The organism is Streptomyces sp. NPDC051219, from assembly GCF_040682335.1.
Classification (GTDB): domain Bacteria; phylum Actinomycetota; class Actinomycetes; order Streptomycetales; family Streptomycetaceae; genus Streptomyces.
The window spans coordinates 1-113565 of the sequence record NZ_JBFBAS010000005.1 but is presented as its reverse complement, the minus strand read 5'-3'; the positions used below and the strand labels follow the sequence as shown (position 1 = coordinate 113565).

At 70.8% G+C, this 113565-nt stretch carries 102 protein-coding genes and 6 pseudogenes (1 of these 108 only partly in view); 70 read left to right on the top strand and 38 right to left on the bottom strand.

Going from position 1 to position 113565, the window contains the following annotated elements:
- The 4 genes and pseudogenes from AB0M62_RS08800 to AB0M62_RS08785 all read left to right on the top strand — a co-directional run.
- A protein-coding gene (locus AB0M62_RS08800; protein ID WP_366073408.1) for a DUF3090 domain-containing protein crosses the window boundary here: on the top strand, window positions 1–227 show its final stretch. Its footprint begins 364 nt before the window's first position; 227 of the gene's 591 nt are visible here — the last part of the coding sequence; its start codon lies off the left edge, out of view; its stop codon occupies window positions 225–227.
- Window positions 191–1066, top strand: a complete 876-nt coding sequence (locus tag AB0M62_RS08795; RefSeq protein ID WP_366073407.1) for an SCO1664 family protein — start codon at window positions 191–193, stop codon at window positions 1064–1066. The genes AB0M62_RS08800 and AB0M62_RS08795 overlap by 37 nt, the downstream gene beginning before the upstream one ends.
- A gap of 167 nt (window positions 1067–1233) precedes the next feature.
- Window positions 1234–2463, top strand: a complete 1230-nt coding sequence (mshC, locus tag AB0M62_RS08790) for a cysteine--1-D-myo-inosityl 2-amino-2-deoxy-alpha-D-glucopyranoside ligase (RefSeq protein ID WP_366073406.1) — start codon at window positions 1234–1236, stop codon at window positions 2461–2463.
- A gap of 104 nt (window positions 2464–2567) precedes the next feature.
- Window positions 2568–2912, top strand: a pseudogene (locus AB0M62_RS08785) (superoxide dismutase); the annotation flags it as partial.
- Between the two features lie 37 nt (window positions 2913–2949).
- Here the strand turns inward: AB0M62_RS08785 and AB0M62_RS08780 are convergent.
- Complete coding sequence (locus AB0M62_RS08780; RefSeq protein ID WP_366073405.1) at window positions 2950–3978, bottom strand: PAC2 family protein; 1029 nt, start codon at window positions 3976–3978, stop codon at window positions 2950–2952.
- A 491-nt stretch (window positions 3979–4469) separates the two neighbouring features.
- Here AB0M62_RS08780 and AB0M62_RS08775 point away from each other — a divergent pair, with 491 nt between their 5' ends.
- Window positions 4470–5318, top strand: a complete 849-nt coding sequence (locus tag AB0M62_RS08775; RefSeq protein ID WP_366073404.1) for an amidohydrolase family protein — start codon at window positions 4470–4472, stop codon at window positions 5316–5318.
- Here AB0M62_RS08775 and AB0M62_RS08770 read toward each other — a convergent pair.
- The 5 genes from AB0M62_RS08770 to AB0M62_RS08750 all read right to left on the bottom strand — a co-directional run bounded on the left by AB0M62_RS08770 (window position 5315) and on the right by AB0M62_RS08750 (window position 11111).
- A complete protein-coding gene (locus AB0M62_RS08770; protein WP_366073403.1) occupies window positions 5315–5986 on the bottom strand; it encodes a FadR/GntR family transcriptional regulator in 672 nt (223 codons plus the stop codon). The genes AB0M62_RS08775 and AB0M62_RS08770 overlap by 4 nt on opposite strands.
- Before the next feature lie 122 nt (window positions 5987–6108).
- Window positions 6109–7731, bottom strand: a complete 1623-nt coding sequence (locus AB0M62_RS08765; protein WP_366073402.1) for a glycerol-3-phosphate dehydrogenase/oxidase — start codon at window positions 7729–7731, stop codon at window positions 6109–6111.
- A gap of 2 nt (window positions 7732–7733) precedes the next feature.
- Window positions 7734–9290, bottom strand: coding sequence for a glycerol kinase GlpK (glpK, locus tag AB0M62_RS08760; RefSeq protein ID WP_366073401.1), 1557 nt, complete (start codon window positions 9288–9290; stop codon window positions 7734–7736).
- Window positions 9291–9322: 32 nt separating this feature from the next.
- Entirely contained in the window at window positions 9323–10111 is a 789-nt protein-coding gene (locus AB0M62_RS08755; RefSeq protein ID WP_366073400.1) for an MIP/aquaporin family protein, read from the bottom strand.
- A gap of 232 nt (window positions 10112–10343) precedes the next feature.
- Window positions 10344–11111: an IclR family transcriptional regulator gene (locus tag AB0M62_RS08750; RefSeq protein WP_366073399.1), complete on the bottom strand. Its 768-nt coding sequence runs from the start codon at window positions 11109–11111 to the stop codon at window positions 10344–10346.
- A gap of 236 nt (window positions 11112–11347) precedes the next feature.
- Between AB0M62_RS08750 and metH the strand changes: the two genes are divergently transcribed.
- The 4 genes from metH to AB0M62_RS08730 all read left to right on the top strand — a co-directional run bounded on the left by metH (window position 11348) and on the right by AB0M62_RS08730 (window position 19427).
- Entirely contained in the window at window positions 11348–14860 is a 3513-nt protein-coding gene (gene metH, locus AB0M62_RS08745) for a methionine synthase (protein ID WP_366073398.1), read from the top strand.
- A 129-nt stretch (window positions 14861–14989) separates the two neighbouring features.
- Entirely contained in the window at window positions 14990–15691 is a 702-nt protein-coding gene (locus tag AB0M62_RS08740) for an HAD family phosphatase (protein WP_366073397.1), read from the top strand.
- Window positions 15692–16171: 480 nt separating this feature from the next.
- Complete coding sequence (locus AB0M62_RS08735) at window positions 16172–17776, top strand: ABC transporter substrate-binding protein (protein WP_366073396.1); 1605 nt, start codon at window positions 16172–16174, stop codon at window positions 17774–17776.
- A 70-nt stretch (window positions 17777–17846) separates the two neighbouring features.
- Entirely contained in the window at window positions 17847–19427 is a 1581-nt protein-coding gene (locus AB0M62_RS08730; protein ID WP_366073395.1) for an ABC transporter substrate-binding protein, read from the top strand.
- Window positions 19428–19454: 27 nt separating this feature from the next.
- On the opposite strand, the gene AB0M62_RS08725 is transcribed toward AB0M62_RS08730, so the two are convergent.
- Entirely contained in the window at window positions 19455–20126 is a 672-nt protein-coding gene (locus tag AB0M62_RS08725; RefSeq protein ID WP_366073394.1) for a response regulator transcription factor, read from the bottom strand.
- A 93-nt stretch (window positions 20127–20219) separates the two neighbouring features.
- Window positions 20220–21077 (bottom strand): RecB family exonuclease, encoded by an 858-nt coding sequence (locus AB0M62_RS08720; RefSeq protein ID WP_366073393.1) that lies wholly within the window; start codon window positions 21075–21077, stop codon window positions 20220–20222.
- 126 nt (window positions 21078–21203) lie between these two features.
- On the opposite strand from AB0M62_RS08720, the gene AB0M62_RS08715 reads away from it, so the two are divergent.
- From AB0M62_RS08715 to AB0M62_RS08705, 3 genes are all read left to right on the top strand, one after another.
- Window positions 21204–22448: a site-2 protease family protein gene (locus AB0M62_RS08715; protein WP_366073545.1), complete on the top strand. Its 1245-nt coding sequence runs from the start codon at window positions 21204–21206 to the stop codon at window positions 22446–22448.
- Between the two features lie 100 nt (window positions 22449–22548).
- Complete coding sequence (locus tag AB0M62_RS08710) at window positions 22549–23457, top strand: tRNA (adenine-N1)-methyltransferase (RefSeq protein ID WP_366073392.1); 909 nt, start codon at window positions 22549–22551, stop codon at window positions 23455–23457.
- A gap of 203 nt (window positions 23458–23660) precedes the next feature.
- Window positions 23661–24239: a hypothetical protein gene (locus tag AB0M62_RS08705; protein ID WP_366073391.1), complete on the top strand. Its 579-nt coding sequence runs from the start codon at window positions 23661–23663 to the stop codon at window positions 24237–24239.
- Window positions 24240–24251: 12 nt separating this feature from the next.
- On the opposite strand, the gene AB0M62_RS08700 is transcribed toward AB0M62_RS08705, so the two are convergent.
- Complete coding sequence (locus AB0M62_RS08700; RefSeq protein WP_366073390.1) at window positions 24252–24572, bottom strand: ferredoxin; 321 nt, start codon at window positions 24570–24572, stop codon at window positions 24252–24254.
- A 253-nt stretch (window positions 24573–24825) separates the two neighbouring features.
- Between AB0M62_RS08700 and arc the strand changes: the two genes are divergently transcribed.
- The 5 genes from arc to prcA all read left to right on the top strand — a co-directional run bounded on the left by arc (window position 24826) and on the right by prcA (window position 30535).
- Window positions 24826–26592, top strand: a complete 1767-nt coding sequence (gene arc, locus AB0M62_RS08695) for a proteasome ATPase (protein ID WP_366073389.1) — start codon at window positions 24826–24828, stop codon at window positions 26590–26592.
- Window positions 26593–26827: 235 nt separating this feature from the next.
- Window positions 26828–28339, top strand: coding sequence for a depupylase/deamidase Dop (dop, locus tag AB0M62_RS08690; protein WP_366073388.1), 1512 nt, complete (start codon window positions 26828–26830; stop codon window positions 28337–28339).
- A 143-nt stretch (window positions 28340–28482) separates the two neighbouring features.
- Window positions 28483–28701, top strand: coding sequence for a ubiquitin-like protein Pup (locus tag AB0M62_RS08685; RefSeq protein ID WP_129796966.1), 219 nt, complete (start codon window positions 28483–28485; stop codon window positions 28699–28701).
- 173 nt (window positions 28702–28874) lie between these two features.
- A complete protein-coding gene (prcB, locus tag AB0M62_RS08680) occupies window positions 28875–29720 on the top strand; it encodes a proteasome subunit beta (RefSeq protein ID WP_366073387.1) in 846 nt (281 codons plus the stop codon).
- A gap of 68 nt (window positions 29721–29788) precedes the next feature.
- Window positions 29789–30535, top strand: coding sequence for a proteasome subunit alpha (gene prcA / locus AB0M62_RS08675; protein ID WP_366073386.1), 747 nt, complete (start codon window positions 29789–29791; stop codon window positions 30533–30535).
- Between the two features lie 208 nt (window positions 30536–30743).
- Here the strand turns inward: prcA and AB0M62_RS08670 are convergent, their stop codons facing one another.
- A complete protein-coding gene (locus tag AB0M62_RS08670; protein WP_366073385.1) occupies window positions 30744–31784 on the bottom strand; it encodes a LacI family DNA-binding transcriptional regulator in 1041 nt (346 codons plus the stop codon).
- 65 nt (window positions 31785–31849) lie between these two features.
- Here AB0M62_RS08670 and AB0M62_RS08665 point away from each other — a divergent pair, with 65 nt between their 5' ends.
- The 11 genes from AB0M62_RS08665 to AB0M62_RS08615 all read left to right on the top strand — a co-directional run bounded on the left by AB0M62_RS08665 (window position 31850) and on the right by AB0M62_RS08615 (window position 43020).
- Entirely contained in the window at window positions 31850–33109 is a 1260-nt protein-coding gene (locus tag AB0M62_RS08665) for an MFS transporter (RefSeq protein ID WP_366073384.1), read from the top strand.
- Window positions 33110–33118: 9 nt separating this feature from the next.
- Window positions 33119–34480: a Pup--protein ligase gene (gene pafA / locus AB0M62_RS08660; RefSeq protein WP_366073383.1), complete on the top strand. Its 1362-nt coding sequence runs from the start codon at window positions 33119–33121 to the stop codon at window positions 34478–34480.
- Between the two features lie 118 nt (window positions 34481–34598).
- On the top strand, window positions 34599–35579 hold the full coding sequence (locus AB0M62_RS08655; protein WP_366073382.1) for an FKBP-type peptidyl-prolyl cis-trans isomerase: 981 nt from the start codon (window positions 34599–34601) through the stop codon (window positions 35577–35579).
- 45 nt (window positions 35580–35624) lie between these two features.
- Complete coding sequence (locus tag AB0M62_RS08650) at window positions 35625–35996, top strand: FKBP-type peptidyl-prolyl cis-trans isomerase (RefSeq protein ID WP_366073381.1); 372 nt, start codon at window positions 35625–35627, stop codon at window positions 35994–35996.
- Between the two features lie 150 nt (window positions 35997–36146).
- Entirely contained in the window at window positions 36147–37103 is a 957-nt protein-coding gene (locus tag AB0M62_RS08645; RefSeq protein ID WP_366073380.1) for a WYL domain-containing protein, read from the top strand.
- A gap of 15 nt (window positions 37104–37118) precedes the next feature.
- Window positions 37119–38075 (top strand): WYL domain-containing protein, encoded by a 957-nt coding sequence (locus AB0M62_RS08640; protein WP_366073379.1) that lies wholly within the window; start codon window positions 37119–37121, stop codon window positions 38073–38075.
- Between the two features lie 14 nt (window positions 38076–38089).
- Window positions 38090–38344 carry a hypothetical protein gene (locus tag AB0M62_RS08635; RefSeq protein WP_366073544.1) on the top strand — a complete coding sequence of 85 codons (255 nt, stop codon included), beginning with the start codon at window positions 38090–38092 and terminating at the stop codon, window positions 38342–38344.
- A gap of 17 nt (window positions 38345–38361) precedes the next feature.
- On the top strand, window positions 38362–38559 hold the full coding sequence (locus AB0M62_RS08630; RefSeq protein ID WP_366073378.1) for a hypothetical protein: 198 nt from the start codon (window positions 38362–38364) through the stop codon (window positions 38557–38559).
- 208 nt (window positions 38560–38767) lie between these two features.
- Entirely contained in the window at window positions 38768–39061 is a 294-nt protein-coding gene (tatA, locus tag AB0M62_RS08625) for a Sec-independent protein translocase subunit TatA (RefSeq protein ID WP_366073377.1), read from the top strand.
- Between the two features lie 62 nt (window positions 39062–39123).
- Window positions 39124–40080: a twin-arginine translocase subunit TatC gene (gene tatC / locus AB0M62_RS08620; protein ID WP_366073376.1), complete on the top strand. Its 957-nt coding sequence runs from the start codon at window positions 39124–39126 to the stop codon at window positions 40078–40080.
- A 105-nt stretch (window positions 40081–40185) separates the two neighbouring features.
- Window positions 40186–43020 carry a DEAD/DEAH box helicase gene (locus AB0M62_RS08615; protein ID WP_366073543.1) on the top strand — a complete coding sequence of 945 codons (2835 nt, stop codon included), beginning with the start codon at window positions 40186–40188 and terminating at the stop codon, window positions 43018–43020.
- A 108-nt stretch (window positions 43021–43128) separates the two neighbouring features.
- Here the strand turns inward: AB0M62_RS08615 and atzF are convergent, their stop codons facing one another.
- The 4 genes from atzF to AB0M62_RS08595 are packed head-to-tail and all read right to left on the bottom strand — an operon-like array spanning window position 43129 to window position 49794.
- Window positions 43129–44790: an allophanate hydrolase gene (gene atzF, locus AB0M62_RS08610; protein WP_366073375.1), complete on the bottom strand. Its 1662-nt coding sequence runs from the start codon at window positions 44788–44790 to the stop codon at window positions 43129–43131.
- Entirely contained in the window at window positions 44787–48347 is a 3561-nt protein-coding gene (uca, locus tag AB0M62_RS08605; RefSeq protein WP_366073374.1) for an urea carboxylase, read from the bottom strand. The genes atzF and uca overlap by 4 nt, the downstream gene beginning before the upstream one ends.
- On the bottom strand, window positions 48344–48958 hold the full coding sequence (locus AB0M62_RS08600) for an urea amidolyase associated protein UAAP2 (protein WP_366073373.1): 615 nt from the start codon (window positions 48956–48958) through the stop codon (window positions 48344–48346). The genes uca and AB0M62_RS08600 overlap by 4 nt, the downstream gene beginning before the upstream one ends.
- Window positions 48955–49794, bottom strand: a complete 840-nt coding sequence (locus AB0M62_RS08595) for an urea amidolyase associated protein UAAP1 (protein ID WP_366073372.1) — start codon at window positions 49792–49794, stop codon at window positions 48955–48957. Before AB0M62_RS08595 ends, AB0M62_RS08600 begins: the two co-directional genes overlap by 4 nt.
- Before the next feature lie 277 nt (window positions 49795–50071).
- On the opposite strand from AB0M62_RS08595, the gene AB0M62_RS08590 reads away from it, so the two are divergent.
- Entirely contained in the window at window positions 50072–50704 is a 633-nt protein-coding gene (locus AB0M62_RS08590) for a helix-turn-helix domain-containing protein (protein ID WP_366073371.1), read from the top strand.
- Between the two features lie 30 nt (window positions 50705–50734).
- Here AB0M62_RS08590 and AB0M62_RS08585 read toward each other — a convergent pair whose 3' ends face one another.
- On the bottom strand, window positions 50735–51673 hold the full coding sequence (locus AB0M62_RS08585; RefSeq protein WP_366073370.1) for an RluA family pseudouridine synthase: 939 nt from the start codon (window positions 51671–51673) through the stop codon (window positions 50735–50737).
- 179 nt (window positions 51674–51852) lie between these two features.
- Here AB0M62_RS08585 and AB0M62_RS08580 point away from each other — a divergent pair, with 179 nt between their 5' ends.
- On the top strand, window positions 51853–52035 hold the full coding sequence (locus AB0M62_RS08580; RefSeq protein WP_366073369.1) for a hypothetical protein: 183 nt from the start codon (window positions 51853–51855) through the stop codon (window positions 52033–52035).
- Here AB0M62_RS08580 and AB0M62_RS08575 read toward each other — a convergent pair.
- Entirely contained in the window at window positions 52020–53588 is a 1569-nt protein-coding gene (locus tag AB0M62_RS08575; protein ID WP_366073368.1) for an amino acid permease, read from the bottom strand. The genes AB0M62_RS08580 and AB0M62_RS08575 overlap by 16 nt on opposite strands.
- A gap of 345 nt (window positions 53589–53933) precedes the next feature.
- Between AB0M62_RS08575 and AB0M62_RS08570 the strand changes: the two are divergent.
- Window positions 53934–54062, top strand: a pseudogene (locus AB0M62_RS08570) (amine oxidase); the annotation flags it as partial.
- A gap of 86 nt (window positions 54063–54148) precedes the next feature.
- On the top strand, window positions 54149–55411 hold the full coding sequence (locus AB0M62_RS08565) for a cyclopropane-fatty-acyl-phospholipid synthase family protein (protein ID WP_366073542.1): 1263 nt from the start codon (window positions 54149–54151) through the stop codon (window positions 55409–55411).
- Window positions 55412–55861: 450 nt separating this feature from the next.
- Here AB0M62_RS08565 and AB0M62_RS08560 read toward each other — a convergent pair whose 3' ends face one another.
- The 4 genes from AB0M62_RS08560 to AB0M62_RS08545 form a co-directional block, all read right to left on the bottom strand.
- Window positions 55862–56617, bottom strand: a complete 756-nt coding sequence (locus AB0M62_RS08560) for an anti-sigma factor (RefSeq protein ID WP_366073367.1) — start codon at window positions 56615–56617, stop codon at window positions 55862–55864.
- Window positions 56614–57198: a sigma-70 family RNA polymerase sigma factor gene (locus tag AB0M62_RS08555; RefSeq protein ID WP_366073366.1), complete on the bottom strand. Its 585-nt coding sequence runs from the start codon at window positions 57196–57198 to the stop codon at window positions 56614–56616. Before AB0M62_RS08555 ends, AB0M62_RS08560 begins: the two co-directional genes overlap by 4 nt.
- Before the next feature lie 154 nt (window positions 57199–57352).
- Window positions 57353–58198 (bottom strand): siderophore-interacting protein, encoded by an 846-nt coding sequence (locus AB0M62_RS08550; protein ID WP_366073365.1) that lies wholly within the window; start codon window positions 58196–58198, stop codon window positions 57353–57355.
- 48 nt (window positions 58199–58246) lie between these two features.
- Window positions 58247–59152: a 5'-3' exonuclease gene (locus tag AB0M62_RS08545; protein ID WP_366073541.1), complete on the bottom strand. Its 906-nt coding sequence runs from the start codon at window positions 59150–59152 to the stop codon at window positions 58247–58249.
- Window positions 59153–59389: 237 nt separating this feature from the next.
- Here AB0M62_RS08545 and AB0M62_RS08540 point away from each other — a divergent pair, with 237 nt between their 5' ends.
- The 6 genes and pseudogenes from AB0M62_RS08540 (at window position 59390) to AB0M62_RS08515 (ending at window position 66624) form a co-directional block, all read left to right on the top strand.
- Window positions 59390–60520, top strand: coding sequence for a glycine betaine/L-proline ABC transporter ATP-binding protein (locus tag AB0M62_RS08540; protein ID WP_366073364.1), 1131 nt, complete (start codon window positions 59390–59392; stop codon window positions 60518–60520).
- Entirely contained in the window at window positions 60513–62315 is a 1803-nt protein-coding gene (locus AB0M62_RS08535) for an ABC transporter permease/substrate binding protein (protein ID WP_366073363.1), read from the top strand. The genes AB0M62_RS08540 and AB0M62_RS08535 overlap by 8 nt, the downstream gene beginning before the upstream one ends.
- A gap of 151 nt (window positions 62316–62466) precedes the next feature.
- Window positions 62467–64593, top strand: a complete 2127-nt coding sequence (locus tag AB0M62_RS08530; protein WP_366073540.1) for a penicillin acylase family protein — start codon at window positions 62467–62469, stop codon at window positions 64591–64593.
- A complete protein-coding gene (locus tag AB0M62_RS08525; protein ID WP_366073362.1) occupies window positions 64553–65221 on the top strand; it encodes a GNAT family N-acetyltransferase in 669 nt (222 codons plus the stop codon). The genes AB0M62_RS08530 and AB0M62_RS08525 overlap by 41 nt, the downstream gene beginning before the upstream one ends.
- Window positions 65222–65315: 94 nt before the next feature.
- A complete protein-coding gene (locus tag AB0M62_RS08520; protein WP_366073361.1) occupies window positions 65316–65900 on the top strand; it encodes a helix-turn-helix domain-containing protein in 585 nt (194 codons plus the stop codon).
- A gap of 8 nt (window positions 65901–65908) precedes the next feature.
- Window positions 65909–66624, top strand: a pseudogene (locus tag AB0M62_RS08515) (helical backbone metal receptor).
- 13 nt (window positions 66625–66637) lie between these two features.
- On the opposite strand, the gene AB0M62_RS08510 reads toward AB0M62_RS08515, so the two are convergent.
- Together AB0M62_RS08510 and AB0M62_RS08505 are read right to left on the bottom strand one after the other, a co-directional pair.
- On the bottom strand, window positions 66638–67567 hold the full coding sequence (locus AB0M62_RS08510; RefSeq protein ID WP_366073360.1) for a hypothetical protein: 930 nt from the start codon (window positions 67565–67567) through the stop codon (window positions 66638–66640).
- A gap of 47 nt (window positions 67568–67614) precedes the next feature.
- Window positions 67615–68778, bottom strand: coding sequence for a TDT family transporter (locus tag AB0M62_RS08505; RefSeq protein WP_366073359.1), 1164 nt, complete (start codon window positions 68776–68778; stop codon window positions 67615–67617).
- Window positions 68779–68848: 70 nt separating this feature from the next.
- Here AB0M62_RS08505 and AB0M62_RS08500 point away from each other — a divergent pair, with 70 nt between their 5' ends.
- Window positions 68849–69778 carry a LysR family transcriptional regulator gene (locus AB0M62_RS08500; RefSeq protein ID WP_366073358.1) on the top strand — a complete coding sequence of 310 codons (930 nt, stop codon included), beginning with the start codon at window positions 68849–68851 and terminating at the stop codon, window positions 69776–69778.
- Window positions 69779–69881: 103 nt separating this feature from the next.
- Here AB0M62_RS08500 and AB0M62_RS08495 read toward each other — a convergent pair whose 3' ends face one another.
- The 3 genes from AB0M62_RS08495 to AB0M62_RS08485 all read right to left on the bottom strand — a co-directional run bounded on the left by AB0M62_RS08495 (window position 69882) and on the right by AB0M62_RS08485 (window position 73044).
- Window positions 69882–70574, bottom strand: a complete 693-nt coding sequence (locus AB0M62_RS08495) for a gamma-glutamyl-gamma-aminobutyrate hydrolase family protein (protein ID WP_366073357.1) — start codon at window positions 70572–70574, stop codon at window positions 69882–69884.
- A gap of 61 nt (window positions 70575–70635) precedes the next feature.
- Window positions 70636–72105, bottom strand: coding sequence for an ethanolamine permease (gene eat / locus AB0M62_RS08490; RefSeq protein WP_366073356.1), 1470 nt, complete (start codon window positions 72103–72105; stop codon window positions 70636–70638).
- 201 nt (window positions 72106–72306) lie between these two features.
- Window positions 72307–73044, bottom strand: coding sequence for an FCD domain-containing protein (locus tag AB0M62_RS08485; RefSeq protein ID WP_366073355.1), 738 nt, complete (start codon window positions 73042–73044; stop codon window positions 72307–72309).
- A 77-nt stretch (window positions 73045–73121) separates the two neighbouring features.
- Here AB0M62_RS08485 and AB0M62_RS08480 point away from each other — a divergent pair, with 77 nt between their 5' ends.
- The 4 genes from AB0M62_RS08480 (at window position 73122) to AB0M62_RS08465 (ending at window position 77775) form a co-directional block, all read left to right on the top strand.
- The gene (locus tag AB0M62_RS08480; protein ID WP_366073354.1) at window positions 73122–74492 is read left to right on the top strand and encodes a glutamine synthetase family protein; all 1371 of its coding nucleotides are present in this window, start codon (window positions 73122–73124) and stop codon (window positions 74490–74492) included.
- Between the two features lie 8 nt (window positions 74493–74500).
- Window positions 74501–75943, top strand: a complete 1443-nt coding sequence (locus AB0M62_RS08475; RefSeq protein WP_366073353.1) for an aldehyde dehydrogenase family protein — start codon at window positions 74501–74503, stop codon at window positions 75941–75943.
- Between the two features lie 3 nt (window positions 75944–75946).
- Window positions 75947–76732 (top strand): 3-oxoacyl-ACP reductase, encoded by a 786-nt coding sequence (locus AB0M62_RS08470; protein ID WP_366073352.1) that lies wholly within the window; start codon window positions 75947–75949, stop codon window positions 76730–76732.
- Between the two features lie 128 nt (window positions 76733–76860).
- Window positions 76861–77775 (top strand): DUF2510 domain-containing protein, encoded by a 915-nt coding sequence (locus tag AB0M62_RS08465; protein ID WP_366073351.1) that lies wholly within the window; start codon window positions 76861–76863, stop codon window positions 77773–77775.
- A 71-nt stretch (window positions 77776–77846) separates the two neighbouring features.
- On the opposite strand, the gene AB0M62_RS08460 is transcribed toward AB0M62_RS08465, so the two are convergent.
- The gene (locus AB0M62_RS08460; protein ID WP_366073350.1) at window positions 77847–79049 is read right to left on the bottom strand and encodes an amino acid deaminase/aldolase; all 1203 of its coding nucleotides are present in this window, start codon (window positions 79047–79049) and stop codon (window positions 77847–77849) included.
- Window positions 79050–79785: 736 nt separating this feature from the next.
- Between AB0M62_RS08460 and AB0M62_RS08455 the strand changes: the two genes are divergently transcribed.
- Both AB0M62_RS08455 and mycP read left to right on the top strand, forming a co-directional pair.
- Complete coding sequence (locus tag AB0M62_RS08455; RefSeq protein ID WP_366073539.1) at window positions 79786–80610, top strand: hypothetical protein; 825 nt, start codon at window positions 79786–79788, stop codon at window positions 80608–80610.
- Window positions 80607–81776 carry a type VII secretion-associated serine protease mycosin gene (gene mycP, locus AB0M62_RS08450; protein ID WP_366073349.1) on the top strand — a complete coding sequence of 390 codons (1170 nt, stop codon included), beginning with the start codon at window positions 80607–80609 and terminating at the stop codon, window positions 81774–81776. Before AB0M62_RS08455 ends, mycP begins: the two co-directional genes overlap by 4 nt.
- Here mycP and AB0M62_RS08445 read toward each other — a convergent pair.
- Complete coding sequence (locus AB0M62_RS08445; protein ID WP_366073348.1) at window positions 81751–82479, bottom strand: serine hydrolase; 729 nt, start codon at window positions 82477–82479, stop codon at window positions 81751–81753. The genes mycP and AB0M62_RS08445 overlap by 26 nt on opposite strands.
- Before the next feature lie 76 nt (window positions 82480–82555).
- On the opposite strand from AB0M62_RS08445, the gene AB0M62_RS08440 reads away from it, so the two are divergent.
- Window positions 82556–83293: an SseB family protein gene (locus tag AB0M62_RS08440; protein WP_366073346.1), complete on the top strand. Its 738-nt coding sequence runs from the start codon at window positions 82556–82558 to the stop codon at window positions 83291–83293.
- Window positions 83294–83412: 119 nt separating this feature from the next.
- Here AB0M62_RS08440 and AB0M62_RS08435 read toward each other — a convergent pair whose 3' ends face one another.
- Window positions 83413–83808: a DUF1844 domain-containing protein gene (locus AB0M62_RS08435; protein WP_366073345.1), complete on the bottom strand. Its 396-nt coding sequence runs from the start codon at window positions 83806–83808 to the stop codon at window positions 83413–83415.
- Window positions 83809–84171: 363 nt separating this feature from the next.
- Between AB0M62_RS08435 and infC the strand changes: the two genes are divergently transcribed.
- From infC to AB0M62_RS08385, 10 genes are all read left to right on the top strand, one after another.
- Entirely contained in the window at window positions 84172–84831 is a 660-nt protein-coding gene (gene infC / locus AB0M62_RS08430) for a translation initiation factor IF-3 (protein WP_366073344.1), read from the top strand.
- Between the two features lie 103 nt (window positions 84832–84934).
- Window positions 84935–85129 (top strand): 50S ribosomal protein L35, encoded by a 195-nt coding sequence (gene rpmI, locus AB0M62_RS08425; protein ID WP_005319593.1) that lies wholly within the window; start codon window positions 84935–84937, stop codon window positions 85127–85129.
- A 100-nt stretch (window positions 85130–85229) separates the two neighbouring features.
- On the top strand, window positions 85230–85616 hold the full coding sequence (gene rplT / locus AB0M62_RS08420; protein WP_366073342.1) for a 50S ribosomal protein L20: 387 nt from the start codon (window positions 85230–85232) through the stop codon (window positions 85614–85616).
- Between the two features lie 123 nt (window positions 85617–85739).
- Entirely contained in the window at window positions 85740–86597 is an 858-nt protein-coding gene (locus AB0M62_RS08415) for an RNA methyltransferase (RefSeq protein ID WP_366073340.1), read from the top strand.
- Window positions 86598–86654: 57 nt separating this feature from the next.
- On the top strand, window positions 86655–87785 hold the full coding sequence (locus tag AB0M62_RS08410) for an ATP-binding protein (protein ID WP_366073339.1): 1131 nt from the start codon (window positions 86655–86657) through the stop codon (window positions 87783–87785).
- Between the two features lie 124 nt (window positions 87786–87909).
- A complete protein-coding gene (gene pheS, locus AB0M62_RS08405; protein ID WP_366073338.1) occupies window positions 87910–89037 on the top strand; it encodes a phenylalanine--tRNA ligase subunit alpha in 1128 nt (375 codons plus the stop codon).
- On the top strand, window positions 89037–91592 hold the full coding sequence (gene pheT, locus AB0M62_RS08400) for a phenylalanine--tRNA ligase subunit beta (protein ID WP_366073337.1): 2556 nt from the start codon (window positions 89037–89039) through the stop codon (window positions 91590–91592). The genes pheS and pheT overlap by 1 nt, the downstream gene beginning before the upstream one ends.
- Window positions 91593–91800: 208 nt before the next feature.
- Window positions 91801–92865: a PP2C family protein-serine/threonine phosphatase gene (locus tag AB0M62_RS08395; protein WP_366073336.1), complete on the top strand. Its 1065-nt coding sequence runs from the start codon at window positions 91801–91803 to the stop codon at window positions 92863–92865.
- 256 nt (window positions 92866–93121) lie between these two features.
- The gene (locus AB0M62_RS08390) at window positions 93122–94462 is read left to right on the top strand and encodes a transcriptional regulator (RefSeq protein WP_366073335.1); all 1341 of its coding nucleotides are present in this window, start codon (window positions 93122–93124) and stop codon (window positions 94460–94462) included.
- Between the two features lie 51 nt (window positions 94463–94513).
- Entirely contained in the window at window positions 94514–95044 is a 531-nt protein-coding gene (locus tag AB0M62_RS08385; protein ID WP_366073334.1) for an NUDIX hydrolase, read from the top strand.
- 108 nt (window positions 95045–95152) lie between these two features.
- Here the strand turns inward: AB0M62_RS08385 and AB0M62_RS08380 are convergent, their stop codons facing one another.
- Window positions 95153–96013 (bottom strand): 3-hydroxybutyryl-CoA dehydrogenase, encoded by an 861-nt coding sequence (locus tag AB0M62_RS08380; RefSeq protein ID WP_366073333.1) that lies wholly within the window; start codon window positions 96011–96013, stop codon window positions 95153–95155.
- Window positions 96014–96238: 225 nt separating this feature from the next.
- On the opposite strand from AB0M62_RS08380, the gene AB0M62_RS08375 reads away from it, so the two are divergent.
- Window positions 96239–97411 carry a family 10 glycosylhydrolase gene (locus AB0M62_RS08375; RefSeq protein ID WP_366073332.1) on the top strand — a complete coding sequence of 391 codons (1173 nt, stop codon included), beginning with the start codon at window positions 96239–96241 and terminating at the stop codon, window positions 97409–97411.
- A gap of 1 nt (window position 97412) precedes the next feature.
- Here the strand turns inward: AB0M62_RS08375 and AB0M62_RS08370 are convergent, their stop codons facing one another.
- Window positions 97413–97616 (bottom strand): DUF1918 domain-containing protein, encoded by a 204-nt coding sequence (locus AB0M62_RS08370; RefSeq protein WP_366073331.1) that lies wholly within the window; start codon window positions 97614–97616, stop codon window positions 97413–97415.
- 70 nt (window positions 97617–97686) lie between these two features.
- On the bottom strand, window positions 97687–98394 hold the full coding sequence (locus tag AB0M62_RS08365; RefSeq protein WP_366073538.1) for a DMT family transporter: 708 nt from the start codon (window positions 98392–98394) through the stop codon (window positions 97687–97689).
- Between the two features lie 4 nt (window positions 98395–98398).
- On the opposite strand from AB0M62_RS08365, the gene AB0M62_RS08360 reads away from it, so the two are divergent.
- The 3 genes from AB0M62_RS08360 to AB0M62_RS08350 are packed head-to-tail and all read left to right on the top strand — an operon-like array spanning window position 98399 to window position 100874.
- Window positions 98399–99802: a PLP-dependent aminotransferase family protein gene (locus tag AB0M62_RS08360; RefSeq protein ID WP_366073537.1), complete on the top strand. Its 1404-nt coding sequence runs from the start codon at window positions 98399–98401 to the stop codon at window positions 99800–99802.
- Entirely contained in the window at window positions 99799–100245 is a 447-nt protein-coding gene (locus AB0M62_RS08355) for a GNAT family N-acetyltransferase (protein WP_366073330.1), read from the top strand. The genes AB0M62_RS08360 and AB0M62_RS08355 overlap by 4 nt, the downstream gene beginning before the upstream one ends.
- A 50-nt stretch (window positions 100246–100295) precedes the next feature.
- Entirely contained in the window at window positions 100296–100874 is a 579-nt protein-coding gene (locus tag AB0M62_RS08350; protein WP_366073329.1) for a histidine phosphatase family protein, read from the top strand.
- A gap of 115 nt (window positions 100875–100989) precedes the next feature.
- Here AB0M62_RS08350 and AB0M62_RS08345 read toward each other — a convergent pair whose 3' ends face one another.
- Window positions 100990–101496 (bottom strand): DinB family protein, encoded by a 507-nt coding sequence (locus AB0M62_RS08345; protein ID WP_366073328.1) that lies wholly within the window; start codon window positions 101494–101496, stop codon window positions 100990–100992.
- A 139-nt stretch (window positions 101497–101635) separates the two neighbouring features.
- Window positions 101636–102394, bottom strand: a complete 759-nt coding sequence (locus AB0M62_RS08340) for a LysR substrate-binding domain-containing protein (RefSeq protein WP_366073327.1) — start codon at window positions 102392–102394, stop codon at window positions 101636–101638.
- Between the two features lie 59 nt (window positions 102395–102453).
- On the opposite strand from AB0M62_RS08340, the gene AB0M62_RS08335 reads away from it, so the two are divergent.
- On the top strand, window positions 102454–102858 hold the full coding sequence (locus AB0M62_RS08335) for a DUF5997 family protein (RefSeq protein ID WP_366073326.1): 405 nt from the start codon (window positions 102454–102456) through the stop codon (window positions 102856–102858).
- A 91-nt stretch (window positions 102859–102949) separates the two neighbouring features.
- On the opposite strand, the pseudogene AB0M62_RS08330 reads toward AB0M62_RS08335, so the two are convergent.
- Both AB0M62_RS08330 and AB0M62_RS08325 read right to left on the bottom strand, forming a co-directional pair.
- Window positions 102950–103498, bottom strand: a pseudogene (locus tag AB0M62_RS08330) (FAD-dependent monooxygenase); the annotation flags it as partial.
- Between the two features lie 128 nt (window positions 103499–103626).
- Window positions 103627–104205, bottom strand: a complete 579-nt coding sequence (locus tag AB0M62_RS08325) for a TetR/AcrR family transcriptional regulator (protein WP_366073325.1) — start codon at window positions 104203–104205, stop codon at window positions 103627–103629.
- Between the two features lie 53 nt (window positions 104206–104258).
- Here AB0M62_RS08325 and AB0M62_RS08320 point away from each other — a divergent pair, with 53 nt between their 5' ends.
- From AB0M62_RS08320 to AB0M62_RS08285, 8 genes are all read left to right on the top strand, one after another.
- Window positions 104259–104750 carry a GNAT family N-acetyltransferase gene (locus AB0M62_RS08320; RefSeq protein ID WP_366073324.1) on the top strand — a complete coding sequence of 164 codons (492 nt, stop codon included), beginning with the start codon at window positions 104259–104261 and terminating at the stop codon, window positions 104748–104750.
- Between the two features lie 83 nt (window positions 104751–104833).
- Complete coding sequence (locus AB0M62_RS08315) at window positions 104834–105091, top strand: hypothetical protein (RefSeq protein WP_366073323.1); 258 nt, start codon at window positions 104834–104836, stop codon at window positions 105089–105091.
- A 291-nt stretch (window positions 105092–105382) separates the two neighbouring features.
- Window positions 105383–105835 (top strand): SRPBCC family protein, encoded by a 453-nt coding sequence (locus tag AB0M62_RS08310; protein ID WP_366073322.1) that lies wholly within the window; start codon window positions 105383–105385, stop codon window positions 105833–105835.
- Window positions 105836–106117: 282 nt separating this feature from the next.
- Entirely contained in the window at window positions 106118–107146 is a 1029-nt protein-coding gene (argC, locus tag AB0M62_RS08305; RefSeq protein WP_366073321.1) for an N-acetyl-gamma-glutamyl-phosphate reductase, read from the top strand.
- Window positions 107143–108297 carry a bifunctional glutamate N-acetyltransferase/amino-acid acetyltransferase ArgJ gene (gene argJ / locus AB0M62_RS08300; protein ID WP_366073320.1) on the top strand — a complete coding sequence of 385 codons (1155 nt, stop codon included), beginning with the start codon at window positions 107143–107145 and terminating at the stop codon, window positions 108295–108297. The genes argC and argJ overlap by 4 nt, the downstream gene beginning before the upstream one ends.
- Window positions 108294–109241, top strand: a complete 948-nt coding sequence (gene argB, locus AB0M62_RS08295) for an acetylglutamate kinase (protein WP_366073319.1) — start codon at window positions 108294–108296, stop codon at window positions 109239–109241. The genes argJ and argB overlap by 4 nt, the downstream gene beginning before the upstream one ends.
- Entirely contained in the window at window positions 109238–110446 is a 1209-nt protein-coding gene (locus AB0M62_RS08290) for an acetylornithine transaminase (RefSeq protein WP_366073318.1), read from the top strand. Before argB ends, AB0M62_RS08290 begins: the two co-directional genes overlap by 4 nt.
- Before the next feature lie 7 nt (window positions 110447–110453).
- Complete coding sequence (locus AB0M62_RS08285) at window positions 110454–111002, top strand: arginine repressor (protein WP_366073317.1); 549 nt, start codon at window positions 110454–110456, stop codon at window positions 111000–111002.
- Here AB0M62_RS08285 and AB0M62_RS08280 read toward each other — a convergent pair.
- The 3 genes and pseudogenes from AB0M62_RS08280 to AB0M62_RS08270 form a co-directional block, all read right to left on the bottom strand.
- Entirely contained in the window at window positions 110999–111700 is a 702-nt protein-coding gene (locus tag AB0M62_RS08280; RefSeq protein WP_366073316.1) for a L,D-transpeptidase family protein, read from the bottom strand. The genes AB0M62_RS08285 and AB0M62_RS08280 overlap by 4 nt on opposite strands.
- Window positions 111701–111773: 73 nt before the next feature.
- The gene (locus AB0M62_RS08275) at window positions 111774–112358 is read right to left on the bottom strand and encodes a pyridoxamine 5'-phosphate oxidase family protein (protein WP_366073315.1); all 585 of its coding nucleotides are present in this window, start codon (window positions 112356–112358) and stop codon (window positions 111774–111776) included.
- A 424-nt stretch (window positions 112359–112782) separates the two neighbouring features.
- Window positions 112783–112962: pseudogene (locus tag AB0M62_RS08270) on the bottom strand (IS110 family transposase); the annotation flags it as partial.
- Window positions 112963–113080: 118 nt separating this feature from the next.
- Here AB0M62_RS08270 and AB0M62_RS08265 point away from each other — a divergent pair.
- Window positions 113081–113565, top strand: a pseudogene (locus AB0M62_RS08265) (hypothetical protein); the annotation flags it as partial.

The window sequence follows — 113565 nt, the reverse complement described above, 5'->3', positions numbered from 1 at the left end:
ACTCCGAGGAGGACCTCGCGGAGGCCGAGGAGCGGCTGCTCCAGGACGAGGAGAACGGACCGCCCATGCTGCGGGTGCGGCTGAGCGGCGTCCAGGCCCGCGCTTTCGCCAAGCGGGCCCTAGACGTCGTGAACGCCGGCCGGCCACCGTGCCCCCTGTGCAGCCTGCCGCTCGATCCGGAGGGACACGTATGCCCCCGCCAGAACGGATACCGTCGCGGAGCATGAGTGCGGCGGACGAGGTCATTGTGCTCACCGGATCCGAGGTGCCCCCGGTTCCCTCTGTGCTCACTGTGCTCGGCAAGGGCGAACTCACGGTGCGCGGCCGGATCCGCGAGGCGTCGAACGCGGCGCTTTTCTGTGTGGCCGAGTACGAGGGCCGGCAGGTCACCTGCGTCTACAAGCCCGTCGCCGGTGAGCGACCGCTGTGGGACTTCCCCGACGGCAACCTCGCCCGGCGCGAGCTGGCCGCCTACGAACTCTCCGAGACCACCGGATGGGGGCTGATCCCGCCCACCGTGCTGCGTGACGGGCCCTACGGCGAAGGCATGTGCCAGTTGTGGATCGAGGCGGACGCCGAGGCCGCGCCGCTGCTGAGCCTCGTCGAGGCCGACGAGCCCGGAGCGGGCTGGAAGGCGATTGCCTTCGCCGAGGTGGGCGAGGGACGCACGGCGCTGCTGGTGCACGCCGACGACGACCGGCTTCGGCGGATGGCCGTCCTCGATGCCGTGATCAACAACGGCGACCGCAAGGGCGGGCATCTTCTGCCGGCCGTCGGGGGACGGCTCTACGGCATCGACCACGGAGTGTCGTTCAACGTCGAGGACAAGCTGCGCACGCTGCTGTGGGGCTGGGCGGGAGAGCCGCTGACGCCGGAGGCGGTCGAAGTGCTGGGCCGGCTGGACAGCGCACTGGCCGAAGGCGCCCCGCTGGCCACCCGACTGGCCGAGCTGATCACCGTGGCGGAACTGGACGCGGTACGCGAGCGTGTGGCGGAGCTGCGTACCACTGGGCGGCACCGGGAACCCTCCGGCCAGTGGCCCTCGATCCCCTGGCCCCCGGTGTAGGCTCCTTTCCGGCTCGTGCCCACGACGCCCGGCACGGTCGATCGGACCCGGTCCGGAAGAAGCCCTGGCCAGAGGCGCATCGGGGCTTGAAAGTCAAGAGCGCCGATCACGCCAAGAGCGCAGATCCGGTTCGTGTACGGAACTTCCGCCCGGTTAGGCTCATAGGCATGTATGCCTGGCCCGCTTCTGAGGTTCCCGCCCTGCCCGGCAAGGGCCGCGACCTCCGGATCCACGACACCGCGACCCAAGGGGCGATCACCCTCGCCCCCGGTCCCGTCGCCCGTATCTACGTCTGCGGCATCACGCCGTACGACGCGACCCACATGGGTCACGCGGCGACCTACAACGCGTTCGACCTCGTTCAGCGCGTGTGGCTCGACACCAAGCGGCAGGTTCACTACGTCCAGAACGTGACGGACGTCGACGACCCATTGCTCGAGCGGGCCATCCGCGACGGGCACGACTGGACCGAGCTCGCGGAGCGCGAGACGGCACTGTTCCGCGAGGACATGACCGCCCTGCGGATGCTTCCGCCGCAGCACTACATCGGCGCGGTGGAGGCGATACCGGGAATCGTGCCGCTCGTCGAGCGGCTTCGCGACGCGGGCGCCGCCTACGAGCTCGACGGGGACGTGTACTTCTCCGTCGAGTCGGACGCCCACTTCGGCGCGGTGTCCAATCTGGACGCCGAGGCGATGCGGCTGCTGTCCGCGGAGCGCGGCGGAGACCCGGACCGCCCGGGCAAGAAGAACCCGCTCGATCCGATGCTCTGGATGACCGCCCGTGAGGGCGAGCCGAGCTGGGACGGGGGGAGTCTGGGCCGGGGCCGGCCCGGCTGGCACATCGAGTGCGTGGCCATCGCCCTCGACCACCTCGGCATGGGTTTCGACGTGCAGGGCGGCGGCTCCGACCTCGCCTTCCCTCATCACGAGATGGGCGCTTCGCACGCCCAGGTGCTCACCGGTGAATTCCCCTTCGCCCAGGCCTACGTACATGCCGGCATGGTCGCGCTCAACGGCGAGAAGATGTCGAAGTCCAAGGGCAACCTGGTCTTCGTCTCCAAGCTGCGCCGCGACGGCGTCGACCCGGCCGCGATCCGCCTGACCCTCCTCGCGCACCACTACCGCGCCGACTGGGAGTGGACGGACGACGTGCTCGACACTGCCGTCGAGCGGCTGGGCCGGTGGCGCGCCGCCGTCTCGCGCCCCGACGGACCGTCCGCAGACGCGCTCGTCGAGGACATCCGTGAGGCGCTGGCGAACGACCTGGACGCCCCGGCCGCGCTCGCGGCGGTCGACCGCTGGGCCGCGCTTCAGCAGTCCGAGGGCGGTACGGACGAGGGGGCACCCGGCGTGGTGTCACGCGCCGTCGACGCCCTCCTTGGCGTGGCCCTGTAGCCGCCTCCTCGTCACTCTCCTGTTCACAACCGCCCCCCGGACCGTGAGTCCGGGGGGCGGTTCCGTTCGGAGCGGCGGCAGTTGCAGTTGCTTCCCGGGGTCCAGGGCCCGGACTTCACCGCGATCCCCGGACCGGTGTCGCCCTTCGGGTCGACCTGGGCGGCACCCGACTTCCCAACGGCGACGGGCTGTTGCTGCTGGGCCGGACCATGTACGTCGTTCAGCAGCAGAACGCCATGGACGTGCTGCGGCTCGACGACGCGGGGAGCCGGGGTACGGCGATCACCCGGATCACCGACCCGGAGCGCTTCAGGATCCCCACCACCGCCGCTGCCTGGCGCGACCGCATCTATCTGCCCAATGCGCGCTTCGACGTGGAGCCGAAGCCGGACACCGAGTACGACGTGGTGTCCGTCCCCAGGGCGTTACAGCGGCTGTCACAGCAGTAGGGGTGATGCGTCCGGCATCGCCCCCACTGCCGCGGGTCTACTCCTCCTCGGCGTCCCCGGGCCCGCTGTCATCGCTCTCGGCGCTGCCCGGCTTCTCCCCGCGCTCCTCACGCTCCGCGCGCGGCGGCCTGGGCGGTCGGGTCCGCCCGCTCGAGGTGTCGCGGAGGTACGAAGCGTCGCCGCCCTCCGTGGCGTGTCCGCCGGCGGACTGGCCAGGACCGGGGCCACCGTCCCGCCGCCGCAGATAGCGCTCGAACTCCCGGGCGATGGCCTCACCGGTCGCCTCCGGCAGCTCCGCAGTGTCCCGCGCCTCCTCCAGCGTCTGGACGTACTCCGCCACCTCGCTGTCCTCGGCGGCCAGTTGGTCCACACCGAGTTGCCAGGCCCGCGCGTCCTCGGGCAGTTCGCCCAGGGGGATGCGCAGATCGATGAGGTCCTCCAGGCGGTTGAGGAGGGCGAGTGTGGCCTTGGGGTTGGGCGGCTGCGACACGTAGTGCGGCACCGCGGCCCACAGGCTCACCGCCGGCACACCCGCGTGCGTACAGGCCTCCTGAAGGATGCCGACGATGCCGGTCGGCCCCTCGTACCGGGTCTCCTCCAGATCCATCGTCCGTGCGAGGTCGGGGTCGGAGGTCACTCCGCTGACAGGTACCGGGCGGGTGTGCGGGGTGTCACCGAGCAGGGCGCCCAGGATCACCACCATCTCGACGCCCAGCTCGTGGGCGAATCCGAGGATCTCGTTGCAGAACGAGCGCCATCTCATGGACGGCTCGATGCCGCGGACCAGGACGAGGTCGCGGGGCTTGTCCCCGCCGACGCGGACCACGGAGAGCCGGGTGGTGGGCCAGGTGATCTTCCGTACCCCGCCGTCCAGCCACACAGTGGGCCGGTTGACCTGGAAGTCGTAGTAGTCCTCGGCGTCGAGCGCCGCGAACACCTCGCCCTTCCACTCCCGGTCCAGGTGTGCGACCGCGGTGGAGGCGGCGTCGCCGGCGTCGTTCCAGCCCTCGAACGCGGCCACCATGACCGGGTCGATCAGCTCGGGAACCCCCTCGAGCTCGATCACCCAGTGCCTCCTTCCGAAGTTCTCTTGTGTACGGGCCAAGCCTACGGCTTGCGGGTGCCCTGATCGCAGTCCCCCGTACGGCGGGTGACGTCGCGCGGGGGCCGGCAGCGGTCGGGGCTGCCTCCCGGGCTCATCGCATTCGTCCGAGCTGTCGGCGCGCGGACCGCCCCGGGCCCTGGACTCGTGTCCCGGTTCATCGCCATAGACCGGGTGACGACAAAAGATCCGATGTCCTTGCCTCCTGTTGCCCGGACCCGAGCATTCCGCCGCCCATGTCGTGCTTGCAATCGGTGGTCGACGTGATGACGCTGGGGGGTGTGCCCCCACTCCGGAACCAGTTCCGCGACGGGTGGTCGTCATCGTCGCCCGGCGGAACCGGGGCGTCTGTCGCCCCGGTGCGCGCTCGCGGAATGCCGGCCCAACTCTGGCATGAGCTGGTCACGCGCGGGCTACTCGACCGTGATGTACCCCTGCCGCTGGGAGAGTGAGTCATGCGCATCGACGCCCACCACCACCTCTGGGACCTGTCTCGCCGCCCCCAGTCGTGGATGGACGGTTCATGGGCGGACCCCTTGCGCCGCACCTTCACTCCGGCCGACCTCCAACCGGAACTGACCGCGCACGGCGTCGACATGAGCGTCGCCGTCCAGACGAGCGCCTCCTACGACGAGACCCGCGAGCTCCTCGCCACCGCCGACGGGGCCGGCTGGATCGGCGCCGTCGTCGGATGGGCCGACCTCACCGACCCGGGGCTGCCCGCCGTACTGGCGGAGCTGCGGTCCGGCCCAGGCGGCGAAAGGCTGCGCGGCATCCGCCACCAGGTCCGGGACGAGCCGGACCCGCTCTGGCTCGTGCGGCCCGAGGTTCGCCGGGGCCTTGCCGCGGTGGCGGACGCGGGCCTGGTCTACGACCTGCTCGTCACCCCGCGCGAGCTCCCGGCCGCGATCGAGGTGGTACGGGAGGTACCTCAGCTGGCCTTCGTCCTCGACCACGCGGCGAAGCCGGCCGTGGCGCAGCGGCGGTGGCAGCCCTGGGCGGACGCCATCACCGAGCTGGCCGGTGAGCCGCACGTGAGCTGCAAACTGTCCGGACTGGTCACCGAGGCGGACTGGGAGAAGTGGCGGCCGCAGGAAGTGCTGCCCTACGCCCGCCACGTACTCGACGCCTTCGGCCCGCACCGAGTGCTCTTCGGGTCCGACTGGCCGGTGTGCACACTCGCGGCCGACTACCGGGAAGTGCTGGCGCTTGTGGAACAGGCCACCACCCACCTGACCGTCCTGGAACGGGCGGCGGTGTTCGGTGACACCGCCGCGCGCGTGTACGGCCTGAACACCCGCTAAAGCGTCGAGCGCAGCCGCTGCTCCACGCCTGCGATGTGCACGGTCGCCCAGGACCGGGCCGCCTCCGCGTCCCGGTCGCGGAGGGCGGTGAGGATTGCCCGGTGCTCGTGCAGCGTGCGGCTCACCGCGTCCTCCTCGGTGGGCCCGCGCCGGACATGGCCCCGAGTAACCGGCGCGGACAGCCCGTCCAGCAGGGAGCACAGTACGGAATTGCCCGCCGCCCGCACGATGCCCCGGTGGAACTCCAGATCGGCGGCGGCCAGTTCCTCGGCCGACTGCTGTGGGCCGAGCGCGTCCAACTGGGCGGTCAGCCGGTCCAGTTCGGCATCAGTGATCCTCGAGGCGGCCATCGCGATGGCGGCCGGTTCCAGGATCCGCCGTACCGCGAGGAATTCCAGCGCGGTGTCGTCGCGGTGGAATTCCACCACGAAGCTCAGCGCCTCCAGGAGCAACTGCGGGTCCAGGCTGGTGACATAGGTGCCGTCGCCCTGGCGTACATCGAGAATGCGGATCAGCGACAGCGCGCGTACCGCCTCGCGCAGGGAGTTGCGGGAGAGGCCCAGGTCGGCGGCGAGTTCGCTCTCCTTGGGGAGCCGGTCACCGGGGCGCAGCGCGCCCGAGACGATCATGCCCTTGATCCTCTCGATCGCTTCGTCGGTGACGGCCATGGCGCGACCTCCTCGTTGTGTCCGGCCACCCTCGGCCAGACATCCGATGTATCGCTCCATTATGACGGGACATGGCCGAGGGGCGGTCCGCCGGTACGGACCGCCCCTCGTAATTTTCCGTGTCAGGCCTTACGGCTCAGCATGTCCTGGACCCGGGCGCGGACGTCCTCGGTGTCGAGACCGCGGATCGTCAGCGTCGTACGGCGGCGCAGCACATCGTCCACCGTCTCGGCCCACTCGTTGTCCCGGGCGTACACGACCTGCGCCCAGATCTCCGGACCGTCCTCGTGGATCCGCTCGCCGAGGGCCGGATCCTCGTTCACCATGCGCGCGATGTCGAACGAGAGCGAGCCGTAGTGGGAAGCGAGGTGGCGTGCGGTCAGCGGGTCCATCCGGGAACCCGGCTCCTGGTCCACCAGCAGCCGGTGGGCGACGGCGTTGGGGTTGGCGACCCCGGGCAGCGGGACCCGACGTACCAGAGATGACATCGGCTCCATGTCCTCCGTCAGCGGGCTGCCCGGCAGCTTCGCCAGCTTGTCCATGACCACCCGGCCGATGTGCCGGTACGTCGTCCACTTGCCGCCCGCGACGGACAACATGCCGCCGCGGCCTTCGGAGACGACCGTTTCCCGCTTTGCCTTCTCCACGCCCCCGGGGCCGCCGGGCAGCACCCGCAGGCCGGCGAAGGCGTACGTCATCAGGGACGGGTCCAGGTCCGCGCCCTGTACGGAGAACGCGGCCTCGTCGAGGATCTGCTGGATGTCGGACTCGGTGGCCCGCACGTCCGCCGGGTCGCCCTCGTACCTCTCGTCGGTCGTACCGAGCAGCAGCTGGTCCTCCCACGGCAGGGCGAACGTGATGCGGTACTTGTCGATCGGGGTGGCCATGGCGGCCCTCCACGGCGACTTGCGCTTCATCACGATGTGCGCGCCCTTGGAGAGGCGGATGGACGGCATGGAGTGCTTGTCCTCCATGCGCCGCAGGTGGTCGACCCACGGGCCCGTCGCATTGAGCACGACGCGCGCGTTCACGCCGAACTCGGTGCCGTCGAGCCGGTCCTTGAGCTCCGCGCCCGAGACCCGGCCGTGCGTCATGCGCAGCCCGGTGACCTCGGCGTGGTTCAGCACGACCGCACCGGACTCGACGGCCGCGCGGACCGTCATGACGGCGACCCGCGAGTCGTTCATCTGGTGGTCGTAGTAGACCGCGACGGCCTTGAGGTTGTCCGTCCGCAGACCGGGGTTGTTGGCCACGGCCTTGGCGGGCGATATGACCTTGCCGACGCCGTCACCGAAGGCGGACAGCGCCGAGTAGGCGAAGACGCCGGCGCCCAGCTTGGCGGCACCCACCGGGCCGCCCTTGTAGACCGGCAGGTAGAAGGTGAGCGGGTTGACCAGGTGCGGGGCGACGTCCTTGGCCAGTACACGCCGCTCGTGGTGGTTCTCCGCCACGAGCTTCACCGCGCCGGTCTGCAGGTAGCGCAAGCCCCCGTGGACCAGCTTGGAGGAGGCGGAGGAGGTGGCGCCGGCGAAGTCGCCGGCGTCCACCATTGCCACCCGCAGCCCCGACTGCGCCGCATGCCAGGCCACCGAAGTGCCCAGGATGCCGCCGCCGATCACCAGCAGGTCGTACGTGGCCTTGGCCAGTAGCTCTCTGGTCTCGGCCCGGCCCGCCACATGAGATGCCATACGTGAACCGGCAGTCGGGTGCGTCCCGAGGGCCGGGACGCTCTGCAGGGTGCTCATCTTTACTCCTCGTCAGTTTCCTCGTCGAGCCAGCCCATGGAACGCTCCACGGCCTTGAGCCAGTTCTTGTACTCGCGGTCCCGCTGGTCCGCCTCCATGCGGGGGGTCCACTCGGCGGCCCGGCGCCAGTTGGCGCGCAACGCGTCGGTGTCCGGCCAGAAGCCGACGGCCAGGCCGGCGGCGTAGGCAGCGCCGAGGCAGGTGGTCTCGGCGACCATCGGGCGCACCACGGGTGCGTCCAGGAAGTTCGAGAGCGTCTGCATCAGCAGGTTGTTGGAGGTCATTCCGCCGTCGACCTTGAGTGCCGTCAGCTCGACACCGGAGTCCTTCGTCATGGCGTCCGTAATTTCGCGCGTCTGCCAGGCGGTGGCTTCGAGTACGGCACGGGCGATGTGCGCCTTGGTGACGTACCGGGTCAGGCCCGCGATCACGCCGCGGGCGTCGGAACGCCAGTACGGAGCGAAGAGGCCGGAGAAGGCGGGCACGAAGTACGCGCCGCCGTTGTCCTCGACGGAGGACGCCAGCGTCTCGATCTCCGCGGCGCTGTTGATCAGGCCCATCTGGTCGCGCATCCACTGGACGAGCGCTCCGGTGATGGCGATCGAGCCTTCGAGGGCGTATACGGGCGCCTCGTCGCCGATCCGGTAACCGACGGTCGTCAGCAGGCCGTTGTAGGAGTTCACGGGCTCACTGCCGGTGTTCATGAGCATGAACGTGCCGGTACCGTACGTGGACTTGGCCTCGCCCTCGGCGAAACAGGTCTGGCCGAAGAGGGCCGCCTGCTGGTCACCGAGCGCCGATGCGACCGGGACCCCGGCGAGGGCGCCGCTCTTGGCGTGCCCGTACACCTCGGCGGACGAACGGATCTCCGGAAGCACCGCGGCGGGTACGTCCATCGACTGGAGGATCTTCTCGTCCCACTCCATGGTGTGCAGGTTCATCAGCATGGTGCGCGAGGCGTTGGTGACGTCGGTGACGTGCACACCGCCGTCGACACCACCGGTCAGGTTCCAGATGACCCAGGAGTCCATGGTGCCGAAGAGGATCTCGCCGCGCTCGGCGCGCTCACGCAGGCCCTCGACGTTGTCGAGCATCCAGCGGATCTTCGGGCCGGCGAAGTAGGACGCGAGCGGAAGACCCGTCTCCCGGCGGAAGCGGTCCTGGCCGACGTTGCGGCCGAGTTCCTTGCAGAGGGCGTCGGTCCGGGTGTCCTGCCAGACGATGGCGTTGTGCACCGGCTCGCCCGTGTTCTTGTCCCAGAGCAGCGTGGTCTCACGCTGGTTGGTGATGCCGATCGCCTTGACGTCGGCGGCGGTGAGGCCGGCCTTGGCCACCGCGCTGTCGACGACCTCCTGGACGTTCGTCCAGATCTCGGCGGCGTCGTGCTCCACCCAGCCGGGCTTGGGGAAGATCTGCTCGTGCTCCTTCTGGTCGACGGCGACGATGCGCCCGTCGCGGTCGAAGACGATGCAGCGGCTGGAGGTGGTGCCCTGGTCGATCGCGGCAATGAACGGGCCGGTGCCGTGGGAGTGGGTGCCGGGGGTGTGAGCGTCGGTCACGGATTACTCCTGCGAAGTCTGGGAGGGGCGGCTTAGGCGAACGCGAGCTTGTAGATACCAGCTGCGAGGGCTCCGCCGATCAGCGGGCCGACGACAGGGATCCAGGCGTAGCCCCAGTCCGATCCGCCCTTGTTGGGCAGCGGCAGCAGGGCGTGCACAATGCGCGGGCCCAGGTCACGGGCCGGGTTGATGGCGTATCCGGTCGGGCCGCCGAGCGAGAGGCCGATACCGACGACCACGAGCGCGGTGATCAGCGCGCCGAGGGTACCGAGACCCTTGCCGCTGTCGTTGAGGCCCTGTGTCAGGACCGCGAGCACGAGTACGAGGGTGCCGAGGATCTCCGTGGCCAGGTTCTGGGCCACGTTCCGGATCTCGGGACCGGTGGAGAAGACGCCGAGCACATGTCCGGCCTTCGGCGCCGCGGCATGGTCGACCAGGCCCTCGTCGCCGGTCTTTACGGCCAGGATCTCCGGGTCCGTGAGGTGGGCCTGGAACTGTCCGTAGTACGCGATCCAGACCAGGAAGGCGCCGATCATGGCGCCGATCATCTGACCCGCGAAGTACACCGGGACGTTGCCCCAGTCCCCGTCCTTGATCGCGATACCGACGGTGACCGCGGGGTTGAGGTGAGCACCGGAGAGCGTGCCCGTCATGTAGACGGCCGTCAGCACCGCGAAGCCCCACCCGAAGGTGATCGCGAGCCAGCCGGCGTTCTGAGCCTTCGAGCGCTTGAGTACGACGGCGGCGACCACGCCGCCGCCGAGCAGGATGAGTACGGCGGTACCAATGATCTCGCCGATGAAGATGTCGGAGCTGGACACCCGCGACTCCTTTGTCCTTCGTCCAGGGGAAGGCGAACCCCGGGTCCCTCCGGTGGTCCGCGCACTCGGTGAGTGCGTTAACCGGCCTTTGGCGTTGCCACACCTTAGCGCGTATTGCCGGTAGGTGTTCGGCATTGCCGACCGATGAACGGCAGTTTTTCGCCCCGGTTAACAGCGCGTCAAGAGATCGATGGCCGAAAGTCGTATCGTTACCGTCCGCTCGGCCGGAGCGTCAGAAGCGACCGGCGCCCAGGTCCCGGGAGACGGCGCGGGCGCAGTCCCGGACCGCCGCGACCAGTTCGGACCGCAGCTCGCCGTCGCCGTTGCAGACCCGCTCGACGGCGCCCGACACGGCGATCGCGCCCACCGGCATCCGGCGCCGGTCGTGGATGGGGGCGGCCACCGAGGCCACGCCGTCCCACGTCTCCTCGACATCGGCCGCCCACCCACGGGCCCGGGTCAGGTCGAGCACCGACTCGAAGTCCTCCAGGGCGGTGACGGTCCGGGGCGTGAAGGCCGCGCGGTCGTTCTCGAGGACCTCGCTGTGGGCCACCGGGTCGTATGCGGACAGGACCTTGCCCAGGGCGGTGGAGTGCAGCGGCTGCATGGCCCCGACCTCCAGGACCTGACGGCTGTCGTCGGGCCGGAACACGTGGTGCATGATCAGCACGCCCTGCTGGTGCAGCACCCCGACGTAGACGCTCTCACCGCTGGACCTCGCCAGGTCGTCGGTCCACACGAGGGCGCGCGCCCGCAGTTCGTGGACGTCCAGGTAGCTGTTGCCGAGCCGCAGCAGTTCCGCGCCCAGCTGGTAGCGGCCGGAAGCCGGGTCCTGCTCGACGAAACCCTCGGCCTGCAGGGTGCGCAGAATGCCGTGCGCGGTGCCTTTGGCCAGGCCCAGCGAAGAAGCCACGTCCGACAGTCCCAGCCGCCGCTCGCCGCCGGCGAGCAGCCGCAGCATCGCAGCCGCCCGCTCGAGCGACTGGATGTTCCGTGCCATTGCGCAGCCCCTCCACTCAGTTCGACAATGCTGAACAGTATCGGTCGATGCCGACCTCGTGCACTATCGACAGAGTCTGTCAAGGCAACCAGCGGCGGGGCACCCCGGGGCGACAGCATGCCGTCCGGCCTGTGGGACACCCTCACCGGGCAGGAGTGTGCCGGTTACGCTGGCCGCGTGCGCCTTCCGTCAGAGGGTGCAAAGCCGACAGCCGTCGCACTCCAGGGAGCTCATCCATGGCCTCGTTGCCGAACCCGTCCGCCGACAGCCAGATCCGGGCCGATGCCCTCCGTGAGGCGCTGGCCACCCGCGTGGTGGTCGCCGACGGAGCCATGGGGACGATGCTCCAGGCGCAGGACCCCACGCTCGACGACTTCGAGCAGCTCGAGGGCTGCAACGAGATCCTCAACGTCACCCGGCCCGACATCGTGCGCACGGTGCACGAGGAGTACTTCGCGGTCGGCGTGGACTGCGTCGAGACGAACACGTTCGGCGCGAACCTCTCCGCCCTGGGTGAGTACGACATCCCCGACCGGATCTTCGAGCTCTCCGAGTCCGGTGCGCGGATCGCCCGCGAGGTGGCGGACGAGTTCACCGCCTCCACGGGGCAGCAGCGCTGGGTCCTGGGCTCCATGGGGCCCGGCACCAAACTGCCGACGCTGGGCCACGCCCCGTACGACAAGCTGCGCGACGCCTACCAGCAGAACGCCGAGGGCATGATCGCCGGCGGCGCCGACGCGCTGCTCGTCGAGACGACCCAGGACCTGCTGCAGACCAAGGCCGCGATCCTCGGGGCCCGCCGCGCCCTGGACGCCGGCGGGATCAGCCTCCCGCTGATCTGCTCGGTGACCGTGGAGACCACCGGCACGATGCTGCTGGGCTCGGAGATCGGCGCGGCGCTGACGGCACTGGAGCCGCTCGGCATCGACATGATCGGTCTGAACTGCGCCACGGGTCCGGCCGAGATGAGCGAGCACCTGCGCTACCTGGCCCGCAACTCCCGCGTCCCGCTCTCCTGCATGCCCAACGCCGGACTGCCGGTCCTGGGCAAGGACGGCGCGCACTACCCCCTGACGGCGGCCGAACTGGCGGACGCGCAGGAGACGTTCGTGCGCGAGTACGGGTTGTCGTTGGTGGGCGGATGCTGCGGTACGACGCCCGAGCACCTGCGGCAGTTGGTGGAGCGGGTCCGTGACATGACCCCCACCGTCCGTGATCCGCGCCCGGAGCCGGGTGCGGCCTCGCTCTACCAGACCGTGCCTTTCCGGCAGGACACCTCATACCTCGCGATCGGCGAGCGCACCAACGCCAACGGCTCCAAGAAGTTCCGGGAGGCCATGCTGGAGGCCCGCTGGGACGACTGTGTGGAGATGGCGCGGGACCAGATCCGCGAGGGTGCCCACATGCTCGACCTCTGCGTCGACTACGTCGGCCGGGACGGCGTCGCGGACATGGAGGAGCTGGCCGGCCGGTTCGCCACCGCCTCCACGCTGCCGATCGTGCTTGACTCCACGGAACTCGACGTCATCCGGGCCGGGCTGGAGAAGCTGGGCGGCCGCGCGGTCATCAACTCGGTGAACTACGAGGACGGCGACGGCCCCGACTCGCGCTTCGCCAAGGTGACCGCGCTCGCGGTGGAGCACGGCGCGGCCCTGATCGCGCTGACCATCGACGAGCAGGGCCAGGCCAGGACCGTCGAGCACAAGGTCGCCATCGCCGAACGGCTGATCGAGGACCTCACCACCAACTGGGGTGTCCACGAGTCCGACATCCTCATCGACTGCCTGACGTTCACCATCTGCACCGGCCAGGAGGAGTCCCGGGGCGACGGCATCGCCACCATCGAGGCGATCCGTGAGCTCAAGCGGCGCCACCCGGACGTCCAGACCACCCTCGGCCTGTCCAACATCTCGTTCGGGCTCAACCCGGCGGCCCGGCTGGTGCTGAACTCCGTCTTCCTGGACGAGTGCGTCAAGGCCGGCCTGGATTCGGCGATCGTGCACGCGTCGAAGATCCTGCCGATCGCCCGGCTCGAGGAGGAGCAGGTCCAGGTCGCCCTCGACCTCATCCACGACCGGCGCAGCGAGGGCTACGACCCGCTGCAGAAGCTCATGGAGCTGTTCGAGGGCGTCAACACCAAGTCGATGAAGGCCGGCCGGGCCGAGGAACTCCTCGCACTGCCGCTCGACGAGCGTCTGCAGCGCCGGATCATCGACGGTGAGAAGAACGGCCTCGAAGCCGACCTCGACGAGGCCCTCCAGGACCGCCCCGCCCTCGACATCGTCAACGACACGCTGCTGGAGGGCATGAAGGTCGTCGGAGAGCTGTTCGGCTCCGGCCAGATGCAGCTGCCGTTCGTGCTCCAGTCCGCCGAAGTCATGAAGACCGCGGTGGCACATCTGGAGCCGCACATGGAGAAGTCGGACGCGGAGGGCAAGGGCACGATCGTGCTGGCCACCGTCCGCGGCGACGTGCACGACATCGGCAAGAACCTGGTCGACATCATCCTGTCCAACAACGGCTACAACGTCGTCAACCTCGGCATCAAGCAGCCGGTCTCCGCGATCCTGGAAGCCGCCGAGGAGCACCGGGCCGATGTGATCGGCATGTCCGGGTTGCTGGTCAAGTCCACCGTGATCATGAAGGAGAACCTGCAGGAGCTCAACCAGCGCAAGATGGCGGCCGACTTCCCGGTGATCCTCGGCGGTGCGGCGCTGACCAGGGCGTACGTCGAGCAGGATCTGCACGAGATTTACGAGGGCGAGGTCCGCTACGCCCGCGACGCCTTCGAGGGCCTGCGGTTGATGGACGCCCTCATCGCGGTCAAGCGCGGCGTCCCCGGCGCCACCCTCCCCGAGCTCAAGCAGCGCCGGGTGCGGCCCCCCGCCACCGTCGTGGCGGAGGAGCGTCCCGAGGAGGGCGCCGCCCGCTCGGACGTGGCCGTCGACAACCCGGTGCCGACGCCGCCTTTCTGGGGTACCCGCGTGGTCAAGGGCATCGGCCTCAAGGAGTACGCCTCCTGGCTCGACGAGGGCGCCCTCTTCAAGGGCCAGTGGGGCCTGAAGCAGGCCCGGACCGGTGACGGACCCACGTACGAGGAGCTGGTGGAGACCGAGGGCCGGCCCCGGCTGCGCGGCTGGCTCGACAAGCTGCACACCGACAACCTGCTGGAAGCGGCAGTCGTGTACGGATATTTCCCCTGTGTGTCCAAGGGCGATGACCTGATCCTGCTGAACGAGGACGGCTCGGAGCGCACCCGCTTCAGCTTCCCCCGCCAGCGCCGCGGCCGTCGGCTGTGCCTGGCGGACTTCTTCCGCCCGGAGGAGTCCGGCGAAACCGATGTCGTCGGTCTGCAGGTCGTCACGGTCGGCTCACGGATCGGCGAGGCCACCGCCGAGCTCTTCGAGGCCAACGCCTACCGCGACTACCTCGAGCTCCACGGCCTGTCCGTCCAGCTCGCCGAAGCCCTCGCCGAGTACTGGCACGCCCGCGTCCGGTCCGAGCTCGGTTTCGCGGGTGAGGACCCCACCGACGTGGAAGACATGTTCGCGCTGAAGTACCGCGGCGCCCGCTTCTCCCTCGGCTACGGTGCCTGCCCCGACCTTGAGGACCGGGCGAAGATCGCCGACCTTCTCCAGCCGGAGCGGATCGGCGTCCACCTCTCCGAGGAGTTCCAGCTCCACCCGGAGCAGTCCACGGACGCGATCGTCATCCACCACCCCGAGGCGAAGTACTTCAACGCCCGGTAGCACGCCTCCCGCGTTGCCGCAGCGCACGCCGAGCGGACACGTCGTACACTGGTCGGTCCAGTGCAGGCCGGCAGCCTTCCCACCTGGGAGGGCAGCCGGCCTTCTCGTCCCTCTTGGAGGTGTGCCCGGATGACCAGTACGGTTCCCGCGCCCGTAACCCGTACGGCCGACGGTTCAGCCCTCCAGGCTGTGCTGCTCGACATGGACGGGACCCTGGTGGACACCGAGGGCTTCTGGTGGGACGCCGAGGTGGAGGTATTCGCGGATCTCGGGCACACGCTCGACGAGACCTGGCGCGACATCGTGGTCGGCGGCCCGATGACCCGCAGCGCCGGCTACCTCATCGAGGCGACCGGCGCCGAGATCACCCTCGCCGAGCTGACCGTGCTGCTCAACGACCGCTTCGAGGAGCGCATCGCGCAGAGCCTGCCGCTGATGCCCGGCGCCGAGCGGCTGCTCAACGAGCTGGCCGCGCACAACGTCCCGACCGCCCTGGTCTCCGCCTCCCACCGGCGGATCATCGACAGGGTCCTGCAGTCGCTGGGGGCCGACCGTTTCGCGCTGACCGTCGCCGGGGACGAGGTGGCCCGGACCAAGCCGCACCCCGACCCGTATCTGCTGGCCGCCAGGGGCTTGAGCGCCCACCCCGCGCGCTGCGCGGTGATCGAGGACACGGCCACCGGAGTGGCCGCCGCCGAGGCAGCCGGCTGCCGGGTGGTGGCGGTGCCCTCGGTGGCACCCATCGCCCCGGCGCCGGGCCGGACGGTCGTACGGTCCCTCGAAGAAGTGGATCTCCCATTCCTGAGAACTCTCATCACGGGATTGAACTGACCTCTTCACGCTGCGTACAGCGTGGAATGGGACCGAAAGTCCGCGCCCTCCCACGGGCATTTTCCGTGAGTGCGTGGTGGCTGAATGTATATGCACGGAGCGTCGGCGCGCCGACGTGAGCTTGGTCACCCTGTTGCCCCTCGACGGGCGGGTTGAGGCGGTGCGTCCGCTTCCCTTGTGTCCGGATTGGTGGAGCCGTGTACGAATCCTTCCGCGGCCCTCCGCCGGTAGGCAGTTCCTATTGATCACCGTGTGATTACGCCCCAAGTCCGGCCAGTTCCAGCTTTCCTGGCGATGCCGACTAATGTCGTCGCGAGAACTCCGCCGCAACCTTCGTGGCCTCAGCACGCACCCCGTAACTGAGACCACTGGACCGATCGTTTTGTACCCGGCCCGATCGCTTCGCCCCTACCCCGGGCGGCTGCCGCGGAGTGGAAGCAACCGCTGTACGCAAGTGCCGGATGAGGGAGAACTTCGAGGATGAACCGCAAGACTCTGGTGCTGCCGGCCGTGGCCGGCCTGCTCGCCCCCGTGCTCGCCGCATGTGGCAGCACGACCAGCGGGGGAGGCAGTGGCGACGGGATCGTCGTCGGTACCACGGACCGGTTCGAGGCCGCGGAGGACGCACCCGCTCCCTTCGACCCCGCCTACGCGTACGACGCCGGTGCCTGGAACGTGCTCCGCCAGACCGTCCAGACGCTGATGCACGTGCCGCGCGGCGGCGGTGCGCCCAAGCCCGAGGCCGCCGAGGAGTGCCTCTTCACGGACAAGGGCAACGAGAGCTACCGCTGCACCCTGCGCAGCGGCCTGAAGTTCGCCAACGGTGACGAGCTCACCGCCGAGGACGTGAAGTTCTCGATCGAGCGCGTCCTGAACATCGACGACGACAACGGTCCGATCACCCTGCTGTCCAACATCGACACGGTCGAGACCAAGGGTGACGACCAGGTCGTCTTCCACCTCAAGACCCCGGACGCCACCTTCCCGTACAAGCTGTCCACGCCGGCCGCCGGCATCGTCGACAGCGCCACGTACGACGCGAAGAAGCTCCGCGACGGATTCGAGGTCGACGGCTCCGGCCCGTACACCGTCAAGCCCGAGGTCAGGGACAACCGGCTCGTCCGGGCCGTCTTCACCAAGAACCCCGAGTACAAGGGCGACTTGGAGCTGCGGAACGACAAGGTCGAGCTGCGCACCTTCGCGGACTCCGACGAGATGGGCCGGGCGCTGGAGGCCGGAGACATCGACATGATGTCCCGCACCATGTCGCCCGAGCAGATCCAGAAGCTGTCGGAGTCCCCGGCCAAGGGCGTCGAGCTCGTCGAGATGCCGGGTCTCGAGATCCGCTACCTCGCCTTCAACACCGCGGACCCCTCGGTGGAGGACAAGGCGGTCCGGCAGGCGATGGCGTCGGCCGTCAACCGCAACGAACTCACCTCCAGCGTCTACGGGTCGACGGCCGAGCCGCTCTACTCGCTGGTTCCGTCCAGCATTCCCGGCCATGTGAACTCGTTCTTCAACAAGTACGGCGACGCCAATGTCGCCGGCGCCCGGTCCATCCTGCGCGCCGCCGGCATCAAGACTCCGGTGAAGCTCACGCTGCACTACACGACGGACCACTACGGCTCCGGTACGGCCAAGGAGTTCGAGGCGCTGGGAAGCCAGCTGAACTCCACCAAGCTCTTCGACGTCACCGTCAAGGGCACCGAGTGGTCGAAGTTCCGGCCCGCCCAGAAGCGCGGCCAGTACGCCGTCTACGGCCTCGGCTGGTTCCCCGACTTCCCGGATGCCGACAACTACGTCGCGCCGTTCCTGGACAAGGACAACTTCCTCAACACGCCGTACGTGAGCAACGAGATCCGCAACAAGCTGATCCCGGCCTCGCGGCGTGTGGCCGACCGCGGTGCGGCCGGCAAGACCTTCGCAAAGATCCAGGACATCGTCGCCGAGGACGTGCCCGTGCTGCCGCTGTGGCAGGGCAAGCAGTACGTCGGCGCGCGCGACGACATCACCGGGGTGGAGTGGTCGGTCAACTCCTCCGCGGACCTTCAGCTGTGGGAGCTCGGCCGCGGTGTGAGCGGCTGATCTCCGCAGAACCCGGTAGCGGGCACCACGCGCCGGGAGACAACTCAGTGAGACAGTGAGGCACGTTCGCGTGAAACGACGTAACCAGTGGTTGGCGGCCCCGCTCGGCGCGGGACTCGCAGCCGGTTTGCTCAGCGGTTGCGGTGCGCAGGAGGGGGCTTCCGGGGGCACCGGTGAATCGGTGGTCATGGGAATGTCCGACGACGTTGCGGCCACGGATCCCGCTTCGGGTTACGACCCGGGCTCCTGGCTGCTGTTCAACAACGTCTTCCAGTCCCTGCTGAGCTTCCCCAAGGGGAGCACGGTGCCGCAGCCCGACGCGGCCGAAAAGTGCACCTTCGAGGGCAGCGGCAGCAAGGTCTACCGGTGCACCCTCCGGGACGGACTGAAGTTCAGCAACGGGAACAGCCTCACTTCGAAGGACGTCAAGTTCTCCTTCGAGCGCACACTGAAGATCGACGACGTGAACGGCCCGGCCGTCATGCTCACCTCGATCGGCTCGATCGACACGCCGGACGAGAAGACCGTGGTCTTCCGCCTCAAGGTGCCCGACGCGACCTTCCCCAGCAAGATCGCTTCGGGCGCCGGGTCCATCGTCGACCATCGCGAGTACAGCTTCGACAAGCTGCGCACCGACAACCAGGCGGTCGGCTCCGGTGTCTACAAGCTCGAGTCGTTCGACGACGAGAAGGCCACCTTCTCGGTCAACCCCGGCTACCAGGGCACGGCCAAGGCCAAGAACTCCGGCATGACCATCCGGTTCTTCGACGACGACCAGGCGGCGCTGAAGAACGCGCTGCAGAAGGGCGATGTGGACATCGCCTACCGAGGTCTCGCCGCGCAGGACATCGTCGGACTCAACGACCAGAGCGGCAAGACCGGCCTGGATGTCGTCGAGGGCAACGGAGCCGAGGTGCAGCACCTCGTATTCAACGTGAAGCACCCGGTGGTCGGTGAACTCGGGGTACGCAAGGCCATCGCCTACCTCGTCGACCGCGAGGCCCTGGTCAGCGACGTCTACAACGGCACCGCGTCACCGCTCTACTCGATCGTTCCGTCCGGGATCGCCGCCCACAACACGGCCTTCTTCGACCGGTACGGCGGTACCCCGCAGCCCGACAAGGCCCGGCAGGCCCTGCGCAAGGCCGGTATCACGGGCAAGGTGAAGCTGACCCTGTGGACCACCCCGTCCCGCTACGGGCCGGCCGCGGGCCAGGAGTTCGAGACCATCGCGAAGCAGCTCAACGACAGCGGGCTCTTCGACGCCGAAGTGAAGTCCGTCGAGTTCGAGCAGTACGAAAAGGACATCGCCGCCGGCAAGTACGGCGTGTACCTCAAGGGCTGGGTCCCGGACTACCCGGACCCGGACAACTTCACTCAGCCGTTCTTCGGCGAGGGCAATGTGCTGTCCAACAACTACGAGAACCCCACCATCACCGACGACATCATTCCGGCCACCTCGGCGATGGCCGACCGGGCGGAAACCGAGAAGGACTTCGGCAGGCTGCAGAACCTGGTCGCCGAGGAGCTGCCCATCCTCCCGCTGTGGCAGGGCAAGCAGTACGTGGTGGCCCGCGAGAACGTCACGGGCCTGCAGTGGTCGCTGGACGCCTCGACCGTCTTCCGGTTCTGGGAGATCAGCAAGGGCTGACCACACCGGCCGCGCCGCGCCCCGGCGTCACTGTGCGCCGGGGCGCACCAGTCCGCTCTCGTACGCGTACACCGCGGCCTGCACCCGGTCGCGCAGTCCCAGCTTGGTCAGCACGTGCCCGACATGGGTCTTGACCGTCGTCTCGCTGACGAAGAGATCGGCGGCGATCTCCGCGTTCGACAGGCCGCGCGCGACCAGCTTGAGTACCTCGACCTCGCGGTCGGTCAGCGTGTGCAGCGTGTCCGGCACCGGATCCTCGCCGGACGGCAGATGGCTCGCGTACTTGTCGAGCAGCCGGCGGGTGATGCTCGGCGCGAGCAGTGCCTCGCCGGAGGCGACCACCCGGATCGCCTGCACCAGTTCATCGGCCGGAGCGTCCTTCAGCAGGAACCCGCTGGCCCCCGCGCGCAGCGCCTCCACGACGTACTCGTCGAGGTCGAAGGTGGTCAGCACCAGAACCTTGGCCGGGCCGTCCCGGCCGGGCCCGGTGATCTGCCGCGTCGCCTCCACCCCGTCCATCCGCGGCATACGGATGTCCATCAGCACCACGTCCGGCTGAAGGGCCCGAACCTGCTCCAGAGCCTGGAGGCCGTCCCCGGCCTCTCCGACGACCGCGAGGTCCTGCTCCGCCTCCAGGATCATCCGGAAACCGGTGCGCAGGAGGGGCTGGTCGTCGACCAGTAGGACGCGGATGGCCACAAGAACTCCTTAGTTAGACCGGGCCCATTCTGCCCTGGCCGCCCGCCCCGGACTCCGCCGGACCCCCGGCCGGCAGTCCTCGGTGCCGGGGCCTCACGGCGTCGGGTCGCGTGGCGCGATGGTCAGCGGGTACACCGGGGGAGTGCCGCCGAACTCCGGACAGTGGGCCTGGTGGTCACACCATCCGCAGAGTTTCGTCGGCCGCGGCCGCCAGTCACCCGACTCCGTCGCCTCCTTGATGGCATCCCACAGGGCGAGCAGCTTGCGCTCCACCCGCTCGAGATCCGCCACCACCGGGTCGTACGTCAGGACGTCGCCGCTGCCGAGATAGACCAGCTGAAGCCGGCGCGGGACGACGGCTTTCAGCCGCCACACCACCAGGGCGTAGAACTTCATCTGGAACAGTGCGCCCTCCGCGTATTCCGGACGCGGGGCCTTGCCCGTCTTGTAATCGACGATCCGCACCTCACCGGTGGGCGCCACATCAACGCGGTCGATGATCCCGCGCAATCGCAGTCCCGACTCCAGTTCCGTCTCGACGAACAGCTCCCGCTCCGCCGGTTCCAGCCTTGCCGGATCCTCCAGCGAGAACCAGCGCTCGACCAGTTCCTCAGCCTCCGAGAGCCACCGTCCGAGCCGCTCGCCCCCGGAGTCCTCCGCGAACAGCTCCGTCAGCTCGGGTCGCGTCTCCAGCAACCGGTCCCACTGGCCGGGAACCATGGCCCGCGCCCGGGGCGCCGTACGCTCCACCGCCGGATCGTCGAAGAGCCGCTCCAGCACCGCGTGCACCAGCGTGCCGCGCGTCGCCGCCTCACTCGGCTTCTCGGGCAGCCTGTCGATCACCCGGAACCGGTAGAGCAGCGGGCACTGCATGAAGTCGCTCGCCCGGGAAGGAGAGAGCGACGAGGGCCGCGCGGCGTCGGCCGGTTCGGTGCCGGTGGTCGTACTCATGGCCCAGACCCTACGGCCCGCCACTGACAGTGGTCCGCATACCATCGACGACAGACCCCCTCGCGCTGCATGATCGTGGGATCACACCATGCAACAGTGAGGGACGCTTCCGACAGAGGGGACACCGTGGACGAGAGCGGCGACGGCGGACGGCAGTCCGGCGGAGGAGCCAATCGCGGCTCCGCGCCCGGGGACGGCAAGCCGCGCCGTACGCGCGAACGTGGTGGCGGTCTGCTCATGGGCCGCCCGTTCGGCGTGCCGGTTTACGTGGCGCCCAGCTGGTTCCTCGTGGCGGCGCTCATCACCTGGGTCTTCGGCGGCCAGCTCGACCGCGTGCTGCCCGAGCTCGGCGCCGCCCGTTATCTGGTCTCCCTCTTCTTCGCCGTCGCCTTCTACGCGTCCGTACTCGTCCACGAACTGGCCCACACCGTCGCGGCCCTTCGCTTCAAACTGCCGGTGCGCCGTATCCAGCTGCAGTTCTTCGGCGGGGTCTCCGAGATCGAGAAGGAGTCGGAGACCCCGGGCCGCGAATTCGTCCTCGCCTTCGTCGGCCCGCTGCTCTCGCTCGTACTGGCCGCCGTCTTCTACGCCGGGATGCTGGCCGTCGAGCCGGGCACCGTGCCGGGCGTCCTGCTCGCCGGCCTGATGATCTCCAACCTCATCGTCGCGGCTTTCAACCTGCTGCCGGGGCTGCCGCTCGACGGCGGCCGGATGCTCCGGGCGATCGTGTGGAAGATCACCGGCAAGCCGATGGCCGGCACCGTCGCCGCCGCCTGGGTGGGCCGGGCCCTCGCCGTCGCCGTCCTCCTCGGCCTGCCGCTGCTCACCCACACCGGGCTCCTGGGCAACCCCACCGAGGAGATCGGGGGCATGGACACCGTCACCGACGCGCTCCTCGCCGCCATCCTGGCCGCGATCATCTGGACCGGCGCGGGCAACAGCCTGCGCATGGCCCGGCTGCGCGAGCACCTCCCCGGACTCCAGGCCCGTACCCTCACCCGGCGCGCCGTCCCGGTCGAGTCCCACACCCCCCTCTCCGAGGCGCTGCGCCGCGCCAACGAGGCCGGTGCCCGCGCCCTCGTCGTCGTCGACGGGCACGGCGACCCCACCGCCCTGGTGCGGGAGACGGCCATCGCGGGAGTCCCCGAACATCGCCGCCCCTGGGTCGCGGTCAGCGGCCTCGCGCAGGACATCAAGGAGGGAATGAGGGTCTCGGCCGAACTGGCCGGCGAAGCACTGCTCGACACCTTGCGCGCCACCCCCGCCACGGAGTACCTCGTGGTGGAGGAGACGGGCGAGATCTACGGGGTGCTCTCCACCGCCGATGTCGAGAAGGCCTTCGTGCGGGCCATGGCGCGCCCCGCGACCTGAGGGCCCGGTCCGTCTCCGCGGCGCCGTGGGCCCGTGACGGCAGGCCGTGCGCCAAAGGCGGAGTGAACCAGCACCCTGTGGCGGCCGGTAGGCTGTTCACATGTCCGAACCGACCGGTGCCGCCCGCCGTCGCGGGCCCTTCAAGGTCGGGGACCAGGTCCAGCTCACCGACCCCAAGGGACGCCACTACACGTTCACGCTCGAAGCCGGGAAGAATTTTCACACCCACAAGGGTTCCTTCCCGCACGACGAGCTGATCGGTGCTCCCGAGGGCAGTGTTGTCCGAACCACGGGAAACGTCGCCTACCTCGCGCTGCGCCCCCTGCTCCCCGACTACGTCCTCTCCATGCCCCGCGGCGCCGCCGTGGTCTACCCCAAGGACGCGGGGCAGATCCTGGCCTTCGCCGACATCTTCCCCGGCGCCCGCGTCGTGGAGGCGGGTGTCGGCTCGGGATCGCTCAGCAGCTTCCTGCTGCGGGCCATCGGCGACCAGGGCATGCTGCACAGTTACGAGCGCCGGGAGGACTTCGCCGAGATCGCCACGCAGAATGTGGAGCGCTACTTCGGCGGCCCCCACCCCGCGTGGCAGCTCACGGTCGGCGACCTCCAGGACAACCTGTCGGACACCGATGTCGACCGCGTGATTCTGGACATGCTCGCCCCTTGGGAGTGCCTGGAAGCCGTTTCCAAGGCGCTCGTCCCCGGGGGCATCCTCTGCGCGTACGTCGCGACCACCACCCAGCTCGCCCGCACCGTGGAGGCGATCCGCGAAATCGGCTGCTTCGCCGAGCCGCAGCCGTGGGAGTCGATGATCCGCAACTGGCACGTCGAGGGCCTGGCTGTCCGCCCCGACCACCGGATGATCGGCCACACCGGCTTCCTGGTCACCGCCAGGCGCCTCGCGGACGGCGTGGAGCCCCCGCTGCGCCGCCGCCGGCCGGCCAAGGGCGCGTACGGCGAGGACTACACCGGGCCCGGCAGCGAGAGCGGCTCAGCCTCCCGCGGCTGACCACGGCCGACTTCAACGTACAAGCGCCGCCGCTCAGTTCCCGCGCACTGCGCGGGAACTGAGCGGCGGCGCCTTTTCGTTGGCCGGCCGAGTTCGTCGGCGCCGCGAGTTCGCAGGAAGTACGGACCCCCTCGTTCCGCCCCGGTGTGACGTGTGGCACGATGCTGGCCACCCCAGCACCGCCGCACCACAGGAGACTCCGCGTGCAGACCTCGGAAGTCCCGGACCTGGCGCACACCCGCACCCGCCCGGCGCACTGGCTCGCCACCGCCACGGCGATGGCCGCGGTCGTCGCGGCCGCCGGCCTGCTCCAGCCCGACCATGCCACCGCGTCCCAGGCCGGCCCGGGCACGGTCACGGCGGCCGGGCCGGCCCCGGCCGCACCCGATCCGGCCGGGGTGGATTTCCCACTGGACTGCGGTGGCGCGAAAGAGCTGGTGACCAAGAAGGGGTCGGGCGACCTCGACGGTGACGGACGGCCGGAGAGCGTCGTCGTGGTCCGTTGCGAGGCGGGTTCGGGCACCCCGCCGAGCGGCGTTTACGTACTGACGCGGCAGGCCGCCCAGGGCTCGGACGCCAGGGTCGTGGCCACCTTGCTCGATCCGGCGGAGCGGTTGAGTGTGGGCTCATTCGCGGTCCGTGACGGCCTGGTCACCGCGACTCTTCTCGGCTATTCCTCGGAGGCGGTGCCGCGCTGCTGCCCGGACGAGCGCCGGCAGATCAAGTGGCGGTGGACCGACGGCAAGTTCCTCCGGGCCGACGAGGCCGCACCCAAGCCGTGAGTGTGTGATCGGTCACCCGGCGTCAGGGCCGTAGACCTCGACCCTGTCCGAAACGCGCCGCACATGGATGCAGTCGCCGGGGCACTCCTTGGCGGAGTCCACCACGTCCTGGAGAAGCGGGAGCGGCACGGGTGTTGTGGCCCCCGCCGCCTGCAGGAGCTCGTCCCCGGCGCCCTTCACGTACGCCAGGCCGTCGATGTCGAGCTCGAAGACCTCGGGCGCGTACTGGGCGCAGATGCCGTCCCCGGTGCACAGATCCTGGTCGATCCAGACCTCGAGCAGATCCCGGCCTTCGCCCGCGCTGCCGCCGGGCGCCTCGTGCTGCACGGTCATATCTCCTGCCGTTCCCTGCGCTACGTGATCCAACCTGACGCAAGTCGCGCCAGCCCTGACGGGTGTTGAACGCTTCGACGATACAACCGGCCGCTTTCCGATGTTGAACGGTGGGTATTCCCCTGGCGTGAGGGAGTACGCAAGGGTGAAGATCGGACACACCCCTACCGTCTTTGTGATCTAGGGGTTTCAATCGCCACCTGCCCAGGTAGGGTCAGGAAGCGTCCAGCTCCCCTTGGAGGAGGTGAGGACCGTGGCAGCCCACGACGACGACATCAACCGCGGCATCCGGCCCGGGCGGGGGTCTGAGGACCCAGCCGGCCAGGTTGCCTATCTCGAGCAGGAAATCGCCGTCCTGCGACGAAAGCTCGCCGACTCTCCGCGGCACACGAGGATTCTCGAAGAGCGCATCGTCGAATTGCAGACGAACCTGGCCGGCGTGTCCGCTCAGAACGAGCGACTCGCCAATACGCTCCGTGAGGCCCGGGACCAGATCGTGGCCCTCAAGGAGGAGGTCGACCGGCTCGCACAGCCGCCGGCCGGCTTCGGTGTCTTCCTGCACGCGAACGAGGACGGCACCGTCGACATCTTCACCGGGGGCCGCAAGCTCCGGGTGAATGTCAGCCCCAGCGTCGAGCCCGACGAGCTCAGGCGCGGCCAGGAGGTCATGCTCAACGAGGCGCTCAATGTGGTCGAGGCCATGGAGTTCGAGCGCGCCGGGGACATCGTCACCCTCAAGGAGATCCTCGAGGACGGCGAGCGCGCCCTGGTGGTCGGGCACACCGACGAGGAGAGGGTGGTGAGGCTCGCCGAGCCCTTGCTGGACGTCATCATCCGCCCCGGCGACGCCCTGCTGCTCGAGCCCCGCTCCGGCTACGTCTACGAGGTCGTACCCAAGAGCGAGGTCGAGGAGCTCGTCCTCGAAGAGGTCCCGGACATCGACTACGACAAGATCGGCGGTCTGGGCAACCAGATCGAGATGATCCGCGACGCGGTCGAGCTTCCGTACCTCTACCCCGACCTGTTCAAGGAGCACGAACTGCGGCCGCCCAAGGGTGTGCTGCTCTACGGGCCTCCCGGCTGCGGCAAGACGCTGATCGCCAAGGCCGTGGCCAACTCCCTTGCCAAGAAGGTCGCCGAGGTGACCGGGCAGCCTGCGGGGAAGAGCTACTTCCTCAACATCAAGGGCCCCGAGCTCCTCAACAAGTACGTCGGTGAGACCGAGCGGCACATCCGCCTCGTCTTCCAGCGTGCCCGGGAGAAGGCGAGCGAGGGCACCCCCGTCATCGTCTTCTTCGACGAGATGGAGTCGCTCTTCCGCACCCGCGGGTCCGGTGTCAGCTCGGACGTGGAGAACACCATCGTCCCGCAGCTGCTCGCCGAGATCGACGGTGTGGAGGGCCTGGAGAACGTCATCGTCATCGGTGCCTCGAACCGCGAGGACATGATCGACCCCGCGATCCTGCGGCCGGGCCGGCTCGACGTCAAGATCAAGATCGAGCGCCCGGACGCCGAGGCGGCGAAGGACATCTTCGCCAAGTACCTCAAGGCCTCGCTGCCCCTGCACGGCGACGACCTGACCGAGCACAGTGGAGACTCCGCCGCCACGGTGCACGGCATGATCCAGTCCGTCGTGGAGCAGATGTACGCCGAGTCCGAGGAGAACCGCTTCCTCGAGGTCACGTACGCCAATGGCGACAAGGAAGTCCTGTACTTCAAGGACTTCAACTCGGGAGCGATGATCCAGAACATCGTGGACCGGGCCAAGAAGATGGCCATCAAGGCCTTCCTCGACCACAACCAGAAGGGTCTGCGCGTCTCCCACCTCCTCCAGGCTTGCGTGGACGAGTTCAAGGAGAACGAGGACCTGCCCAACACGACAAACCCGGACGACTGGGCCAGGATCTCCGGAAAGAAGGGCGAGCGGATTGTATTCATCCGCACGCTCGTCACCGGAAAGCAGGGCGCGGACACCGGACGCTCCATCGACACGGTGGCAAACACCGGTCAGTACCTGTAAATGTCAGGGCGGCTGCGGGTGCCCTCTCAGGGCATCCGCAGCCAACTGCTTTTCAGGAGGCCGCAGGAGCTAGGGCAATGACTGAAATGATCTCCCCACCAGCGCAAAGGCGTTCTAGGCTCATCGGTACCGTCGAGTCGCGCGGTGCGGGGACGGGCACCGCACACGCACCGGAGAAACAGCGGTACTTGAGCGCCGCTCCCAGGTGGGAGCGCCGCCGGGCAAGGAGGGCCGCATGACCGTACGGCGAGTAATGGGTATCGAGACGGAGTACGGGATCTCCGTCCCCGGCCACCCGAACGCCAATGCCATGCTCACCTCGTCCCAGATCGTCAACGCCTACGCGGCGGCGATGCACCGGGCGCGCCGCGCCCGCTGGGACTTCGAGGAGGAGAACCCGCTGCGGGATGCCCGCGGCTTCGACCTCGCCCGCGAGGCCGCCGACTCCAGCCAGCTCACCGATGAGGACATCGGCCTGGCCAATGTCATCCTCACCAACGGTGCGCGGCTCTACGTGGACCACGCGCACCCCGAGTACAGCTCGCCGGAGGTGACCAATCCGCGCGACGCCGTCCTCTGGGACAAGGCCGGCGAGCGGATCATGGCGGAGGCCGCCGAGCGGGCGGCGCAGCTGCCGGGCGCCCAGCCGATCCACCTGTACAAGAACAACACGGATAACAAGGGCGCCTCGTACGGCACGCACGAGAACTACCTGATGAAGCGGGAGACCCCGTTCTCGGACATCGTGCGGCATCTGACGCCGTTCTTCGTCTCCCGGCAGGTCGTCACCGGTGCGGGCCGGGTCGGCATCGGCCAGGACGGCCACGAGCACGGCTTCCAGATCAGCCAGCGGGCCGACTACTTCGAGGTCGAGGTGGGGCTGGAGACCACGCTGAAGCGGCCCATCATCAACACCCGGGACGAGCCGCACTCCGACGCCGAGAAGTACCGCAGGCTCCACGTGATCATCGGGGACGCGAACCTCTCCGAGATCTCGACCTACCTGAAGCTGGGCACCACGGCCCTGGTGCTGTCGATGATCGAGGACGGCTTCATCGCCGTGGACCTCGCGGTCGACCAGCCGGTGCGCACCCTGCACCAGGTCTCGCACGACCCGACGCTGAAGCACCTGGTCACACTGCGCAGCGGTCGGACACTCACCGCTGTACAACTGCAGATGGAGTACTTCGAGCTGGCCCGCAAGTATGTCGAGGAGCGGTTCGGGGCGGACGCCGACGAGCAGACCAAGGACGTCCTGATCCGCTGGGAGGACGTGCTGGGCCGGCTGGAGAGCGATCCGATGAGCCTGTCGGGCGAGCTGGACTGGGTCGCCAAGCGGGAGCTCCTCGAAGGCTACCGGCGCCGCGACAGCCTGGGCTGGGACGCGGCCCGCCTCCACCTGGTCGACCTCCAGTACGCCGACGTACGGCCCGACAAGGGCCTGTACAACCGGCTGGCGGCCCGCGGCAAGATGAAGCGGCTGCTGGACGAGCCGGCCGTGGAACGGGCGGAGACGAAGCCTCCTGAGGACACACGGGCGTACTTCCGCGGCCGCTGTCTCGAGCAGTACGCGGACGACGTCGCGGCGGCCTCCTGGGACTCGGTCATCTTCGACCTGCCGGGCCGGGACTCGCTGCAGCGGGTGCCCACGCTGGAGCCGCTGCGCGGTACGCGTAACCACGTGAAAGAACTGCTGGACCGGTGCCGCACGGCAGAGGACCTGGTCCGCGTGCTGTCCGGCGGCTGAAATGACGCGTGGACGGGAATCATGGAGATGGCTCCCGGACGTTAGGACAAGTGCGGGGCCGATGTCAGACCCTGTATGTAGGGTCTGATCTTGGAGAGATCGATCTCGAATCGAGCGGGCGAACCGAGCGGGGTGAGGTAGAGATGGCGACCAAGGACACCGGCGGCGGACAGCAGAAGGCGACACGCTCCACCGAGGAGGTCGAGGAGCAGGCTGCGGAAGCGCAGGCCGCGGAAGACCTCAAGGAGCGCCAGGAGAAGCTGTCGGACGACGTCGACTCCGTACTGGACGAAATCGATGACGTCCTCGAGGAGAACGCCGAGGACTTCGTTCGGAGCTTCGTTCAGAAGGGTGGGGAGTAGCCCCCCGGACTTTGTTGGGGGGGCCGCCAGTTGTCCGTCCCGGGGCCGTCGGCGAAAGCCGGTCGCACCGGGGCGGATGACGGACACGGACACGGGTAAGGTCCGTGCACAGTTCGAATGATCAATCGGCTCGGCCCATGGGGGCGGGCCGCTGCCTATCCGGAAGGAAACGCGTGGAAGCCAACACTCGTAGCACCGGGCGTCTACCAGCTGCCTTCCTGACGCCGGGCTCGTCCTCGTTCATGGACTTCCTGTCCGACCACTCGCCCGAGATGCTTCCTGGCAAGCGGGTACTGCCGCCCACCAAGGGCGTGATCGAGGCGCCGCACGGTACGACCATTGTCGCGTCGACGTTCCCCGGCGGAGTGGTGCTCGCCGGTGACCGCCGGGCCACCATGGGCAACATGATCGCGCAGCGCGACATCGAGAAGGTGTTCCCGGCCGACGAGTACTCCGCGGTGGGCATCGCGGGGACGGCCGGCCTCGCCGTCGAGATGGTCAAGCTCTTCCAGCTGGAGCTGGAGCACTTCGAGAAGGTGGAGGGCGCCACGCTCTCCCTGGAGGGCAAGGCCAACCGGCTCTCCACGATGATCCGCGGCAACCTCGCCATGGCGATGCAGGGCCTGGCCGTCGTCCCTCTCTTCGCGGGCTGGGACGTGGACCGGGAGAAGGGCCGGATCTTCTCGTACGACGTCACGGGCGGCCGGTCCGAGGAGCAGGGTTACGCGGCCACCGGCTCCGGCTCGATCTTCGCGCGCGGCTCGATGAAGAAGCTGTACCGCGAGGACCTGACGGAGCAGCAGGCCACCACGCTGGTCGTACAGGCGCTGTACGACGCCGCCGACGACGACTCGGCGACCGGCGGCCCCGACCTGGCCCGCCGTATCTTCCCGATCGTCACCGTCATCACCGACGAGGGCTACCGGAAGCTGACCGAGGCGGAATCCTCCGAACTCGCCCGCACGATCACCGAGCGGCGCCTCGAACAGCCCGACGGCCCCCGCGCCCCGCTGCTCTGACGAGCGAGCGGAAGCGGACGCGGAGGCCGTCAATGCACTCGCCACTGACAGAAAGGGACGGATAGCCTGTGTCGACGCCGTTCTATGTCTCACCCCAGCAGGCCATGGCCGACCGGGCGGAGTACGCCCGGAAGGGCATCGCCCGCGGGCGCAGCCTTGTCGTGATGCAGTACGCCGACGGCATCGTGTTCGTCGGCGAGAATCCGTCCCGTGCGCTGCACAAGTTCAGCGAGATCTACGACCGGATCGGCTTCGCCGCCGCCGGCAAGTACAACGAGTACGAGAACCTGCGCATCGGCGGCGTCCGGTACGCGGATCTGCGCGGCTACACGTACGACCGTGACGACGTGACGGCCCGCGGACTCGCCAACGTGTACGCGCAGACGCTGGGCACCATCTTCTCCAGCGCCGCCGAGAAGCCCTACGAGGTGGAGCTGGTCGTCGCAGAGGTGGGCAGCGCTCCCGAGGGCGACCAGATCTACCGGCTGCCGCACGACGGATCGATCGTTGACGAGCACGGCTCGGTCGCGGTCGGCGGGAACTCCGAACAGATCAGCACCTTCCTCGACCAGCGCCACCGCGACGGGATGACGCTGGCCGAGGCGCTCAGGCTGGCCGTCCAGGCCCTGTCCAACCAGACCAACGGCAGCGAGCGGGAGATCCCCGCGGAGCGGCTGGAGGTCGCGGTCCTGGACCGGACGCGCCCGCAGCAGCGGAAGTTCAAGCGCATCGTGGGCCGTCAGCTCACGCGTCTGCTGGAGACGGAAGGCGCGACGACCGAACCGACCGAGGCTCCCTCCGACACCGAGGAGTAGCCCCCGGCCGATACCGCGCCCCGGACGCCGCGTCGCGGCTCCGGGGCACGGCTGTGTCCGGATGTGCCCCTTGGGCAGGCTCAGGCCATGGCCGCCTGCAGGCGTCGGGCTGCCGCGCGCCCGTCGGCCCGGCGGTGGCGCGCTGCGGTTCCCTCCCCGGCTGTTCTCGGGCCGGCCGTTGTCGGTCCTGCTGTTTCTCAGTGCGGTCTCAGTCCGGCGGTGGTGGCGCCGTCGACGTGCGGGTGATCAGTTCGACCGGGAGGTCGCCGGTCTGCGGTGGCCGGCCGTCGAGGACCGCGAGCAGGGCGCGCATACCGCGCGCGCCGACCTCTTCCGCGGGCAGCCGCACCGTGGTCAGCTCCGGTTCCACCGCCGTGGCAAGCGCCAGATCGTCGAATCCGGTCACCGAGACATCGTCCGGAACCCGCAGGCCGAGTCGCCGGGCAGCCTTGCAGGCCCCCGCGGCCAGGATGTCGTCGTCGCAGATGACCGCCGTGGGCCGCGGGCCGGGCCCGGTGAGGGCCGCCTCGGCCGCCCCCCGGGCCCCGTCCACGGTGAGCGGCGAGGGGGCGGACCGCACGACCGCGCCCGGCACCCCGCCGAGTGCCCCGGCGAGCGCGCGGGCCCGTACCTCGAAGGTCCACGACTCCACGGCCGAGGCGAGATGGACGAAGCGCCGGTGACCGAGGCCGAGCAGATGGGCCGTCACCTGCCGCATCCCGTCGGCCATGTCGAGGTTGACGAGTGCGGCTGCCTCGGTGTCCGCCGGGTCGCTGTCGAGCATCACCAGGGGCAGATCGGCGCCCCCGATCGCGCCGAGGGCGCCGGCCGCCATCGATGAGGCGATGACGCCGTCCAGGGCGGCCCGTGCCGAGGCGAAGGGGTCGCGGGCCGGGCCCACGCCCTCGGGGGAGGGGTAGAGCACCACGCCGAAGTCGTGTTCGGCGGCGACGCGGGCCGCGCCGGTGTAGACGCGGGCGAAGAACTCGTTCGTCAGTGCGGGGACGACGAGCAGTGCGGTGCGGGTGCGGCCCAGCCGGAGATTGCGGGCCGCCAGATTGGGCAGGTAGCCCAGCTCCTGGGCCGCGTCCCGCACCAGGCCCGCCGTGCGCTCAGAGACACGCCCCCGCCACTTCTCGCCGAGGACCAGCGAGACGGTCGCCTGTGAGACCCCGGCGGCCTGCGCCACATCACGGCTGGTGGGCCTCGTCACTGGTGCCTCCGGGGTAGACCTGCGGACAGCGGACATGGTACGTATGACTGCGGACGTTATACGTAAAACCTCGGCGGACCGCCGGGCGGAAGGGACAGCACATGGCCGCGGGATACGCGGAGCTCCTCAGGACCCGGCATGCGGCACGGCTGCTCGCCGGCACTCTCGTGGGCCGGCTGCCGAACGCCACCGCCCATATCGCGATCGTGCTGTTCACCCGGGCCGAGGGCGGCAGCTACACGCTCGCCGGAGCCCTCGCCGCCGTGTACGGCCTGGCCACCGCGGTCGGTCAGCCGCTGCTCGGCCGGGCTGTGGACCTCTACGGCCAGCCGCGCGTCCAGCTGCCGTCGGCTGTTGTGTCGGCTCTGGGAATGGCCCTGCTCGCCGTTGTGGGCACGGATCCCCTCGTGGTGGCCTACGGGGCCGTCACCGTCGCGGGACTCTTCACACCGCCCCTGGAGGGCGGCCTGCGGGCCCTGTGGCCGAGCGTGCTCAGGCACGAGGACCGGGTGCACGCCGCCTACGCGATGGACGCGGTCGCCCAGGAGATCATGTTCACGGTGGGCCCGCTGCTGGTCACGCTCCTCGTCTCGCTGTGGTCGCCCGCCGCCGCGCTGCTGGTCATCAACGCCATCGGGGTGCTCGGCGCACTCTCCGTGGTCGTCTCCGAGCCCTCCCGCGCATGGCGCTCCGCGCCCCGTGAGGCCCACTGGCTGGGTGCCCTGCGCTCGCCCGGCCTCGTCGCCCTGCTGGGCTCGTTCTTCTTCGTGGGCGTCGCCCTGGGGTCCATCACCGTCGCCGGCGTCGCGTACGCCGACGACCACGGCAACCAGTCGGTGTACGGCTGGCTGATGGCGGCCCTCGGCCTCGGTGCGCTGGTCGGCGGTGTGGTGTACGGGGCCAGACAGTGGGCAGGCGCCCCCGAGCGGCGGCTGACGTTGATCGTGGCGCTCCTCGCGCTGGGCTACCTCCCGCTGGCGCTCACCCCTGGTGTGCCTGCGATGACCCTGCTCGCGGCCGTCGCCGGAGTCTTCCTGGCGCCGGCCATCGCGTGCGCGTTCATCGTGGTCGACCGGCACGCTCCCAGGGGCACGGTGACCGAGGCGTTCTCCTGGCTGGTGACCACCTTCGGGGTCGGCGCCGCCCTCGGTACGGCGGCCGCGGGCCCGGCCGTGGAACTCGGCGGGACCGCCGCGGGCTTCGCCGTGGCGGGCGCCGGAGGAGTTGCCGCACTGCTGGTTCTGATGGCCACTCAGCAGGTCCTCGCAGCTCCTGGGCATCGCCGCGATGAAAAGAACTCATCGGAAAATGATCGAAACGGTGCCGTCGAACCCGGTTTCAGAGCAGGGCATCAGGCGTAATGTTCAGTCATGGACCGCCGCATTTTCGGGCTGGAGAACGAGTACGGCGTCACGTGCACGTTCAGGGGACAGCGCCGACTGTCTCCTGACGAAGTGGCGCGCTACCTCTTCCGCCGTGTTGTGTCATGGGGCCGCAGCAGCAACGTCTTCCTGCGGAACGGCGCCCGCCTGTACCTCGACGTGGGATCGCATCCGGAATACGCAACTCCCGAATGCGACAACGTGACCGAACTGGTCACCCACGACAAGGCCGGCGAGCGCATCCTCGAAGGCCTGCTCGTCGACGCCGAACGCCGCCTGCACGAGGAGGGAATCGCGGGCGACGTCTATCTCTTCAAGAACAACACCGACTCGGCGGGAAACTCCTACGGCTGCCACGAGAACTACCTGGTCGCCCGGCACGGAGAATTCTCCCGGCTCGCGGACATCCTCATCCCTTTCCTGGTCACACGGCAGCTGCTGTGCGGGGCGGGCAAGGTACTGCAGACCCCCCGGGGCGCGGTCTACTGCGTCAGTCAGCGCGCCGAGCACATCTGGGAGGGGGTCAGCTCCGCCACTACCCGCTCCCGGCCGATCATCAACACCCGGGACGAGCCGCACGCGGACGCCGAGCGCTACCGCCGGCTCCACGTCATCGTGGGCGACTCCAACATGTCCGAGACCACCATGCTGCTCAAGGTCGGCGCCACCGACCTGGTGCTGCGCATGATCGAGGCGGGCACGGTGATGCGTGACCTGACCCTGGAGAACCCGATCCGGGCGATCCGCGAGGTCAGCCACGACCTCACCGGGCAGCGCAAGGTGCGCCTGGCCAGCGGGCGCGAGGCGTCCGCCCTCGAGGTCCAGCGGGAGTACTACGAGAAGGCCGTGGACTTCGTCGACCGCCGGGGCATCCGTACCGGTACGGTCGAACAGGTCCTCGAACTCTGGGGACGCACCCTCGACGCCATCGAGGCGGAGGATCTCGACCGGATCGGCACCGAGATCGACTGGGTGATCAAGTACAAGCTCATCGAGCGGTACCGGGCCAAGCACAACATGACCATGTCACATCCCCGGGTCGCTCAGATAGACCTCGCGTACCACGACATCCACCGCCGCCGTGGGCTCTACTACCTGCTCGAGAAGAAGGGGCAAGCCGCCCGGATCTGCAACGACTTGAAGATCTTCGAGGGCAAATCGGTGCCGCCGCAGACCACTCGGGCCCGGCTGCGCGGTGACTTCATCCGGCGGGCACAGGAGCAGCGCCGGGACTTCACCGTCGACTGGGTGCATCTCAAGCTCAACGACCAGGCGCAGCGCACCGTGCTGTGCAAGGACCCCTTCCGGTCGGTCGACGACCGGGTGGAGAAGCTCATCGCCGGAATGTGACGGCAGCAGCACCGGACGCAAGGCGCCGTACGTTTCACGTGCGGCGCCTCGGGCACGTCGTAGAGTGGCGCGCACGCCCACACGCAAGATCTACCCCCCGACCAGATAGAGGCTTTCCGTGCGCCGTCGCTCCCTCCTCCTCGCCGTGCCCGCCGGGCTGCTCACGCTCGCGGGCTGTGGCGACGACAAGTCCGACAAGGCAAAGACCGACTCCACCCCGACGTCCTCGGCGCCTGCCACGGCGAAGATCGTCGACGGTCCGCTGCCTGCGGTCACGGCCGGTACGAAGTTCGGCGACAAGCCGACCATCGCCAAGGGGCCCGGGAAGCCGTCCACGGACCTCGCGGTCAAGACGCTGATCGAGGGCACGGGCGCCACGGTCGCCAAGGGCGACAAGCTCCAGTTCAACTACCTCGGCCAGATCTGGGACACCGCGAAGGTGTTCGACAACTCGTACGACCGCGGGAAGCCGGCCCTGTACCCCATCGGCGTCGGCCAGCTGATCCCCGGCTGGGACCAGGCGCTGGTGGGCAAGAAGGTCGGCAGCCGCGTGGAGCTCGCGGTTCCGCCGGCCCTCGGGTACGGCGGCCAGGGCAACCCGCAGGGCGGGATCAAGGGCACCGACACGCTCGTCTTCGTGGTCGACATCGCGGGCACCTTCAACGCCAAGAGCTCGGCCGACGGCAAGGAGGTCGCGCAGGACAACATCGACCTCCCCAAGGTCGGCAGCAACAAGGACGGCAAGGCGCCCTCGATCGACGTCCCGAAGAAGGACGCGCCCAAGAAGCTGGTCTCCGGCTACGTCCTCGAGGGCGACGGCGCCCCGGTCAAGGCCACGGACACGCTGCTCCTGCAGTACAAGGGCGTCCTCTGGGCCGGCGGCAAGGAGTTCGACTCCACCTACAAGCGCGGGGAGCTGGCCGAGTTCCCGCTGCAGCAGCTGATCAAGGGCTGGCAGCAGGGGCTCGCGGGCAAGAAGGTCGGCAGCCGCGTGATGCTCGTGGTGCCGCCGGAGCTGGGCTACGGCGACAAGGCATCGGGCGAAATTCCCGCCAATTCCACTCTGGTCTTCTCGCTCGACATCCTGGCTGTTCTGTAAGACTGTCCGGGTTGCCCGTACGTAAGTGAACAAGGAGCAATTTCCGTGAGCATCGAGAAGCCCGAGATCGACTTCCCGGGCGGAGAGCCGCCGGCCGACCTGGAGATCAAGGACATCTGGGAGGGTGACGGCCCTGAGGCCAAGGCCGGCGACACCGTCTCCGTCCACTACGTGGGCGTGGCCTTCTCCACCGGCGAGGAGTTCGACTCCAGCTGGAACCGCGGCACCCCGCTGAAGTTCCAGCTCGGTGTCGGCCAGGTCATCCAGGGCTGGGACAAGGGCGTACAGGGCATGAAGGTCGGCGGCCGCCGCCAGCTGACCATCCCCGCGCACCTCGCGTACGGAGACCGTGGCGCGGGCGGCCGGATCAAGCCGGGCGAGACGCTGATCTTCGTGTGCGACCTGGTCGGCGTCTGACCGGTTCGCGGCAGCGTGGCGCAGCACACCGAGGGCCCATGCCTTGAAGGCATGGGCCCTCGGGCCGCCGGGCACCGCTTTGCCGCGACACCGCGGGGCGGTACGGTCAACGGGCGGAAATGATACGAACAGAAGAGGTGTAGGGCGTCGATGGCCATTGCCAAGGCCGAGCGGCTGATGAATCTGGCGCTGTGCCTGCTCGGGACGCGGCGCCCGCTCAGCAAGCGCGAGCTGAGGGGGTCCATCGAGGCCTACCTGGAGGCCGGTTCCGACGACTCCTTCAACCGGATGTTCGAGCGGGACAAGGATGATCTCCGCGAACTCGGCCTGGTCATCGAGACGGTGGAGAACCTCGACGGCGATATCGGCTACCTCGCACGCCGTGACAGCAACCGGCTTCCGCCCGTCGCCCTGGACGCCGAGGAGGCCGCGGCCCTCGGCCTCGCCGCCAAGGTGTGGCAGCAGGCCAGGCTCGCCGGAGCGGCAACCGGCGCGCTGCAGAAGCTGCGCGCGGCGGGGATGCCCGAGGCCGTGGACCCCTATGAGGGGCAGCACAGCGCGATCGAGCCGCGGATCCCGGTGCACGAGGCCGCCTTCGAGCCGCTGATGCTGGCATGCCGCGACCGCAGGCCGGTTGTCTTCGACTACCGCAAGGCGAACGCCGCACGCCCCGAGCCCCGGCATGTCGAGCCCTGGACGCTGGAGTGCTGGCGCGGCCACTGGTACCTGGCGGGCTGGGACCGCGAACGAGGTGCCGAGCGGGTGTTCCGGCTCTCCCGGATCAGCGGCCGGGTCCGCTCCCGGGCCGGGGCCTTCACCGCGCCCGTGCCGGACGTCTCCACCGTTCGCGAGACCGTCGAGAGCTGGGCAGGCGAGACCGCCACCCGCAGCGCCGTGATCCGGCTGCGCTCGGGCGCCGGGTACCCGCTGCGCGCGAGGGCGACCGCCACCCGGGAACTGGGCGACGGCTGGGACGAGTTGGAGATTCCGTACGGACACGGGCTGGACGCCTGGCTCGTCGAGTTCGGGCCGGACGTGGTCGTACTGGAGCCCGCGGATCTGCGGGCCGATGTCGTGGACCGGCTGCGCGCCGTGGCCAAGGGCTGAGGGGGCCGCACAAGCATGGCTGCGAACGCGATCGACCAGACCCGCCGGATGCTGTCGCTGGTGACGTACCTCCGCGAGCGCCCCGGCGCGCGCGTGGGCGATGTCGCCCGCGCCTTCGGGATCACCGAGGACGAACTGATCTCCGACCTCGACGTCCTGCCGATGTGCGGGACGAGTTTCCGAGGCGGAGACCTCCTCGACATCGACACCGACGGCGAACGCATCTGGTGGCACAACCCCGACGATGTAGCGGAGCCGCTGCGGCTCGCCGCCGACGAGTCCACCGCCCTGCTGGTGGCCGCCCGCGCGGTCGCCACCCTTCCCGGGCTGCGCGCGAGCGACCGGGACGCGCTGCTGCGCGCCACCGCCAAGCTGGAGGCCGCGGCGGGTGAGGCCGCGGGAGCCAGTTCCCGGCTCTCGGTGACCTTCGAGTCCGAGGGCGGCGTATTCGCCGACGTCGACCGGGCGATCTCCGAGCGGCGCCGGCTCTGGCTGCGCTACTACTCGCCCGCCCGGGACGAACTCACCGAGCGGGAGGTCGACCCGATCCGCCTGTTCGCGGTCGGCCACACCTACATGGAGGCGTGGTGCCGGCTCTCCGAGGCGCGGCGTACCTTCCGGCTGGACCGGGTGGCGGAGATCCGGCTGCTCGACGAGCCCTCCGAGCCGCCGGCCATCGAGCCGCGTGATCTGTCGGAGGGCCTGGTGCAGCCCGCGGCCGAGGACCCCGAGGTGGTCGTCGAGGTGGGCCCCGGGGGCCGCTGGGTCGCCGAGTACTACCCGCACGACAGCGCGGAGGAACTGCCCGACGGGGGGCTGCGGATCGCGCTGCGCACCCCCGACCCGGCTTCGCTGCGCCGGCTGGCGCTGCGGCTCGGCAGGGACGGCCGGATCGTGTCCCCGCGGGACCTCGCGGACAGCGCACAGCAAGCGGCCCGCGAGGGGCTCGCGGCGTACGACGGTCGGGAGTGAGGGGTGTGCGCATGATGCCTGGCATTTCAGGATTGTCGGCCCAGGTGGGGCCGGTCCTCTTCAAGGCCGCCTGCCCGGACTGCAGTGCGCGCTTCGAACTCTCCGCGGGCGCCCTGCGGCTGGCGATCGGAGCCAGCCGCCGCACCACCTTCTACTCCTTCACCTGCCCCGAGTGCGGATCGGCGGTGCGCAAGCCTGCCGGCGAGCGGATCGTCGAGCTGCTCACCGGGGGCGGCGTGCGGACGCTGCGCCTCCACTCCACCGTCTGACCGTCTAGGCTCTGCGCATGCTGTGGCCGATGCTCGCAATCGCTCTGGGATTCCTCGGAATCGCCGTACTCGGCACCCTGGCCATCAGGGTCTTCGTCGAGGTGCGGCGGCTCGGCCGCCAGGTCTCCGAGACGGCGGGGAGGATCAACCGCGCGGCGGAGGACCTGGAACGCGCCGCGTCGGACATGGCTCGCACCGGCGAAGCCCTGCGATAGCCGTCCGGGGTCTCCTGCGGCGGGACGACGGGCGGTACGCTGAAGATCGCGACCTGCAAGCGAGGCGCAGGCCGTAGCCGGGAGTACACACGGGGATTGCCCCGTGTTCGCGCCCGCGGGTTACGATCGCTGCCAGAACGACGGTAGGACAACTGTCCTAGCGGCACGACAGCCCACCCAGCCGCCCTCGGTGAGAAGGTACACGCTTATGTTCGGAAGGCTCGGCGCTCCCGAGATCATTCTTATCCTCGTCGTCATCATCCTGCTGTTCGGCGCGAAGAAGCTTCCGGACATGGCTCGTTCGCTGGGCAAGTCCGCGCGCATCCTCAAGAGCGAAGCCAAGGCGATGAAGTCCGAGGGTGGCCAGCAGCCGGCTCCGGCCGACCCCCCGGCACCCGGCGCTTCCCAGGACCAGGCGGTACCGCGCACGATCCAGGCCGCGCCCGGTGACGTGACCAGCTCGCGTCCGGTCAGCGAGCCGACCGACTCGACCAAGCGCTGACACCTGGGCCGATGCAGGCGCCGAGACCGGTGGTGGCCTGCCGCACGAGATGAGGACGTGGGTTGCTCAAGTCTGCCCGCAAGCAGGAGAAGGATCCCGAAGGGCGGATGCCGCTCGCGGAGCATCTGCGTGAGCTTCGCAACCGGCTCGCCAAGGGGCTGCTGGCGATTGTCGCGATCACGGTCGTGGCCGCCTTCTTCTACAACGACATCATCAACCTGTTCACCAAGCCGGTCCTGGACTCGGTGGGCTGTCCCTCGTCGTTCACGGAGCTGGCCCAGCAGCCGAAGGACACCACCTGCGCGCAGATCACCATCAACGGTCTGCTCACGCCCTTCACCCTGGCGCTCAAGGTCTCGCTCATGGCGGGTGTCGTCCTCGCCTCGCCGATCTGGCTCTACCAGCTGTGGGCCTTCCTCGCCCCCGGCCTGCACAACAGTGAGAAGAAGTACGCGCTGGCGTTCGTCGGCGCGGGTTTCCCCCTCTTCCTGCTCGGCGGTTACTTCGCGTACTCGGTACTGCCGACCACCGCGAAGGTCCTGATCGAGTTCACGCCGTTCGGCGTCGACAACCTGCTGCCCCTCGACGATCTGCTCGACCTCGTGACGCGCATGGTCATCGTCTTCGGCCTCTCCTTCGAGTTGCCGCTCCTGCTGGTGCTGCTGAACTTCGGCGGCGTGATCACGGGCAGGCGGATGCTCGGCTGGTGGCGCGCCATGATCATGGGCATCACCCTCTTCGCCGCGATCGCCACCCCCAGCACGGACCCGCTGACCATGCTCGCGCTGGCTGTCCCCATCTGGGTGCTGTACTTCGCCGCCACGGCCATCTCGCTGATCAACGACCGGCGCCGGGCGGCCCGCGACGCGGCGGGTCCCGCCGACGACGAGGCCTCCGCGCTCGACCTCACGCCCGAGACGATCGGTGCCATCGAGCCCGTTGTCACGGCGCCGGCGCTGCCGGAACAGGCCGACGGCGGTCGCGCACAGCGGCTGAACGGTTACGACGACGTCACCTGACCTTCCCGGTCCCGTCGCGTGACCTGGGACGCCGTCCGGGTGATACCCCCGGTCATATAAAGATCGCGCTGACTGTCAGTGGTGACGGGTAGGCTCGTGAGCAAGATGACCGAGGACCTCTCACCTGCTGAGCGCTACGCCGCCGCCCGGATCCGCGCCGCCGAGGAGGCCACCGCCCTGGCCCCCTTCCGCGAGCTGTACGAATTCGAGCTGGACCCCTTCCAGATCGAGGCCTGCCAAGCGCTGGAGTCGGGCAAGGGCGTGCTCGTCGCCGCCCCGACCGGCTCGGGCAAGACCATCGTCGGCGAGTTCGCCGTCCACCTCGCCCTGGCCCAGGGCCGCAAGTGCTTCTACACCACGCCCATCAAGGCTCTCTCCAACCAGAAGTACACCGACCTCGTGAAGCGCTACGGCGCGGAGAAGGTCGGCCTGCTCACCGGGGACAACAGCGTCAACTCCGACGCGCCGGTGGTCGTGATGACCACCGAGGTGCTCCGCAACATGCTGTACGCGGGCTCCCAGTCGCTGCGAGGCCTCGGGTACGTCGTGATGGACGAGGTGCACTACCTGTCCGACCGCTTCCGCGGGGCCGTGTGGGAAGAGGTGATCATCCACCTTCCCGAATCCGTGACCCTGGTGTCACTGTCGGCGACCGTGTCCAACGCCGAGGAGTTCGGCGACTGGCTGGACACGGTCCGTGGCGACACCGAAGTGATCGTCTCCGAGGACCGGCCCGTACCGCTATGGCAGCACGTGCTCGCCGGCCGCCGGATGTACGACCTCTTCGAGGAGGAGACCGACCACGGCGGCCGCGGTGCCGGGCGCCGCGAGGTCAACCCCGACCTCGTACGCATGGCCCGGATGGAGAGCCAGCGCACGTACAACCCACGCGAGCGGCGCCGCGGCAAGATGGTGCGCGAAGCGGACCGCGAGCGGGAGCGCCGGCAGCGCAACAGGATCTGGACCCCGGCCAGGCCCGAGGTCATCGAGCGGCTGGACGCCGCGGGCCTGCTGCCCGCGATCACCTTCATCTTCAGCCGGGCCGGCTGCGAGGCCGCCGTCCAGCAGTGCATGCACGCCGGACTCCGGCTCAACGACGAGGACGCGCGCCGGCGGGTGCGCGAGATCGTCGAGGAGCGGACGGCCTCCATCCCCGGCGAGGACCTGAACGTCCTCGGGTACTACGAGTGGCTGGAGGGCCTGGAGCGGGGTATCGCCGCGCACCACGCCGGCATGCTGCCCACGTTCAAGGAGGTCGTCGAAGAGCTGTTCGTGCGCGGCCTGGTCAAGGCCGTCTTCGCGACCGAGACCCTCGCGCTGGGCATCAACATGCCCGCGCGGTCAGTGGTGTTGGAGAAGCTCGTCAAGTGGAACGGCGAGCAGCACGCCGACATCACCCCCGGCGAGTACACCCAGCTCACCGGACGGGCCGGCCGGCGCGGCATCGACGTCGAGGGGTACGCCGTGGTGCTCTGGCAGCGCGGCATGGACCCGGGCGCGCTCGCGGGCCTCGCCGGTACCCGTACGTATCCGCTTCGGTCCAGCTTCAAGCCCTCGTACAACATGGCCGTGAACTTGGTGCAGCAGTTCGGCCGGCACCGCTCGCGCGAGCTGCTGGAGACGTCGTTCGCGCAGTTCCAGGCCGACAAGTCGGTCGTCGGCATCTCCCGGCAGGTCCAGAAGAACGAAGAGGGCCTCGAGGGCTACCGCGAGGGCATGACCTGCCATCTGGGGAACTTCGAGGAGTACGCGCGGCTGCGTCGCGAACTGAAGGACCGGGAGACCGAACTGGCCAAGCAGGGCGTGGCGCAGCGGAGGGCCGCCGCCGCGACCTCGCTGGAGAAGCTCAAGCCCGGTGACGTCATCCATGTACCCGCGGGCAAGTTCGCCGGGCTGGCACTGGTGCTGGACCCCGGACTGCCCGCCGGGCGTACCAACGGCCATCGGGGCCTCGAACATTACGACGGTCCGCGCCCGTTGGTGCTCACCGCCGAGCGGCAGGTCAAGCGACTCGCCTCGATGGACTTCCCGGTGCCGGTGGAAGCGATGGAGCGGATGCGGATCCCCAAGTCCTTCAACGCGCGCAGCCCGCAGTCCCGCCGGGACCTGGCGTCCGCCCTGCGGAGCAAGGCCGGCCACATCGAACCGGAGCGGCACCGCAAGCAGCGGGCCGCGGCCGCCGACGACCGGGACATCGCCCGGCTGCGTACGGAGATCCGCGCACACCCGTGCCACGGCTGCGACGAGCGCGAGGACCACGCCCGTTGGGCCGAGCGGTACCACCGGCTGCAGCGTGACACCAAGCAGCTGGAGCGGCGCATCGAGGGGCGGACGAACACCATCGCCCGCACCTTCGACCGGATTCACGCGCTCCTGACCGAGCTGGACTATCTCCGTGGCAACGAGGTCACCGAGCACGGCAGGCGGTTGGCCCGGCTGTACGGCGAGCTGGACCTGCTGGCCAGCGAATGCCTGCGGGCCGGGGTGTGGGAGGGCCTGAACCCTCCAGAACTCGCCGCCTGCGTCTCGGCGCTGGTGTACGAGTCGCGGCAGTCCGACGACGCGGTGGTGCCCAAGACGCCCACGGGCAAGGCGCAGGTCGCGCTCGGCGAGATGGTCCGGATCTGGGGCCGCCTCGACGCGCTGGAGGAGGACCACAAGATCAACCAGGCGGAGGGCGTCGGCCAGCGCGAGCCCGACCTCGGCTTCGCCTGGGCGGCGTACCAGTGGGCCTCCGGCAAGGGGCTCGACGAGGTCCTGCGCGAGGCGGAGATGCCGGCCGGTGACTTCGTGCGCTGGAGCAAGCAGGTCATCGATGTGCTGGGGCAGATCGCGGCGGCGGCGCCGTCCACCAGTGATGGCAGCACGGTAGCCAGGAACGCACGCAAGGCGGTCGACGCACTGCTGCGCGGCGTCGTGGCGTACAGCTCGGTCGGCTGACCGGGCGGCCCCTCGACGGGGCGGTTTGCGCATCGGCCGGCACCCCGAGGGTGCCGGCCGGCGGCTTTCCGGGGCGGCCGGCATCGCGTACGGCCGCCCCGGCCGTTGTTACGCGCGCGCGGTGTACGCCCGCCAGCCGCCGTACTCAGTGATGTCGACGGCACCGTCGACGGCGGCCGGTTCGCAGAGGAAGCCGGGCACGGTAGTTCCGTCGGCCAGCTCGACACGGCCGATCGCCATGGGGCGGGGGAGGGCGGCCGTCAGCGCGCCGAGCCCCTCCCGGGGCAGCTCCCAGATCTCGGCTTCGATGGCGGCTCCGCCGGGCCGGCCCTCGCAGACGTGGACGAGGCCCGGCTTGGGCGGGTCGGTGCGCAGGGCGTACAGCCGGTAGGCGGAGGCGGTTGTGGTGGTGGCGACCAAGGTCGCGCCGTGCGCCAGCAGTTGGGGGTTGAGAGGGCCGCCGGTCAGGTGGGCGCCGACCACCGCGACGCGGACGGCCGGGGTGAGCAGGGCGGCGATCCGGGCGAGCCGCTCGTCCGTGAAGGCGGGGCCGACCAGCATCACCCCGAAGGGCAGTCCGGCGACTTCGCCCGCCGGGGCGGCGACCGCGCAGAGGTCGAACAGATTGGCCGAGTTGGTGAAGCGGCCGAGGCGGGCGTTGGCGCCGACGGGATCCGCCGCGACCTCGGCGAGGGTGGGGTGCCCGGGCGTGGTGGGCAGCAGCAGGGCGTCCGCCTGGCCGAGTGCCGCCATCGCCGCGGCGCGGAGTCCGGCGAGTCGCTCCCGGTCCGCGAAGAGGCGGTGTGCCGGGATGTCCCGGGCGTTGCCGATGATCCGGGCCACGGTGGGGTCCAGGTCGGCGGCGCCCGCGTGCTTGTCGACGAAGTCTCCGACCGCCGCGTAGCGCTCGGCGACGAAGGCGCCCTCGTACAGCATCGCCGCCGCGGCGGTGAAGGGGGAGAGGTCGACGGGCACCAGGTCGGCGCCGCCCGCCCGGAGTCGGGCCGCGGCGGCTTCATGGGCCGCGGCCCAGCCCTCGTCCAGCTCGCCGAGCTGTGCGGTGTCCGGTACGGCGACGCGCCAGGGGCCGGGGACTCGCGGCGGCTGCGGGCCCGGTACCCGGACCGGTGGCGCGGACATCACAGCGAGAGCCCGTTCGGCCTCGGGCAGTGTGCGGGCGAAGACGCTGACGCAGTCCAGGCTCGCGCAGGCCGGGACGACGCCGGCGGCGGGCACGAGGCCCCGGGTCGGCTTGAGTCCGACGATGCCGTTGAAGGCGGCCGGGACCCGGCCTGAGCCGGCCGTGTCGGTGCCCAGCGCGAGGTCAGCGATGCCGAGCGCCACAGCGACCGCCGAGCCGGAGCTGGATCCGCCCGCGACGCGCTGCGGGTCGATGGCGTTGCGTACCGCGCCGTACGGGGAGCGGGTGCCGACCAGGCCGGTGGCGAACTGGTCCAGGTTGGTGCTGCCCAGTACGAGCGCGCCCGCCGCTCTGAGCCGGCCCACGACAGGTGCGTCGGCCTCCGGTTCGTAGGCGTAGGACGGGCACCCGGCGGTGGTGGGCAGTCCGGCCACGTCGATATTGCCCTTGACGGCGAGCGTGCGCCCGGCGAGGGGCAGGTGCTCTCCGGCTGCGCGCCGCTCGTCCAGCGCGCGGGCCTCCGCCTCCGCTTCGGCCTGCGGACGGAGCGTGATCCACACCTCGGGGCGGTCGACGGCCGCGAGACGGTCGTAGGCGGCGCGGACGCGGGCGAGCGTGGGGCCGGTCATCGGTCCTCCTCGGTGGTCAGGATCAGGAGCGGTGTCCCCGCCTCCACTTGAGTGCCCGGGGCGGCCAGGACCTCGGTCACCACACCGTTCACCGGTGCGTGGACGCGCGACTCCATCTTCATGGCCTCCAGGGCCAGCAGCGGCTGGCCGGACCGAACCGTGTCTCCAGGGCTCACATTCACCTGCCAGACCGAGGCCGCGAACTCCGCCTCGATCAGGGTGGCTCCCGGCGGGACCGTGAAGTCGGGCGTGGGAGCGGGCGGGGCGGCGGCCGCGTCCGCGCGGGCGAACTCTCCCGCCGCTTCCCACGCGTCGCGTTCCGCGCCGAACGCCGTGGCCTGGCCGGCACGGAAGGCCGCGATCGAAGCGGCGTTGTCCGCCAGGAAGCGCTGGTGCTCGGCCAGGGCGAAAGTACCCTCCTCGATGCGGGGTTCGAAGCGGCCCGCGGCCATGTCGGCGCGCAGTTCGAGGAGTTCGTCCACGCCGACCGGGTACCACCTGATCCGGTCGAAGAAGCGCAGAAGCCACGGAGAGCCCGGCTCGAACGCTCCGCGCTGCTGCCACCCCGACCAGACCTGCGTGGTGCGGCCGACGAACTGGTAGCCGCCCGGCCCCTCCATTCCGTAGACGCACAGATACGCGCCGCCGATGCCCACCGAGTTTTCCGCGGTCCAGGTGCGAGCGGGGTTGTACTTCGTGGTGACCAGCCGGTGGCGGGGGTCGAGCGGGGTGGCGACCGGTGCCCCGAGATAGACGTCGCCGAGACCCAGTACGAGGTACTCGGCTTCGAAGACCGTGCGGTAGACGTCGTCCGGCGAGTGGAGGCCGTTGACACGGCGGATGAACTCGATGTTCCACGGACACCACGGCGCATCGTCCCGCACACCGGTCATGTAGCGGGTTATGGCCTCCCGGGTCGCCGGATCGTCCCAGGAGAGCGGCAGGTGGACGGTCCGGGACGAGACCACCAGGGCGTCGGTGGGCGGGAGTCCGGCCTCCACGCCGCGGAGCAGGGCGAGGACCTCGTCCTGCGGGAGGACGTCCGGGTCTGTCTTGATCTGGAGGGAGCGGATGCCCGGGGTCAGATCGGTGATGCCCGGCACGTCCTGTGCGGCCAGCGCCTCCGCCAGCGCGTGGATCCTCATCCGGAGGGCCAGGTCGAGCTGCATCGGACCGTACTCGACCAGTATGTTGTCGTCGCCGCTGCGGCGGTACGTGACGTCCGGGCCCCGTCCGAGAATGCCGCCGTCCACGATCGCCGGCCGGTCGGCGACCGGTTCGGCGGCGGGGGCGCGGCGGAGGGACAGCGCGGCGGCCGCGGTGACGGGGACGAAGCGTACGGTGTCGCCGGGGCGGAGCTGGCCGAGCTTCCACCGCTGTCCGGAGACGACCGTGGCCGGGCAGACGAAGCCGCCGAGCGAGGGGCCGTCGGGGCCGAGCAGGACCGGCATGTCGCCGGTGTAGTCGACCGCGCCGACCGAGTAGGGCGTGTCGTGGATGTTGGAGGGGTGCAGGCCCGCCTCGCCGCCGTCCGGGCGGGCCCAGCGCGGCTTCGGCCCGACCAGGCGGACGCCGGTACGCGCCGAGTTGAAGTGCACCTTCCACTCGGCCGCGTAGAACTCGTGGATGTCGTCCTCGGTGAAGAACTCCGGCGCCGCGTGCGGGCCTTCGACCGCGCCGATGTTCCAGACGGTGGCGAAGGACGGCCGCGCGGTGTGCGGAACCGGGGTGCGGCCGGGACGCCGCGCGCCGCCGTGCAGCACGTCGCCCGTACGCAGGGCCCTGCCGCCGTGACCGCCGAACCCGCCGAGCGTGAAGGTGGACGCGCTGCCCAGGAAGCCCGGGACGTCCAGGCCGCCGCCCGCGAAGAGGACATAGGTGCGCAGGCCCGCGTGTGTGGGGGAGCCGACCACGAGTGTGGCCCCGGCGGGCACGGTGAACGGCTCCCACTGCGGGGCGGCCGCCCCGTCGACCGTGACCGGGGCGGGCGCTCCCGTGACGCAGACGGTCGTGGCCCGGGTGAAGCGGAGTGCCGGCCCCTGGAGGGTGCATTCGAGGCCGGGCGCGCCCTCGTTGTTGCCGAGCGCGGTGTTGCCGAGGCGGAAGGAGAGATCGTCCATCGGGCCGCAGGGCGGGACCCCGACGTGCCAGTAGCCGGTGCGGCCGGGCCAGTCCTGGACGGTGGTGAGGGTGCCGGCGGCCGTCACCTCGATACGGGGCGTGGGATCGGCGACCGTGGCGAGGGTGGCGGTGGTGTGGGTGGCCGCCCGGACGGCGGCGTGGCCCAGGGCCGCCCGTACCAGCCCGAGATTCGTCTCGATGCCGTCCAGCCGGGTCTCGGCGAGGGCCGCGTCCAGTCGGTTCAGCGCCTGCGCCCGGTCGTCGCCGTAGGCGACGACCTTGGCGAGCATCGGGTCGTATGCGGTGGTGACCTCGGTTCCGGTCTCCACCCAGGTGTCCACCCGGACGCCGGGCGGGAAGGCGGCTCGTGTGAGGAGTCCTGCGCCGGGCCGGTGGTCCCGGGACGGATCCTCGGCGTAGAGGCGGGCCTCCACGGCGTGGCCGCGCGGAGGCCCGGGATCGGCGACCACGCCCGTGTCGCCCTGCGCGAGCCGCAGCATCCATTCGACGAGGTCTACGCCGTAGATCTCCTCGGTGACCGGGTGTTCCACCTGGAGGCGGGTGTTGACCTCGAGGAAGTACGCGTCCTCGCGGACGGCGTCGTACACGAACTCGACCGTCCCGGCCGACCGGTAGCCCACCGACGCGCACAGTTCACGGGCGCTCGCGGCCAGTCGGGTACGTACGGATGCGGGCAGACGGGGCGCCGGTGCCTCCTCCAGCACCTTCTGGTTGCGGCGCTGGAGGGAGCAGTCGCGGTCTCCGAGGGTGACGACCTTTCCCAGGCCGTCGCCGAAGACCTGCACCTCGACATGGCGGGCGCGCTCGACCAGCCGTTCCAGGAACACTCCGGCCGAGGAGAACGACGCCGCGGCCACGCGCTGCACCCGCTCCCACGCATCGGCCAGGCCGGCCGCGTCGTGGCAGGCCTGCATGCCGATGCCGCCCCCGCCACCGGTGGCCTTGAGCATCACCGGGTAGCCGACGGCCTCGGCGCCCGCCAGCGCGGCGGCGAGGTCGGGCAGCAGCCCGGTACCCGGCGCCATCGGGACACCGGCGGCCTCGGCTGCGGCGCGGGCGGTGTGCTTGGCACCGAACAGCTCGAGTTGGGCCGGCGACGGGCCGACGAAGACGATTCCGGCGTCCTCGCAGCGCCGGGCGAACTCAGCGTCCTCGGAGAGGAAGCCGTAGCCGGGGTGGATGGCACCGGCGCCGGTGTCCTTCGCCGCCTTCAGAACGAGATCGGCGTCGAGGTAGGACTCCTTGGCGGGCGCCGGACCCAGCCGTACCGCCTCGTCGGCGAGCCGCACATGGGGCGACGGCCGGTCGGGGTCGGAGAAGACGGCCACGGTACGCAGGCCGAGCCGGCGGGCCGTACGGATGATGCGGACGGCGATCTCACCCCGGTTGGCGACCAGCAGCGTGTCGAAGGTCATGCGGCACCCGCCCCGGCCGGGCCGACCGTCATCCGGACCGCGGTCGGCTCGAAGCCGTTGCACGGGTTGTTGATCTGCGGGCAGTTGGAGACGAGGACCAGGACGTCCGTCTCCGCCCGCAGGGTGACCCGCAGGCCGGGAGCGGAGATCCCGTCGACGATGCCGAGCGTGCCGTCCTTCTCGACCGGTACGTTCATGTACCAGTTGATGTTGGAGACCAGATCGCGCTTGTCGAGGCCGTAACGCGCCCCCTCGGCGAGGAAGTTGTCGACACACGCGTGCTGCGACCAGGTGTGGTGGCCGTAGCGCAGGGTGTTGGACTCCTTGGAGCACGCGCCGCCCACCGTGTCGTGCCGGCCGCACGTGTCCTCGGTGACCGTCATCAGCGGGGTGTGTTCGTTGGAGAGCAGCACGCTGCCGGTGGTCAGGAAGATGTTCCCCTGTGCCTGGACGGTGTCGGGGACGCTGTAGCGGACGCCCGTGTCGTGGGCGTCGTACACCAGGAAGTCCACGGCCTGGTTGCCGTGCAGGTCGGTGAGGGTGAGCTGTTCGCCTTCGCGGACGTATGCCGACCAGGCGGCGCGGGCGGGCACGTCGGTCGCCACGGTCATGAGAGCCCCCTGGAGGCGAGGAAGTCGGCGGTGTTGGCGTAGGCACGGCGTCCCTCCGGGGTCGCCTCCCACAGCGGGTCGCCCGGGGCGGTCGGCCGTGCCTGCCAGGCCAGCACCTCCAGCGGCGTCGAGGTGTAGGCGGGCCGGGGGTCAAGCGGGTGCGGGACGTTCGCGATCAGTACGGTCAGGTCCTGCTCGGCACGCAGGACCACCGAGGCGCCCGGGCCGGCCGTACCGGTGAAGTCCAGCGAGCCGTCCTGCCGCACCTCCACGCCCTGGAAGAAGGACACGGAGGGCGGCAGATCGCGCGGCGCCAGACCGTTCTTGAGCGCGGCGACCTTCAGCAGCTCCCGGCCGGCGGGGGAGGCGGACTGCGGAGTGCCGTCTCCGTACCGCTCGGTGTTCCTCACCAGCGTCGAGGTGCCGCAGAGGGCGTCGTGGCGGCCGGACGTGTCCACGACCACCGAGGCGAGCACGCGCCCCTGGTCCGAGAGGATCAGCCGGCCCTCGCCCAGGTAGGCGTTCCACTGCACCTTGACCGTGTCAGCGGTGTTGAGCCGCTCCCAGGGCCGGTCGGCGACGAAGAGCAGCAGGTGGGCGCAGGCATCCCCCGCCAGGTCGGTCAGGCGCAGCTCGGTGCCCCTGGCCAGTACCCGGTGGGTGTAGTTGCCGCCCGCCACGGTCTCCGCCCAGACGAGCTGCTGCGCGGCGGTCCCGGCGGGCGGCGCGGGCCACTCACGGGCCGGTACCACGGGCTGGGGCCCGGTGCGGGCGCGCTCCTGGGCCTCCTGGGCGCGGGCGTGGTCCCGTGCCCCGTACGTCGTGGCTGTCGCCATGGCTCGACCTCCGGCTCGGCGGTAATTTCTGTCGCACGACAGAAATTAGGAGGCGGCCGAGTCGGGCCCGTTGCCCGGCCGTTGCGCGTGGGTTACCGGGCGCTCACGCGGGGGGCCGGTCGGCGGGGACGTCGCGACGGATGCCGGTACGGTGCGGGGACGGCGTGGCGACCGGTGTCGTGTCCGGGGCCGGCCGGGCCTGGCCGGTACCGGCGGGACGGGACGGGCCGGGCGGAGGCAAGATCCGTACGGTCGCCGCTGTGCGACGATCGGAACCATGGGCACCACAGGAAGACGCGTCGGACGGCCTCGCGCCGATCAGCGGGCGGACAGCGGGCTGCCGGCCCGTGAAGAACTGCTCGCCGCGGCGGCCGAGTTGTTCACGACGAGCGGGTACGCCGCCACCACGACCCGCGCCGTCGCCGAACGCGCCGGTATGCGGCAGGCCACGATGTACCACTACTTCACCGGCAAGGAGGAACTCCTCGCCGAGCTCCTCGAATCCACGGTCGCTCCTTCGCTCGCCCTCGCCCGCCGCCTGCTCGCCGACCACGAAGCCTCCGCGGAGTCCCGCCTGTGGGAGCTGTGCCGTTCGGACGTCGAGCTGCTCTGCGGGGGCCGGCACAATCTGGGCGGCCTCTACCTCCTCCCCGAAGTACGCGCGGAACGGTTCGCCGGATTCCATCGCGTCCGGACCGAACTCAAGGAGGCCTACGGGCAGTTGCTGGCCGCCACTTCGCCGGGCGCCGCGCTGGACAAGGATGGGCTCGCGCTCCGTACCGACCTGGTCTTCGGGCTCATCGAGAGCGTCATCCTCATTCACCGCTCCGACCCCGACCGTCCCGTTGCCGCCTTCGCCGAGGCGACCGCGGACGCGGCGCTGCGCATCGCGGGTGTCCCCTGGGAGTGACCGGACAGCCCCCGGGATGCCCGGCCGCCGTCAGCCGGCTGACCACTCCTCGTACGAGGTCCACGCCCCCAGCGAGCGGGAGCTCTCGAACCGGTGGGCGCGTCCGGTGATCGGGTCGCTGAACTCCATCGCCCGGGAGAGGAGTTGCAGAGGCCGTCGGAAGTCGTCCCGGGCGGGGTCGGTGACCACCGGATAGACCGGGTCGCCGAGAATGGGAATGCCCAGCGCGTTCATGTGCACCCGCAGCTGATGCGTACGGCCGGTCGTGGGCGTGAGCCGGTACCGGCCCAGCCCGCCGCGGCGCTCCGCCGGTTCGATCAGGCTCTCGCTGTTGGGGTCGCCGGGAATCTCCCGCGCGGCGACGACTCCGCGGACCTTCTCGATCCGGCTGCGTACGGTCCTGGGGAGGGTGAGCTCCGGATCGTACGGGGCGACCGCCTCGTACTCCTTGCGTACTCGCTGCTCCTGGAAGAGCGACTGGTACGCGCCACGGTCCTCGGGCCGTACCGTGAACATCACCAGCCCGGCGGTGAGCCGGTCAAGCCGGTGCGCGGGGCTGAGCGCGGGCAGTGCGAGATCCCTGCGCAGCCGCGACAGGGCTGTCTCGGCCACATGGCTGCCGCGGGGGATGGTAGCCAGAAAATGCGGCTTGTCGGCGACCACCAGGTGCTCGTCGCGGTAGAGGACCTCGATGCCGAACGGCACCGGTACCTCGTCCGGCAGCTCCCGGTGGAACCACACGTAGGCCCCGGGCGCGAACGGCGCCCCGGGCGGGATGGGCCCGTCCACCCCGACGACGGCGCCGTCGCGCATCATGGCGTCGATCACCGCGGCGCCCTTCGGCAGCCGTTCGACGAGGTGATCGCGCACGGTCGCCCACGGTCCGGCGAGGGGAAGCCTCAGCCGGACCGGGTCGACTCCGTCCCGCTGGGGGAGGGGTGGCGGGGGCACCCTGGGTCTGCGTCTCATCACCGCCCAGCGTACGAGGCCCTGCGACGGGCCCGGGCCACTCGGGAGGCAGTCCGGGCGCTGCCGTCGCGCCCAGGGTCTCTGATCCGCCTGCTCCAAGCGAGAGACCCAAGCCCTCGACATGGGTCCGGACCCCGTCCCTACACTTGGTGTACGTACTCCGAAGGCCTGTGATGATCATGACACTCGACATCGATCGCGCCGCCGAGTCCATCGCCCGCATGGACTACGACGACCTCCGCACCAAGGCCGACGTGCTTCCCGCCCTGAGGTGCGACTCCCCCGAGGGCAGCGGAATCCGCGCCCAAGAGGCAGTGCTGGACCATGTCATCGAGGCCCAGGAGTCCTACGAGCGCGGCTGACGTGCGGGGCGGAAACCGCCCTCGGCCTCGGCCGAGGGCCCTCGATGTGCGCGCCACGCCCGCCACACCGCTCCGAGCCCCACGCTGACGAGCAGGAACAGCGTCGTGAACCACTGGAAGTACCAGTGGCCGCCCTCGGGGTCGTACACCGCGGCGCGGGGCCAGGCCAGGTTGACCGTCATCCCCACGCCGTACGCGAAAGCCAGCGCGTTCACCGGCAGGCCCCAGCGGCCGAGCGAGAACAGGGGTTTGCCCGCCTCGTCCGCGCCTGCGTCCGGGGTGAACCCACCGCGGAGTCTGCGGACCAGCATCGGACCGGTCACCATCGCGTACGCGAGGTAGAGCATCGCGATGCACGTCGTGCCGATCGCGAGAAAGGCCTCGGGGGAGGCGAGGTTCAGCAGGCCCAGAGCGGCGGCGGCCGCCCCGACGACCAGAGCGGGGCCGGCCGGCATTCCGGTGCGCGGGGAGACCTTCGCGAGCCGGGTGGAGAACGGCAGCACACCGTCGCGTGCCATGGAGAAGAGCATCCGGGCCCCGGCCGTCTGGATGGCGAGAGTGGCCACCGCGATCGCCACCACCACATCGGCGAGCAGGGCCTTGCCGACCCCGTCGCCCAGGCTGCTGGTCAGCACGTAGGACAGGCCCTCGGTCGCGAGCCGGCCGTCGGTGAGGCTCGGTGCGGCCAGCACTCCGCCCAACAGGAGCAGTCCGCCGAGGAGACCGGCCGCGGCAAGGGCGAGCAGGATCGTGCGCGGGGCCGTGCGGCGGGGGCTGCGGGTCTCCTCACTCAGTTCGCCCGCGCTGTCGAAGCCGATGAGGACGTACGCCGCGGTGAACGAGCCGACGAGCAGCGCTCCGATCGCCCCGCCCTGGCCACCGGTGTGCAGGGTGACGCCCGCGCCGCGCTCGGTGTGGGTCAGCAGCAGCACCACGATCAGGACGGCGCCGACGATCTCGGCGGTCACGCCGACCCGGTTGACGGCCGACATGACGCGGTTGTCGAGCAGGTTGACAGCGGTGGTGAGGGCGAGCAGGCCGACCGCGAGCAGCGCCGCGTTGGCGGCGCCGGTCGGTGAGGTGGGTGCGGGGTCGCCACCGACGAGCTGGAAGCCGGACCAGATCGCGGGCAGGACGACCTGGAGGGCGAGGGCTGCCGCGGCGACGACCACCACCTGGCCGATCACCATGATCCAGCCTGCGAACCAGCCGAAGGCCGGGGTACTGAGCCGGGTCGACCACTGGTAGATGGCGCCCGACAGCGGGTAGCGGGCGGCCAGTTCGGCGAAGCAGGCGGCGACGAGCAGTTGACCGGCGAGTACGGCCGGCCAGGTCCAGAAGAACGCCGCGCCGCCGAAGGAGAAGCCGAACGCGAAGAACTGGAAGACGGTGGTGAGGACGGAGATGAAGGAGAAACCGGCGGCGAAGCTGGCGTACCGCCCCATGCTGCGGCGCAGTTCCTGGCGGTAGCCGAAGCCGGCCAGCGCGGCCGAGTCGCTCGGGCCGGCCTCAGGCGGATCAGGTCGTACGTCCGTGGGTGCGGTGGCGGTCATGGCAGCCCCTGTCGCTGATTCCTGTCGGGTGACAGAAATTAGGGACGGCCTGTTTCGGCGGCGTGACGCATCCGTGTCCGCCCGGCGCCGAAGTCCTCACTCGCTCCCGGACCCCTCACCGCATCCCTCCCCGCAACCCTCACCGCCGCCAGAATGATCGTCCCGCCGACCAATCCACTCCCGGCGCAGCTCCGAATAGCCGTCGATGGGCGGTGCCCGAAAACGCACCGGAGGGGAGCGGTATGAGTGGGGAACGCCGGCGGACAGCGGTGGTGGGCGGCGGAGTCGCGGGACTGACGGCCGCCTGCGTGCTGCCCGTGCGGGCGGTGCGCCGCCTGTCAGAGGGAAGAGGAGCGCCGGCTGCTCGGCGCGTTCACCCATTCCCGCAACCCCACCCTGCTGCACACGGACGCGAGTGTGCTGCCGCGCACCCGGGGCGCCCGCGCATCCTGGAACTACCTGATGCCGTCCTGCCGCGGCCGAGTGCCCCGCCCGTACCGCCCCCGTCCCCGGCCCCCGAAGGGTGTCAAGTGAGCGTGTCAGTCAGCCTCGAATCCCGTGTGACCCGGCGCCGTACCGCCGCGCCCGGAGCCTCCGCGGTCGATCCGCGACGCTGGCCCGATGTGGCCTCCCTGCCCAGCACCTCGCGGACCAGAACCGCGATCGCCGAGCTGCTCGTCCGGCGCGCGCTGGGCGGACTCCCGCTCCGGGTCCGCCTCGCGGGGCGCGAGACGCTCGGCCTGGGCGGACCGCTGATGGAGGTGTACGACCCGCACGCGTTCTTCCGCCGGATCGGCGCCGGCGGCCTGATCGGCTTCGGCGAGTCCTACATGGCCGGCGAATGGGATGCCCGTGACCCGGTCGGTGTGCTGACCGCGCTGGCCGGCAGCGCCGCGAGCCTGGTTCCCGCACCGCTGCAACGACTGCGCACACTCTGGGAGATGAAGAAACCAGCCGCGCAGCGCAACATCCCCGAGGGCGCGCGCGGCAACTTCAGTCACCATTGCGACCTGTCGAACGACCTCTGCTCGCTCTTCCTCGACGAGACCCTGTCGTACTCCTCGGCACTCTTCCGCGGCTTCCCCGCCGACCGGTCGCTGCTGCCCGCCGCCCAGCACCGGAATATCGACCGCCTGCTCGACCTGGCGCAGGTCGGCCCCGGCACCCAGCTGCTCGAAATGGGCACCGGCCGGGGCGAACTGGCCATCCGCGCGGCCGGGCGCGGGGCGCGCGTCCTGACCGTCACGCTCTCGCGGCAACAGCAGGAGCTGGCCCAGGAACGCATCCGCGCGGCCGGTCTCGAGAACCGGGTCACCGTGCTGCTGCGCGACTACCGGCGGGTGCTCGGCCAGTACGACGCCATCGTGAGCGTCGAGACGATGGAGGCTGTCGGTGAGGAGTTCTGGCCGGACTACTTCATGACTCTGGACCGGCTGCTGGCGCCCGGCGGCCGGATCGCCCTCCAGGGGATCACCACACCGCACGACCGGATGCTCGCCTCCCGCACCACGTTCACGTGGATCCACAAGTACATCTGCCCGGGCGGGATGCTGCCCTCGGTGGAGGCGATCGAGCAGGTCACCGCCGAACGCACCGGCCTCCGCGTGCTCCGGCGCGACGCCTTCGGGGCGCACTACGCCGAGACGCTGCGGCTGTGGCGCGAACGCTTCACCGAGCGGGCCGCGGACGTCGGCGCCCTCGGATTCGACGAGACGTTCCGCCGGATGTGGACGTTCTACCTGGCGTATTCCGAGGCGGGCTTCCGCTGCGGCCGTCTCGATGTCCAGCAGCTGCTGCTGGCGAAAGAGGGGACGCCCCGATGAGGGCCGTACGCCGGCCGGCCGGCCTTCGAGGAGCGCGGCGGATGGGCGTCGACCAGGTCCTCGCCGTACGCCCGACGCAGCACGGGCACAGCGGGATACCCGCCACCCCGCGGACCTGGTACCAGGGGGCGGCCGGTCCTTGTGGCCTGTGCCGATCTGTCAGTGGCCGCGGCCACTGTTGTCGGCCTGCTGATGATGACCGCACTTCTCATCCGCGGCAGCGGAAGGCCTTGCTGGAACGGCATATGGCCGCGCGCCCCGGTTTCGCCGACTACGCGGCCCGCACCAGCGGCTTCTTCCCGCGGCCGCCGAAGCGGACCTGAGCCGCGAGCCGGTCGGACCGCACCCGCGCGCGCCCGGTCCGGGACCCCGGCCCCGATTCGCACGCGCCCGGTCCGGCCGCCCGCCTCGGCGGACGGCCGGGTGCCTGCGCCCGCAGGCGCCGCCTCGTCAGATACTCGGGAAGCTCAGCAGGCCGAGCGGGTCGGAGGTCGGCTGCGGGGAACCGCCGGCCGGTTCGACCGTGATGCCCATGCCCGTGGCGGAGCCGACCGGGCCGTCCATCAGCACCGCGGTGGAGTCCTCATAGGGCTCCATCAGCCCGGCGGACCGCATGGCGCCGCCGTCGTCGAACCACAGCTGGTACACCTTGCCCTCCGGCGGCTTCGGCATCCCGGAGGTCAGGAAGGCGGCCTTGTTCTGGCTGCGCGAGACGACGACAGTGCCGGTAGCCCCGTCCGCCAGTTTCCCCGTGGACGCACGGGCATCCGGTGCGGCGATCACAGTGGCCACCGCCGAGGCCTGCTGCCGTGCCTCATGTGCCTCGTGCCGGGCCTCCTCGGCTTCCTGGTGCTGCCAGACCGCGATCCCGCCGAAGGCGGCGGCCGCGGCCACGCAGGCCGCGAGCACGAAGCGGGACAGCGTACGGCCCCGGCGGGCGGCGCCGTGCCTGCGGGCATGCTGCGCGACCCAGGGCGGATCCTGGCGCTCGGCCGAAACGCGCCGCATCACCTGGTCCTTGAGCGCGGGTGGGGGGGTGACGGTCATGGCCATCCCGAGCCGGCCGGCGGTGGCTGCCAGCTCCCGTACCTCCTGAGCACACGGCGGGCAGTCCTCGAGGTGGCGTTCGAACTCCTCACGCTCGTCGGGAGCGAGTGCGTGCAGCGCGTACGCACCGGTCAGGGTGTGCAGATCGGCAGAGTTCATGCACTGACCCCCAGGCAGTCGCGCAGCCGGATCAGCCCGTCGCGCAGTCGAGTCTTGACGGTGCCCAGGGGCACGGACAGCAGCTCGGCCACTTCCCGGTAGGCGAGCCCGCGGTAGTACGCGAGTGTCACCGACTGCCGCTGCAGTTCGGTGAGGCTGCGCAGACAGCGCCGCACCTGCTCGCGTTCGAGGCGGGCCTCCACCTGTTCCGTGACCTGGTCGAAGGCGGGCGTCCGTTCGAGCAGCGCGGCCCGGTGCTCCCGGTCGGTTGCAGCCTGGGCGGAACGCACCCGGTCCACGGCCCGTCGGTGGGCGAGTGTGAGCACCCAGGTCATGGCGCTGCCGCGGGCAGGCTGGAAGCGGGCGGCGCTGCGCCAGACCTCGATCAGGACCTCCTGGGTCACTTCCTCCGACTGGGCCGGGTCACGCAGTACGGCGCGGACCAGGCCCAGTACGGGCCCGCACACCGCGTCGTAGACCCGGGCAAAGGCCTCCTGATCGCCACGGGCGACCAGGCCCAGCAGCTCCTGCAGATCGGGCCCCGTCGAGGCGGTTCTCCCGAGGTGCACGGGTTCGTTCACGCGGCTTTCCTCCACGATGCGGACATGCCCGAGGAACAGGCGTCATCCGGTATTCGTAGCAGGAGTGCCGATGGATTGGTCCGGCGCGTCCCCGGTTCGGCCGCGGAGAGGCGCCGCCCTCCTGCCGATATCCCCCGCGGGTCCGGAACGCCCCCTACGCGGCAGGGGCTTCCTGCTCGGCCTCGACCTGCTCGTTCCACTCCCGCTTAACGGCCCGCCATGCCTCGTCCGTCTGGCCCAGGCGCCAGTAGCCCGAGATCGACAGACGCTCGCGCGGGACCGCCCGGTCCAGGCGCAGATGGCGGCGGAGCTCCTTGACGAAGCCGGCCTCCCCGTGGACGAAGGCGTGCACGTCGCCCGAGGGGAAGTCCAGCCCGCGCACGGCGGCCACCAGAGCCTCGCCCACCGGCCGGTCACCCCGGTGCAGCCAGGTGATCTCGACGCCGTCCGGCGAGACGATCTTCTGCTCGTCCCGCGCGTCCGCGACTTCCACGAAGGCGTGCACGAGAGCGCCCGCAGGCATCCGCTCCAGCGAAGCGGCGATCGCGGGCAGCGCGCTCTCGTCGCCGACGAGCAGGTGCCAGTCGGCGGCCGGGTCGGGGCTGTAGCCGCCGCCGGGCCCGAGGAACCACGCCGTCTCGCCGGGCTGGACGCGGGCCGCCCAGGGGCCGGCCACGCCCTCGTCGCCGTGGACCACGAAGTCCACGGTCATCTCGAGGTGGACCGGGTCCCAGCCGCGCACGGTGTACGCGCGGGTGCGGGGCCACTGGTCGCGGGGGAACTCCGCACGGATGCGGTCGAGGTCGAACGGCTCCGGGTAGGTGGCACCCTCGGCCGGGAACAGCAGCTTGACGTAGTGGTCGGTGAACTCGTCCGCGCCGAGGCCGGCCAGCCGCTCACCGCCCAGGACCACGCGCACCATGTGCGGCGTCAGGCGCTCGGTGCGAACCACCTTCGCCTCGGTCACCTTGGGCTGCTTGCGGGCGGGTCCTTCTGCCACGGTGAGTCTCCCTGGTCATGTGTGCTTAGGCTTGCCTAAGTTAACACCTCAGGTCCGCAGAGTGGAGAGCAGCCGCTGCAGCGCTCCACCCAGTCCCCACTGTGCCGCGAGTTCGTCGAGAGCCGCCGGATCGCGCGGCTCGACGGGCAGCGCCGGGTCGAAGTCCGGAAGCGGTACGTCCGTGGCGACCCGGACCACCTTCGGCGCGACGGCGACATAGGCGCGGGACTCGTCCAGCCGCTTGCGCTGCGAAGGGGTCAGTTTCGACCGCGGGTCGTCGACCGCCGCCATGATGCCGGCCAGGTCGCCGTACGCGTCGAGGAGCTTCGCGGCGGTCTTCTCGCCGATTCCGGGAACGCCGGGCAGCCCGTCGCTCGGGTCGCCGCGAAGGATCGCAAGATCGACATACCCCAACCCGTCCACGCCGTACTTCTCGCGCAGCACCGCCTCGTCGGTGATCGCCAGCGTGCCGACGCCCTTGAGCGGATAGAGCACCCGCGCCTGCCGGGCATCACTCACCAGCTGATAGAGATCACGGTCTCCGGTGACGATGTCGACCGGCCCCTTCGCGTGGGTCGCGAGGGTGCCGATCACGTCGTCCGCCTCGTAGCCGGCGACACCGACCCGGGCGATGCCGACCGCGTCCAGGACGTCCTCGATGATCGGGACCTGCGGAGAGAGAGTGTCGGGGATCTCCTCCTCGTCCGGACCCGTCTCCGTCTCGACGGCCACGCGGTGCGCCTTGTACGAAGGGATCAGCTCCACCCGCCAGTGCGGTCGCCAGTCGGCGTCCATGCACGCCACCAGTTCGTCCGGGCGGTGGTCCTGCACCAGCCTGCCGATGAAGTCGAGCAGGCCGCGGACGGCGTTGACCGGTGTGCCGTCCGGAGCCCGGACGGAGTCCGGAACGCCGAAGTAGGCCCGGAAATAGAGGGAAGCGGTGTCGAGGAGCATCAGGCGTCGCGTCACATCCCCGATGATGCCGCAAACCTCCTTACGGCCACCGCCGGCCACCGCGCGTGAGGTGGCTCACTCCTGCGTTTGCACGGGGTGGGCGTGGGAAGGCGCGGTCCCGGAGCGGAACCGGAACAGTCTCATCCAGTTGTCCGGTGCACGGGCCGATTCCCACGCCGCTCCACGACCTGCCGACGGGGGTGGCAGGTCGTTTTCCGTTCAACGCGTGAGGTATATGTGTCCAGGCTGCAGGCCGACCACCTGTACAAGGTATTCGGCAGACGACCCGAAGATGCGGTGCGCAAGCTCGAAGGCGGCGCAGACCGTGACGAGCTCCGCGCCGAAGGGACGACCGCCGCGGTGATCGACGCGTCCTTCAGCGTCGAACCGGGCCAGATCTTTGTCGTCATGGGTCTCTCCGGATCCGGTAAGTCCACCCTGCTGCGCATGCTGAACGGACTGCTTGAGCCCACGTCGGGACGAGTCCTCTTCGACGGCCAGGATCTGACGGCTCTGAGCCCGCGCGCGCTGCGCGAGGTCCGCTCGAAGAAGATCAGCATGGTCTTCCAGCACTTCGCGCTCTTCCCGCACCGCAGTGTCCTGGAGAACGCCGCCTACGGTCTGGAGGTGCAGGGCATCGCCCGCGCCGAGCGGGAGAAGCGGGCCACCGAGGCGCTCGAACTCGCCGGACTGGCCGGCTGGGAGGACTCCTGGCCGGACGAGCTGTCCGGCGGCATGCAGCAGCGCGTGGGCCTGGCCCGCGCGCTGGCGACCGACGCCGATCTGCTCCTCATGGACGAGTCGTTCAGCGCGCTCGATCCGCTGATCCGCCGCGATATGCAGGACCAGCTGCTGGAGCTGCAGAGCCGGCTCAAGAAGACGATCGTCTTCATCACCCACGACCTCAACGAGGCCATGCGCCTCGGTGACCGGATCGCCGTGATGCGCGACGGCAAGATCGTCCAGATCGGCAGCGCCGAGGACATCCTCGTCACTCCGGCGAACGACTACGTGGCCTCCTTCACCCAGGACGTCGACCGCTCCCGGGTGCTCACCGCGGGGGCCGTCATGGCAGACCCCGGCACGGTCCTCGGCACGGAGACCGCCGAGGGCACGGTCCTGCGTACCGCACAGGACGTCCTCGACGCCGCGCCCGCCACGGTGTCCGCGGACGCCCCGGTCATCGAGCTCTTCACGCCGTGTTCCACCAGCGGTGCGGGTGTAGCGGTGACCGACGCCGAGGGCGGGCTCATCGGAGTCGTTCCGCGCGAGCGGCTGCTCGCCGTGCTCGGTGAGCCGATGACCCCGGAGACCGATGTGGTGCCCGTGCCGGCCCAGACCCGGAAGGAGATGACCGCCGGTGCCTAGGATCCCCATGGGCGACTGGGTCGACAGCGGCGTCGACCTCCTCCAGCGCCATCTCTCCTGGCTGTTCGACGCGATCAGCTCGGTGGTCACCGGAATGTACGACGGCATCGACGCCGCGCTGTCCGCCCCCGAGCCGCTGCTGTTCGCCGGCATCCTCGCCGTGCTCGCCTGGCGGCTGCGCGGTCTGCTGGCCGGCGGGCTCGCCTTCGCCGGCTTCGCGCTGATCGACTCGATCGAACTGTGGGACGACGCCATGGCGACGCTGTCGCTCGTCCTCGTCGCCACGCTCGTGACCCTCGCCCTCGCGGTGCCGCTCGGCATCTGGGCGGCCCGGTCCCGCACGGTCAGCGCGGTGCTGCGGCCCGTCCTCGACTTCATGCAGACCATGCCGGCCATGGTCTACCTCATCCCCGGCATCATCTTCTTCGGCGTGGGAGTCGTCCCCGGCATCATCGCGACGATCATCTTCGCGATGCCTCCGGGCGTACGGATGACCGAGCTCGGCATCCGTCAGGTCGACGGTGAACTCGTCGAAGCGGCCGAGGCGTTCGGCACCACCCCGCGCAACACCCTGCTCCGCGTGCAGCTGCCGCTCGCCCTGCCGACCATCATGGCCGGCGTCAACCAGGTGATCATGCTGGGCCTGTCCATGGTGGTCATCGCCGGCATGGTCGGCGGCGGCGGCCTCGGTGGCGCGGTCTACCGGGCCATCGGCAATGTCGACATCGGCCTCGGCTTCGAGGCGGGCGTCTCCATCGTCGTTCTGGCCATGTACCTGGACCGGATCACCGGCGCACTGGGCCGCCAGGTCTCGCCGCTCGGCCGCCGCGCAGCCGCCAAGGCGAACGCACTGCACGGGCTGAAGATCTGGAACTACCGCCCGCAGCCGGCCGTCGCGGTCGTCGGTGTGGCCGTCCTCGCGCTTCTCGCGGGCGGCATGGGCATGTTCGGCGGCGCGGGCAGGTCCGGGGCCGTGCCCGGCGCGGAGAACGTCGGCAGCGGCAAGCAGATCGAGCTCGGCTACATCCCGTGGGACGAGGGCGTCGCCTCCACCTTCCTCTGGAAGGAACTCCTGGAGCGGCGCGGCTTCGAGGTGACCGCCAAGCAGTACGAGGCGGGCGCCCTCTACACCGGTATGGCCAACGGGCAGATCGACTTCCAGACCGACGCGTGGCTGCCCGTCACGCACGAGAAGTACTGGGCGAAGTACCAGGACAAGCTGCAGGACATGGGCTCCTGGTACGGGCCGACCTCGCTGGAGCTCAGCGTCCCCTCGTACGTCAAGGGCGTCGACTCGCTCGACGACCTCAAGGGCAGGTCCGGCGAGTTCAAGGGCAGGATCATCGGCATCGAGCCGAGTGCCGGGATGATGGGCCTGCTCAAGGACAAGGTCCTGAAGGAGTACGGCCTGGAGGGCGAGTACAAAATCGTCGACGGCTCCACCCCCGGCATGCTGGCCGAACTGAAGCGTGCGTACGCGAAGAAGGAGCCGGTGGTCACCACACTGTGGTCGCCGCACTGGGCCTACAGCACGTACGACCTGAAGAAGCTCGAGGATCCCAGGGGCAGCTGGGGCAAGGGTGACGGTGTGCACACCCTCGCCCGCAAGGGCTTCGCCGAGGAGAACCCCGAAGTCGGCGCGTGGCTGCGGGACTTCAAGATGACGGAGAAGCAGCTCACCGGTCTCGAGGCGAAGATCCAGCAGGCCGGCAAGGGCAATGAGCAGCAGGCGGTCAAGGACTGGCTGAAGGCCACCCCCGGTCTCGCCGACAAGCTGGCGCCCGTGGGCAGCTGACCGCACCCGTGAACGGAGAAGGGGTGGGAGCCGCCACGGCGGCTCCCACCCCTTCGGCCTCTCCCGGGCCCCAGCGTTCCCGGGCGATTGCCCTTCCGCGCATCCGTCGTTTAAGTTAGGGAAGCCTAACCTAAAACAGATGGGGAACGTCGTGACATTCGAGGTCTACCGGGACGCCTGGGGGATTCCCCATCTCCGGGCCGGCAGTGCGCGGGAACTCAGTTACGCCCAGGGCCGTAACGCCGCCACCGACCGGGCCTGGCAGATCGAGGTCGAGCGGCACCGGTCGCAGGGCACCACAGCGGCCTTCCTGGGCACCGGAGCCGTCGGCTGGGACCGGTTCGTCCGGCAGGCGCGACTGGAGGACACCGCCCGGCGCTGCTTCGCCCGGCTGGACGCGGACACCGCCGCTTGGGTCAGGAGCTACGTCGACGGGGTCAACGCGGGTCTCGCCGAAGGGAGGTCGCGGTCACCGGAGTTCGCCGCCGCGGGAGTCGTCCCCGGGCAGTGGCAGCCATGGACTCCGCTGGGGATCTGGCTGTCCACGCACATTCTCTTCGCCGGCTTCCCGACCAAGCTGTGGCGCGAGGAGGTCGCCCGTACCCTCGGCGACGCGGCGCTCGAGCTGTTCGCCACCGACGGCCCGGGCACCTCGGGCAGCAACGGCTGGCTGGTCACCGGCGGGCGTACCGTCACCGGGGCGGCCCTCATCGCGGGTGACCCCCACCGGTTCATCGAGGACCCGGGCGTCTACCAGCAGATCCGCCTGGCCTGCCCGGAGTTCGACGTGGTGGGGCTGGCCGTGCCGGGAGTGCCCGGGATCGGCCACTTCGGCCACACCGGCGCGGTGGCGTGGGCGATCACCAACGCCATGGCCGACTACCAGGACCTCTACCGGGAAAGGCTCCGCCGTACCGGGGCGGGGCACGCCGGGCCGGCAGGAACCTCCGGGCCGGCCGGGGTCGAGGCTCTCGGCCCGGACGGCTGGCGGCCGGCCGCCGTCCACATCGAGACCATCGAGGTGGCGGGCGCCGATCCGGTCGACGTCGAGGTGATCGAGACCGACCGGGGACCCGTCATCATCGGAGGACCCGACGAGGCCCACGCCATCAGCCTGCGCTGCCCGCCGCGCGTCCGGGAGGACCTCGGCTTCGGCACACTGCCCGCGCTCCTCAGGGCGCGGACGGTCGCCGATGTCGACCGTGCCTTCGACGGATGGGCCGAGCCCGTCAACGTCGTGCAGGCGGCGGACACCGAGGGCGGTCTGCTGCACCGGGTCGCCGGCGTCGTGCCGCTGCGCCACCGGGACAACGGACTGCGCGTCGTGCCCGCCTGGGAGGCCGGACACGAATGGCGCGGCTGGCATGAAAAGCTGCCCCGCGAGCACGTGGACGACGTCGCCGTCATGGCCAACCAGCGAGGCCTGGCCGGCCCGCTCGGCGTCGAGTTCGCGGCCCCGCACCGGGCCGACCGGATCCGGCAGCTGCTGGAGGAATCGGCGACCTGGTCGGCCAAGGGCATGGCGGCGGTCCACACCGACACCCACCTCGCCTCCGCCCGGCCCCTGCTGGAACTGCTGGCCGGCCTCGACGACCTGAGCCCGGACGCCGTACGGCTGCGCGACCGGCTCCTGCGCTGGGACCGCCGGATGGACGCCGGAAGCACCGCCGCCGCCGAGTTCGCCGCACTGCGCTCCGCGGTGGTGCGCCGGCTGGCCGCCCGTCCCGAGCTGGCGCCGCTGGCCGAGCCCCCGGCCTGTCCCGGCATATTCCGGCCCTGGCTCGACCTCGTCACCAAGGTCGCGTATGCCCTGGAGGGCCTGCTCACGACCGGGCTGCTGCCCGGCACCGCCCGGGCCGAGGTCGTCGGGGCGGCCGCCGAGGACGTCGCCGCCCAAGGTGCGGCACCCACGCCGTGGGGGAAGACGCACCGGCTCGCACCGTGGCAGGCCCTGCCCGGCGTCCCCCAGGAGGAGTGGCCGGGCCTCTCCGGCGACCACGACTGCGTGCTGTCCACGTCGAGCGTGCCCGGCGTCACCGACCTCAGCGCTCGCGGCCCCGCGGCGCGCTACGTGTGGGACCTCGCCCGGCGTGAGGACAGCCTCTGGGTGGTGCCGCTGGGCGCCTCGGGCGTCCCCGGTGACGCCCACCACCGCGACCAGCTGCCCATGTGGGCACGGGGAGAACTCCTCCCCGTGGTCACCGACTGGAACCACCTGACCCGCACCGAGGAGAACCATGACTTCCGAGACGGCGACTTCCGCGACCGTGACTTCTGAGACCCGGACTTCGGCGACCCGCACAGCTGTGCCCGCGGGCCGCGAGGCCGTCCACGAGCAGGCGGTCGAGGGCTTTGGAACGGTTCGGATCGTCCCTGTCGACCCGGTGGCCGACGCCGCTGTGATCCACCGCTGGGTCACCGAGGAGCGCGCCCGGTTCTGGGGTATGGGAGACGCGAGCCGCGAGCAGGTCCAGGAGATCTACACCCACCTCGACTCCCTCACCACGCACCACGCCTACCTGGCCGAGCTGGACGACGAGCCTGCCGCGCTCTTCCAGACATACGAACCGACGGCCGACCGCGTCAGCGAGTGCTACGACGTCGAACCGGGCGACACCGGCATCCACCTCATGCTCGGCCCGGCCGCCGGCGGGCCCCGGCGGGGCTATACCGGCACCCTCCTTTCGGTCTTTCTCAGCCATGCGCTGTCGGTACCCGGAACGCGGCGGATCGTGGCCGAACCGGATGCCCGCAACGAGAAGGCGATCGCGCGCCTGCGGCGGACGGGCTTCGTACTCGGGCCCGAGACCGTCCTTCCCGAAATCGACCTGCCCGAGGTCTACCTCCCCGAAAAGCGGGCCAGGCTGGTGTTCCTCACCCCGGAGTCCTTCGCCGGCCGCCTCTGAACCGTTCTCCTCCAGTACGGCCGTGGGCCGAAGCTGCGTATCGTGCTGTCAGTACACTGCGGCGCCGACTGGACGAGGAGGGGAGACCGGGCGAATGGACGTGAAGGACAGGGACCACAAGGACAAGGACAAGGAACCCCTCCGGGTCGGGTCCGCCGTACGCAGGCGGCGCCGGGCCCTTGACCTCACCCTTGCCGCGGTCGCCGCGCGCAGCGGGCTGTCCGTGCCGTTCCTGAGCCAGATAGAGAACGAGCGGGCCCGCCCCAGCATGCGGTCCCTGCAGCGCGTCGCGGACGCCCTGGAGACGACGGCCGGTCAGCTGCTCGCCGCCTCGGACTCCGCGCGCACGGTCGACGTCGTACGGGCCGGCACCGACCCCGGGCTCGAGGCCCGGGTCCGCTCGCTCGTACGCGGTCAGCATCAGCTGCGCGCGCAGGAGTTCACCGGTGAGCAGGACGCCGGGCGGGAATTCCAGCACCGGAACGACGAGCTGATGTACGTCGCCGACGGCGCGGCCGAGGTCGAGGCCGAGGGACGGGCGTACCGCCTGGAGCGGGGCGACACACTCTTCCTCTCCGGCGGCGTACGGCACCGCTGGCGCGCCACCGCCCCCGGCACCCGGATCCTGGTCGTCGCGGTCGCCGGCCACGTCGACGCGACCGATCACCCCCGCCGCTGAGGGGGGCCGTGCGCGTCGTCTCGCTGGTTCCCTCCCTCACCGAGGCAGTGGCCGTGACCGCCCCCGGTCTGCTTGCCGGGGCCACCGACTGGTGCACCCATCCGGCGGACCTCGGTGCCGCCCGTGTGGGCGGCACCAAGAACCCGGATGTCGACGCGGTCGTCAGGCTGCGCCCCGATCTGGTGATCGCCAACGAGGAGGAGAACCGCGCACCCGACCTGGCCGACCTGCGCGCCGCCGGGCTCGACGTCCTGGTCACCGAGATCCGCGACCTTCCCGGGGCCTTCCGGGAGCTCGAACGCGTCCTGGTGACGGGCTGCGGACTGAGCAGACCCCGCTGGCTCGACGAGGCCGAGGCTGCCTGGGCGGACGTCGTCCCCGTCGGGAGGCGGCGGGCTGTCGTGCCGGTCTGGCGGCGGCCCTGGATGGTGCTGGGCCGGGACACCTTCGCCGGGGACCTGCTGGCCCGGCTCGGCGTGGAGAACGTGTACGCCCACCAAGCCGAGCGCTATCCGCGCATTCCCGTGGACGAGCTCAACGCCGTGGAGAGCGATCTCGTCGTACTGCCGGACGAGCCCTACCGGTTCACCGCGGAGGACGGCCCGGAAGCGTTCCCGGGCTGCCCACCGCACTCGTCAGCGGCCGCCATCTCACCTGGTACGGGCCCTCGCTCGCCGAAGCGCCGGCGGTGATCGGCGCGGCGCTGCGACCAGCGTGCCGGTAGCGAGGGCCGCTGATCAGCCGGGGTAGACGCGGGCGGCGGCGATGGGACGTTCGGCGGCGGTGTGGGCGGTGGAGGAGTTGACGCCCCACCGGTAGCCGGCGAAGAGCTTGGTGGTCGCGTCCGCGTAGAACACGATGTGGCCGTAGCCGGCGCCGTTGTGCTCGGTCCACTCAGGAGTGGCGCCGACGTGCTCCTCGATCCGGGTGTCCGGGAAGGCGCGGTAGACCGCCTCGGCGGAGTCGGAGGCGGCCGGGTTGCCGTGCGGATTGCTCGTGCAGTCGGTGATCTCGAACACGTACGGGACGACATTGGCGCCCACCTGGCTGTCCACCGAGGACGCCCACGTTCCCTTGCGCTCCTTCACCATCACGATGTGACCGGTGTACGGCTCCGTGGTGTTCTCGGGGTCGTAGTCAAAGGCCACCAGATCCCCCGGGCGCAGGTTGACCGGCTTGGTGACCCCGGTGAAGTGCGGGATGTCCACCGCGTTCGCGAAGCCGGCACGGAAGTTCTCGGCGGTGGGGAAGAGCTTGCCGGGCTCGGTGTGGAAGTACTGGCTGAAGTACTCCCGTGTCGCCCATCCGTATGCCGAGCCCGAGCCGTAGGTGCGCTGGAGGACCATCGTGAGGAACGACGAGCACTGCGCGAGTACGGAGAACTGCTCGGGGTGGCCGGGCGCCCCCCAGTTGGCCGAGGAGTTCTCACCCTCGAAGTCCCCCGCCGTCTTGTAGCGGTTCACCTTCGCCTGCTCGCTCCACGGAAGCGTCCGCAGGTAGTCCACCAGCATTTCGGCCTCGACCTGGTGCGGCGGCCTGGCCCATTGCGGGTTCGGCGGCGGGACCTCCGCAGCGGCGGCGCGGCCCGTGACGGCCGTGGCGGTGACGAGCGCCGCTCCGGCCGTGCCCGCCAGGAGCCCCCGGCGGCTGAGACGGTGATGAGACATGACTGACCCCCCAGTCCAAATCCATGATCATAGGTAGCGGCAGGATCCTATGGCCTCGCTCCGGGGCGGCCGTCACCGCCGTTGAGGGCCGGCTCGGGCGCTGCGAGCAGCACGCCGCCGCGCAGCCCCAGCAGCGTGCGGAATCCGGTCACTGCCCACGCTGCCACCAGGAACACGAACAGACCGGCCGCCAGCCACTCGAAGGCGGGGAGTCCGGTGCGCCGGGCCAGCCCGGCGGCGCCCGTGACGCACGTACCGACGGGGAAGGTGAACGCCCACCAGGTCATTGCGAACGGCATCCCCCTGCGTGCCGCCCGCACCACCGTTGTCCCCGCGAGCGCCATCCACAGCAGCGCGAAGCCCATCACCGGCACGCCGTGGACGACGGCGAACGTGCCAAGCGCCGCGGCGTACGGCTCGCCGATCGCTCCCGGAGCCACGTCCGCGAGCTGGCCGACCGCGGTGGTGGACTGGCCGAGGGGTCCCAGGACGAGGAAGAGTGCGGGCGTCAGCGCGAGCGGCAGCGGCCCGCGGCGGACGAGCCGGGCGCAGATCATGGGCAGGATCAGCAGGGTGGCCAGCAGGCTGAGCCCGAACATGGCGTAACAGGCGAGCAGCAAGGCCTCCCTCGCCGCGCCCTCGGGCAGATACGGGACCAGCAGCGGCCCGAGAGCGGCCGAGACCATGGGCGCCACCACCGGGAGCAGCCAGACGGGAGAGGCGTCGGCCGGCCTCGCCCGGTGGCGGACGGCCATCAGATACGGAATGGCCACCGCGGCCGCCAGTCCGACGCCCGTGCCCACGGTGAACAGCGCCGCGTCCACGGCGACCGCCGCACTCTGTCCCACCACGTCCCGCCCCACCACGAGCGTGCCGCCGCCGACCGCCAGCAGGGCCATCGAGAGGCAGCCGTGGAACGGGGCCACCGCCGGGTCCAGCAGATGAGCCCGCGCCTGGTCGGGATGGTGCAGCCAGTGTCCGGCGCGGGCGATGAGTACGACGGCCAGCAGGACCGCCGACACCGCCCAGAAGGCGACGCAGGTGCCGCGCAGCCCCGGAACGCGGTAGGGCAGAGCGGCACCCGCGCCGGCGACGATCGCGGTGCCCATGACGGGGGCGTACCAGTTCGGACCGAAGTGCCGCAGGGCCGGCAGTCGCACATGTGCGGGGAGGGGGAGCGGGCGGGTACGGGGCTGAACGGCGGTGGCCATGGATCCACCCTCGCGGCGCTCGCCCCCTCCCACCAGGGACGACATAGCTATGAAGGCATAATCTGAACTTATGAGCAGTGTTGCGGAACCCGCCGTCCCCCTCTCCCACCGCGTGCCCGACCTCGGCGCGCTGGAGCTGTTGCTCGCCGTCGCCCGGCTGGGCAGCCTCGGCCGGGCGGCCCGTGAACTGGGCATCACCCAGCCCGCGGCCAGCAGCCGCATCCGCTCCATGGAGCGGATGCTCGGCGTGGCCCTGGTCGACCGTTCACCGAGGGGCTCCCAGCTCACCGAATCCGGGGCGCTCGTCACGGACTGGGCGGGACGCGTCGTCGAGGCCGCTGAAGCGTTCGACGCGGGCGCGCAGGCGCTGCGCGTGCGCCGCGACTCGCGGCTGCGTGTCGCGGCCAGCATGACGATCGCGGAGTACCTGCTGCCCGGCTGGCTGATCGCGCTGCGCGGCGAGCGTCCGGGCACGGCAGTGTCCCTGCTGGCCGGAAACTCGGCCGCCGTCGCCGGACGGCTCCTCGCGCACGAGGCGGACCTCGGCTTCGTCGAGGGGCTGGCCACGCCCGAGGGCCTCGATTCCGCCGTCATCGGCCACGACCGCCTGCTCGTCGTCGCGGCCCCCTCCCACCCCTGGGGCCGCCGACGCAAGCCGCTGGGGCCCGGGGAACTCGCGGCGACCCCGCTGATCCTGCGCGAGAAGGGCTCCGGAACGCGCCAGGTCCTGGACGCCGCGCTCGCCGCGTACGGCGGCCTGGCCGAGCCCCTCCTCGAGCTCGCCTCCACCACAGCGGTCAAGGCCGCCGCGGTGAGCGGGCACGGCCCCTGCGTACTGAGCGAACTCGCCGTCGGGGAGGAGCTGTCGGCCCACCGGCTGGCCGAGGTCCCGGTGGAGGGCGTGAGTCTGCGCCGCGACCTGCGGGCGGTGTGGCCGGCGGGCAGCCGCCCGGCGGGCCCCGCCAGAGATCTCCTGTCCCTGACCCGCCGGACGCCGTGAGCCGGTCGGACGGGCCACACGGTCCGGCGGTTCACGGGGCTTGAGACCGGTGAGCTCGCATGTGGCAGGACAGCAGGCCCAGGGTGGCGAACCTGTGTGGCCGTCAGGACGCGGATCGCGCCGCGGCCGCCACCAGCGCCGCCATCACCCTGGAGTCCTGCCCCATCTCCGGATGCCACTGGACGCCCAGCACCCACGGCTCGCCGGGCAGCTCGACGGCCTCCACCGTCCCGTCGGCGGCGTGCGCGGCGACCACCAGACCGCGGCCGAGCCGGTCCACCGCCTGGTGGTGGTACGTGGGCACGTCGGTCTCCTCGGCCACGATCGCCGCGTAGCGCGTACCGGGAACGGGCTTCACCGGGTGAGCGCCGAACGCCCCGGCCGCCTCCGTGTGCCCTTCGAGGTGCTGTACGAGCGTGCCGCCCAGTGCCACATTGAGCAGCTGCATACCGCGGCAGATGCCGAGCAGCGGTTTCCCGGACTCCAGGGCGGCGGCGATCAGGGCCAGTTCCCAGGTGTCCCGTTCCTCTGCGGGCGGGCCGGTCCGGGGCTCGCGCTCGGCCCCGTACCGGCCCGGTTCCACGTCCGGACCGCCCGCGATGACCAGTCCGTCGAGCCGGGCCACCACCCGCGCCGCGGCGTCCGGTTCGTCCGGTGGCAGCATCGCGGCGAGCCCGCCGCCCGCCTGGACCAGCCGGGGATAGCCGGCGGGCAGCAGGGCGGCCGGCAGATCCCACACGCCCCACCGGGCGGAGGACTCCAGATAGGTGCTGACACCGATCAGCGGCTCTGTCACGGGTGGTTCCTCCGGTCGTACGCGGTCACGGTACTGCTGGTGCTCAGTTGCCTGCTGGTGCTCAGTTGCGTTCGAGCTCGGCCTCTGCCGCCGCCAGTGCCGCGAACTCCTCCTCGGGAGCGGCGGCCACCAGTCGGTGCCGACTGTAGAAGGCGAAGTAGGCGAGGGCGACGGCATAGACGCCGAGCGCGATGAACGCGGCGTCCCTGTCCACCAGGAAGGTCGCCACCAGGGCGGAGAGCGCCAGCGCGAAGGCCACCGAGGAGGTCACGATGCCGCCGGGCGTACGGTACGGACGCTCCAGCCCCGGCTCACGGCGGCGCAGCACGATGTGGGAGAGCGCCATCAGGGCGTAACTGATGGTGGCGCCGAAGACGGCGACATTGAGCATGCGTCCGCCGTTGCCGCTGCCGGCCGCGAGAGCGAAGCCGATGGCGCCCGGGATCAGGAGCCCCAGATACGGAGCCTTGCGGCGGCTGGTGAGGGAGAGGAAACGGGGCAGGTAGCCGGCCCGCGAGAGCGCGAAGAGCTGGCGGGAGCCGGCGTAGATCAGGGAGAAGAACGAGGCGACGAGCCCGGCCAGGCCCGCGTAGTTCACGAAGCGGCTGAGCGCGGTCGGACCGCCGTCGCCCTCCAGAGCGACGACCAGCGGGTTGCCCGCCGCCTTGATGGCGTCCGAGCCCTGCGCCCCGGTCGCGGCGAAGAAGGTGATCAGAGCCAGCAGCGCAAGAATGCCCATCGAGATCGCCAGGGCCCGCGGCATCGAGCGCACCGGGTCCTTGGCCTCCTCCGCGGCCAGTGGCACGCCCTCCACACCGAGGAAGAACCACATGCCGAACGGGAAGGCGGCCCAGATGCCCAGCAGCCCGAACGGCAGCCATGAGCCCGAGCCGAAGGCCTCCTCGTTCACCGGGATGTCGTCGAGGCCGTTCGCGTCGAACTCCGTGAACGCCCCGACCGCGAAGATCAGCAGGGCCGCCACCGCGATGGCGGTCACGACGAGACTGAAGCGCAGCGCCTCGCCGACTCCCCACAGATGGATCCCGATGAAGACGGCGAAGCACGCCAGATAGACCGGCCAGCCCGAGGTCAGGCCGAAGAGCCCCAGCGATTCGACGTAGTCGCCGATGAATATGGAGATGGCCGCGGGCGCCAGGATGTACTCGATGAGGATGGCGGTGCCGGTCAGGAACCCGCCCCAGGTGCCAAGGGCCCGCCGTGCGAAGCCGTAGCCGCCGCCCGCCGTGGGGAGGATGGCGGACAGCTCCGCGAGGGCGAACACCAGACAGGCGTACATGACGCCCATCAGCAGTGTGGCGATCGCCAGACCGCCGAAGCCGCCCTCGGCCAGGCCAATGTTCCAGCCGGAGAAGTCGCCGGAGACGACATAGGCGACGCCGAGTCCGGTGAGCAGCAGCCAGCCCGCACTGCCGCGGCGCAGCGTGCGCCGCTGGAGGTAGGAGCTGTCGGAGTCGGCCGAGGAGCCGGCCAGGGGTGGTGGTGCGGTGCGCGATTCGGTGCCGTCGGCCATGAGCCGCTCCTGCCCTCGGGTGCTGCGGGGTAATGGTGTGGGGCCACACCTTTGCCCTCCGGGCGGCGCGGGCGCAAGACCTCTGCGTTAAACGGATGTTACGGATCTCCGTACGGCATCCAGAGGGACGGCACTCACGGGGACGGCACCCGAGGCGGGCGGTTCCCAGGACGGGCGGCACGACCGGGTCGTACGGCACTTCTAGGCCAGGAAGCCCCGCAGCAGGGCCGCCGTTCCTCCGCAGTGCTCGCGCATCACCTCCCGAGCCGCGTCCGCGTCCCCTTCGAGCACCGCCTCGACGAGCGCGGTGTGCTGGTGCTGGGAGTGCTCCAGATTGCGCACGAGCAGGGGGATGCAGTCGAGCAGGTCGTTCACGGTCGCCCGGACGGCGGCGTACTGCGCGGTCAGCGTGGCCGAGCCGGACAGTTCCGCCAACGTCAGATGCAGCAGTGTGTCGAGCCTGCGGTAGTCCGCCAGCGGCGCGTCCTGGGTCGCCGCGAGAGCGGCGCGCAGCCGTTCCGCCTGCTCGCCGGAGAGCCCGTGCGCCGCGCACAGCCCGGCGGCGCCGACTTCGAGCACCTCCCGGAAGCGCAGGATGTCCTCGATGTCGACGCCCGCGACCCGGCGGCGCAGCTCTTCCTCGGCGCCCCCGGCAGGGGTGTCGGGGCGCGCCCGCACGAAGGTTCCTCCGTACCGGCCGCGGCGGCTCTCCACCAGTCCCTGGTCCTGCAGCACTTTCAGCACCTCGCGCAGGGTGACCCGGCTGATCCGCAGCCGGTCCGCCAGCTCGCGCTCCGCGGGCAGCCGCTCGCCGCCGGCCACCAAACCCAGCCGTACGACCTGGAGAATCTGCTCCAGCGCTTCCTCGAAGCCGTTGCCCGCCCGGACCGGCCGCAACACGGGCGTGAGCCGGTCGGAGGTGTCACTGTCATTCGCCACGTCGCGCTTTCCCCTTCCCAAGCAATGGTCTTCGGCAATACCTTATGGCTCCCGGCTGACCGAAGGAGGAAAATCCCGTGGCAGACCGCACACCCCCGCTCGGGATCGAGGAGCTGCGTGCCCTCGTCGCGCGCGGTGAGATCGACACTGTCGTCCTGGCCTTCCCCGATATGCAAGGGAGACTGCAGGGCAAGCGGTTCGCCGCACCGTTCTTCCTCGACGACGTGCTCGACCACGGCACCGAGGGCTGCAACTACCTCCTTGCCGTCGACACCGAGATGAACACCGTCGACGGCTACGAGATGTCGTCCTGGGACCGCGGTTACGGCGACTTCGCCATGCACCCGGACCTGTCCACCCTGCGCCGCGTCCCCTGGAACGCGGGCACGGCCATGCTCATCGCCGACCTCGCCTGGAACGACCGGTCGCCCGTCGTGGCCGCGCCCCGGCAGATCCTGCGGCGCCAGCTGGAGCGGCTGGCCGAGCACGGATACAGCGCCCATGTCGGCACCGAACTCGAGTTCATCGTCTTCAAGGACACCTACGAACAGGCCTGGGACAGCAACTACCGCGACCTCACGCCGGCCAACCAGTACAACATCGACTACTCGGTGCTCGGCACCGGCCGTATCGAGCCCCTGCTACGCCGCATCCGCAACGACATGGCGGCCGCCGGCCTCACGGTCGAGTCGGCGAAGGGCGAGTGCAACCCCGGCCAGCACGAGATCGCCTTCAAGTACGACGAGGCGCTGGTGACCTGCGACCAGCACGCCGTCTACAAGACCGGCGCGAAGGAGATCGCTGCCCAGGAGGGCGTCTCGCTCACCTTCATGGCCAAGTACAACGAGCGCGAGGGCAACTCCTGCCACATCCACCTCTCGCTCCAGTCCCTGGAGGAGGCCGGGAACAACGTCATGGCGGGCGACGGCCCCGGCGGTATGTCGCCGGTGATGCGCCACTTCCTCGCCGGGCAGCTCGCGGCCCTGCGCGACTTCTCCCTCCTGTATGCGCCGAACATCAACTCGTACAAGCGCTTCCAGCCCGGCTCCTTCGCCCCGACCGCCGTCGCCTGGGGCTACGACAACCGCACCTGTTCGTTGCGCGTGGTCGGCCACGGCCGCTCGATGCGCTTCGAGAACCGCCTCCCCGGCGGCGACGTCAACCCGCACCTCGCCGTCGCCGGACTCGTCGCGGCCGGCCTGTACGGCATCGAGCAGCAGCTCGAACTCCCTGAGCCATGCGCGGGCAACGCCTACGCCGCGGATTACGAGCACGTACCGGCCACGCTCCGGGAGGCCGCCGAACTGTGGGAGAACAGCCCCATCGCCAAGGCGGCCTTCGGCGACGAAGTCGTCGCGCACTACAGCAACATGGCGCGCGTCGAGCTTGCCGCCTTCGACGCCGCGGTGACCGACTGGGAGCTGCGCCGCTCCTTCGAACGCATGTGAGGAACGCCTTGTCGTCGCACCAGCACCACGCTTCTGAGCATCGGGTCTCCGAGCATCGGGTCTCCGAGCATCGGGTCTCCGAGCACCAGGCTTCTGAGCACCACGTCCTCAATCCGGCCACCGAAGAGGTCATCGCGACCGTCCCGGCGACCACCGCGACCGAGGTCGATGCCGCGGTCGTACGGGCCGCCGGCGCCCAGCGCGCATGGGCGGCCGCCGCCCCCGCGGACCGGGCGCGGCTGCTGCGCCGCTTCGCCGTCGTCGTCGACGACCACCGCGAGGAACTCGCCCGGCTGGAAGTCCGCGAGGCGGGCCATACCCTCGGCAACGCCCGCTGGGAGGCCGGCAACGTCCGCGATCTCCTGGACTTCGCCGCCGGGGGAGTGGAGCGGCTCAGCGGCCGCCAGATCCCGGTCGCCGGCGGCCTCGACATCACCCTTCTGGAACCGCTGGGTGTCATCGGTGTCATCGCGCCCTGGAACTTCCCCATGCCAATCGCCGCCTGGGGCGCGGCTCCCGCACTCGCGGCCGGCAACGCGGTCCTCCTCAAGCCGGCCGAGACCACTCCGCTGACCGCCCTGCGCCTGGCCGGACTGGCCCTGGAAGCAGGCCTTCCCGAGCACCTCTTCCAGGTTCTCCCGGGTGCGGGTGCGGTCGCCGGGAACGCGCTGGTCGAGCACCCGGGCGTCGCCAAGATCGTGTTCACCGGCTCCACCGGAGTGGGTAAGCAGATCATGGCCAGGTGTGCCGACCGCGTGAAGCGCGTGACCCTTGAACTAGGCGGCAAGAGCCCGAACATCGTCTTCGGCGACTCCGACCTGGAAGCCGCCGCGGCGGCCACCCCCATGTCGTTCCTGGACAACTCCGGGCAGGACTGCTGCGCCCGGACCCGTGTCCTGGTCGAACGCGGCGTGTACGACCGCTTTCTCGAACTCCTCGCACCCGGTATCGAGTCCGTGGTCGTCGGCGACCCGTCGGACGAGAGGACCCAGATGGGTCCGCTGATCTCGGCGGCCCAGCTGGAGCGCGTCCGGTCGTATGTGCCCGACGGGCTGAAGGGCATCCGGGGCAGCGCCCCCGAGGGCCCCGGCTTCTGGTTCCCGCCGACCGTCCTCACCGACATCGCCCCGGACGCCCCGGCCGCCACCGACGAGGTTTTCGGACCGGTTGCCGTCGTCCTGCCGTTCGACGACGAGGCCGACGCGATCCGGCTCGCCAACGCCACCGAGTACGGCCTGTCCGGCTCGATCTGGACCCGTGACGTGGGGCGCGCGATCCGCGTCTCGCGGGCCGTCGCCGCCGGGAACCTGTCGGTCAACTCCCACAGCAGCGTCCGCTACTGGACCCCGTTCGGCGGCTACAAGCAGTCCGGACTCGGCCGGGAGCTGGGGCCCGACGCCCTCGCCGCTTTCACCGAAACCAAGAACGTCTTCATCAGCACGGAGGCCTGACCCATGACCGTAGAGACTCCCGTCTGCCGCCGCCTGGTCGGCCGTACCGCCGTCATCACCGGCGCCGGCAGCGGCATCGGCCTGGCCACCGCCCGCCGCCTCGCGTCCGAGGGAGCGAACGTCGTCTGCGGAGACATCGACGAAATCGCGGGCAAGGCAGCGGCCGACGAGGTCGGCGGCACCTTCGTACGGGTCGACGTCACCGACCCCGAGCAGGTCGAGGCGCTGTTCAAGACCGCGTTCGACACCTACGGCTCGGTGGACATCGCCTTCAACAACGCCGGCATCTCGCCGCCCGACGACGACTCGATCCTCACCACCGGGCTCGACGCCTGGAAGCGGGTCCAGGACGTCAACCTCACCTCCGTCTACCTCTGCTGCAAGGCAGCCCTCCCCTACATGCAGCGGCAGGGCCGGGGATCCATCATCAACACCGCCTCCTTCGTGGCCGTCATGGGCGCGGCGACCAGCCAGATCTCGTACACCGCGTCCAAGGGCGGTGTACTGGCCATGTCCCGCGAACTTGGCGTCCAGTTCGCCCGCGAAGGCATCCGGGTCAACGCACTGTGCCCGGGGCCGGTCAACACCCCGCTCCTCCAGGAACTGTTCGCGAAGGATCCCGAGCGGGCCGCGCGCCGACTGGTCCACATCCCGGTCGGCAGGTTCGCCGAGGCGGAGGAGATCGCCGCCGCGGTCGCCTTTTTGGCCAGCGACGACTCCTCCTTCATCAACGCCACCGACTTCCTTGTCGACGGCGGGATCTCAGGGGCGTACGTCACTCCTGTGTAAGCCGTTCCCCTCGCACAGCCGGGCGTCGCGATACGCCCGGCTGTCGGGCGTGCGGGAGCCGTGGTGCCTACGGAATCGCGGAAGGCAGACGTACCACCAACCGGAATACGACGCCCTAGGGTGTCGGGATGAGCATGACGACCCCGCCCGGCTGGTACCCCGATCCCGGCGTGCCGGGCACCGAACGCTGGTGGGACGGCTCCGGCTGGACCGCCCACAGCCGGGTCCCGGACAGTCCCGCGCCGCAGCCGCAGCCGCAGCCGGCGCCCGGTCGCAACGGTGGCGGCGGGAAGCTGGTGGCGCTCACCGCGGCGGGATCCGTACTGGTCACCGCGGTCGTGCTGGGCGTGGTGATGCTCGGCAACGACGACGGTGACGGTGTGAAGACCGCGACCGGCCCGAGCACTTCCGCGTCCTCGCCGGACGGAAAGAACAGCGCCGGCCCGGGTGAGCCGGGCGCTTCGGGCGGAGCTGAGCCGCCCGACGACGCGGCCGTGCTCGTCGACCAGCTCAACAAGATCACCCTGCCCGTCCCGGACGGCTGGGAGAAGCCCGACAGCATCGCCGAGGACTCCACCGTCATGGCCGTCGGCCAGTACGAATGCCCCGGCCACTCCTCGGCGTTCTGCTGGCACGGCAAGGTGACCTCCCGTACCGCGCCGACCGGTGACGAGACGACTGCGAAGGCCATCGCCGAGAAGGACATCTCCGACCATGCCGAGGCGGCATACGGCCGCGACGTACTCGACCGGCAGGTCCACGGCGGCATCACCTCGCACCGGCAGCTCACCTCGGCTCCGGTGGTCGTCGCCGGACGAACGGGCCACGTGGTTCGCTGGCGGGTCAGCACCGGCGCCGGACCGGGCGGCTACGTCCAGTCGCTCGTCTTCCCCTCGGCCGCCGGGACCGAGGCCATGGTCCTCGTCCGCTTCGCGTTCGACGCCGGACCGGACGGGCCCGAACCGTCCCTCATGGACCGCATCACCCAGGGGATCCGGCAGGCGGGGGACAGCGGCAGCGGGGGCGTGGGCAGCAAGGTCTGAGCCTCGAAAGGCCTGGCCTCTCCCAAGGCTTGGCACCTGCCAAGGCCTGACCCCTCACAAGGTCCGAGGCGTCAGAGGAAGGCGCGCCCCTCGCCACGGTACGTCGGTACGGTTGCTGTCACCCGGTCGCCCTCGACCAGGTGCAGTTCGTCGAAGCGCTCGCACATCTCGCCGGCCTTGGCGTGCCGGAACCAGACCCTGTCGCCAATGAGCAGGTCGTCGGCGGCGGACCCCAGAAGCGGAGTCTGCACTTCACCGGCAGCCTCCTTCGCGTCGTACCGCAGCCCTTCCGGCAGCCAGGGCACCGGCAGCCGGTCGGCGCCCGCCGCGCCGGAGGCCGGATAGCCCCCGCCCAGCACCGTCACCACGCCCACACCCGGCCGGCGCACGACCGGCTGCGCGAACAGTGCCGCGGGACGGCCGGTGAACGACGTGTAGTTGTCGAACAGCCGCGGCACGTAGAGCCCCGACCCCGCCGCGATCTCGGTCACCGCGTCCTCGGTGGCGGTGTGCTGGACACTGCCCGTCCCGCCGCCGTTGACGAACTCCAGGTCCGGCGCCACGGTCCGGACAGCCCGCACGGCCTCGGCCCTGCGCGCCGCCAGCTCTTTGCGGGCCGCGGCCTGCATCAGCCGGATGACGCGCGAACGCAGCGGCCTGCCCGCCACGTGATCGCCGACGCCGGCCACATGGCCTTCGTACGCCATGATCCCCACCAGCCGGAAGCCGGGGCGCCGGGCGATCGAGCGAGCCAGCTCCGCCAGCTGGGCGGGGGCGTGGAGCGGCGACCGGAGCGCTCCTATCCGCACACGCCCGCCGAGCAGCCGCAGCGACGTGTCCAGCTCCAGGCAGACCCGTACCTCCTCCTTGCCGCCGTCGCGGGCCCGGTCGATCAGCTCCAGCTGCGCCGGATCGTCGATCATCACGGTCACGGCGGCGGCGAGTTTCGGATCGGCGGCCAGCTCGGCGTAACCGGCGCGGTCCGCGGACGGATAGGCCAGCAGTACGTCGTCGAAGCCGGACCGGGCCAGCCACAGCGACTCGGCCAGCGTGAACGACATGATCCCGGCGAACCCGTCCTGCCCCAGTACGCGCTCCAGCAGCGCCCGGCAGCGTACGGACTTGCTCGCCAGCCGGACCGGCTTCCCGCCCGCCCGCCGCACGAGGTCGGCCGCGTTGGCGTCGAAGGCCTCCAGATCGACGACGGCGATGGGCGCGTCGAGATGGACGGTGGCCCGGTCGTACCGGTCCCGGTCGGCAGCGCGGGGTGTCATGGCCGCAGCTTGCCAGACCTGATTACCGCAGGGTAGGGGGACGATCGGGGCAGATCACCCGGCGGTGCCGGGGAGTTCCCGTGCGGCCTGCCCGAACCCGTAGAGTGACGCGCGAACCAACCTGCCCCGCAAGGGGATCGGGCAGTACGGCATGCGACGAAACGGGGGGCGGATGAGCACCGAAGCACGACGCCCGGGCCCCGCCCTCCCGCCGGAATGGACCACCACGGGGCCCCCGCGGCCCATCGACCCGCCCGCGCCCCGTGCCGCCACCGCCGGCGCCGCCGGTTCGGACCACCGGCCGCCCGCCCGTGCCGCCGGGCCCGCAAACAGCGCGGTGCCCGGCAGCCGCCCGCCCGGCCACCTGCCCGCCCCGGCCGGTGCCCCGCACACCCCGCCGCTGCCGCCGCCCCCGCCCCGCGGGCCCGTCGTCGCGGGCGCGGGACGCCCGCCGACCCTGCCGCACGGTTCCACGGCCTCTCGCGGCCCCGTCGCGACGGACACCGGCGCTCCGATGCCGTACGGCTCCGACTCCGGGGGATCGTCAGGCGACCGGGCCGTGGGCGCGACCCCGCAGACCGGTGCCCGTCCCGCGGGCCCGCCGCCGGACCCCGGTCCCGTCGAGACCACCGCCCGGTTGCGACCGGTACCCGGCGTTCCCTCGGGCCACCGGCGGCCCGTCGGTACCGTCGACCTCACCCCCCGGCCGGGTGTTCCCGCGGCCCGGGGTCCCTACCTGGGCGCTCCTCAACCGCGCCCCGAGACACCCGTCGAGACCACCACCCGGCTGCGTCCCGTCCGCACCCGGCATCCCGCCAGGGCCGCTGCCGCCGCCGCATGCGTCGTGATGGGGCTCGGGCTCATCGGCGGCGCCGTCACCGGCAGCTGGCTGACCGGCGACTCCGCGGCGGAGCCTGCCGCCGTCGCCGGGTACGAACGCGCCGCCGCCCTCTGGCACAGCGCCCCCGTCGACGCGCTCTTCCCACGCACCCTCACCGGCGACGGTGCGGGCCCCGGCGGCGCCGACCGGACCTGGACCCGGGTGGCCGTCGCCCCGGACGGCGGCTGTGCCACCGCCCTGGACCCGCTCCTTCTCACCGCCCTCGAACCCGTCGGCTGCACCCGCCTGCTGCGCGCGACGTACACCGACGCGTCCAGCAGCAGCGTGACCACCGTCGGCATGGTCTTCACCCAGGCCGACGCGACGGCCATGGCAGCCCTGCGCAGCCGGTTCGCCAAGGAGAAGCTCGCCGACCGTCCGGACCTCATGCCCCGCCCGTACGCGGTGAAGGGCACCGTCGCCGCCGGCTTCGGCGATCAGCAGCGCGCGAGCTGGACGATGAGCGTTCTGACCGACGCCCCGGTGGTGGTCTTCGCGGTCGCCGGATTCGCGGACGGCCGTGCCGTCACCGATCCGCAGCCGGCCGGGCGGGCCATGACCCCCGGCGCGACCGCGGCACCCGCCCAGGCCGGCCTGGGCCACGAGGCGAAGGGCATCGCGGACCGGGTCGAACGGGCCCTGCGCAAGACCGTCAGCACGCCTTCGGAGGAGCCCAGATGACCGCCCGCCGCCTCGTCGCGGCCCTTGCCGCAGGGCTGGTGCTGCTGGCCGGCACCCCCGCCCACGCGGACGGCATCCGCTCCCGGCAGTGGGCGCTCGACGCCATGCACACCGAGCAGGCCTGGCGCACGACCGAGGGCGAGGGCATCACCGTCGCGGTGCTGGACACCGGTGTGGACGACCTCCACCCGGACCTTGCCGGGCAGGTGCTCCCCGGCAAGGACCTCATCGGTTTCGGCGCCCGGCGCGGCGACCGCCCGTGGGCCCGGCACGGCACCGCGATGGCAGGCATCATCGCGGCCCACGGACACGGCCCCGGCCGGACCGACGGTGTCGTCGGCATCGCGCCCGAGGCGAAGATCCTTCCGGTGCGGGTGATCCTCGAGGAGGGCGACCCGGCACGTACGAAGGCCCGCAACTCCAAGGGCAGCGCCCTCGCCGACGGCATCCGCTGGGCGGCCGACAACGGCGCCGACGTGATCAACCTGTCCCTCGGTGACGACAGCAAGTCCGCCCACCCCGAGGCCGCGGAGGACGCGGCCGTCCAGTACGCCCTGAGCAAGGGCGCGGTCGTCGTCGCGTCGGCAGGCAACGGCGGCGAGGACGGCGACCACATCTCCTACCCGGCCGCCTACCCCGGTGTGATCGCGGTGACCGCCGTCGACCGCTACGGCACCAAGGCCTCCTTCTCCACCCGGCGGTGGTACGCCACCGTCAGCGCCCCGGGCGTCGACGTGGTCATCGCCGACCCCGACCGCCGTTACTACGAGGGCTGGGGCACCAGCGCCGCCGCCGCGTTCGTCTCCGGCGCCGTCGCACTCGTCCGCTCCGCGCACCCGGACCTGACCCCAGCGCAGGTCAAGGAGCTCCTCGCGGACACCGCGCGCAACTCTCCGCAGGGCGGCCGCGACGACGCGCGCGGCCACGGCCTCGTCGACCCCGCGGCCGCGATCCGGGCCGGCGCGAAGCTGAAGCCGACCGGGCTGAAGCCCGCCTCCGCCGCCTACGGCCGGCAGTTCTTCGGGCCGGGCCCGGAGCAGGGCCGTGAGGCCGACGAGCCGGCCGGCTGGCTCGCCCCCGTGGCGGGCGGCCTCGGCGCGGTGCTGCTCGCCGGCGCCGTGCTGTTGTGGCGAGGCGGCGTCAGGACGTCCGGCCGGCCGCGCTGACCGCGCCGACCGAGGCCCGGGCGGCGGCTTCCACCAGCGAGACGCCGGCCGCCAGGTCCGCGTTGCCGTCGGAGAGCACGGCGACCAGACAGGTCCGGCCGTCTTCCGTCGTGACCCGGCCGGTGCTGTTCACGACCCAGAGCCCGGTGGCGGTCCGCGGCAGCCAGCCGTTCTTCAGCGCGTACGACGGCCCGGCGGCGGACACCCCCCAGTCCTGACCGGCCGCGGAGCGTGCCATGAGGTCCTGGATGTACGTACGGGAGGGCGCGTTCAGCGCCGGTCCGGCGCCGAACACTGCCTCCAGCAGTGTGAGCCGGTCCCCGGCCGTGGTCCGGGTGAGCCCCCATGCGCCGCTCGGAGCGGGATCGGTCGCGACAAGACCGAGCCTCGCATGAGCGGCCGTCAGCCCGTCCGCGCCCCCGATCACCCTCCAGAGCTCCGTGGCAGCGGCGTTGTCGCTGAGCCGGATCATGGCGTCTGCGGCGGCCCTCTCCTGCGGTGTGAGGCCCCGCCCGGCGTCCTCGGCCTGCACCAGCAACGCGGCGAGGATGTCCACCTTCACGATGCTCGCGGTGTCGAACGAGCCCTCCCCGTAGGTCGCGGCGATCGCCGATCCGACGTCGCGGACCGCCACCGACACCCGGACGCCGTCCGGCACGGAAAGCGCGCCGATACGCACGCCCGGCATCCGGTCGTGATCCACCGCGGCCTCCTCCAGCACCGGGTCTCGGGGCCCGCCGGGACGTGTGTACCCGCCGGACCTATAAGGTCGGGTCATTGTGGCGCAGAAGAACATTCCCGACCCCGGTTTCTCCGACGACGACGGCTCCGCCGACCCGCGGCTGAGCGCGGCTCTCGCCGCCTGGGGCGAGGACAGAACGGCCGAGCCCGAAGTGCTCAGGGCGCTGGCCGGTGCGCGCCTCCTGGTGCCCGTCGTGGCTGTGCTCGGCGAGGTCGAGGAGGGTTCCGACGGGCTGCGCCGGGAGAAGACCAGCGACATGGCGGTCCCCACCCTTACGGCCGGGGACCGCCGGGCACTGCCCGCCTTCACCTCGACCGAGTCGCTTGCCCGCTGGGACCCGCAGGCCCGCCCCGTCGCCGTACCGCTGCACCAGGCTCTCCAGGCCGCCGCGCACGAAGGGGCGGACACCGTGGTGCTCGATCTGGCGGGCCCGGTCCCGTTCCAGCTCACCGGTTCCGCGCTGCGGGCCCTGGCGGAGGGCCGCACCAGCGCCGACCCGCTCGACGACCCCGCCGTCACGTCGGCGGTACGGTCCGCGGTCGCGTCCGAACCGGGGGTACTCCGCGCCCACCTCGGCCCCGGCCGGGCGGACGGGATCCTGGCGCTGGTCCTCGCCCCGGGCACGGACGCGGCCGAGGCGGCCCGGCGGGTGGCCGGAGTGCTCGCCGCGGACGAGGTCCTGCGCGCCCGCCTGGTCCGCGGCCTCGACCTGGCCCTGTTGCCGACGGAGGCTGCCCCGCCGGGCGAGCCCCTGTACGTACGGGATGAGCGGTAGCTTCCCGCCGAAGGCTCGGAACGAAGAGGGGACCGTGTCTGCCGTCGCCCGGGGGGCGACCCCCGCCCACACGTGACCGCGCGTGACCATAGACCGGCGGGGCGCTCGTGCCGGTCCGCTCAGCCGAATACGGGGCCCGTGAACTTCTCGCCCGGACCCTGGCCCGGCTCGTCCGGAACAAGGGAGGCCTCGCGGAACGCGAGCTGCAGCGACTTCAGGCCGTCGCGCAGCGGCGCGGCGTGGAAGGAGCTGATCTCGGTCGCGCTCGCCGTGACAAGACCGGCCAGCGCCGTGATCAGCTTCCGCGCCTCGTCGAGGTCCTTGTGCTCGGAGTCGGGCTTGTCCAGCCCCAGATTGACCGCCGCCGCGCTCAGCAGATGCACCGCGACCGTGGTGATCACCTCGACCGCGGGGACGTCCGCGATGTCGCGTGTCATCTCTTCGTAGTCGGGGGCCCCGGCTCCCTCGGCCGGGGCAGTCGGCTCGGACGGGGTGGCGTCGCCTGCGGTAGTCATCGTGCTCGCTTCTTCTTGCTGTGGACGGTGCGCTCCAGCCTATGGCCCGCACTCGCCCGAGTGGGACGCGCCCCCGGTCACTGGTATGCTGGTGTAACGACCGGCTGGACACGCATGTGTCCGGCCCACAAGTGGAGGCTCCGATCTCCCACCTGGCCGTCCTCAGGGCGGCGGGTCACCGGTCAGGCGGCGCCCATCGTTCCGTACGGACGATGGAGCCGCCCGATGCGCGCCCCGCGATGGTACGCGGCGGTGTTCCGGTATTCGAGGAGCTCCCGCCTGTGTCCCGTCCGGGGCATTTTTGACGTTCCGGCTCGGTTGGTCTCACAAAACAGACGTTACGCGGCTGTCTGCCAGGCAGTCGTGTGGTGCTACCGAGGAGGATCCATCAGCGCCGAGCCCCGCATCAACGACCGGATTCGCGTTCCCGAGGTGCGACTTGTCGGTCCCAGCGGCGAGCAGGTCGGGATTGTTCCGCTTGCCAAGGCCCTGGAGCTTGCGCAGGAGTACGACCTCGACCTGGTCGAGGTCGCGGCGACCGCCCGTCCGCCCGTGTGCAAGCTCATGGACTACGGGAAGTTCAAGTACGAGTCGGCCATGAAGGCCCGTGAGGCGCGCAAGAACCAGGCGCACACGGTCATCAAGGAGATGAAGCTCCGGCCGAAGATCGACCCGCACGACTATGACACCAAGAAGGGTCACGTCGTTCGGTTCCTCAAGCAGGGCGACAAGGTCAAGATCACGATCATGTTCCGTGGTCGCGAGCAGTCCCGGCCGGAACTCGGCTACCGACTGCTGCAGCGTCTGGCCGAGGACGTCCAGGACCTCGGGTTCATCGAGTCGAACCCGAAGCAGGACGGCCGAAACATGATCATGGTTCTCGGTCCGCACAAGAAGAAGACCGAGGCGATGGCCGAGGCCCGCGAGGCGCAGGCCGCCCGCAAGGCCGAGCGCCAGGGCCAGCCCGCCCAGGTGGAGGACTCCGCTCCGGAGGCCCCCTCCGAGGAATCGGCCGAGGCCTGATTCCGGAGCAAGCCTGCCCCGGACATCAACCGACACATCTGACGCTTCCGCGTGCCGGTCCACGGACCGGCGGGAGCGCCACTGACGAGGAGAGAACGGCGCGATGCCGAAGAACAAGACGCACAGCGGTGCCAAGAAGCGCTTCAAGATCACCGGCTCCGGCAAGGTGCTCCGCGAGCGCGCCGGCAAGCGCCACCTGCTCGAGCACAAGCCGTCCAAGCTGACGCGTCGCCTCACCGGCAACGCCGAGATGGCCCCGGGTGACTCGAAGACCATCAAGAAGCTTCTCGGCAAGTGACGTCGTGCCTCCGGTGACCGGAGGCACGCGCCGGGACCGGGACCAATTCGTTTCCGGGTCGTGTGAGTCCAACCACGGCCCCGCTACAAGGAGTTAACAAGTGGCACGCGTCAAGCGGGCAGTCAACGCCCACAAGAAGCGCCGGGCAATTCTCGAGGCCGCCAGCGGTTACCGCGGCCAGCGTTCGCGCCTGTACCGCAAGGCCAAGGAGCAGGTCACCCACTCCCTGGTCTACAACTACAACGACCGCAAGAAGCGCAAGGGCGACTTCCGTCAGCTGTGGATCCAGCGGATCAACGCCGCTGCCCGCCAGAACGGTATGACGTACAACCGCCTCATCCAGGGTCTGAAGGCCGCCAACGTCGAGGTGGACCGCAAGATCCTCGCCGAGCTCGCGGTCAACGACGCCAACGCGTTCGCCGCGCTCGTCGAGGTCGCCCAGAAGGCGCTCCCGAGCGACGTCAACGCCCCGAAGACCGCCGCCTGATCCAGGCCGCTCTTCAACGAGGCATCTGCCCGGACCCGCAGGCCCTGCGCCTGCGGGTCCGGTGCGTTGAACGACCCTTTTTCGCACGACCCGTCTCGCACGTACGGAAGTGAGCCGCCGACCATGGGCACCCCCGCCGAGCTGATCTCCCCGCGTTCCCCGCGTGTGGCCGCTGCCAGACGGCTCGCGCGGCGCAATTTCCGCACCAAGGAGCGCCGGTTCATCGCCGAGGGACCGCAGGCCGTGCGCGAGGCCGTCGCCCACCGCGCCGACGGCGAGCCGACCCTGATCGAGCTGTTCGCCACGCCCGAGGCCGCCGAGCGGTACGCGGAGATCATCGACGCGGCCCGCGCCGCCGGGGTCCGGGTGCACCTGGCCCACGACGACGTCCTGGCCGAGGTCTCGCAGACCGTGACCCCGCAGGGCCTGGTCGGGGTCTGCCGCTTCCTGGACTCGCCGTTCGAGGCGATCCTGCAGGCGCGTCCGAAGCTGGTCGCCGTCCTGGCGAACGTGCGGGACCCCGGGAACGCCGGCACCGTACTGCGCTGCGCGGACGCCGCGGGCGCCGACGCGGTCGTGCTGACCGACGCCTCGGTCGACCTCTACAACCCCAAGTCCGTACGGGCGTCGGTCGGTTCGCTCTTCCACCTGCCGGTGGCCGTCGGCGTACCGGTGGAGCAGGCCGTACAGGGACTGCAGGCCGCCGGGGTGCGGATCCTCGCCGCCGACGGCGCGGGCCTGGACGACCTGGACACCGAGCTGGACGCGGGCACCATGGGCGGCCCCACCGCCTGGATTTTCGGCAACGAGGCCTGGGGACTGCCGGAGGAGACCCGCGCACTCGCCGACGCGGTGGTACGCGTGCCGATCCACGGCAGGGCGGAGAGTCTCAACCTCGCGACGGCCGCCGCCGTGTGCCTCTACGCGTCCGCCCGTGCGCAGCGTGCTGCCGGAGGGTGCCGCTCCGTCACCCCCAGCTAGTAATGTGACGGGCTCGGGGGGCCCACTGCGCTATTCGGAGAGGTGGGGTACGGGGACATGACGGTCGGGACCAACAGTTCGTCAGAGGTGCACGGCTCCTTGCCGTGCACGCCCGATCCCCTCGCGAGCTCTGGCATCGACCCCGACGATCTGCCCGACGGCCTGGTCGTCGCGGACGAGGCCGGCCGCGTCATCTGCTTCAACGCCGCCGCGGCCCGGATCACCGCGGTCCGCCGGGGCGACGCGCTCGGGGCGCCGATCGAGCGGGCACTGCCCCTGGAGGACCTCGAGGGACGCCGCTGGTGGACGCTGACCGATCCGTACGGCGGTCTCGCCATCCGGGCGGGGCAGCCGGAGCGCAATCTGCTGCTGCCGGGCGGCCGTGAGGTCCTGGTCGCCGCCCGGTACGTCCGGGAACGCCCCACCGGGCCGGTCCGCCGGCTCGTGGTCTCGCTGCGCGGCACCGAGGCACGGCGCCGCACCGAGCGCAGCCATGCCGAGCTCATCGCCACCGTCGCCCATGAACTGCGCTCCCCGCTGACCTCGGTCAAGGGTTTCACGGCGACTCTGCTTGCCAAGTGGGAGCGGTTCACCGACGACCAGAAGCGGCTGATGCTGGAGACCGTCGACGCCGACGCCAACCGCGTCACCCGGCTGATCGCCGAGCTGCTCGACATCTCCCGGATCGACTCCGGCCGGCTGGAGCTGCGCCGCCAGCCCGTGGACATCGCCTCGGCCGTCGGCCGCCATATCCAGGCGCTGACCGCGAACGGCCAGTCGCCGGACCGCTTCCTGGTCCGGATCCTCCAGCCGCTGCCCGATCTCTGGGCCGACCCTGACAAAGTCGACCAGGTGCTGGGGAACCTGCTGGAAAATGCCGTGCGGCACGGCGAGGGAACGGTCACCATCGAGGTGGCACCTGCCCACGTCAGGGTCGCCGAGAATCCAGCGAAGGGAACGGCCGTCACCGTGAGCGACGAAGGCCCCGGCATCCCCGAGGAGTCGATGGGCCGTGTCTTCACCCGCTTCTGGCGGGGCAGCAAACGCGGCGGCACAGGACTCGGCCTGTACATCGTCAAGGGCATCGTCGAAGCGCACGGCGGCACGATCACGGTCGGCCGGGCCCCCGTCGGCGGCGCCGAATTCCGATTTACTCTGCCCGTGAGCGCACCGGCATATCTCACTTGAGCCTCGCCGGAGCGGCCCGCGGGCTTCTTCGACCCCCTGCGGCCTTAGACTCGACCTTTGGCACCTTTGCGTCCTTGTCGTCGAGCTTGGACCGCCAGCCAGCCAATCGGAAGTACGGGAAGAGATGTCGGCACCGAACAAGTCGTACGACCCTGTTGAGGTCGAGGCACTGAAACCGGAAGAGATCGAGCGCATGCGGGACGAGGCGCTCGCCGCCTTCACCGCCGCGGGCGACCTCGACGCGCTCCGCGAGGCCAAGCCCGCCCACATGGGCGACCGCTCGCCGCTCGCGCTCGCCAACCGCGAGATCGGCGCCCTGCCGCCGCACGCCAAGGCGGACGCGGGCAAGCGTGTCGGCCAGGCCCGCGGCGCCGTGAACAAGGCGTTCGCGGCCCGGCAGGCGGAGCTCGAGGCCGAGCGCGACGAGCGTGTGCTGGTCGAGGAGGCGGTGGACGTCACGCTGCCGTACGACCGCACGCCCGCCGGCGCCCGCCACCCGCTGACGACACTGATGGACCGCATCGCGGACATCTTCGTCGCCATGGGGTACGAGGTCGCGGAAGGCCCCGAGGTCGAGGCGGAGTGGTTCAACTTCGACGCCCTCAACTTCACGCCCGACCACCCGGCACGCCAGATGCAGGACACCTTCTTCGTCCAGGGCCCCAAGGGGACCGAGGGCGACGAGTCCGGCGTCGTGCTGCGTACGCACACCTCTCCGGTCCAGGCCCGGTCCCTGCTCGACCGGGAGCCGCCCGTCTACGTCGTCTGCCCGGGGCGGGTCTACCGCACCGATGAGCTGGACGCGACGCACACCCCGGTCTTCCACCAGATCGAGCTGCTCGCCGTGGACGAGGGCCTGACCATGGCCGACCTCAAGGGCACCCTCGACCACATGGTCCAGGCGCTCTTCGGCAAGGACATGACCACACGGCTGCGCCCGAACTTCTTCCCGTTCACCGAGCCTTCCGCCGAGATGGACATGCAGTGCTACGTGTGCCGTGGTGAGTCGGTGGGCAACCCCGACCGCCCGTGCCGCACCTGCTCCAGCGAAGGCTGGATCGAGCTCGGCGGCTGCGGCATGGTCAATCCGAAGGTCCTCATCGCCTGCGGTGTGGACCCCGAGAAGTACAGCGGATTCGCCTTCGGGTTCGGCATCGAGCGGATGCTGATGTTCCGCCACAATGTCGAAGACATGCGAGACATGGTCGAGGGTGACGTCCGGTTCACCCGGCCGTTCGGGATGGAGATCTGATGCGGGTCCCGCTTTCCTGGCTGCGGGAGTACGTCGACCTGCCGGCCGGTGAGACCGGTCGCGACGTACAGGCCAAACTTGTCGACGCCGGTCTGGAGGTCGAGCGCGTCGAGCAGCTCGGCGCCGGCCTCAAGGGCCCCCTGGTCGTCGGCCAGGTGCTGACCATCGAGGAGCTGGAGGGCTTCAAGAAGCCGATCCGCTTCTGCACCGTCGACGTCGGCGCCGCAAACGGCACCGGCGAGCCGCAGGAGATCGTCTGCGGTGCCCGCAACTTCTCCGTCGGCGACAAGGTCGTCGTGGTGCTGCCCGGGGCGGTGCTGCCCGGCGACTTCGCCATCGCCGCGCGCCAGACGTACGGCAGGACCTCGCACGGCATGATCTGCTCCGGTGACGAGCTGGGCATGGGCGACTGGGGGTCCCCCCTGACGGAGTCCGGGGGAGGTTCGGGCGGCATCATCGTGCTGCCGCGGGAGTACGAGCCGGGCACCGACGCGATCGAGGTCCTGGAGCTGGTCGACGAGGTGCTCGACATCGCCGTCACCCCGGACCGCGGCTACTGCCTCTCCATGCGAGGGGTGGCCCGCGAGACCGCCACCGCGTACGGGCTGCCGTTGCGCGACCCGGCGCTGCTGGACGTTCCCGCGCCCAACTCGTACGGCTACCCGGTGAAGATCTCCGACCCGCAGGGCTGCGACCTCTTCACCGCGCGTACGGTCACGGGCCTCGAGCCCGAGGCACGCTCCCCTATGTGGCTGCGGCGGCGTCTGCAGAAGGCCGGGATGCGCCCGATCTCGCTCGCCGTCGACGTCACCAACTACGTGATGCTTGAACTCGGCCAGCCGCTGCACGCCTACGACCGGACCCGGATCGCCGGGGCGATCGGTGTGCGCAGAGCCGAGCAGGGGGAGAAGTTCACCACCCTGGACGGCACCAAGCGTGTGCTGGACGCCGGCGACCTGGTGATCACCGACGACCGCGGGCCGATCGGTCTCGCGGGTGTCATGGGCGGCGCCAACACCGAGATCGCCGACTCCGTCACGGACCCTGAGACCGGCCAGATCTACGGCACCACCGAGGTCGTCATCGAAGCCGCGCACTTCGACGCGCTGTCGATCTCGCGCACCGCCCGACGCCACAAGCTGTCCTCCGAGGCGTCCAAGCGCTTCGAGCGCGGAGTGGACCCGCAGGCCGCGGCTGCCGCCGCTCAGCGGACCGTCGACCTGCTGGTGCTGCTCGCGGGCGGCACCGCCGAGGCCGGCGTCACCGCGGTCGTGGCGCCGTCCGCGCCACGCACGATCGCCATGCGCGCGGACCACCCGGACCGCGTGGCCGGTGTCGACTACGGCCGCGAGACCGTCGTACGCCGCCTCCAGGAAGTGGGCTGCGACGTCTACGGTCAGGACGAGCTCGTCGTCACCGTGCCGTCCTGGCGTCCCGACCTCAACGAGCCGAACGACCTCGCCGAGGAGGTCATCCGGCTTGAGGGCTACTCCAACCTGCCGTCCACCCTCCCGACGCCGCCCTCCGGCCGCGGGCTCACCGAGCGGCAGCGGCTGCACCGGCGGATCGGCCGCGCGCTGGCCGGCGCCGGCTACGTCGAGGCGCTGAACTACCCGTTCATCGGCGAGCAGGTCTTCGACCAGCTGAACATCCGTGCGGACGACACCTGCCGCCGCGTGGTCAAGCTGGTCAACCCGCTCTCCGACGAGGAGCCCGCACTGCGCACCGCGCTGCTGCCGGGCCTCCTCGGCGCCCTGCGCCGCAACGACAGCCGCGGCAGCCACGACCTCGCCCTCTTCGAGACCGGCCTGGTCTTCCGGGCGGGTGAGGAGGCGGGCGTCGCGGTGCGGCTGCCGGTCGACCGCCGTCCGACCGACGAGGAGATCGCTACGCTCGACGCCGCTCTGCCGGAGCAGCCGCGGCACGCCGCGGTCGTGCTGGCCGGTGCGCGTGAGCAGGCCGGCTGGTGGGGCAACGGCCGTCCGGCCGAGTGGGCCGACGCCGTCGAAGCCGCCCGTACGCTCGCACGCGAGGCGAGTGCCGAACTGATCGTCCGGCAGGGGCAGTACGGACCGTGGCACCCGGGCCGCTGTGCCGAGCTGGCCGTCGTCATCGACGGGGAGGAGCAGCGCGTCGGCTTCGCCGGCGAGCTGCACCCGCGCGTTGTCAAGGCGCTGAGCCTGCCCGCGCGCACCAGCGCGATGGAGCTGGACCTGGACCGCCTGGAGCGGGCCGGTGCAGGCGTGGTCCAGGCGCCGCGGATCTCCACGTTCCCGGTGGCCACGCAGGACGTCGCTCTCGTCGTGTCCGGCGACGTGCCGGCCGCCGACGTGGAAGCCGCGCTGCGCGAGGGCGCCGGTGAACTGCTCGAATCGCTGCGGCTGTTCGACGTGTTCGCGGGTGAGCAGATCGGTGCGGGACGGAAGTCACTGGCGTACGCGCTGCGCTTCCGCGCGGCGGACCGCACGCTGACCGTCGAGGAGGCCTCGGCCGCCCGCGACGCGGCGGTGGCGTTGGCCGCCGAGCGCACCGGGGCGGCACTGCGCGGCGCTTGAGCAGGCGCGCCCGGCGGCGCGAAATGCCTGTTGAGGGGCGCATTCGGGAGACCGGATGCGCCCCTCTGGCGTGGGAGAACCCCCCACCTCACTCGTTTGAGTGAGAAATACAGACGATTCACCTGAGCGGGTACGAACGATCGACAGAATCGGTCCGGCCGCGGGGGCCGGGGGGGATCCGCCGAAGAGGACCGAGGGGGCCGACGGCATGATCCGTATCAGGGCGTGGCGCGCTCCTCGCGCGGGTGCGCCGTGGCTGCGCCGGACGTTCATCCTCGCCTGGGCCGCCGCAGTCGTCACCTGGGAGCTGACCTGCCCCCCGGCCCTGCACGAACGGCTGCTGCCCAGGGTCGTTACCTGCGTGGCCTTCTTGCTGGTCGCCACTGCGGTCGCGCTGTGCACACGGCACTGTCTGCTGGGGGAGTTGCGGCGCACCCAGGAGATTGCCGGCGCGGTACAGCGGGTCCTGCTGCGTCCGCCGCCGGCCCGGCTCGAAGGGCTGGCCGTCGCCGCGGGCCAGCTCTCCGCGAGCCGTGGCGCGGCGGTCGGCGGGGACCTGTACGAGGCCGTAGCCACTCCGCACGGCGTCCGGATCGTCATCGGAGACGTCCGCGGGCACGGGCTCGGCGCGCTGAGTGCGGTCGCCGCCGTGCTCGGCAGTTTCCGCGAAGCCGCGTACGACGAGCCGGAACTGCCGGGGGTGCTGCGCCGGATGGAACGGGGCCTGCACCGGCATCTGCGGGAGCGGGCCCGGGCAGAGCATCCCTCGGCCGGCGGTGCGGAGCCGGACAGTCCGGTGTCCGAGGAGTTCGTGACCGTACTACTGCTGGAGGTCGGTCCGGACGGCGGGGTCCTGGCCCTGAACTGCGGACACCCATGGCCGTACCGGCTGCGGGGGAGTGCCGAAGTGCTGATCGGTGCCGACCCGTTGCCGCCACTGGGCGCTTTCCCGCTGCCGGACGAGGTTCCCGTACAGCTGCGCACGCGGCTGCTGCCCGGCGAGGTGCTGTTCCTGCACACCGACGGCGCCGAGGATGCCCGCAACCGCGCGGGGGAGTACTTCCCGTTGCGCGGCGCGCTGGCCGAGGCCGCTCTCGGCCCGGTATCGCCCGCGGGCCTGGTCGCAGACATGCACGCCGCGCTGTTGCGTCACACCGGAGGGCGGCTCGCCGACGATGTCGCCCTGCTGGTCCTGCGCAACGACCGCCGCCTGGTGCCCGCGCAGCCGGGTGGGCTTGCAGTGCGCCGGGCACCGACTCCCCATGGAGCCTGAACAGCGACGGCCTGACGGGCGCCGCCTGTCCTGCCGCGGAGTGTCGGGCAGACAGCAGGACAGACGACGCAGAAGCGGGCCGCCGCACTGTACGAGGGGGAGCCGGCGGCCCGGCCACCTCTTTCGAGGCGTTTCAGTCAACCGATCCACGCCCCGGCGCGGGAGAGCGCACGGCGCACTTATGCGGGCATTGAGTTCACACCCCGTGCGAATCACACTCCACTACGCTGTGGCCACCGAGCCACCGGAGGGGCCCATGCAGCCCAACACCCTGCTCGACGCCCTGCTCGACGAGGCCGGCGTCTCGCGGGCCGGCCTCGCTGCCCATGTGAACCAGGCGGGCAGGGCGAGGGGACTCGCGCTGCGCTACGAGCACACGGCCGTCGCCCGCTGGATCAAGGGCCAGCGACCCCGCGGCCAGGTACCGGACCTCATCTGCGAGGTGCTCGCGGCGCGGTTGCACCGCACCGTGACCCTCGACGACATCGGCCTCGGCGTGCCGGGGGTCGCGGCCGAGCCGCACGGCTCACCGCTGAACGGGTTCGTGGACCGGGCCACAGCTCTCTGGCGTTCGGACGAGCAGCAACGCCCGCACGTCCTCGGCGCCCCCGCCGTCACCGGGACGCCCGCGGTGATGCCCGTATGGGAGTGGGAGAACCCGCCGGAGGACGTGGACGTCTCCCGGTCCGGGCAGACGCATGTGCGCATGGCCGACATCGAGATGCTGCGTGCGGCCCGGGCGCACTACGAGCTGATGTACCGGAGAGCCGGCGGCATAGCGACGCGCTCGCGCATTGTCGGCTTCCTCAACGCGGAGACCGCGCCACTGCTGCGCGGCAGTTACACCGACCGGATGGGCCGTCAACTGCACCGGGCGACGGGCGGGCTGGTGGCGGTGGCCGGCATCTGCGCGTACGACTCGGACGCCCACGGGCTGGCGCAGCGCTACTTCCACCAGGCGCTGCGGCTGGCCAAGGCGAGCGGCGACCGGGGCCTCGGCGCGTACGTCATCGCCCTGCTGGTCAACCAGTCGCTGTTCATGCGCGAGTACCGGCAGGCGGTGGCCTTCGCCGAGGCGGCGCTGCGGACGGCCGGGCAGCAGATCACCCCGGCGCTGGCCTCCGACCTCTCCGCGATGCAGGCCAAGGCGTATGCCCATCTCGGTGACGGCGGCAGCGCGTTGGCCTGCATTCGCAACGCGGAGGCCGCGGCGGAGCGGATCCGGCGCGGCCACGAGCCGGACGAGACGGGCTACGTGCAGCCTGGCCTGGTCAACGTCCAGGTCGCGGAGGCCCTGCTGAGCCTCGGAGACCTGCCGGCCGCTCGCGAGCACGCGACGGCGGCCGTGGACTCCCCGGCACACGAGCGGGGGCGGGTCCACCGGCTCGCCATGCTGTCCCACATCGAGCTGCGACAGGGCGAGGCCGACCGCGCGGTACGGACCGCGGCCGAAATGGCCGAGCGGGCCAGGGGGATGGAGTCGCAGCGGCTTCGGGACCGGTTGCGTGCGGTGCGCGGGCAACTGGTCGCCAGTGGCTGTGCCGGGGCGGAGGAGACGGCCGAACTGATCGACGGGGCGTTGCGCGTTCCCCTCTGAGCCCGGTCCTGCTGCGATGTTGCCATCTACTTGCCGGAAGGTGGCAGAACTATGCAGTGGACGAACCTGAGCGAACAAACTGTGTACAAGAACCGCTGGTTCAGGGTCAATCTCGCGGACGTCGAACTTCCCGACGGCCGCCACCTGGACCACTTCCTCATCCGGCTGCGCCCCGTCGCCGTGGCAACAGCCGTCAACGACGCCAATGAGGTACTGCTGCTCTGGCGGCACCGGTTCATCACCGACAGCTGGGGCTGGGAGCTCGCTGCCGGTGTCGTGGAGGACGGCGAGGACATCGAGTCCGCGGCCGCCCGTGAGATGGAGGAGGAGACCGGCTGGCGCCCGGGGCCGCTCCACCACCTCATGACCGTCGAGCCGTCGAACGGACTCACCGACGCCCGCCACCATCTCTTCTGGTCGCAGGAGGCGACGTACATCGGCCACCCGGAGGACGACTTCGAGTCGTCCCGCCGTGAATGGGTCCCGCTCAAGCTGGTCCCGGACATGGTCGCCCGCGGCGAGATACCGGCCGCCAACATGGCGGCCGGCCTGCTGCTCCTGCACCATATGCGGCTGGGCTAGACGCCCTCGTCCGGATCGTGCCGGACCCGCCAGGCGGGTTGATCCGGCCCGATCCGGCGTGACCCGGAAGACGTTTCCCGGCGCCCGGGCGCCCGCGGCCGGGTGGGCTCAGGAGTACGGGTAGAAGCCGGAGCCCGTCTTCCGGCCCAGCCGTCCCGCGTCGACCATCCGCTGCAGCAGCGGCGGGGCGGCGTACAGCGGCTCCTTGAACTCCGCGTACATCGAGTCGGCGACCGAGGCGACCGTGTCCAGGCCGATCAGGTCGGCGAGTTTCAGCGGCCCCATCGGGTGGGCGCAGCCGAGTTCCATGCCGTTGTCGATGTCCTCGCGGCTCGCGATGCCCGACTCGAACATGCGGATCGCCGAGAGCAGATACGGGATCAGCAGGGCGTTGACCACGAATCCCGAGCGGTCCTGGGCGCGGATCGCGTGCTTTCCCAGCACGTTCTGCACCAGGATCTCGGAACGCTTGATCGTCTCCTCGCCGGTGGTCAGGGCGGGGATCAGCTCGACCAGCTTCTGCACCGGGGCCGGGTTGAAGAAGTGGATGCCGATGACCTGGTCGGGACGCGAGGTCGCGACCGCCAGCTTCACCAGCGGGATCGAGGAGGTGTTGGAGGCGAGGATCGCGTCCTGCCGGGTCACCACCTGATCGAGGACCTGGAAGATCTCGGTCTTGACCTGCTCGCTCTCGACCACCGCCTCGATCACGAGGTCGCGGTCGGCGAACTCCCCGAGGTCGGTGGTGAAGCTGAGGCGGGCGAGCGTCGCGTCGCGCTCCTCATCGGTGATCTTGCCGCGTTCGGCGGCCTTGGAGAGGGAGTTGTGCAGCCGGGTACGGCCGATCTCCAGGGCCTCGCCCGTGGTCTCGGCGACCTTGACGTCCAGGCCGCTACGCGCGCACACCTCCGCGATGCCCGCGCCCATCTGGCCGCAGCCCACTACTCCGACGCGTTCGATGTCGGTCACATCGTGCCTTTCGCTGTCATCCGGCGGGTCCCCCGTGTGATTCCGGCGCCCGCCTCGGCCCTTGACGTTACTCCGCGCCTGCGGGGGGTCGGAGGGCCGGGGCGGGCATGCTGTCCGCAGAGGAATCGTCGTGACTGTACGAACAGGGAGCAACACATGCAGCAATCCCGGTACCCCGGGCGAAGGGGACTGATCATGGCCGCCGCCGGCGCCTTGTCCTGTTTGATGACTGCGTCGGACACGGTCGCCGCACGGCCCCGGCGGGCGGCGACGCCACCCCCGTTCCGCGCGATGTGGCTGGCCTGCATCGGCAACCGGGACTGGCCGTCCCGCCCCGGCCTCGCCGCCGAGCAGCAGCGGGCCGAACTGCTCTCTCACCTGGACACGGCGGTCGCCCGGCGGCTGAACGCCGTGATCCTCCAGGTGCGGCCCTCGGCCGACGCGCTGTGGCCCTCCCCGTACGAGCCCTGGGCGGAATGCCTCACCGGCCGGCAGGGTGTGGGCCCCGGCTGGGACCCCCTCGGTACGGCGGTGACTGAGGCGCACCGACGCGGTCTCGAACTGCACGCCTGGTTCAACCCGTACCGGATCGCGAACCACGGCGACCTCTCACGGCTGGCCGACCGGCATCCCGCCCGGATCAACGCGGGCTGGGCCGTCCCGTACGGCGGCAAGCTCTTCTACAATCCGGGGCTGCCTGAGGTCAGGCGCTTCGTCCAGAACGCGATGCTCGACGCCGTCCGGCGTTACGAGATCGACGCGGTCCACTGGGACGACTACTTCTATCCGTATCCGGTCGCGGGCCAGACCTTCGACGACGACCTCGCGTACGCGCGGCACGGCGCCAACTTCCCCGACCGGGCCGCGTGGCGCCGCCACAACACCGACCTGCTGGTCTCCGAGACATCGGCCCGCATCAAGAGCGTGCGCCCGGGCGTCCGCTTCGGCATCAGCCCCTTCGGAGTCTGGCGGAACGCCTCGACCGATCCCAGGGGCTCGGACACCGCCAGTCTCCAGACGTACGACGCGCTGTACGCCGACACCCGCAAGTGGGTCAAGGAGGGCTGGATCGACTACGTCGTGCCCCAGCTCTACTGGCACATCGGCAACCCCGCAGCCGACTACGCCAAGCTGCTGCCGTGGTGGTCCCGGACCGTGCGCGGCACAGGTGTCAGCCTCTACATCGGCGAGGCCCTGTACAAGGCCGGTGACCCTGACCAGCCGTCCGCCTGGCAGGACCCGGCAGAACTCTCGCGCCACCTCACGCTCGGCACGCGCTACCCGGAGGTCGGGGGCCACTCCTTCTTCTCGGCGAAGGAGGTCGCGGCGGACCGGAACGGGGCCATGGCCAGGGTCGTCGCCGACCACTACCCGGCCCCGGCCGGCCCGCCGCGCTGAGCTACTCGCCGAAACCTGCAGCCTTGTGGTGGTCCACGACCGAGTCGGGCCCGGGAGACATGATCGACTCGTGGCCGTTCTCGGCACGGACCTTGAACGGCGGGGTGCCGTTGGGTCCCAGCACTTCGACGATTTCCACGACGCGGTCGTGCTGTCCCACGACCCTGCCGTGCATCACCAGCTTGTCGCCCTTTTCCGCATGCATCGAGACGTCCTCCCTGTGCGTAATCGGCCGTCAGCACGAGTGTAGGTCTGTCTGCGTGATCTGCATCACGTCAGCCGCGGGCTCGCTGCGTGACGGCGATGCAGACGAGTACGGCGACGGCGGCCACCGGTGCGGCCGGGGACAGGGATTCGCCCAGCAGCAGCACCGACCAGAGCAGGGTCAGCAGCGGCTGGGCGAGCTGAAGCTGACTGGCCCGGGCCACGCCGATCTCGGCCATGCCCCGGTACCAGACGTAGAGACCGAAGAACGTCGACCCGGCGGCCACCCACACCAGCCCCACAACACCGTGCACCGAGAGCCGCACCGGCTCGAACGACAGGGCGGCCGCCGCGCCGGCCAGCGCGATCGGCAGGCAGAGAATCAGTGCCCACCCGATGACCTGCCAGCCGGGCATCGCCCGGGCCAGCCGGCCGCCCTCGGTGTATCCCGCGGCGCAGACCAGCAGCGCGCCGAACAGGTACAGATCGCCGACCGACAGTGCGCCGCCGCTCTCCTGGAGGGTGAAGGCGATGACGACGCCCGCCCCGGCCACGGCGGCAGTCCAGAAGGTACGGGAAGGGCGTGCCCCGGTGCGCACCGCCGAGAAGGCGGCTGTCGTGAGCGGCAGCAGACCGACGACCACGGCCGCGTGCGAGGTGGTGGAGGTCTGCAGCGCGAGGGTGGTCAGCAGTGGGAAGCCCGCGACCACTCCACCGCCGACGACCGCGAGGCCGGCCCAGTGCCGGCGGTCGGGCACCGGGACGCGCAGCACGAGCAGGAAACTGAACCGCTACTCACCTGGTGGAAAGCTGCCGTCGAGTCGAGCCCTCGTGGAGCGCTACCGGGTGAGCCCCGTGACCGTTTCCCGGGCCCTCGCCCAGCTCGCCGCCGAGGGTCTGGTCGTCACCCGCCCAGGCTCCGGGGCCTTCCGGGCGCAGCCCCGTACGGACGTCACCGCCATCGGAGACACCTCCTGGCAGGAGGTCACCCTCAGCGCCGAAGCGGCCGACGAGCTGGTGCCGCGTTCGGTCGACGCGAACGGGGTGCTGGTCACTCTCGCAGCCCCGCCCACCGGAGTGATCGAGTTCAACGGCGGCTACCTGCATCCGTCGCTGCAGCCCGAGCGTGCGATGGCCGCCGCCCTCGCCCGGGCGGGCCGGCGGCCCGGCGCCTGGGGGCGACCGCCGGTCGACGGCCTTCCCGAGCTGCGGGCATGGTTCGCCCGCGAGATCGGCGGCACCGTCACCGCCGCCGAGGTGCTGGTCACGGCGGGCGGCCAGAGTGCGCTGACCACCGCACTGCGTGCGCTCGCCCCGCCCGGCGCGCCCGTGCTGGTCGAGTCCCCGACGTACCCCGGAATGCTGGCGATCGCCCGCGCCTCGGGTCTGCGGCCCGTACCGGTCCCCGCCGACGCCGACGGTGTACGCACGGAACTGCTGGAAGCCGCCTTCCGGGCCACCGGCGCCCGGCTCTTCGTCTGTCAGCCGCTCTTCCAGAACCCGACGGGGGCCGCGCTCGCCGCGGACCGCCGCGACGAGGTGGTGCGGATAGCCCGCGCGGCCGGCGCCTTCGTCATCGAGGACGACTTCGCGCGCCGGCTGGCCCACGAGGACGCGGGTCCGCTGCCCCGGCCCCTGGCCGCCGACGACTCCGACGGAGTCGTCGTCCACGTCTGCTCGCTCACCAAGTCCACCTCCCCGAGCCTGCGCGTCGGGGCGCTGGCGGCTCGCGGCCCGGTGCTGGAGCGGCTGCGCTCCATCCAGGTCGTCGACAGCTTCTTCGTCCCCCGCCCGCTGCAGGAGGCCGCCCTCGAACTCGTGGGATCGCCCGCCTGGAGCCGCCATCTGCGTACCGTCGCCGCGGAGCTGAAGAACCGACGCGACGCGCTTGCCGCCGCGCTGCGGCGCGGGACGCCGGCGCTCGCCCTGCCGCGTGTACCGTCCGGCGGCCACCATCTGTGGGTGCGCCTCCCCGACGGCGCCGACGAGGCGGCCCTCGTCGCGGGGGCGCTCCGGGCCGGAGTCGCCGTCGCCCCCGGCCGGCCGTACTTCAGCGCGGAACCGCCGGCCGGCCACCTGCGGCTCAGCTTCGCGGGAGTGGCCGGGCCGGCGGAAATCACCGAGGGGGTGCGCCGACTGCAAATCGCTTGTACGGAAATCCTGCGGCCGGGAAGCTTCCCCTCATGAGCGACGCCCTGACGAACGACGCCCCGGATCCCGCCTACGAAATCTCGACCGACCCCGACCGGCTGGACACCGATCTCGTCCACCACTGGCTGTCCACCGACGCGTACTGGGCACTCGGGCGGTCCCGTAGCACGCAGGACGCCGCGGTGGCCGCCTCGGTGAACTTCGGGCTCTACGACACCACTTCGGGGGCGCAACTGGCATACGCGCGTGTCGTCACCGATCACGCCGTCTTCGCCTGGCTCTGCGACGTGTACGTCGCCCCGGCCGCCCGCGGCAGAGGTCTCGGTACCGCCCTCGTCACCGAGGTCAGGGACCATTTCGCCCCCGTGGGGCTGCGCCGCATGCTGCTCGCCACGGACGACGCGCACGGCGTCTACGAGAAGATCGGTTTCCAGCGGATCGACGATCCCGAGAAGTGGATGGCTCTGAGTCTCCTGTGACTCCTGATTCCATCTTGACCTGCGGTGCTGTCCGGCCCCACGATCGCCGCATGCATGTTCGGGTCACGCTGATCGCCGCAGCCCGCAGCGCCGCGCTGCTGGCCGAGCGATTCGACGACGACCGGCCGCTCGACCAGGCCGGCTGGCACGAAGTGCAGCTCGCCGCGCAGGGGCTGATCCCGCTCGGAGCGGCGGAGCTGCGGTACTGCTCGCCCACCCCGCGCAGCCGCGCCACCGGCCAGGCGCTCGGTTTCGCGCCCATGGCCCAGCCCGCGCTTCGCGAGTGCGACATGGGCCGCTGGCGTGGCCGCACCCTGGGCGAGGTCACGGCTCAGGAGCCGGAGGCGGTCGACGCCTGGCTGGCCGATCCCCGGTCGGCGCCGCACGGCGGTGAGTCCCTGCTGTCCTTCATCTCCCGGATAGGTGGCTGGCTGGACACCCGGCCGGCCGACGACGGCGGCGCGATCGTAGCCGTCGCCGAGCCGTCGGTCGTCCGGGCCGCGCTGGTGTACGCGCTGAAGGCACCGCCGTCGACGTACTGGAACGTCGATGTCCGCCCGCTGTCGACGGTCACCCTGGCGGGGTGGGCGGGACGCTGGAGCCTGCGACTGGAGTCGGCGGTTCTCTGAAGCGTCTCCTGCCGAGCCCGCGCGCGGCGTCGGCCGTTGCCGGCACGAGGCGGCCGGACGGCGAAGCGGCCGGACGGCGAGGCGACCGGACGGGGGGCGGTCGGACGGCGAGTGGTCAGGCCCCGACGGAGCCGTCGATCGCCTCGCGGAGGAAGTCCGCGTGGCCGTTGTGCCGGGCGTACTCATGCATCAGGTGAAGCATCACCAGGCGGAGCGACACCTGCTCGCCCGTCTTGGCGTGGCGGCCGGTCACGTCGAGCGACTCCGCGGCCGCCTCGATCCGCCGCGCGTGTGCGACCTCCGTCTGCCAGGCGTCGAACGCCTCCGACCGCGTCGCCGTGCTCGCGTCGTACGCCACTTGGAAGTCGCCCTCGTCCGACCATACGAGGGGTATGTCCTCCCCGTTGATCACTCGGCGGAACCACGCCCGCTCAACTTCGGCCATGTGCCGTACCAGCCCGAGGAGGGACAGGGCCGAGGGCGGCATCGACCGACGGCGCAAATCCTCGTCGGAGAGGCCCTCGGCCTTCATGGCCAGCGTCGCGCGGTGGTAGTCGAGGAAGGCGCGCAGCATCTCGCGTTCTTCCGCGACCATGGGCGGACCGATCCGTTCGACGCTCACAACTGATCCCTTTCGACGGCGACCGGGGACGGCGATTGCCTCGGCGGCGGCGCGGGGCCAGGGTAGTAGATCATCGACAGGGAAGACGGAGGGCTGAGCGCATCAGCCGACGGGACCGGCCATCCCGCGCCGGGCCGGGCTACGACCGGCGGCGCGGTTTGCCGCGCTTGCCGGCTTTGGCGCCGCCCGAGCCGCTCCGGGGACTCTTGCCCGTCGACTTGCCGACTGCGGGCTTCCGCCGTGCGTCGCCTGTGTCGGGGCGCTTGCGCTTCGGCTGTGCCGGGGTCGGGCGACCCCGCGAACTGTTGACGGTCCGCCCGCGGACGATCCCGATGAAGTCCTCCACCAGGTCGGTGGTCTTGTCCTCCGGCCACGACAGGGCGACGCGCGAGTCGGGGGCGTCCGAGACCGGCCGATACGTGAGGTCCTTGCGGTGGTGCAGGCGGGCGAGTGACTGCGGGACGACGAGCAGTCCCACTCCGGCCGCCACCAGTTCGACGGCGTCCGCCGTCGTGGCGGGCCGCTCGTTCGCGGGCCGTCCCGGCAGGCGCTCCCATTCGAGGGTGTCGTCGAGGGGGTGCAGCACGATGTCGTCGGCGAGATCTTCGGCGGACACCTCGTCGACCGCCGCCACGACGTGGTCTTTCGGGACCACGACCACCGTTGTCTCGGTGTAGAGGGGGATCGCGCTGAGGTCCGTCCGGTCGATCGGCAGCCGCACGAACCCCGCGTCGACGCCGCCGGCGCGCAACACGTCGGAGGCTTCGGCGGCGGACACCGCGACGAGGGTCAGTGGAACGTCGGGCAGCCGCTCGTTCCAGATCCGCACCCACTTGGTCGGCGTCACGCCCGGGACATACGCGAGCCGGAACGAAGGGAGTACTTCCGAGCCTGTCACCCCGCCAGGTTACCGGTCCGTGGTCGGAGGTAGCGCACACGCTCGATACTCTTGAGACCATGACGTCGCACCAGACCGCCCAGACCATGAAGCCCGCAACCGCGGCGAAGAAACTGGGTGTGTACCTCGAGGCCACCCCCGCCGAGTTCCAGGAGGGTGTCGTCTCGCGCACCGAGTTGAGTGCGCTGCAGGCCGATCCGCCCGAGTGGCTGCTGGAACTGCGGCGCAACGGCCCGCATCCCCGGCCGGTGGTCGCGGCGAAGCTGGGTATCTCCATCGCGGGTCTGGCGCGTGGCGGAGTCACTGACCCCCTCACCACGGAGCAGATCGACGCGCTGAAGAAGGACCGTCCCGAGTGGCTGGAACGGGAACGCTCCACCCAGGCCGAGGTCCGGAAAGAAGCGGTGCGGATCAAGGAGAAGAACGCGGAGCGAGGCGATCAGCCCCGCCGGCCGCGTTCCTGACTTCTGCGCAGTGGCTCACGCGCGGTCTCAGTGGCTCAGGCCGGCCGGCTCATCCCGTACGGAATACGCCCGCGAGGTGGGCGGCCAGTTCCTGCGCGCCCGTAGGCGGATGGATGTGTGCGGCGTCCCCCGCGACGAAGACGCGGCCGCCGCCGTACCGGTCGACCAGCCGGTGACTGATCCGGAACACCGAGGACCAGCGCATGGCGGACGCTGTGGTCGGCTGCGGCGCCAGCCGGTCCAGGACCGCCTGGATGTGGGGGAGCGAGGCGTTCGGGCCGCCCTCCAGGCCATGCGTCACCAGGTCTTTGTCCCGGTCAGTGCCCTCGCTCTGCCGCGCCGCCGAGAGTTCGGGCGGCACCAGCATCGACATCCGGTACCGGCGCCGACCGGGCAGCGGGATACACACCAGCAGGTCGTCGACGACGCCATCAGCACCGCGGTGCGTGGCGCGTACGCCGTACCCGTGCGGCAGGTCCCAGTCGACCTCCACATCGGCGAGCATGTACTCCTCGGGGAAGGCGCCTCCTTCGAAGGTGAGCCCGAGTGCCTTCCTGACGACGCTGTGCGCGCCGTCGCAGCCGACCAGGAACCGGGAGCGGACCTCCTCCTCCCCGGAGGGGGTGACCGCCCTGGCCGTCGCCGCACCAGTGGACGCGAAGGGACAGGGGGGCAGGGCCCCCGCCCGCAACCACTTTCTCGCCGGCTTCCGTCCGCAGGTCACCGGCTCACCGGGTCACCGGGTGGGGGGACAAGGCGAGCGGTTCGTCACCCCACCTGAGCCAACTGGAGGTGTACCGCCGCGGTGGTGCGCGCGGTATCGCCGGTGGCGAGCAGGTCCAGCAGCGCTCCCCGCAGGGCTGCGAGGACGAGGGTGCGCTGCGCGAGCCCGGCCTCGGTATCGCGCGTTTCGGTGGCCTGGCCGGCGGCGAGCAGCGCCAGCCAGTCGCCGACCGCATCGCGGGCGAAGCCGGCCCACGGCCCGTCCGGGTCGACGAGGGAGCGGGCGTAGCTTTCGACCCACAGAGTCAGCAGGCCGCGGTGGGCGTCGTCGGACAGCCACCGCCACAGTTCACGGGCGGCCGATTGCAGCCCCTCGGGTCCATCCTGCGAGCCGGCGATCCGCTCGATGGCGGCCAGCTCGTCGGCTCTGGCCCGTGCGAGCAGGGCGCGGATCAGACCGTCCTTGCTGCCGAACAGGTAGAGCAGCACGCGCGGGCTCGACCGGATCTCTTCGGCGAGCGGGCGCAGGGACAGTTCGGCGAGGCCGCCGCGCAGGGCATAGGCATAGGCAGCTTCCAGCAGCTCCTGCCGCCGCGGGGACGGGTTTGTATCGGGTCGGGGCACCGGGATAGTCTACTGAAACAGTCGTTTCAGTTGCGTGGGAGTGAGGGCGCCTGATGGCGCAATGTGATGTGGTCATCCGGCCGCTGGACCGGCCCGGGGACCTGGGCTGGGTGGTGATGGCGCACGGCGAGCTCTACGACCGCGAGTTCGGCTGGGACACCAGCTTTGAGGTCCTCGTCGCCCGGATCGTCGCCGACTACGCCGAGGAGAAGGACCCCGGACCGCGGGCGGCATGGATCGCCGAGGCCGACGGCGTGCGGGCCGGCTGTGTCTTCTGCGTACGCGAGGACGACCGGACCGCGAAGCTGCGCCTGCTGCTCGTCGATCCCGCGGCGCGCGGCCTGGGCCTGGGAGCCCGACTTGTCGAGGAGTGCCTCGGGTTCGCACGGGAGGCCGGGTACGAGGCGATCACCCTGTGGACCAACGATGTGCTCGGCTCGGCCCGGCGTATCTACCAGAAGCAGGGCTTCGAGCTCGTCGCCGAGGAGCCCCATCACAGCTTCGGGCACGACCTCGTCGGCCAGACCTGGCAGCGCAGCCTCTAGCCGACACCGACGGGCCGACGGCCGCCATGGGCCGGCACCGCGCTGACGGCCTTCCGCACTTCCCGGCGCTGGTGGAGCGCGGGGTGCCGGTGAAGACGACCGGCTTCGGCCGGGGCGAACTCGATGTCGCCGACCCGACCGCCCTCATGGTCGCGTCCGACCTGCGCTCGACGCGGGCCCGGCGTCCCTACGCCGACTCCGACCGCGGCCTCGTCGTGGATGCGGCCGGAGAGCGCGTGGATGCCGTGCTGTACGACAAGGTGGCGAGCGTCGCAGCGCCGACGGCAGGCCGGGCGCCCGTCTGGACCTGTCGGACTGCGCAGGCGGGGCGGTCGGCATAAGGCTGGAGGGCAAGCGGCCGGACCGCAGACCCGGTGCGTCGCGCCCAACCGTCGAGCCGCGGGGGCCATGGCCGGCCAACGGGATTTCCCGCCTCGCGGCGTGCTCGGCCGGCCGCGCCCAGCCATCGGCGATGAGCCGGCCCACCAGGCGATCCGAGCGCACCGGCCGGCCCATCGCCGGGCACTGTCGCCGACTTCACGGCTTCCCCGGCGCCTGCTGTGCCGGACTCCCTCGGCCAGGTGGACGCCATGACCGGCGGCCTCTCCCATGTCCCATCCTCCAGAAGGAGCGTGATCAGCGTCGCCCGGAACCGCCGTCTTATCCTGAGCTCGCCGTCCGAGGTCTGGCGTCTGCTGTCCGACGGCCACCGCTACGGGGAGTGGGTGACGGGAACCCGGCAGGTCCTCACCACGGACCCGCACTGGCCAGAAGTAGGCGCCCGCCTGAAAGTCCGAGTCGGCGCCGGCCCCTTGACCCTCGACGACACTTGCGTCGTCCGCATCTGCGAACCGCAACATCGCCTGGAACTGGAAGCGAAGGCAGATCCCTTCGGCGCAGCCCGCATCCATGAACTTGATGCCCTGGGGGGAAACACCCTCTTCACCCTCGACTGGCACCCCCTCCGCGGCCCCGGCACCCGGATGCACGGCCTCCCCGTGGATTACGTCGTCGCGGTCCGCAACGGCATGATGCTGACGAAGCTGGCCAAGATCGCGGTGCGCGAGCATGTCGAAGGCGCTTGAGGCGCTTACAGAACACCCGGGGCGGATCACTGCTGGTCCAAGTTCGTCCGGGTCGACCGGCCGTCCGCCGCCACGCCGTCAGCCGCTTGCGGACGATGTAACCCATGGAGAGTGCACACGGGCGCCGGGCGTCAGGGGAGAAATCCTCACGACGTCTACGCGGATGTGCTCGGACTGCAACACCGGCTCCGGCCCCTCACAGAGGCACTACGACCGCCCGTGCGAGGCTTTGCATAAACGTGCGGCGATACGTATAGTCATGCCATCGACGAGGAGGGTTCGATGACGGTACGTGCAGCAGTGGCAGGCGCGAGCGGGTATGCGGGCGGAGAGTTGCTTCGCCTGCTCCTGGCCCACCACGCGGTCGAGATCGGCGCCCTGACCGGCAACTCCAACGCAGGTCAGAAGCTCGGCGCCTTGCAGCCCCACCTGCTGCCGCTGGCCGACCGCGTGCTCGAGCCGACCACCGCCGAGGTGCTGGCCGGTCACGATGTCGTGTTCCTCGCGCTGCCGCACGGCCAGTCCGCGTCCCTCGCGGAGCAGCTCGGCGACGAGGTGCTCGTCGTCGACATGGGCGCCGACTTCCGTCTGGAGGACGCGGCTGACTGGGAGCAGTTCTACGGCTCCGCGCACGCCGGTACCTGGCCCTACGGGCTCCCCGAACTTCCGGGCGGCCGCGCGGCGCTGGAGGGGTCCAAGCGCATCGCCGTGCCCGGTTGCTACCCGACCGCCGTCTCGCTCGCGCTCTTCCCGGCGTACGCCGCCGGGCTCGCCGAGCCCGAGGCGGTGATCGTCGCCGCCACGGGCACCTCCGGCGCGGGCAAGGCGCTCAAGCCGCATCTGCTCGGCTCCGAGGTGATGGGCTCGATGAGCCCGTACGGCGTCGGCGGCGGCCACCGGCACACCCCCGAGATGATCCAGAACCTGAGCGCGGCGGCCGGGGAGCCGGTCTCCGTCTCCTTCACCCCGACGCTCGCCCCGATGGCGCGCGGCATCCTCGCCACGTGCAGCGTGAAAGCGAAGCCGGGCGTGACCGCAGAATCCGTACGCATCGCGTACGAGAAGGCGCTCCAGGACGAACCGTTCGTCCACCTGCTCCCCGAGGGGCAGTGGCCCGCGACCGCGTCCGTCTACGGCTCCAACGCCGTACACATCCAGGTCGCCCACGACGCATCGGCCGGCCGCGTCATCGCGATCAGCGCCATCGACAACCTCACCAAGGGCACCGCGGGCGGCGCGGTGCAGAGCATGAACATCGCCCTCGGACTTCCCGAGGACCAAGGACTTTCCACGATCGGAGTGGCACCGTGAGCGTCACGGCAGCACAGGGATTCACGGCGGCCGGCATCGCCGCCGGGATCAAGGAGAGCGGCAACCCGGACCTGGCCCTCGTGGTCAACAACGGGCCCCGTCTGGCCGCCGCGGGCGTCTTCACCTCCAACCGCGTCAAGGCGGCACCGGTCCTCTGGTCCGAGCAGGTCGTCAAGGGCGGCACGGTCGGCGCCGTCGTCCTCAACTCAGGTGGCGCCAACGCCTGTACGGGTCCCAAGGGCTTCCAGGACACGCATGCCACCGCAGAGAAGGCCGCTCAGGTGCTGGAAGGCCACAGTGCCGGCGAGGTGGCGGTCGCCTCCACGGGGCTCATCGGCGTCAACCTGCCGATGGACAAGCTGCTGCCCGGCATCGAGAAGGCCGCCGCCGAGCTCTCCCCGCACGGCGGCGAGAAGGCCGCCATCGCGATCAAGACGACGGACACCGTGCACAAGACCGCCGTGGCCGGCCGGGACGGCTGGACCGTCGGCGGCATGGCCAAGGGCGCCGGCATGCTGGCCCCCGGCCTGGCCACCATGCTCGTCGTGCTGACCACCGACGCCGATCTGGGCGCCGAGACCCTGGACCGGACGCTGCGCGACGCCACCCGCACGACCTTCGACCGGGTCGACTCCGACGGCTGTATGTCCACCAACGACACCGTGCTGCTGCTCGCCTCCGGTGCCTCCGGCGTGACACCGGAGTACGCCGACTTCGCCGAAGCCGTCACCGCGGTGTGCGATGACCTCGCCCGCCAGCTCATCGGGGACGCGGAGGGCGCGAGCAAGGACATCCGCATCGAGGTCGTCAACGCGGCCACCGAGGACGACGCGGTCGAGGTCGGGCGGTCCATCGCCCGGAACAACCTCCTCAAGTGCGCCATCCACGGCGAGGATCCCAACTGGGGCCGGGTGCTCTCCGCGATCGGCACGACCAAGGCCGAGTTCGATCCCGACCAGCTCAATGTCGCGATCAACGGCATCTGGGTCTGCAAGAACGGTTCGGTGGGCGAGGACCGGGACCTGGTCGACATGCGTTACCGCGAGGTGAAGATCACCGCCGACCTGTGCGCCGGCAGCGAGTCCGCCGTGATCTGGGCCAACGACCTGACCGCTGACTACGTCCACGAGAACAGCGCGTACAGCTCATGAGCGCGCGCAAGCACACCGCACTGCCGAAGGCGCAGATCCTCATCGAGGCGCTGCCCTGGCTGACCCGCCACAACGGCAAGACCGTCGTCATCAAGTTCGGCGGAAACGCCATGATCGACGAGGACCTCAAGGCGGCCTTCGCCCAGGACGTCGTCTTCCTGCGCCACGCCGGCCTCAAGCCGGTCGTCGTGCACGGCGGCGGCCCGCAGATCAGCGCCCAGCTCGACAAGCACGGGCTGGTCAGCGAGTTCAAGGCCGGGCTGCGGGTGACCACCCCTGAGGCGATGGACGTCGTACGGATGGTCCTGGCCGGCCAGGTCCAGCGCGAGCTCGTCGGGCTGCTCAACCAGCACGGCCCGCTCGCGGTCGGCATGACCGGCGAGGACGCGCACACGATCACCGCGACCCAGCACCGGCCCGAGATCGACGGCGAACTCGTCGACATCGGCCGGGTCGGCGAGATCACCGCGATCGACACCGGTGCCATCGAGGCGCTGCTGGAGGACGGCCGGATTCCCGTCATCTCCTCGATCGCCCGCAGCGCCGACGACGGTCACGTCTACAACGTCAACGCCGACACCGCCGCTGCCGCGCTGGCCGCCGCGCTGAACGCCGAGACGCTCATGGTCCTCACCGACGTGGAGGGCCTGTACGCGGACTGGCCCAGCAGCGACGAGGTGATCAGCCAGCTCACCGCGACCGAACTGGAGAAGCTGCTGCCCGAGCTGTCCAGCGGCATGGTGCCCAAGATGGAGGGCTGCCTGCACGCCGTTCGCAACGGGGTGCACACCGCCCGCGTGATCGACGGCCGGGTCCAGCACTCCATCCTGCTGGAGATCTTCACCGACGAGGGCATCGGGACGATGGTCGTGCCCGACGGACCGGGACACCGACCCGGACACGGACACGGCCACGGACAGGGACAGGGACAGGGGGAATCATGACCAACCAGGAGCTCAGCCTGCGCTGGCAGGGCGTGATGACGGACAACTACGGCACGCCGAAGCTGTCCCTCGTGCGCGGTGAGGGCGCCAAGGTATGGGACGCCGACGGCACCGAGTACACCGACTTCGTCGGCGGCATCGCCGTGAACGCGCTCGGCCACGCCCATCCGGCCGTCGTCCAGGCCGTATCGGCGCAGATCGCCTCGCTCGGCCACATCTCCAATCTGTACGTCGCCGAGCCGCCCGTGGCCCTCGCCGAACGGCTGATCCACCTCTCGGGCCGGCCGGGCCGGGTCTTCTTCTGCAATTCGGGCGCGGAGGCCGTCGAAGCCGCCTTCAAGATCGGCCGGCTCACCGGCCGCAGCCACATGGTGTCCACGCAGGGCGGTTTCCACGGCCGGACGATGGGCGCGCTCGCCCTCACCGGACAGTCCCAGAAGCAGCAGCCCTTCCTGCCGCTGCCCGGTGAGGTCACCCATGTCGCGTACGGAGACGTCCAGGCCCTGCGCGCCGCGGTCACCGAGGACACCGCGCTGCTGATCATCGAGCCCATCCAGGGGGAGAACGGCGTCGTCGTCCCGCCGAAGGGCTATCTGCAGGCCGCCCGGGAGATCACGAGGGCCACCGGCACGCTGCTCGTCCTCGACGAGGTGCAGACCGGCATCGGCCGGACCGGCCACTGGTTCGGGTACCAGGCCCACGAAGGTGCCGAGCCCGACATCGTCACCCTCGCCAAGGGCCTGGGCGGCGGGCTGCCGATCGGCGCGACCGTCGTCTTCGGCCCGGCCGCCGAGTGGCTGCGGCCCGGCCAGCACGGTACGACGTTCGGCGGGAACCCGGTCGCCTGCGCCGCCGGACTGGCCGTACTCGACACCCTCGCGGCGGACGGAATCCTCGACCAGGTCAAGCGGACCGGCGAGAAACTCCGCACGGGGATCGAGAGCGTCGGCGGCAGGAACGGACACCCTCTGGTCTCCCACGTCCGTGGTGCGGGACTGCTCCTGGGTATCGTGCTCACCGAGTCCCTCGCGCCGCAGGTGCAGCAGGCGGCTCAGGACGCCGGCTTTCTGGTGAACGCGCCCGCCCCCGATGTCGTACGGCTGATGCCCCCGCTGATCATCGGCGACGACGAGGTGGACGCGTTCCTCCGGGTGCTGCCCGGCGTTCTCGGCACTGCATACGGGGACGGACGATCCGGAGAATGAGACGACGATGACCGAGGCGCAGGACAACGAGCACGGCGGTCAGGCCGTACCGCAGACCCGCACCGCCCGCCACCGCCGGATCGTGGACATCCTGAACCGGCAACCGGTGCGTTCCCAGAGCCAGTTGGCGAAGCTGCTCGCCGACGACGGGCTGAGTGTCACTCAGGCGACGCTCTCCAGGGACCTGGACGAGCTGGGCGCGGTGAAAATCCGCAACACCGGCGGCGAGCTGATCTACGCGGTGCCGAGCGAGGGCGGATTCCGCACCCCTCAGGCGCCGTTGGGCGAGTCGGCCAAGGAGGAGCGGATGCGGCGCCTCTCCGGCGAACTGCTGATCTCCGCCGAGGCCTCGGCCAACCTTGTGGTGCTGCGCACTCCGCCAGGAGCCGCCCAGTTCCTGGCCTCCGCCATCGACCAGGCCGAACTGCACGCCGTACTGGGCACGATCGCCGGTGACGACACCCTGATGCTGATCAGTCGCGATCCGGCGGGGGGCCAGGCGCTCGCCGACCATCTGCTGCGCCTCGCGCAGAAGACGCCTCCCAGCACGTCCTAGTAGCGGGTGATCGCGGTCGGGCCCGAACTGGTCCCGACCGCGATGTGCGGGCGGAGCTCCGGATCCGCCCAGCGCAGGACGGCCTTCATCGCCCACTCCGGCACTGACACGCAACCGGCCGTCGCGTCACGGCCGTTGACGTGCAGAAAGATGCCGGCACCCCGGCCGCGTACCGGCTCGGCGTAGTTGAAGCCGATGACCAACCCGTGCGCGTACTGGGCCCCGTACGCGATCATGTGCTCCGACTCGTCGGCCGCGCAGTCGGCAGGCAGCGGCTCCACCCACCGGTTGTACTGCCGCGAGGCGTTGTCCTGGCACCACCAGGACTGCTCCGTCACCCGGCGGTAGGAGAACTCGGTCCCGAGCGGACGCGGCTCGATCCCGAACGCGAACGGCAGGTCGTAGAGACCTGTCGGCGTGGTGTTGGTGCCCTGCTTGCGTGCCTCTCCCTCGACCAGGCCGTTGGCCCCGAACCTCGCTTCCGAGGAACCGGCGACGACCCATGTGCCGGCCCGCCGGTCCCACCAGGTCAGGCGGCCGGTGGTCGAGCCGGCCTCTGGGGCCACGGCCGTGATGAGCTGCCGGCCGCCGCCGGTGTCGGCCATCCGGTCGGGCAGCGGCGCGTCGCGTACCGGCGCGACGGCGGCCGTGGCCGCGACGACGAACAGGACCGAACAGAGAAGGGCGATCTTGCGCATACGGGCGACCGTACGCGCGGGGGCCGCCGGCGGCAGCGTGCCTGGGCCGTCCGGCCCAACGCCGGGACCGGACTCAGGGAGCCGGCGGCAGCGGCAGCGGAAGTCCCGGGAGGCCGTCCATGCTGGTGGCGATGTCCGGCTTCTGCTCGAAGTACGCGCTGAGGGACGCGTCGTCCTCACGTGAGAAGCGCTGCGCGTGCAGCTCGCGCTCGTCCTCGTACGTCATGAAGGGGACGGCGAATCCGCAGCTGTCCCTGATGAGATCGGCCCGTACGACGATGATGGCGCGCAACCCGTGCGGCCTGGTGTCGATGTCCGGGAAGTGCGCCAGCAGTTCCTTCCAGCGCGGGTCGGCACGGAAGACGGGCTCGCCGCGGCCGTGTACCCGGACGACCGTCGGCGGGCCCTGGAACGCGCACCACATGAGGGTGATGCGGCCGTTCTCCCTCAGGTGGGCGATGGTCTCGTTGTGGCTGCCCGCGAAGTCGAGGTAGGCCACGGTGCGATCGTCGATGACGGCGAACGAGCCCGTCAGTCCCTTGGGGGAGAGGTTCACGGTGCCGTCGCCGGAGAGCGGCGCGGTCGCGGTGAAGAAGATGTGCTGTTCCTCGATGAAGGTGCGCAGCCGGCCGTCTATCCGTTCATAGAGCTTTCCCATGCCACGGATTATCGACGAACGGGACGGCGTGTCGCCGGTGCTTGTCAGCAGGCGACCCCCGCCTGCCGCCGCAGCCGTTCCAGTGCGTGTCACCCGATTTCTCTCAGGATGCCCCGGCCTTCGGGCCGGGGAGGAATGGGTCCTTGGAGCGGAGCCGCGAAGCGGCGGAGTTCCCTCCGTATCTGTCGTGACTTGCACTTTCGGCTGTTGATGCTCCTATTGGCTGTCAAGCGGCGATTAGCCAGTCGCGGTAGGCGCTGGCGAGGGTGTCGTCACGGCGGGTGCCGCGTTCGATGCAGGAGATGACTGCGGGCCAGACGTTGAAGTGGTGGGCGGCGGCGGTGAGGGTGATGTTTTTGGCCTGGCGCGCGGGTCGCAGGTCGGCGATGGCGGGGACGGCCACCGCTGTGGTGAGGCAGCGGAGGACTTCCCGGGAGATGGCGCGTTTGAGGAGTCGGATGATCTCTTTCTTGGTCCGTCCGGCTTCGGTCTGCCGGACCACGTAGTCGCGGGTGCGGTCGTCGCTGGACATGCGCACGAGCGCGATCCGGTAGAGGGCGGCGTTGGCCGCGCGGTCGCCGCCCCGGGAGAGACGGTGGCGGTCGGCAGCCGGACAGAACAACCGGAGGACAGCCCAGCAGGGCGTCAGTCAGTGGTGGAGCCACGACCACCGGAACCCACTTACGAGTATCAATGTCAGTGGTGACGGTTAGGTTGTTCGTGTGAAGGTCGTGGTGCAGGTGAAGCTGCTGCCGTCGCCCGAGGCTGCGGCGGCTTTGGCTGCGACCCTGCCCGCGTGCAACCGGGCGGCCGATGCGGTGTCCGTGGTGGCGTACGAGAGGGGCATCACGTCCCGCAACGAGTTGCAAGGGCTGGTCTACGCCCGTGTCAAGGCGGAGTTCGGGCTCGCTGCCCAGCCTGCTGTACGGGTGGTGAAGAAGGTCGTTGACGCCTACACCGCATTGCGTGCGAACATCCGGGCGGGGAATCTGGGTCCGGCCACCTCGAGGCGGCGCAGGCGTGCGGAGTCGAAGCCGATCGTCTTCCGCTCGGATGCGGCCCAGCCGTATGACGACCGGATTCTGTCGTGGCAGCACGGTCAGCATCTGGACCGTGGCCGGGCGGATCAAGAACGTCCGGTACACCGGGCATCCGGGCCGGTTGGCGATGCTTGCGAAGTACCGCAAGGGCGAGTCGGATCTCGTGC

What these genes read in the sequence shown, in the direction of transcription:
- AB0M62_RS08710 (WP_366073392.1), top strand. Translation starts at nt 22,549, where the DNA reads ATGTCCGAACCGACCGGTGCCGCCCGCCGTCGCGGGCCCTTCAAGGTC.
- AB0M62_RS08575 (WP_366073368.1), bottom strand. Translation starts at nt 53,588, where the DNA reads ATGACCGCCACCGCACCCACGGACGTACGACCTGATCCGCCTGAGGCC.
- AB0M62_RS08770 (WP_366073403.1), bottom strand. Translation starts at nt 5,986, where the DNA reads ATGGCCGTCACCGACGAAGCGATCGAGAGGATCAAGGGCATGATCGTC.
- AB0M62_RS08615 (WP_366073543.1), top strand. Translation starts at nt 40,186, where the DNA reads ATGACCGAGGACCTCTCACCTGCTGAGCGCTACGCCGCCGCCCGGATC.
- AB0M62_RS08630 (WP_366073378.1), top strand. Translation starts at nt 38,362, where the DNA reads ATGCTGTGGCCGATGCTCGCAATCGCTCTGGGATTCCTCGGAATCGCC.
- eat (WP_366073356.1), bottom strand. Translation starts at nt 72,105, where the DNA reads ATGGCCGACGGCACCGAATCGCGCACCGCACCACCACCCCTGGCCGGC.
- argB (WP_366073319.1), top strand. Translation starts at nt 108,294, where the DNA reads ATGAGCGCGCGCAAGCACACCGCACTGCCGAAGGCGCAGATCCTCATC.
- AB0M62_RS08370 (WP_366073331.1), bottom strand. Translation starts at nt 97,616, where the DNA reads ATGCATGCGGAAAAGGGCGACAAGCTGGTGATGCACGGCAGGGTCGTG.
- AB0M62_RS08670 (WP_366073385.1), bottom strand. Translation starts at nt 31,784, where the DNA reads ATGTCCGCTGTCCGCAGGTCTACCCCGGAGGCACCAGTGACGAGGCCC.
- AB0M62_RS08350 (WP_366073329.1), top strand. Translation starts at nt 100,296, where the DNA reads ATGCATGTTCGGGTCACGCTGATCGCCGCAGCCCGCAGCGCCGCGCTG.
- AB0M62_RS08395 (WP_366073336.1), top strand. Translation starts at nt 91,801, where the DNA reads ATGATCCGTATCAGGGCGTGGCGCGCTCCTCGCGCGGGTGCGCCGTGG.
- AB0M62_RS08640 (WP_366073379.1), top strand. Translation starts at nt 37,119, where the DNA reads ATGGCTGCGAACGCGATCGACCAGACCCGCCGGATGCTGTCGCTGGTG.
- rpmI (WP_005319593.1), top strand. Translation starts at nt 84,935, where the DNA reads ATGCCGAAGAACAAGACGCACAGCGGTGCCAAGAAGCGCTTCAAGATC.
- AB0M62_RS08545 (WP_366073541.1), bottom strand. Translation starts at nt 59,152, where the DNA reads ATGCTCCTCGACACCGCTTCCCTCTATTTCCGGGCCTACTTCGGCGTT.
- AB0M62_RS08290 (WP_366073318.1), top strand. Translation starts at nt 109,238, where the DNA reads ATGACCAACCAGGAGCTCAGCCTGCGCTGGCAGGGCGTGATGACGGAC.
- AB0M62_RS08510 (WP_366073360.1), bottom strand. Translation starts at nt 67,567, where the DNA reads ATGTCTCATCACCGTCTCAGCCGCCGGGGGCTCCTGGCGGGCACGGCC.
- AB0M62_RS08645 (WP_366073380.1), top strand. Translation starts at nt 36,147, where the DNA reads ATGGCCATTGCCAAGGCCGAGCGGCTGATGAATCTGGCGCTGTGCCTG.
- AB0M62_RS08355 (WP_366073330.1), top strand. Translation starts at nt 99,799, where the DNA reads ATGAGCGACGCCCTGACGAACGACGCCCCGGATCCCGCCTACGAAATC.
- AB0M62_RS08665 (WP_366073384.1), top strand. Translation starts at nt 31,850, where the DNA reads ATGGCCGCGGGATACGCGGAGCTCCTCAGGACCCGGCATGCGGCACGG.
- pheT (WP_366073337.1), top strand. Translation starts at nt 89,037, where the DNA reads ATGCGGGTCCCGCTTTCCTGGCTGCGGGAGTACGTCGACCTGCCGGCC.
- AB0M62_RS08385 (WP_366073334.1), top strand. Translation starts at nt 94,514, where the DNA reads ATGCAGTGGACGAACCTGAGCGAACAAACTGTGTACAAGAACCGCTGG.
- AB0M62_RS08500 (WP_366073358.1), top strand. Translation starts at nt 68,849, where the DNA reads ATGAGCAGTGTTGCGGAACCCGCCGTCCCCCTCTCCCACCGCGTGCCC.
- AB0M62_RS08335 (WP_366073326.1), top strand. Translation starts at nt 102,454, where the DNA reads ATGACGTCGCACCAGACCGCCCAGACCATGAAGCCCGCAACCGCGGCG.
- AB0M62_RS08635 (WP_366073544.1), top strand. Translation starts at nt 38,090, where the DNA reads ATGCCTGGCATTTCAGGATTGTCGGCCCAGGTGGGGCCGGTCCTCTTC.
- AB0M62_RS08525 (WP_366073362.1), top strand. Translation starts at nt 64,553, where the DNA reads ATGACTTCCGAGACGGCGACTTCCGCGACCGTGACTTCTGAGACCCGG.
- AB0M62_RS08700 (WP_366073390.1), bottom strand. Translation starts at nt 24,572, where the DNA reads ATGACCGTGCAGCACGAGGCGCCCGGCGGCAGCGCGGGCGAAGGCCGG.
- AB0M62_RS08595 (WP_366073372.1), bottom strand. Translation starts at nt 49,794, where the DNA reads ATGGCGACAGCCACGACGTACGGGGCACGGGACCACGCCCGCGCCCAG.
- AB0M62_RS08320 (WP_366073324.1), top strand. Translation starts at nt 104,259, where the DNA reads ATGGCGCAATGTGATGTGGTCATCCGGCCGCTGGACCGGCCCGGGGAC.
- AB0M62_RS08435 (WP_366073345.1), bottom strand. Translation starts at nt 83,808, where the DNA reads ATGACTACCGCAGGCGACGCCACCCCGTCCGAGCCGACTGCCCCGGCC.
- dop (WP_366073388.1), top strand. Translation starts at nt 26,828, where the DNA reads ATGACCGTACGGCGAGTAATGGGTATCGAGACGGAGTACGGGATCTCC.
- atzF (WP_366073375.1), bottom strand. Translation starts at nt 44,790, where the DNA reads ATGACCGGCCCCACGCTCGCCCGCGTCCGCGCCGCCTACGACCGTCTC.
- AB0M62_RS08415 (WP_366073340.1), top strand. Translation starts at nt 85,740, where the DNA reads ATGGGCACCCCCGCCGAGCTGATCTCCCCGCGTTCCCCGCGTGTGGCC.
- AB0M62_RS08280 (WP_366073316.1), bottom strand. Translation starts at nt 111,700, where the DNA reads ATGCGCAAGATCGCCCTTCTCTGTTCGGTCCTGTTCGTCGTCGCGGCC.
- AB0M62_RS08460 (WP_366073350.1), bottom strand. Translation starts at nt 79,049, where the DNA reads ATGACACCCCGCGCTGCCGACCGGGACCGGTACGACCGGGCCACCGTC.
- AB0M62_RS08560 (WP_366073367.1), bottom strand. Translation starts at nt 56,617, where the DNA reads ATGAACTCTGCCGATCTGCACACCCTGACCGGTGCGTACGCGCTGCAC.
- AB0M62_RS08580 (WP_366073369.1), top strand. Translation starts at nt 51,853, where the DNA reads ATGACACTCGACATCGATCGCGCCGCCGAGTCCATCGCCCGCATGGAC.
- AB0M62_RS08720 (WP_366073393.1), bottom strand. Translation starts at nt 21,077, where the DNA reads ATGAGTACGACCACCGGCACCGAACCGGCCGACGCCGCGCGGCCCTCG.
- AB0M62_RS08390 (WP_366073335.1), top strand. Translation starts at nt 93,122, where the DNA reads ATGCAGCCCAACACCCTGCTCGACGCCCTGCTCGACGAGGCCGGCGTC.
- tatA (WP_366073377.1), top strand. Translation starts at nt 38,768, where the DNA reads ATGTTCGGAAGGCTCGGCGCTCCCGAGATCATTCTTATCCTCGTCGTC.
- metH (WP_366073398.1), top strand. Translation starts at nt 11,348, where the DNA reads ATGGCCTCGTTGCCGAACCCGTCCGCCGACAGCCAGATCCGGGCCGAT.
- AB0M62_RS08740 (WP_366073397.1), top strand. Translation starts at nt 14,990, where the DNA reads ATGACCAGTACGGTTCCCGCGCCCGTAACCCGTACGGCCGACGGTTCA.
- AB0M62_RS08735 (WP_366073396.1), top strand. Translation starts at nt 16,172, where the DNA reads ATGAACCGCAAGACTCTGGTGCTGCCGGCCGTGGCCGGCCTGCTCGCC.
- pafA (WP_366073383.1), top strand. Translation starts at nt 33,119, where the DNA reads ATGGACCGCCGCATTTTCGGGCTGGAGAACGAGTACGGCGTCACGTGC.
- AB0M62_RS08410 (WP_366073339.1), top strand. Translation starts at nt 86,655, where the DNA reads ATGACGGTCGGGACCAACAGTTCGTCAGAGGTGCACGGCTCCTTGCCG.
- AB0M62_RS08470 (WP_366073352.1), top strand. Translation starts at nt 75,947, where the DNA reads ATGACCGTAGAGACTCCCGTCTGCCGCCGCCTGGTCGGCCGTACCGCC.
- argC (WP_366073321.1), top strand. Translation starts at nt 106,118, where the DNA reads ATGACGGTACGTGCAGCAGTGGCAGGCGCGAGCGGGTATGCGGGCGGA.
- AB0M62_RS08775 (WP_366073404.1), top strand. Translation starts at nt 4,470, where the DNA reads ATGCGCATCGACGCCCACCACCACCTCTGGGACCTGTCTCGCCGCCCC.
- AB0M62_RS08375 (WP_366073332.1), top strand. Translation starts at nt 96,239, where the DNA reads ATGACTGCGTCGGACACGGTCGCCGCACGGCCCCGGCGGGCGGCGACG.
- mycP (WP_366073349.1), top strand. Translation starts at nt 80,607, where the DNA reads ATGACCGCCCGCCGCCTCGTCGCGGCCCTTGCCGCAGGGCTGGTGCTG.
- AB0M62_RS08275 (WP_366073315.1), bottom strand. Translation starts at nt 112,358, where the DNA reads ATGGGAAAGCTCTATGAACGGATAGACGGCCGGCTGCGCACCTTCATC.
- AB0M62_RS08585 (WP_366073370.1), bottom strand. Translation starts at nt 51,673, where the DNA reads ATGAGACGCAGACCCAGGGTGCCCCCGCCACCCCTCCCCCAGCGGGAC.
- AB0M62_RS08600 (WP_366073373.1), bottom strand. Translation starts at nt 48,958, where the DNA reads ATGACCGTGGCGACCGACGTGCCCGCCCGCGCCGCCTGGTCGGCATAC.
- AB0M62_RS08750 (WP_366073399.1), bottom strand. Translation starts at nt 11,111, where the DNA reads ATGGCACGGAACATCCAGTCGCTCGAGCGGGCGGCTGCGATGCTGCGG.
- AB0M62_RS08765 (WP_366073402.1), bottom strand. Translation starts at nt 7,731, where the DNA reads ATGAGCACCCTGCAGAGCGTCCCGGCCCTCGGGACGCACCCGACTGCC.
- AB0M62_RS08685 (WP_129796966.1), top strand. Translation starts at nt 28,483, where the DNA reads ATGGCGACCAAGGACACCGGCGGCGGACAGCAGAAGGCGACACGCTCC.
- pheS (WP_366073338.1), top strand. Translation starts at nt 87,910, where the DNA reads ATGTCGGCACCGAACAAGTCGTACGACCCTGTTGAGGTCGAGGCACTG.
- AB0M62_RS08465 (WP_366073351.1), top strand. Translation starts at nt 76,861, where the DNA reads ATGAGCATGACGACCCCGCCCGGCTGGTACCCCGATCCCGGCGTGCCG.
- mshC (WP_366073406.1), top strand. Translation starts at nt 1,234, where the DNA reads ATGTATGCCTGGCCCGCTTCTGAGGTTCCCGCCCTGCCCGGCAAGGGC.
- AB0M62_RS08520 (WP_366073361.1), top strand. Translation starts at nt 65,316, where the DNA reads ATGGACGTGAAGGACAGGGACCACAAGGACAAGGACAAGGAACCCCTC.
- AB0M62_RS08590 (WP_366073371.1), top strand. Translation starts at nt 50,072, where the DNA reads ATGGGCACCACAGGAAGACGCGTCGGACGGCCTCGCGCCGATCAGCGG.
- AB0M62_RS08795 (WP_366073407.1), top strand. Translation starts at nt 191, where the DNA reads ATGCCCCCGCCAGAACGGATACCGTCGCGGAGCATGAGTGCGGCGGAC.
- AB0M62_RS08505 (WP_366073359.1), bottom strand. Translation starts at nt 68,778, where the DNA reads ATGGCCACCGCCGTTCAGCCCCGTACCCGCCCGCTCCCCCTCCCCGCA.
- uca (WP_366073374.1), bottom strand. Translation starts at nt 48,347, where the DNA reads ATGACCTTCGACACGCTGCTGGTCGCCAACCGGGGTGAGATCGCCGTC.
- AB0M62_RS08285 (WP_366073317.1), top strand. Translation starts at nt 110,454, where the DNA reads ATGACCGAGGCGCAGGACAACGAGCACGGCGGTCAGGCCGTACCGCAG.